At 40.2% G+C, this 115,343-nt stretch carries 113 protein-coding genes, 1 tRNA gene, 1 pseudogene and 1 other annotated feature (2 of these 116 cut by a window edge); of the genes and pseudogenes, 18 read left to right on the forward strand and 97 right to left on the reverse strand.

What is annotated here, in order from left to right; translation table 11 throughout:
- The 5 genes from LQZ76_RS00300 to LQZ76_RS00320 all read left to right on the forward strand — a co-directional run.
- Positions 1-550: the 3' portion of a metal ABC transporter solute-binding protein, Zn/Mn family gene (locus LQZ76_RS00300; RefSeq protein WP_230097778.1), read on the forward strand. It extends 374 nt beyond the left edge of the window; the window shows 550 of its 924 coding nt (coding positions 375-924); its start codon lies off the left edge, out of view; its stop codon occupies positions 548-550.
- Positions 551-690: 140 nt separating this feature from the next.
- Entirely contained in the window at positions 691-1,479 is a 789-nt protein-coding gene (locus LQZ76_RS00305; protein WP_230097779.1) for a metal ABC transporter permease, read from the forward strand.
- A 329-nt stretch (positions 1,480-1,808) separates the two neighbouring features.
- On the forward strand, positions 1,809-2,609 hold the full coding sequence (locus LQZ76_RS00310; protein ID WP_230097780.1) for a hypothetical protein: 801 nt from the start codon (positions 1,809-1,811) through the stop codon (positions 2,607-2,609).
- 235 nt (positions 2,610-2,844) lie between these two features.
- The gene (locus LQZ76_RS00315) at positions 2,845-3,408 is read left to right on the forward strand and encodes a hypothetical protein (RefSeq protein ID WP_230097781.1); all 564 of its coding nucleotides are present in this window, start codon (positions 2,845-2,847) and stop codon (positions 3,406-3,408) included.
- Between the two features lie 395 nt (positions 3,409-3,803).
- A complete protein-coding gene (locus LQZ76_RS00320; RefSeq protein ID WP_230097782.1) occupies positions 3,804-5,312 on the forward strand; it encodes a peptide MFS transporter in 1,509 nt (502 codons plus the stop codon).
- 55 nt (positions 5,313-5,367) lie between these two features.
- Here the strand turns inward: LQZ76_RS00320 and LQZ76_RS00325 are convergent, their stop codons facing one another.
- From LQZ76_RS00325 to priA, 30 genes are all read right to left on the reverse strand, one after another.
- Positions 5,368-6,336, reverse strand: a complete 969-nt coding sequence (locus LQZ76_RS00325) for a D-alanyl-D-alanine carboxypeptidase family protein (RefSeq protein ID WP_230097783.1) — start codon at positions 6,334-6,336, stop codon at positions 5,368-5,370.
- Positions 6,337-6,545: 209 nt separating this feature from the next.
- A complete protein-coding gene (locus LQZ76_RS00330; protein WP_230097784.1) occupies positions 6,546-7,532 on the reverse strand; it encodes a D-alanyl-D-alanine carboxypeptidase family protein in 987 nt (328 codons plus the stop codon).
- A 130-nt stretch (positions 7,533-7,662) separates the two neighbouring features.
- Complete coding sequence (locus tag LQZ76_RS00335) at positions 7,663-8,724, reverse strand: LacI family DNA-binding transcriptional regulator (protein WP_230097785.1); 1,062 nt, start codon at positions 8,722-8,724, stop codon at positions 7,663-7,665.
- Between the two features lie 2 nt (positions 8,725-8,726).
- Positions 8,727-9,785, reverse strand: a complete 1,059-nt coding sequence (locus LQZ76_RS00340; protein WP_230097786.1) for a LacI family DNA-binding transcriptional regulator — start codon at positions 9,783-9,785, stop codon at positions 8,727-8,729.
- A gap of 80 nt (positions 9,786-9,865) precedes the next feature.
- Entirely contained in the window at positions 9,866-10,849 is a 984-nt protein-coding gene (locus LQZ76_RS00345; RefSeq protein WP_230097787.1) for an aldose epimerase family protein, read from the reverse strand.
- A 43-nt stretch (positions 10,850-10,892) separates the two neighbouring features.
- Entirely contained in the window at positions 10,893-12,083 is a 1,191-nt protein-coding gene (locus LQZ76_RS00350; protein ID WP_230097909.1) for a galactokinase, read from the reverse strand.
- Positions 12,084-12,440: 357 nt separating this feature from the next.
- Positions 12,441-13,175, reverse strand: coding sequence for an amino acid ABC transporter ATP-binding protein (locus tag LQZ76_RS00355; protein ID WP_230097788.1), 735 nt, complete (start codon positions 13,173-13,175; stop codon positions 12,441-12,443).
- Between the two features lie 326 nt (positions 13,176-13,501).
- A complete protein-coding gene (locus LQZ76_RS00360; protein ID WP_230097789.1) occupies positions 13,502-14,680 on the reverse strand; it encodes an MFS transporter in 1,179 nt (392 codons plus the stop codon).
- A gap of 359 nt (positions 14,681-15,039) precedes the next feature.
- Complete coding sequence (locus LQZ76_RS00365) at positions 15,040-16,728, reverse strand: putative glycosyltransferase family protein (protein ID WP_230097790.1); 1,689 nt, start codon at positions 16,726-16,728, stop codon at positions 15,040-15,042.
- Positions 16,729-16,884: 156 nt separating this feature from the next.
- Positions 16,885-17,265, reverse strand: coding sequence for a thioesterase family protein (locus LQZ76_RS00370; RefSeq protein WP_230097791.1), 381 nt, complete (start codon positions 17,263-17,265; stop codon positions 16,885-16,887).
- Between the two features lie 123 nt (positions 17,266-17,388).
- Positions 17,389-18,096, reverse strand: a complete 708-nt coding sequence (locus LQZ76_RS00375; RefSeq protein WP_230097792.1) for a class A sortase — start codon at positions 18,094-18,096, stop codon at positions 17,389-17,391.
- A gap of 169 nt (positions 18,097-18,265) precedes the next feature.
- Positions 18,266-19,000 (reverse strand): DUF2705 family protein, encoded by a 735-nt coding sequence (locus tag LQZ76_RS00380; protein ID WP_230097793.1) that lies wholly within the window; start codon positions 18,998-19,000, stop codon positions 18,266-18,268.
- Positions 19,001-19,034: 34 nt separating this feature from the next.
- On the reverse strand, positions 19,035-19,940 hold the full coding sequence (locus tag LQZ76_RS00385) for an ABC transporter ATP-binding protein (RefSeq protein WP_230097794.1): 906 nt from the start codon (positions 19,938-19,940) through the stop codon (positions 19,035-19,037).
- 282 nt (positions 19,941-20,222) lie between these two features.
- Positions 20,223-20,948, reverse strand: coding sequence for a LiaF transmembrane domain-containing protein (locus LQZ76_RS00390; protein ID WP_230097795.1), 726 nt, complete (start codon positions 20,946-20,948; stop codon positions 20,223-20,225).
- Positions 20,945-21,415, reverse strand: a complete 471-nt coding sequence (locus LQZ76_RS00395) for a LytTR family DNA-binding domain-containing protein (RefSeq protein ID WP_230097796.1) — start codon at positions 21,413-21,415, stop codon at positions 20,945-20,947. The genes LQZ76_RS00390 and LQZ76_RS00395 overlap by 4 nt, the downstream gene beginning before the upstream one ends.
- Positions 21,416-21,582: 167 nt before the next feature.
- Positions 21,583-21,840: a hypothetical protein gene (locus LQZ76_RS00400; protein WP_230097797.1), complete on the reverse strand. Its 258-nt coding sequence runs from the start codon at positions 21,838-21,840 to the stop codon at positions 21,583-21,585.
- A 225-nt stretch (positions 21,841-22,065) separates the two neighbouring features.
- Positions 22,066-23,574, reverse strand: a complete 1,509-nt coding sequence (locus LQZ76_RS00405; RefSeq protein ID WP_230097798.1) for an ABC transporter substrate-binding protein/permease — start codon at positions 23,572-23,574, stop codon at positions 22,066-22,068.
- A 312-nt stretch (positions 23,575-23,886) separates the two neighbouring features.
- Complete coding sequence (locus LQZ76_RS00410; protein ID WP_230097799.1) at positions 23,887-24,861, reverse strand: Ppx/GppA family phosphatase; 975 nt, start codon at positions 24,859-24,861, stop codon at positions 23,887-23,889.
- A 33-nt stretch (positions 24,862-24,894) separates the two neighbouring features.
- Positions 24,895-27,045 (reverse strand): RNA degradosome polyphosphate kinase, encoded by a 2,151-nt coding sequence (locus tag LQZ76_RS00415; protein WP_230097800.1) that lies wholly within the window; start codon positions 27,043-27,045, stop codon positions 24,895-24,897.
- Complete coding sequence (locus tag LQZ76_RS00420; RefSeq protein WP_230097801.1) at positions 27,045-28,562, reverse strand: Ppx/GppA phosphatase family protein; 1,518 nt, start codon at positions 28,560-28,562, stop codon at positions 27,045-27,047. Before LQZ76_RS00420 ends, LQZ76_RS00415 begins: the two co-directional genes overlap by 1 nt.
- A 281-nt stretch (positions 28,563-28,843) precedes the next feature.
- Entirely contained in the window at positions 28,844-30,115 is a 1,272-nt protein-coding gene (locus LQZ76_RS00425; RefSeq protein WP_230097802.1) for a tetratricopeptide repeat protein, read from the reverse strand.
- Between the two features lie 94 nt (positions 30,116-30,209).
- A complete protein-coding gene (gene der, locus LQZ76_RS00430) occupies positions 30,210-31,520 on the reverse strand; it encodes a ribosome biogenesis GTPase Der (RefSeq protein WP_230097803.1) in 1,311 nt (436 codons plus the stop codon).
- 84 nt (positions 31,521-31,604) lie between these two features.
- A complete protein-coding gene (rpsA, locus tag LQZ76_RS00435) occupies positions 31,605-32,807 on the reverse strand; it encodes a 30S ribosomal protein S1 (protein ID WP_230097804.1) in 1,203 nt (400 codons plus the stop codon).
- A gap of 97 nt (positions 32,808-32,904) precedes the next feature.
- Positions 32,905-33,600 (reverse strand): (d)CMP kinase, encoded by a 696-nt coding sequence (gene cmk, locus LQZ76_RS00440; protein ID WP_230097805.1) that lies wholly within the window; start codon positions 33,598-33,600, stop codon positions 32,905-32,907.
- 56 nt (positions 33,601-33,656) lie between these two features.
- Positions 33,657-34,313: a hypothetical protein gene (locus LQZ76_RS00445; RefSeq protein ID WP_230097806.1), complete on the reverse strand. Its 657-nt coding sequence runs from the start codon at positions 34,311-34,313 to the stop codon at positions 33,657-33,659.
- Positions 34,314-34,369: 56 nt separating this feature from the next.
- Entirely contained in the window at positions 34,370-35,815 is a 1,446-nt protein-coding gene (locus LQZ76_RS00450) for a RecQ family ATP-dependent DNA helicase (protein ID WP_230097807.1), read from the reverse strand.
- Positions 35,802-36,839, reverse strand: coding sequence for a helix-turn-helix domain-containing protein (locus LQZ76_RS00455; protein ID WP_230097808.1), 1,038 nt, complete (start codon positions 36,837-36,839; stop codon positions 35,802-35,804). The genes LQZ76_RS00450 and LQZ76_RS00455 overlap by 14 nt, the downstream gene beginning before the upstream one ends.
- A gap of 34 nt (positions 36,840-36,873) precedes the next feature.
- Positions 36,874-38,232, reverse strand: a complete 1,359-nt coding sequence (gene rsmB, locus LQZ76_RS00460) for a 16S rRNA (cytosine(967)-C(5))-methyltransferase RsmB (RefSeq protein WP_230097809.1) — start codon at positions 38,230-38,232, stop codon at positions 36,874-36,876.
- Positions 38,225-39,175: a methionyl-tRNA formyltransferase gene (fmt, locus tag LQZ76_RS00465; protein ID WP_230097810.1), complete on the reverse strand. Its 951-nt coding sequence runs from the start codon at positions 39,173-39,175 to the stop codon at positions 38,225-38,227. Before fmt ends, rsmB begins: the two co-directional genes overlap by 8 nt.
- 12 nt (positions 39,176-39,187) lie before the next feature.
- Positions 39,188-41,611 carry a primosomal protein N' gene (gene priA, locus LQZ76_RS00470; protein WP_230097811.1) on the reverse strand — a complete coding sequence of 808 codons (2,424 nt, stop codon included), beginning with the start codon at positions 41,609-41,611 and terminating at the stop codon, positions 39,188-39,190.
- A gap of 276 nt (positions 41,612-41,887) precedes the next feature.
- On the opposite strand from priA, the gene LQZ76_RS00475 reads away from it, so the two are divergent.
- From LQZ76_RS00475 to LQZ76_RS00485, 3 genes are all read left to right on the forward strand, one after another.
- Positions 41,888-42,499 (forward strand): GNAT family N-acetyltransferase, encoded by a 612-nt coding sequence (locus tag LQZ76_RS00475; RefSeq protein WP_230097812.1) that lies wholly within the window; start codon positions 41,888-41,890, stop codon positions 42,497-42,499.
- Positions 42,500-42,522: 23 nt separating this feature from the next.
- Positions 42,523-42,810 carry a bacteriocin immunity family protein gene (locus LQZ76_RS00480; RefSeq protein ID WP_230097813.1) on the forward strand — a complete coding sequence of 96 codons (288 nt, stop codon included), beginning with the start codon at positions 42,523-42,525 and terminating at the stop codon, positions 42,808-42,810.
- A 197-nt stretch (positions 42,811-43,007) separates the two neighbouring features.
- Positions 43,008-43,688, forward strand: coding sequence for a helix-turn-helix domain-containing protein (locus LQZ76_RS00485; protein ID WP_230097814.1), 681 nt, complete (start codon positions 43,008-43,010; stop codon positions 43,686-43,688).
- A 43-nt stretch (positions 43,689-43,731) separates the two neighbouring features.
- Here the strand turns inward: LQZ76_RS00485 and LQZ76_RS00490 are convergent, their stop codons facing one another.
- The 6 genes from LQZ76_RS00490 to prmA form a co-directional block, all read right to left on the reverse strand.
- On the reverse strand, positions 43,732-43,959 hold the full coding sequence (locus LQZ76_RS00490; protein WP_230097815.1) for a hypothetical protein: 228 nt from the start codon (positions 43,957-43,959) through the stop codon (positions 43,732-43,734).
- 14 nt (positions 43,960-43,973) lie between these two features.
- The gene (locus LQZ76_RS00495; RefSeq protein WP_230097816.1) at positions 43,974-44,210 is read right to left on the reverse strand and encodes a hypothetical protein; all 237 of its coding nucleotides are present in this window, start codon (positions 44,208-44,210) and stop codon (positions 43,974-43,976) included.
- A gap of 26 nt (positions 44,211-44,236) precedes the next feature.
- Complete coding sequence (locus LQZ76_RS00500) at positions 44,237-44,470, reverse strand: hypothetical protein (RefSeq protein ID WP_230097817.1); 234 nt, start codon at positions 44,468-44,470, stop codon at positions 44,237-44,239.
- Positions 44,471-44,810: 340 nt separating this feature from the next.
- A complete protein-coding gene (locus LQZ76_RS00505; protein ID WP_230097818.1) occupies positions 44,811-45,209 on the reverse strand; it encodes a hypothetical protein in 399 nt (132 codons plus the stop codon).
- Positions 45,210-45,241: 32 nt separating this feature from the next.
- Positions 45,242-45,988: a 16S rRNA (uracil(1498)-N(3))-methyltransferase gene (locus LQZ76_RS00510; protein WP_230097819.1), complete on the reverse strand. Its 747-nt coding sequence runs from the start codon at positions 45,986-45,988 to the stop codon at positions 45,242-45,244.
- A gap of 9 nt (positions 45,989-45,997) precedes the next feature.
- The gene (gene prmA / locus LQZ76_RS00515; RefSeq protein ID WP_230097820.1) at positions 45,998-46,975 is read right to left on the reverse strand and encodes a 50S ribosomal protein L11 methyltransferase; all 978 of its coding nucleotides are present in this window, start codon (positions 46,973-46,975) and stop codon (positions 45,998-46,000) included.
- Positions 46,976-47,238: 263 nt separating this feature from the next.
- Between prmA and LQZ76_RS00520 the strand changes: the two genes are divergently transcribed.
- Complete coding sequence (locus LQZ76_RS00520) at positions 47,239-47,430, forward strand: PspC domain-containing protein (protein WP_230097821.1); 192 nt, start codon at positions 47,239-47,241, stop codon at positions 47,428-47,430.
- Positions 47,431-47,806: 376 nt separating this feature from the next.
- Here the strand turns inward: LQZ76_RS00520 and LQZ76_RS00525 are convergent, their stop codons facing one another.
- Both LQZ76_RS00525 and LQZ76_RS00530 read right to left on the reverse strand, forming a co-directional pair.
- Positions 47,807-48,991: an iron-containing alcohol dehydrogenase gene (locus LQZ76_RS00525; RefSeq protein ID WP_230097822.1), complete on the reverse strand. Its 1,185-nt coding sequence runs from the start codon at positions 48,989-48,991 to the stop codon at positions 47,807-47,809.
- Between the two features lie 190 nt (positions 48,992-49,181).
- Positions 49,182-50,375: an SAM-dependent methyltransferase gene (locus LQZ76_RS00530; RefSeq protein ID WP_230097823.1), complete on the reverse strand. Its 1,194-nt coding sequence runs from the start codon at positions 50,373-50,375 to the stop codon at positions 49,182-49,184.
- Between the two features lie 391 nt (positions 50,376-50,766).
- On the opposite strand from LQZ76_RS00530, the gene LQZ76_RS00535 reads away from it, so the two are divergent.
- Both LQZ76_RS00535 and LQZ76_RS00540 read left to right on the forward strand, forming a co-directional pair.
- Complete coding sequence (locus LQZ76_RS00535; protein WP_230097824.1) at positions 50,767-51,765, forward strand: D-2-hydroxyacid dehydrogenase; 999 nt, start codon at positions 50,767-50,769, stop codon at positions 51,763-51,765.
- Between the two features lie 73 nt (positions 51,766-51,838).
- Entirely contained in the window at positions 51,839-53,071 is a 1,233-nt protein-coding gene (locus tag LQZ76_RS00540; RefSeq protein ID WP_230097825.1) for a PTS sugar transporter subunit IIC, read from the forward strand.
- Between the two features lie 101 nt (positions 53,072-53,172).
- Here the strand turns inward: LQZ76_RS00540 and LQZ76_RS00545 are convergent, their stop codons facing one another.
- The 30 genes from LQZ76_RS00545 to LQZ76_RS00690 all read right to left on the reverse strand — a co-directional run bounded on the left by LQZ76_RS00545 (position 53,173) and on the right by LQZ76_RS00690 (position 81,965).
- Entirely contained in the window at positions 53,173-54,081 is a 909-nt protein-coding gene (locus LQZ76_RS00545) for a diacylglycerol/lipid kinase family protein (RefSeq protein ID WP_230097826.1), read from the reverse strand.
- 254 nt (positions 54,082-54,335) lie between these two features.
- Positions 54,336-55,880 (reverse strand): MFS transporter, encoded by a 1,545-nt coding sequence (locus LQZ76_RS00550; protein ID WP_230097827.1) that lies wholly within the window; start codon positions 55,878-55,880, stop codon positions 54,336-54,338.
- A gap of 2 nt (positions 55,881-55,882) precedes the next feature.
- Positions 55,883-56,425 (reverse strand): PadR family transcriptional regulator, encoded by a 543-nt coding sequence (locus LQZ76_RS00555; protein ID WP_230097828.1) that lies wholly within the window; start codon positions 56,423-56,425, stop codon positions 55,883-55,885.
- Between the two features lie 258 nt (positions 56,426-56,683).
- The gene (locus tag LQZ76_RS00560; protein ID WP_230097829.1) at positions 56,684-57,163 is read right to left on the reverse strand and encodes a DUF2798 domain-containing protein; all 480 of its coding nucleotides are present in this window, start codon (positions 57,161-57,163) and stop codon (positions 56,684-56,686) included.
- A 124-nt stretch (positions 57,164-57,287) separates the two neighbouring features.
- Complete coding sequence (locus tag LQZ76_RS00565; RefSeq protein ID WP_230097830.1) at positions 57,288-60,074, reverse strand: YfhO family protein; 2,787 nt, start codon at positions 60,072-60,074, stop codon at positions 57,288-57,290.
- Between the two features lie 143 nt (positions 60,075-60,217).
- A complete protein-coding gene (locus LQZ76_RS00570) occupies positions 60,218-60,502 on the reverse strand; it encodes a DUF2089 family protein (RefSeq protein ID WP_230097831.1) in 285 nt (94 codons plus the stop codon).
- A gap of 447 nt (positions 60,503-60,949) precedes the next feature.
- Positions 60,950-61,108: a hypothetical protein gene (locus LQZ76_RS00575; protein WP_230097832.1), complete on the reverse strand. Its 159-nt coding sequence runs from the start codon at positions 61,106-61,108 to the stop codon at positions 60,950-60,952.
- Positions 61,109-61,323: 215 nt separating this feature from the next.
- Positions 61,324-62,232, reverse strand: a complete 909-nt coding sequence (gene era / locus LQZ76_RS00580) for a GTPase Era (protein WP_230097833.1) — start codon at positions 62,230-62,232, stop codon at positions 61,324-61,326.
- Positions 62,233-62,272: 40 nt separating this feature from the next.
- A complete protein-coding gene (locus tag LQZ76_RS00585; protein ID WP_230097834.1) occupies positions 62,273-62,698 on the reverse strand; it encodes a diacylglycerol kinase family protein in 426 nt (141 codons plus the stop codon).
- A complete protein-coding gene (ybeY, locus tag LQZ76_RS00590; protein ID WP_230097835.1) occupies positions 62,676-63,158 on the reverse strand; it encodes an rRNA maturation RNase YbeY in 483 nt (160 codons plus the stop codon). Before ybeY ends, LQZ76_RS00585 begins: the two co-directional genes overlap by 23 nt.
- On the reverse strand, positions 63,158-64,126 hold the full coding sequence (locus LQZ76_RS00595) for a PhoH family protein (protein ID WP_230097836.1): 969 nt from the start codon (positions 64,124-64,126) through the stop codon (positions 63,158-63,160). Before LQZ76_RS00595 ends, ybeY begins: the two co-directional genes overlap by 1 nt.
- A gap of 229 nt (positions 64,127-64,355) precedes the next feature.
- Entirely contained in the window at positions 64,356-64,736 is a 381-nt protein-coding gene (locus tag LQZ76_RS00600; RefSeq protein WP_230097837.1) for a hypothetical protein, read from the reverse strand.
- Positions 64,737-64,917: 181 nt separating this feature from the next.
- A complete protein-coding gene (locus tag LQZ76_RS00605; protein ID WP_230097838.1) occupies positions 64,918-66,510 on the reverse strand; it encodes an amidohydrolase in 1,593 nt (530 codons plus the stop codon).
- A 93-nt stretch (positions 66,511-66,603) separates the two neighbouring features.
- On the reverse strand, positions 66,604-68,190 hold the full coding sequence (locus LQZ76_RS00610) for an amidohydrolase (RefSeq protein WP_230097839.1): 1,587 nt from the start codon (positions 68,188-68,190) through the stop codon (positions 66,604-66,606).
- On the reverse strand, positions 68,187-69,293 hold the full coding sequence (locus LQZ76_RS00615; RefSeq protein ID WP_230097840.1) for an ABC transporter substrate-binding protein: 1,107 nt from the start codon (positions 69,291-69,293) through the stop codon (positions 68,187-68,189). Before LQZ76_RS00615 ends, LQZ76_RS00610 begins: the two co-directional genes overlap by 4 nt.
- 17 nt (positions 69,294-69,310) lie before the next feature.
- Positions 69,311-70,063, reverse strand: a complete 753-nt coding sequence (locus tag LQZ76_RS00620; RefSeq protein WP_230097841.1) for an ABC transporter permease — start codon at positions 70,061-70,063, stop codon at positions 69,311-69,313.
- A gap of 40 nt (positions 70,064-70,103) precedes the next feature.
- Positions 70,104-70,913, reverse strand: coding sequence for an ABC transporter permease (locus LQZ76_RS00625; protein ID WP_230097842.1), 810 nt, complete (start codon positions 70,911-70,913; stop codon positions 70,104-70,106).
- The gene (locus LQZ76_RS00630) at positions 70,913-72,010 is read right to left on the reverse strand and encodes an ABC transporter ATP-binding protein (RefSeq protein WP_230097843.1); all 1,098 of its coding nucleotides are present in this window, start codon (positions 72,008-72,010) and stop codon (positions 70,913-70,915) included. Before LQZ76_RS00630 ends, LQZ76_RS00625 begins: the two co-directional genes overlap by 1 nt.
- A gap of 230 nt (positions 72,011-72,240) precedes the next feature.
- Positions 72,241-73,515 (reverse strand): D-alanyl-lipoteichoic acid biosynthesis protein DltD, encoded by a 1,275-nt coding sequence (gene dltD / locus LQZ76_RS00635; RefSeq protein ID WP_230097844.1) that lies wholly within the window; start codon positions 73,513-73,515, stop codon positions 72,241-72,243.
- The gene (gene dltC / locus LQZ76_RS00640; RefSeq protein ID WP_230097845.1) at positions 73,508-73,747 is read right to left on the reverse strand and encodes a D-alanine--poly(phosphoribitol) ligase subunit DltC; all 240 of its coding nucleotides are present in this window, start codon (positions 73,745-73,747) and stop codon (positions 73,508-73,510) included. The genes dltD and dltC overlap by 8 nt, the downstream gene beginning before the upstream one ends.
- Before the next feature lie 24 nt (positions 73,748-73,771).
- On the reverse strand, positions 73,772-75,037 hold the full coding sequence (dltB, locus tag LQZ76_RS00645) for a D-alanyl-lipoteichoic acid biosynthesis protein DltB (protein ID WP_230097846.1): 1,266 nt from the start codon (positions 75,035-75,037) through the stop codon (positions 73,772-73,774).
- Positions 75,034-76,572 (reverse strand): D-alanine--poly(phosphoribitol) ligase subunit DltA, encoded by a 1,539-nt coding sequence (dltA, locus tag LQZ76_RS00650; protein ID WP_230097847.1) that lies wholly within the window; start codon positions 76,570-76,572, stop codon positions 75,034-75,036. The genes dltB and dltA overlap by 4 nt, the downstream gene beginning before the upstream one ends.
- Before the next feature lie 37 nt (positions 76,573-76,609).
- A complete protein-coding gene (locus LQZ76_RS00655) occupies positions 76,610-76,759 on the reverse strand; it encodes a teichoic acid D-Ala incorporation-associated protein DltX (protein WP_230097848.1) in 150 nt (49 codons plus the stop codon).
- A gap of 286 nt (positions 76,760-77,045) precedes the next feature.
- Entirely contained in the window at positions 77,046-77,819 is a 774-nt protein-coding gene (gene rnhB, locus LQZ76_RS00660) for a ribonuclease HII (RefSeq protein ID WP_230097849.1), read from the reverse strand.
- Positions 77,800-78,702, reverse strand: coding sequence for a ribosome biogenesis GTPase YlqF (ylqF, locus tag LQZ76_RS00665; RefSeq protein ID WP_230097850.1), 903 nt, complete (start codon positions 78,700-78,702; stop codon positions 77,800-77,802). Before ylqF ends, rnhB begins: the two co-directional genes overlap by 20 nt.
- A 2-nt stretch (positions 78,703-78,704) precedes the next feature.
- Entirely contained in the window at positions 78,705-78,926 is a 222-nt protein-coding gene (locus LQZ76_RS00670; RefSeq protein ID WP_230097851.1) for a YozE family protein, read from the reverse strand.
- Entirely contained in the window at positions 78,926-79,516 is a 591-nt protein-coding gene (locus LQZ76_RS00675; RefSeq protein ID WP_230097852.1) for a YpmS family protein, read from the reverse strand. Before LQZ76_RS00675 ends, LQZ76_RS00670 begins: the two co-directional genes overlap by 1 nt.
- Positions 79,517-80,428, reverse strand: coding sequence for an SGNH/GDSL hydrolase family protein (locus tag LQZ76_RS00680; RefSeq protein WP_230097853.1), 912 nt, complete (start codon positions 80,426-80,428; stop codon positions 79,517-79,519).
- A gap of 149 nt (positions 80,429-80,577) precedes the next feature.
- Entirely contained in the window at positions 80,578-81,429 is an 852-nt protein-coding gene (locus LQZ76_RS00685) for a DegV family protein (protein WP_230097854.1), read from the reverse strand.
- Positions 81,430-81,485: 56 nt separating this feature from the next.
- Complete coding sequence (locus tag LQZ76_RS00690; RefSeq protein ID WP_230097855.1) at positions 81,486-81,965, reverse strand: hypothetical protein; 480 nt, start codon at positions 81,963-81,965, stop codon at positions 81,486-81,488.
- Between the two features lie 130 nt (positions 81,966-82,095).
- On the opposite strand from LQZ76_RS00690, the gene LQZ76_RS00695 reads away from it, so the two are divergent.
- The 3 genes from LQZ76_RS00695 to LQZ76_RS00705 all read left to right on the forward strand — a co-directional run bounded on the left by LQZ76_RS00695 (position 82,096) and on the right by LQZ76_RS00705 (position 84,889).
- Complete coding sequence (locus LQZ76_RS00695) at positions 82,096-82,308, forward strand: DNA-directed RNA polymerase subunit epsilon (RefSeq protein ID WP_230097856.1); 213 nt, start codon at positions 82,096-82,098, stop codon at positions 82,306-82,308.
- Between the two features lie 3 nt (positions 82,309-82,311).
- Positions 82,312-83,991, forward strand: a complete 1,680-nt coding sequence (gene rnjA / locus LQZ76_RS00700) for a ribonuclease J1 (RefSeq protein WP_230097857.1) — start codon at positions 82,312-82,314, stop codon at positions 83,989-83,991.
- 256 nt (positions 83,992-84,247) lie between these two features.
- The gene (locus LQZ76_RS00705; protein WP_230097858.1) at positions 84,248-84,889 is read left to right on the forward strand and encodes an HAD family hydrolase; all 642 of its coding nucleotides are present in this window, start codon (positions 84,248-84,250) and stop codon (positions 84,887-84,889) included.
- A gap of 117 nt (positions 84,890-85,006) precedes the next feature.
- Here the strand turns inward: LQZ76_RS00705 and glpK are convergent, their stop codons facing one another.
- The 5 genes from glpK to LQZ76_RS00730 all read right to left on the reverse strand — a co-directional run bounded on the left by glpK (position 85,007) and on the right by LQZ76_RS00730 (position 89,054).
- On the reverse strand, positions 85,007-86,506 hold the full coding sequence (gene glpK / locus LQZ76_RS00710; RefSeq protein ID WP_230097859.1) for a glycerol kinase GlpK: 1,500 nt from the start codon (positions 86,504-86,506) through the stop codon (positions 85,007-85,009).
- A 69-nt stretch (positions 86,507-86,575) separates the two neighbouring features.
- Positions 86,576-86,764 carry a 2-hydroxymuconate tautomerase gene (gene thmT, locus LQZ76_RS00715; protein ID WP_230097860.1) on the reverse strand — a complete coding sequence of 63 codons (189 nt, stop codon included), beginning with the start codon at positions 86,762-86,764 and terminating at the stop codon, positions 86,576-86,578.
- Positions 86,765-86,818: 54 nt separating this feature from the next.
- Complete coding sequence (locus LQZ76_RS00720; protein ID WP_230097861.1) at positions 86,819-87,721, reverse strand: YitT family protein; 903 nt, start codon at positions 87,719-87,721, stop codon at positions 86,819-86,821.
- A 159-nt stretch (positions 87,722-87,880) separates the two neighbouring features.
- Positions 87,881-88,624 carry an LrgB family protein gene (locus LQZ76_RS00725; protein WP_230097862.1) on the reverse strand — a complete coding sequence of 248 codons (744 nt, stop codon included), beginning with the start codon at positions 88,622-88,624 and terminating at the stop codon, positions 87,881-87,883.
- A 4-nt stretch (positions 88,625-88,628) separates the two neighbouring features.
- Complete coding sequence (locus LQZ76_RS00730) at positions 88,629-89,054, reverse strand: CidA/LrgA family protein (RefSeq protein ID WP_230097863.1); 426 nt, start codon at positions 89,052-89,054, stop codon at positions 88,629-88,631.
- Positions 89,055-89,348: 294 nt separating this feature from the next.
- Between LQZ76_RS00730 and LQZ76_RS00735 the strand changes: the two genes are divergently transcribed.
- Entirely contained in the window at positions 89,349-90,713 is a 1,365-nt protein-coding gene (locus LQZ76_RS00735; protein ID WP_230097864.1) for an MDR family MFS transporter, read from the forward strand.
- 247 nt (positions 90,714-90,960) lie between these two features.
- On the opposite strand, the gene metF is transcribed toward LQZ76_RS00735, so the two are convergent.
- Together metF and metE are read right to left on the reverse strand one after the other, a co-directional pair.
- Positions 90,961-91,851, reverse strand: a complete 891-nt coding sequence (metF, locus tag LQZ76_RS00740; protein ID WP_230097865.1) for a methylenetetrahydrofolate reductase [NAD(P)H] — start codon at positions 91,849-91,851, stop codon at positions 90,961-90,963.
- Complete coding sequence (metE, locus tag LQZ76_RS00745) at positions 91,838-94,105, reverse strand: 5-methyltetrahydropteroyltriglutamate--homocysteine S-methyltransferase (protein WP_230097866.1); 2,268 nt, start codon at positions 94,103-94,105, stop codon at positions 91,838-91,840. The genes metF and metE overlap by 14 nt, the downstream gene beginning before the upstream one ends.
- A gap of 90 nt (positions 94,106-94,195) precedes the next feature.
- Positions 94,196-94,443: a binding site (T-box leader), on the reverse strand.
- 238 nt (positions 94,444-94,681) lie between these two features.
- Here metE and LQZ76_RS00750 point away from each other — a divergent pair.
- A complete protein-coding gene (locus LQZ76_RS00750; RefSeq protein WP_230097867.1) occupies positions 94,682-95,215 on the forward strand; it encodes a hypothetical protein in 534 nt (177 codons plus the stop codon).
- Between the two features lie 46 nt (positions 95,216-95,261).
- On the opposite strand, the gene LQZ76_RS00755 is transcribed toward LQZ76_RS00750, so the two are convergent.
- From LQZ76_RS00755 to LQZ76_RS00840, 18 genes and pseudogenes are all read right to left on the reverse strand, one after another.
- Positions 95,262-97,064: an ABC transporter substrate-binding protein gene (locus LQZ76_RS00755; protein WP_230097868.1), complete on the reverse strand. Its 1,803-nt coding sequence runs from the start codon at positions 97,062-97,064 to the stop codon at positions 95,262-95,264.
- Positions 97,065-97,280: 216 nt separating this feature from the next.
- Positions 97,281-97,772 carry an ECF transporter S component gene (locus LQZ76_RS00760; protein ID WP_230097869.1) on the reverse strand — a complete coding sequence of 164 codons (492 nt, stop codon included), beginning with the start codon at positions 97,770-97,772 and terminating at the stop codon, positions 97,281-97,283.
- A 3-nt stretch (positions 97,773-97,775) separates the two neighbouring features.
- Positions 97,776-98,342 (reverse strand): TIGR01440 family protein, encoded by a 567-nt coding sequence (locus tag LQZ76_RS00765; RefSeq protein ID WP_230097870.1) that lies wholly within the window; start codon positions 98,340-98,342, stop codon positions 97,776-97,778.
- A 25-nt stretch (positions 98,343-98,367) separates the two neighbouring features.
- The gene (locus tag LQZ76_RS00770; RefSeq protein ID WP_230097871.1) at positions 98,368-99,195 is read right to left on the reverse strand and encodes a PfkB family carbohydrate kinase; all 828 of its coding nucleotides are present in this window, start codon (positions 99,193-99,195) and stop codon (positions 98,368-98,370) included.
- A 115-nt stretch (positions 99,196-99,310) separates the two neighbouring features.
- Positions 99,311-99,493, reverse strand: coding sequence for a hypothetical protein (locus LQZ76_RS00775; RefSeq protein WP_230097872.1), 183 nt, complete (start codon positions 99,491-99,493; stop codon positions 99,311-99,313).
- A gap of 72 nt (positions 99,494-99,565) precedes the next feature.
- A pseudogene (arr, locus tag LQZ76_RS00780) lies at positions 99,566-99,988 on the reverse strand (NAD(+)--rifampin ADP-ribosyltransferase).
- Positions 99,989-100,662: 674 nt separating this feature from the next.
- Entirely contained in the window at positions 100,663-101,127 is a 465-nt protein-coding gene (locus LQZ76_RS00785; protein ID WP_230097873.1) for a hypothetical protein, read from the reverse strand.
- Positions 101,124-101,774, reverse strand: a complete 651-nt coding sequence (locus LQZ76_RS00790; protein WP_230097874.1) for an ATP-binding cassette domain-containing protein — start codon at positions 101,772-101,774, stop codon at positions 101,124-101,126. Before LQZ76_RS00790 ends, LQZ76_RS00785 begins: the two co-directional genes overlap by 4 nt.
- 10 nt (positions 101,775-101,784) lie before the next feature.
- Positions 101,785-102,441, reverse strand: coding sequence for a hypothetical protein (locus LQZ76_RS00795; RefSeq protein ID WP_230097875.1), 657 nt, complete (start codon positions 102,439-102,441; stop codon positions 101,785-101,787).
- Entirely contained in the window at positions 102,438-103,100 is a 663-nt protein-coding gene (locus LQZ76_RS00800; RefSeq protein ID WP_230097876.1) for a hypothetical protein, read from the reverse strand. Before LQZ76_RS00800 ends, LQZ76_RS00795 begins: the two co-directional genes overlap by 4 nt.
- Before the next feature lie 28 nt (positions 103,101-103,128).
- Complete coding sequence (locus LQZ76_RS00805; RefSeq protein WP_230097877.1) at positions 103,129-103,929, reverse strand: hypothetical protein; 801 nt, start codon at positions 103,927-103,929, stop codon at positions 103,129-103,131.
- 222 nt (positions 103,930-104,151) lie between these two features.
- Positions 104,152-104,240 (reverse strand) — tRNA-Ser (locus LQZ76_RS00810).
- Between the two features lie 59 nt (positions 104,241-104,299).
- Positions 104,300-106,783 (reverse strand): ATP-binding protein, encoded by a 2,484-nt coding sequence (locus LQZ76_RS00815; RefSeq protein WP_230097878.1) that lies wholly within the window; start codon positions 106,781-106,783, stop codon positions 104,300-104,302.
- 2 nt (positions 106,784-106,785) lie between these two features.
- Positions 106,786-107,862: a carbamoyl phosphate synthase small subunit gene (locus tag LQZ76_RS00820; protein ID WP_230097879.1), complete on the reverse strand. Its 1,077-nt coding sequence runs from the start codon at positions 107,860-107,862 to the stop codon at positions 106,786-106,788.
- A 34-nt stretch (positions 107,863-107,896) separates the two neighbouring features.
- Positions 107,897-108,409, reverse strand: a complete 513-nt coding sequence (pyrR, locus tag LQZ76_RS00825) for a bifunctional pyr operon transcriptional regulator/uracil phosphoribosyltransferase PyrR (RefSeq protein WP_230097880.1) — start codon at positions 108,407-108,409, stop codon at positions 107,897-107,899.
- A 47-nt stretch (positions 108,410-108,456) separates the two neighbouring features.
- Positions 108,457-109,386 carry an RluA family pseudouridine synthase gene (locus LQZ76_RS00830; protein WP_230097881.1) on the reverse strand — a complete coding sequence of 310 codons (930 nt, stop codon included), beginning with the start codon at positions 109,384-109,386 and terminating at the stop codon, positions 108,457-108,459.
- On the reverse strand, positions 109,386-109,859 hold the full coding sequence (gene lspA, locus LQZ76_RS00835; RefSeq protein ID WP_230097882.1) for a signal peptidase II: 474 nt from the start codon (positions 109,857-109,859) through the stop codon (positions 109,386-109,388). Before lspA ends, LQZ76_RS00830 begins: the two co-directional genes overlap by 1 nt.
- A gap of 7 nt (positions 109,860-109,866) precedes the next feature.
- Positions 109,867-110,262, reverse strand: a complete 396-nt coding sequence (locus LQZ76_RS00840; protein WP_230097883.1) for an EbsA family protein — start codon at positions 110,260-110,262, stop codon at positions 109,867-109,869.
- Positions 110,263-110,290: 28 nt separating this feature from the next.
- Here LQZ76_RS00840 and LQZ76_RS00845 point away from each other — a divergent pair, with 28 nt between their 5' ends.
- A complete protein-coding gene (locus LQZ76_RS00845; protein WP_230097884.1) occupies positions 110,291-110,680 on the forward strand; it encodes a ribonuclease HI family protein in 390 nt (129 codons plus the stop codon).
- Here the strand turns inward: LQZ76_RS00845 and LQZ76_RS00850 are convergent.
- Positions 110,677-111,753, reverse strand: a complete 1,077-nt coding sequence (locus tag LQZ76_RS00850; protein WP_230097885.1) for an NAD(P)/FAD-dependent oxidoreductase — start codon at positions 111,751-111,753, stop codon at positions 110,677-110,679. The two genes, LQZ76_RS00845 and LQZ76_RS00850, sit on opposite strands and share 4 nt — an antisense overlap.
- 123 nt (positions 111,754-111,876) lie before the next feature.
- Positions 111,877-112,482 carry a nitroreductase family protein gene (locus LQZ76_RS00855; RefSeq protein WP_230097886.1) on the reverse strand — a complete coding sequence of 202 codons (606 nt, stop codon included), beginning with the start codon at positions 112,480-112,482 and terminating at the stop codon, positions 111,877-111,879.
- 253 nt (positions 112,483-112,735) lie between these two features.
- On the opposite strand from LQZ76_RS00855, the gene LQZ76_RS00860 reads away from it, so the two are divergent.
- Positions 112,736-112,900 (forward strand): hypothetical protein, encoded by a 165-nt coding sequence (locus tag LQZ76_RS00860; RefSeq protein WP_230097887.1) that lies wholly within the window; start codon positions 112,736-112,738, stop codon positions 112,898-112,900.
- Positions 112,901-112,941: 41 nt separating this feature from the next.
- Here the strand turns inward: LQZ76_RS00860 and pnuC are convergent, their stop codons facing one another.
- On the reverse strand, positions 112,942-113,667 hold the full coding sequence (gene pnuC / locus LQZ76_RS00865; RefSeq protein WP_230097888.1) for a nicotinamide riboside transporter PnuC: 726 nt from the start codon (positions 113,665-113,667) through the stop codon (positions 112,942-112,944).
- A 179-nt stretch (positions 113,668-113,846) separates the two neighbouring features.
- Positions 113,847-115,343 carry the 3' portion of a translational GTPase TypA gene (gene typA, locus LQZ76_RS00870; protein WP_230097889.1) on the reverse strand. The gene runs 342 nt beyond the window's last position, so the window shows 1,497 of its 1,839 coding nt (coding positions 343-1,839); its start codon lies beyond the right edge, outside the window; the stop codon is at positions 113,847-113,849.

Consider the following 115,343-nt stretch of genomic DNA (forward strand, 5'->3'; position numbering starts at 1 on the left):
TATCGTTGGTAAGAAAAACGGTGACAACCCCCACCTTTGGTACCGTCAACAAACGATGCCTGCATTGGCCAATTACTTAGCTGCTAAGTTTGCCAAGATGGACCCTAAGAAAGCTGATTACTTCAAGGCCAACGCTAAGAAATACATCGCAACCCTTGCCCCAGTTGATCAATTAATCAGTAAACTTAAAGCTGGTAGCGATGGTAAAGGCGTTGATGTCAGTGAACCAGTTTTCACATATGCCTTAGACGAAATGAACTACAAAGTTAACAACCAAAGCTTTGCTGATTCAGTTGAAAATGGTACTGACCCTGCACCAAAAGATGTCGCAGCCATGCAAGAAGACATTATTCACCACAAGATTGATTTCTTCGTCCAAAACACCCAAGCATCTGACAAGACCGTTGTGCAATTAGTTAAATTAGCCCACGAACACAACGTCCCAGTCGTTGACGTAACTGAAACAATGCCAGCTGGTAAAGATTACGTGCAATGGATGACTAGTCAATTTAAACAAGTTGAAAAGATTCAAGCAAAACTAGGAAAATAATTTGACTATTTACCAATTCTGTGTAAATTTATAAAGATAGATATTTTTGTGGCGGCGGCCCCATTAATTCGGATGATGATTTTCATCGTCCGAATTTTTGTTACCACAACAGCCGTCGTTATATAATAGGAGGAATTATTTTGTTCGCACTTGAATTCATGAAAAACGCCTACTTTGCCGGAACCACCGTGGCAATCTTATGTGGGGTGTTGGGGGTCTTTGTAATTGCCCGCCGCTTAGCCTTCTTAGGGCACGCGTTATCAGAAATCGGTTTTTCGGGGGCAACCTTTGGCCTCTTGCTTAACTTCTCACCGTTAAATGGGATGTTATTAGCTACCGTCCTTAGTGCCTTTGCTGCTCATGGCTTAGGTGTGCAACGAGAACGGAGTGAAGTAGCCACCAGTGCTGTTTCGGCCGCTTTCATGGGGGCGGGGGTGTTATTTTTATCCCTTTCTAATAAAAACGCATCCTTTGCAACGAGCATCTTATTTGGGAGTATCGTCGGAATTAGTGTGCAAAACGTGATCCAAATTTGTTCAATCTCAATTATCGTGTTGTTGATTATGCTCTTAATCTACCGCCGGTTAAAGTTTGACTCATTTGATGCTGTCGGCGCTTCAATCCAATACAACAACACCAACTTAATTTCATTACTATTCTTAGTAATTATGGCTGTTAGTGTTAGTGTGGCGGCCCAAATTGTGGGCTCCCTCTTAATTTTTGTTTTACTTACTTTACCTGCCGCAACCGCGCAAATTTTCTGTAAATCAGTTAACAAAATGATTTTATTTGCGGTTATCCAAGCAATTTTAGGCGTTTGGCTTGGGTTAGCGCTTGGTTACTACACTAGTTGGCCAGTTAGTTTCTTCATTGCCATCTTTGAAGCTAGTGTTTACTTAATTTCCCGCATTGCCACGCGTAATAAATAATTTTATTGTAGTGAAAAGGATTGTGACATAACCCTTTTCAAGTACTAAATTGCTACCAAAACGCGCTCCAGAAGTCCGATATATTCGAAATACGACAAAATCCTCTATGAAGAATTTTCTTCATAGAGGATTTTTAGTGTATTTCTCGATATCGCCCGACTGCTGTCACAGCTCCTTTTATTTGCTTTCCGGTTATATTAACAGTTAGTTTATTCAACTTTAAGTTTTTCCTAAAAATAAGTGATATTTAACGGTAATCGTTGTATCATATAGTTATATAAATCATTGTGATAGTTTTGACAGCCTCAACTATCCAGGCGGGGGTCCAAATGCAAATAATCGAAGAATTTACCGCATCCAAGCGTAATAATCCAGCCCTGAACGAAGATGCGATTTTTCATAACGCCAATTATATCGCGGTTATTGATGGGGTAACTAATAAATCGACTAAGGGGCTCTGGTCACCATCCCCTGGCGTCCAAGCTCGTGAAACCTTAACGTTCGCGCTCCGACATGCTAATAAAAATTTTAATGCGTATGAAATGTATGCGTTTTTAAACGAATGTCTTAAAACACGCTATCAAGATATTACCTATTTTCGGGACCATCCCAATGATCGATTACAAGTAAATTGCATCATTTATAGTGTCGCCAAGCAAGAAATTTGGTTCTTCGGTGACTGCCATTGTTTAGTCGATGGTGTTTACTATAATAATAGTAAACAAATTGATACCTTGTTGGCTGATTTACGGAGTTTTGTTTACCAGGCTAATCATTACCAAAAAGTTTCTCCATTGGCAGAAGATCCCGGTCGCCAAGCAATCCTCCCCTTTTTAGAATTGCAAGCCAACTTAGCAAATACGACTTCTGAGTTTGGTTATTTAGTCTTAGATGGCATTGGGGCCTTACCAGAAAAAATTAAAATTGTGGCAGTCGCGGATGCGCAAACAATTGTCCTAGCTTCAGATGGTTACCCGGTCTTAGAAGCATCTTTAGCTGAAACTGAAACGACCTTGCAACAATTACGCCAAGATGATCCCCTCCTTGTGGCAACTTTTAAAGCAACCAAGGGATTCACTAGTAAATTAGCCTCATTTGATGATCGCTCTTATATTAAATTCACGCTTTAACTTGAAACCACTCATTAATTTTGAGTGGTTTTTATGCTCTATACTTCGAATGCTTGTTATACTTAAACTCATAACTACATCTAATTGGAGGAATTGAACCATCAAACAACCTAAATTACCGCATTTCACGCTTAATAAATACCTTAATGAAGATTTCTGGGCAACCCTGAAGAAATACTATAAAGAATTTATTGGAGTCTGGGCTTTATTTGCGTTCTTTATTATCCTTAATAGTGTGATTTCATTTAATGATACTAATAAGGAGCAAGTGAATATTTACCAAACAACGGAAGTTAAGATTTTGGATACATATCGCGATGGTCAATTAATGAACAACGGTAAAGCACCGGTTTTCTATCACATCTCGCTCCCAACTGGGAAAAATTTACGAATTCATATTGAAGCTGCCCCCACCCGGAAACAAATTAAATCGGGGAAAGGTTCTAAACTAGCCGTAACGGAAGGTAATCCATGGTTACGAATTGGCCAAAAAGTTACCTTATATGAAGTTTCCGTAATTCAAGCTGGTAAAAAAACGACCTCCGTCTATGCAACCGATATCGCCACAGCCCGAGCCCAACAAAAACGCTTAACCAATACCCGTACCCAAGCGTTATGGACTGTTGTGATTAATATGGTCCAATATCTCTTATTATCCGCATTGATTGTTGCTGGTGGTGGTTTATTAGCCAATCAAATCCGGAAAAATAATCATGATGATGACGACGGCGATGATGACGGTGATGCCCCCGTTGTTGCTAATACCACTGCGGCCTATGTCCAATTACCGAAAAACTAAGTAGTTAAAATTAAAGTAAGCCCCTTTCTCATTTAAGGTTGCTTGCTTTTTATTTTAGCCAAGATCCTTAATTATACTTTTTTCACGACCAAAGTTTGATTAAAACAAAAAATAAATTTTGCCACCAACGCAAATTTTAATAAGAAAATCCATTTCAGTAAAAACGTTGCTATACCAACCTTTAAAGCGCTTTTAAAAAACCACCTATATAATTATTTTTAATAACCGTATTTCTAAATTAGGCAATTATTAAAATAAAAATATTTATATTAAAATTGACTTAACACCGTAAATTATTATAAAATAGTGATATTCATTTTAATATTTGATTTTGCTCTATTAAAACGAAACACATTTGCATTAATTTTGATTTATGCAACAAAGGAGATTTACCTATGCAATATTCACGCGAAGAAATGCTTAAAAGCGTTCCTCAAACTGGGTTCTTCGGACACCCACGCGGACTTGGAGTTCAATTCTTTATGGAATTCTGGGAACGTTTTAGTTACTACGGGATGCGTGCCATCCTACTTTACTTCTTATATGACAGTGTAAGTCATGGTGGTCTTGGGTTTGACCAAACTGTCGCCCAATCAATCATGTCACTTTACGGTGCCTTGATCTTTATGACTTGTATCGTCGGTGGTTGGGTGGCTGACCGTCTGGTTGGTTCACGAACAGCCATGCTTATGGGGGCCGTGCTCATCATGTTCGGTCACATTGCCCTTTCAAGTCCCGTTGGTGGTCGCGTAACGTTCTTACTTTCAATGTTCTTGATCATTATCGGTACTGGTTTATTGAAGCCAAACATTTCTGCCGTGGTTGGTGGTTTGTACGATAAAAAGGACCCCCGCATGGATAGTGGTTTTGTTATCTTCTACATGGCCGTTAACATGGGAGCGTTTGTTGCGCCATTTATCGTCGGAACTTTACAATCATCATTTAGCTACCACGCTGGTTTTGGTGCCGCAGCCGTTGGGATGTTCATTGCCCTCATGGTTTACGTGGTCTTCAACAAGAAGAGCCTTGGTTTAGTTGGTAAAGACGTGCCTAACCCCTTCTCACCTGAAGAATTCAAAAAATTCAAAGTGCGTTTTGGTATCGGTATCGTTGCCATCATCGCCATTCTTGTGATTACTCACTTAACTGGTACATTAACTTTCAACAACTTCTCAATCTTTGTTACGGTCCTTGGGGTGGTCTTACCAATTGGTTACTTCGCCACAATGTACAAGAGTAAGAAGACTGATAAAGTTGAAAAGTCACGGTTACTTGCTTACGTACCAATGTTCTTAGGTGCCGTAATGTTCTGGTCAATCCAAGAACAAGGTTCATCAATCTTAGGTGCCTTCGTTGATACTAACACGCAACGTAACTTAAGCAGCATTGTTGGGATTCACTACACAATTCCAGCAGCGTTCTTCCAATCAGTTAACCCATTGTTGATTGTTATCTTTGCCCCTATTATTTCAGGTATCTGGACTAAGTTAGGTAAAAAAGGTCCTTCAACACCAATCAAGTTTGCTATCGGTCTTTTCCTTGCCGGTATTTCATTCTTAATCATGGTTATCCCAACAATGGGTATGACTAGCAAGACTTTGATCAACCCATTCTGGATTATCATTAGTTTCGCCATCTGTGTTATCGGTGAACTTTGCTTATCACCAACTGGTTCATCAGTTTCTGTTAAGCTTGCACCAAAGGCCTTTGAAGCCCAAATGCTTTCATTGTGGTTGTTAACTGATGCCACTGCGCAAGCCGTTAACGCCCAATTAGTTCGTTTATACGACATCTGGTCAAAAGCAACTTACTTCGGTTTCCTTGGAGCCTTAGCAATTGTGCTTGCCATTATCCTCGCACTCTTAAGCCCATGGGCTGTTCGTAAGATGCAAGGTATTAAATAATTAATATCAAAAAACTCGTAAGCCGCGGCTTACGAGTTTTTTTTGTTGCTTATAATTAACGACCAATCGCCCCGACTAAACGGTTGGTATCGGCATACCGATCACGTGAATGTAAGACGACCGTAATGATGCGGTGGTGCCCAGGTAAAACACTCGTCCCAACAAAGACTTGACCAGCGGCTGGTGTTGTGCCCGTCTTTAAACCATCAATTCCATGTTTAGGGTTATAATACGCCCCAAATGGTAAATAATGGTCCGTTGAATACCGGCGAACCCCATTGACCCATTCATAACTCATTGATGAAAGCTGCAAAATCTGTGGGAATTCATTAAACAACGCTTGAGCCAACATCACCAAATCATAGGCTGACGTCGTGTTACGGCCATAATAAGGTGCCCCGGCTAGTTGGAGGTTAAAGCGCGCAACATCGGCGACATCAAGTCCTGAAGTGGTATAATAGCGCGTTTGATTTAAACCCAACCGCCGTGCATTCCAATTCATCGCATTAATCATGGCTTGGTTGGAACCAAATGCCCAGCGCCCTAATGCGGTAATACTTTCATTGGATGATAAAATCATCGCATTTTGGGCAAGCTGTTGGGCACTATACGTCCGCCCTAACACGAGTGGGGTTTCACCAAGCGCTGGGGTCACGCTCATCCGACTAATGCCCCAGTAATCAATTTTGACTGGACTCGACCATTTTAACCATGGATGAGCCTTCATTTGCCGATAAATTGCATACATCGCCATTAACTTACTAGTTGAGGCGCTATATTGCCAACTAAACGGTTGTTTGGAATAAACAAAACTATGTGCCGTGTAATCATAAATCGCGGCACTCGGTGCTGAGAGATACGGTATATTTTGAATCCGGCCATATTCTGGTTGCGGATTCTTAATTTCAGCCGCATGAACCGACTGCCCAAGCTGCCCTTGGATGGCCCCACCAACTAAATTAGCGGGAATAATTGCGATACTAGCTGCCACTAGGATCGTCTGTGCTACTACTTTGATTGTCATGCCTGTGCCTTCAATTCCATTTTTTTACTTACAAGCAATAATCCTAGCATTTGCGTGTTACGAAATGGTTACACTTTTTTAACTTTTTTATAAATTAATTCTTATACATATATCTTTTAGTCATATTAGAATTAACCGTTAACATATTAAAATAAAAATACCCCGGCCGAATTTGACAAATTCAGTCGCGGTATCCATGGCTAGCCAGCTTAGCGTTGAATGGCGGCTAACAGTTTATTCGTATCATTAAAGCGATCATTTGAGTGCATCACAACCGTAATAATACGGTGTTTACCCGGTAACATACTCGTCCCAACAAAGACTTGACCAGCCGCGGGCGTTGTTCCCGTCTTCAAACCATCAATGCCATGTTTCGGATCAAAAAATTCAAAACCTTTTAAATAGCGATCGGTTGATTGGTGCACAACATTATCAATTGTCACTTGAGGTAAGGCCGTTAACTGCAGAATTTGCGGAAACTCGGTAATCAGCGCTTGACTCAGCATCGTCAAATCATAGGCCGATGAAGTATTACGCCCATCTTTTGGCGCCCCGGTTAATTGAAGCCCATATGGCGTAACGTCATCAACATCAAGCCCCGAAGTTGTGTAAAAATGCGTTTGCGTAAGCTGCATTTCTTGGGCTTCGGTATTCATCGCCTTAATCATCGCATCATTTGAGCCAAATGCCCAAATACCCAAGGCCGTAATACTTTCATTAGATGACACTACCATCGCATTTTCAGCCAAGGCTTGCGCGGTATACGTTTTGTTCAACGTCATCGGAATTTCACCTAAACCGGGGACTGTACTTAACTTGACAATTCCAGGATTAGTAATTTTAACTTGATCTGACCAGTGTAAATTTGGATCAACTTGGAGCCGTTTATAGATAACATACATCGCCATTAACTTTGAAGTTGAAGCATTGAACTCTTGGTTATGGGCGTTTTTGGTAAAAATAAAACTGTGTGCATCTAAATCGTAAATTGAGGCACTTGTGGCAGTTAAATTCGCAATATTTGCGACTGGTTGATATTCGGGTTTAACATATGTAGCCTCAGCAGCTGGGACCCGCTGAGCGGTTTTTTCAACGGGACTAGCCACTGTTGTAACGCTTTGTTCATCGATATTTACGGCGATAATTGCCGCACCAATGACCACAATCCCGCTTGAAATCCAATATTTTAAATGCATTATTTTATTTCCCTGATATTTATTTTTAAATATACTTGCACAATTCAATCATTCTAGCATAAACATATTACACCAAGGTAACATTCGCAAATAAAATTGATATATTTTAAATTAAATCAATTTACCGGATTTAACCTAAGTCGTCACGTTTATCTAACCCAACACTATCACGTTCCACTAACGTTGATGCGACCCGTACCCGTACTGGGGCTTCCGGTGCCCCTTGTAAGTGAGCGGCCGCTAAATTAAGCGCCACTTGCCCCATCATCGCCGGATTAGGTTGGATAGTGGTCAGTGGCGGCATCAAAAAGCGAGTCACTTCCAAATCACCAAAGCTTACAATCGCCATTTGCGTTGGCAACGTGATATTTTGGGCCTGACAGACATGGTAAAGCCCCAAGGCAATTTGATCAGACGCTACAATCATCGCTTGCGGTAACTTCGCCCCTTGGGTAATTAAAGGATTCAGTGCTTCAATCGCCGTCTGCGTAGCCCCGTCAGGTAAAATTAGCGGCGCCATTGGTAGTGCTAAATTATGCCGTGCCATCCACTCTAGATAGGCGGTATACCGGCCATCATCAATAAATTCACTGGCCATTCCTTGGCGATTAAAAAGCGGCATGCTAGCCCCGATAAAGCCAATTTCACGATAGCCGCGCGCATATAAGTAATCTAACAAATGATGCGTTTGTTGGGCAAAGTCATTGTACACTGTATCATACCTTTGGCCCGGCCGGTGGTCATCAATGACGACTAAGTGGGGATTTTGTTGCCAAAGATACGTACGTAATTCATCATCAATTGCCCCCACGACAATCACTGCGCCACACTGCTTTACTAATTGCCAATTTGGGTGGGCATCACGCAATGAGAATAAAAAGGCCAATTGCAAGTGTTTAACCGCTGCACTGTGTTGTAAGCCGTTTCGAATGGCCCCCCAATACGGGGCATCCAGTGCGGACTGTTCATCGTCCGTTAGCGTAATGACCCCAATTGTGGCCTTAGTAATCCGTTGCCGGCGCTTAATCAGTGGTGCTTTAGTCGGCGGCGTATAATTTAACTTTGCTGCTGCCGCTAGCACGCTTTGCCGGGTCGCTGCCACGACTTTAAATGTCGGATCTTCATTTAAAATTCGTGAAACAGTCGCTGGTGACACCGCTGCCGCGTGGGCAACATCGCGAATGGTAGCCATCGTTATTCTCCTTTAAGGTTCGTTAAGTCGCACACACTATTACGCTTAATTAATTGGGATGCCACTTCCACTGTCAATCCTGGTTGCCGGTGGTCATTAATTTGTTCGCTTAGCAAGCGTAAGGCCATTTGCCCCATCATCCGGGTTGCTGGCCGAATCGTCGTTAATTTTGGCATCAAAAAGCGGCTATACTCAATGTCATCAAAGCTCACAACACTAACTTGGGCCGGAATTTGCCAGCCATTTTCTTGTAACATGTTATATAAAATTATGGCAATCGGATCAGAATTCGTAATAATCGCGGTTGGCGGTGTGGGCAAGGCCATTAATTTTTGCCCACTCGTAATCACGGCTTGAATTTCCCACGTTGTCAAAATTTCACAGTAAGCTGGGTCAGCAAGCCCTTGGTGCTCCATCCAGCGCTGGTAGGCGCCATGCCGTTCATTGGTAACCCACGCCGTTACTTGGCCATCTGCATCATACACCGGATTTTTAACCCCGATAAACGCAATTTTCCGATGGCCTTGCTGATACAAATGTTCTAATAAATGGGTTGTTTGATAGTCAAAATCATTATGCACGACATCATAATTAGGTAATTCCCGATGATCATCAATGACGACTAAATGCTTATTATATGTACTAATTGTAGCGAGTAATTCATCTGCAAATGTCCCGATTAAAATGACGGCATCATACCGGCTCAAGGCCGACCACGGCTTCTGTGCAGACTGTAAGGTAAATAGATAATCAAGATGAATATGTTGTGCTTGGGCATTTTCATCTAAGCCATTCCGTAAGGCTAGAAAATACGGATCGGAAACTTCATGGCGCTGCTCATAACTCGTAATCACAGCGATATACCAAGGATGTGATTTATTCTTTTTCACATCCTTTTGACCGCGCCGTGCTTGGTAGCGATACCCTAATTTTTGAGCGGCCACCAAGACACGTTGCCGGGTTGCTTGGGTAACTTTTAGCGTCGGATCTTGATTAAATATTCGCGAGACAATTCCGACTGACACGCCCGCATCGGCAGCAATATCGCGCATACTTACCATTTTTAACCCCCTCTTAAAAATGCTCACCTTTTAAAAAGTGAAACCGACGGTTCGCGTCGCTTTCACTTAAAAGATTTCATTTATTTACTTTTGATGTATTTATAAATAATATCATAACTTTTTGGGGTATCGACTGCAATTGAAATTGAACCAAATTCCGGAATATTAACACTATTGGGCAAGTTCTGTGGCACAAGCATCATTGTCCCCACCGCCGGTTGCTGATTGGTGTCCTTGGGCTGCCCAACAAATAAGCCATGCCGATTTGAGTAAATTTCCACTTGGCGACGCGTAACTGGATCAACAATCGTTACCGCAGCTTGCTTTAAATCCGCTGGTACGATAAAGGTAACGCCGCCACATGGGAGGCGACCTATTCGGCGTAATCGGGTAAAATCTAACGGTGTGTCCCATTCAGTTTGCACCAGCCCCATTGGTACGCCTAGCGCATCAACAACAAGCCTTTGCGAACCATTAATTTGTAAGTGCCAGTCGCTACTATCCTGCGTTTTACCAAGTTGAAAGCATGTATTTAGTGTCGGGGCAAACACCCCCGCCTGCTTGGTTTGGTGGCCTGTGAATGTCACATGGACACAATCATCCTCTGTCAAGCGATAGGTTACCGTCGTCAGTAAATCACCTGGGAAGCCATCGAACGCTTCTTGTGCTTGATAAGTCAGCGTCACACTCCCTTGGTTGGCATCCGTCGTCATTGTAAACATTTGCTGATCAAAGCCATGCGGACCGCCATTTAAAGTGTGTTGATAATAATTCGTTGGTAAATTCCAAACATCCGCTTGATAGACAAACCGACTTGCTTCAATAATACCAGCCACTCGGCCAATGACATGGTTAAGTGCGCTGCTATTATAGCCACTGGCGCTAGGCATAGCAGTTGATGGTGTTATCAAATTAACGCGTTCATAGCCATCGAGCACAGAAAACTCCTGCAGCATACCACCAAAATTTACCACCGCTAAGCGCGTTTGGTGGTGATTTTCGAGTACAGCGCGCACCACTTGATGACCACGGACCGTTGCGATACCCGATGTCGTTAAGTGCATAACTCCCCCCATTATCATTTAGTTGTATTAGCCAATAACTTTTTTAATGTGTTTTAACCGGGCCAATCCATTGTGCCCCCGGACCAATTTCAACATCATAAAAACTAGCATCATACCCTAGTACTTCGTAGTACCGCGCCCCCACTTGCTGCTCAAATTGCGCCCGCCGTTTTTTAGGAATCAACGCCAAGGCATAACCGCCAAACCCCGCCCCAGTCATGCGGGCCCCTAAGACCCCCGGAAACTCTTGGGCGGCCGTTACTAACGTATCTAGCTCAAGTCCGGTTACTTCATAATCATCACGTAAGGAAGCTTGCGATTGATTTAACAGCGCCCCAAATTCAATTAAATCACCTTGCGCAAGTTCACGAACTGCCGTAATCGTGCGCTGATTTTCACTCACAGCGTGGCGGGCCCGTTTAACCAAGGTTGGATCTTTAATCAAGGCTTGATTAGCAGTGAATGTCGCCATATCAATATCGCCAAGACTGTTAATTGATAATTTAGTTTGTAATGCCTGCAAGGCCGCTTGGGTTTCGGCGACCCGCTCATTATATTTGGAGGTCACCAAACTACGTGGTTTATTAGTATTCATCACAATTAGTTCAAAATCACGTAAAATTACGGGGACTAACCGATACCCTAACGTATTAGTATCAAGAAAGATGGCTGTATTGGGTGCCCCAAAGCCGACTGAGAATTGATCCATCAGCCCAGTTTTAACCCCGACAAAGTCATTTTCAGCTTGGTGCCCAGCCATCACTAATTGTAAGCGGGGAATTTTTAAATCAAACAACTTTTGGACCACGACGCCAATTAGTAATTCTAACGATGCTGATGAAGATAATCCAGAAGCAATCGGAATATCCCCATCAATGGCTAAATCAAAACCAGTTTCCAGGTGATAGCCTAATTCGGTTAAGGCTTTTAAGACCCCCTTAACATAATCCGCCCAACTGTGGGTCGGCATTTTATTAAAATCATCAATTGCAAAACTAAGCATCCCCAAATCCGGAAAATTAGCGGAATACAAACGGACAAGTCGATCGTCACGGCGCCGGGCCACCCCATATGTGCCGAGCATCAAAGTAATTGGTAAAACATGACCGCCATTGTAATCCGTGTGTTCACCAATGAGATTAACCCGGCCCGGCGAGAAAAACATATCCGTTGGTATCGTACCAAATTGGGTTTCAAAGGTCGTAATAAGTTCATGTAAATCGCGCTGTTCCATCATGCTCCTCCATTTTCATCAATAAAGTTGCTTTGTGACTTGATTACGCCTTCAGTTTAGGCTAAGCGGTGTTAGACGTCAATGTAATTTCACTATTGGTATAGCTACCAGTAACTGCGAGCAAACCTTAACATTCCTCATAATTGGCTAATACAACCAATCATTTATACCAATAAAACTTGCCAACGGTTAATTAATTTCAGCATAATTTAAAGTGGCAATTAATAAAAAAAGTTAATCGGTTGTAGACCAATTTGTGAATTTGTTAGCAGCAAGTTGTCGTATACAAAAAGCCGCCGTAAAGAAAAATTCTTCAAGGCGGTTTTAGTTAGAGCGATAGTAGCGATCCTATTTTGTTTACAAAATTTTGGCTAAGAAATCTTGGGCCCGTTCAGTTTTAGGGGCGGCAAAGAAAGCTTCGGGAGTTGCATTTTCTTGGATAAAGCCATCAGCCATAAACCAAACTTTGGTAGCAACTTCCCGGGCAAAGCCCATTTCGTGCGTTACCACGACCATGGTCATCCCTTCATCAGCTAAGTCTTGCATAACTTTTAAAACTTCACCGACCATTTCTGGATCCAAAGCTGACGTTGGTTCATCAAATAACATTACTTCGGGTTTCATCGCCAAGGCCCGCGCAATCGCAACCCGTTGTTGTTGCCCCCCAGATAGACTACTTGGGTAAACATCGGCTTTATCAGCTAAACCAACTTTAGCCAACAATTCTTGAGCCACTTTAGTCGCTTCATCATTGCTAACTTTTTTAATCTTCATCGGTGCTAACTTGATGTTTTCAAGGACACTCATATTGGGGAATAGATTAAATGATTGGAACACCATCCCCATGTTCATCCGTAAATTATCCAGTTGTTTGTCGTTTAACTTGGTTAAATCTTGGCCATCAAAAATCACTTCCCCAGCTGATGGGGCTTCAAGCATATTTAAAGCGCGCAAGAAGGTTGATTTACCAGCTCCTGAAGGACCTAACACGGCAATCACTTCACCCTTGTTGACCGTTTCGGTAATATTTTTAATGACCGTTGTGTCACCAAAATGTTTTTCTAAGTTTTTAATTTCTAATACTGCACTCATCACATCGCACCTCGTCATTTATTGTTATTTGTAAGTCTATCAATTAAAGTGTATAAAAACAAACTAAAATCCTCTTATGTGCATATTTATACAAAAACACTGTGAATATGCTTTTTATCTCGTATATAAACACTAATTACACCGCATTACAAATTTACTTACTTATAGTATATAAGTATAGCGATTTTTACCCCACCACTCAAGTAAATCGCGACAATTCCTTCCAGTAGACCAAGCTAGCCTTGATACAACAAAAGCCTCCATGATGAAAACTCTTCATGAAGGCTTTTCACGAGCACCCAACTACTGTCACCGCTCGGTTTAACTTATTTGGCGCGTAGCCGTTGGTTAACAACTAAGAAAATCGCGGTTACGACCCAAATAACAATTGTTGAAGTTAAAAATAATTTGTCATATGTGGCGTAATCAATAATCACGGCCCCAAAGACTGGTCCGATTGCTCGCCCTAAAGCTCCCGCACCGGCGACCATCCCTTGGAACTTACCCTTTTGTGAATCGGGGGCAAGCATATTAACAAAGGTTGCAACAGCTGGTAAACATGCAATTTCACCAATCGTTAACAAGGCCATTGACGCTACGAAGAACCCGTACGTATGTTGGGCAAAGGGCAAGATCAAGAACGACGCCCCAATTAACGCAAACCCAACATATAGCCGCATGTTGATGTGACGGAGTAAGAAGGCATCAAAGTACGTCATAATTGGTTGAATTAAAACAATCATCACGGCATTAACGGTCCACATATAACTGTAGTCCTTGACCGTAAAGTGATTGGCAACCATGTATGTGGCGATATTACTTTGCCATTGTTCATAGAAAATCCAGACAATCATCAATAATGCTAATAACGTCATGATGCGCACTAGGCTTGAACGTTCTAAGTAATCCCCACCACCATGGTAGTTACGGGCAATATTACTTTCTTGTTCATGACCTCGATAAGCAACTAACACAATGCCAAGAAGAATCACATATAAAACGGTCGCGGCGCCAAAGACAATGCTAATTCCTAAATGGAGTAAGAATCCAACCATTAAAGTTCCAACGACTAACCCTAAATTACTCATGAAGTACAAGACGTTATAGACATAACTAGGAGTCTTGCCTTCAACCATCGTCGCAAACGAATTGACCGCGGTCACAATTAACCCATTCCCAAAACCAAGGAGAATTAACCAAAAGGTATAATTAGGCCACTGGTGATTAAAAATTAACATCGCACTAGCAAAGGTTACCAGCACGGCCCCGATTACAACGGTGTAATAATGGCTCCAATTATCATAGAGGTACCCTCCGATATTTGTTCCTAGCATGGTAAAGATTGAATTAATGAATAAAACGATTCCCGCCACCGTCAAACTCTTACCTAAGTAATCATGCATGTAGATTGTCGTTAGTGGCCAAATGAAACTGATTCCGGTATTACTAAGAAATGATCCAACAAATAATGAATATGCTGAAATCCCTTTTTGTGATTGCGCCATTTTAAGCTCCTCTCCTATTATTTCGGTATCGCTTGTGCATTAAGAGAAACCATATTGTTTAAATTATAACGAAAATACTGACTATTATACAAGGTATCCTTTAGAATTTCTTTAATTATCATCTGATTATCAGTCTGTGCTTACACAATTTTAATTAATACAGATTAAAAGGCTTACTGCGTAAAAAAGGGGTTGTGACATAACTCTTTTCAAGTACTAAATTACTGCCAAAACGCGCTCCAGAAGTCCGATATATTCGAAATACGACAAAATCCTCTACGAAGAATTTTCTTCATAGAGGATTTTTAGTGTATTTCTCGATATCGCCCGACTTCTGTCACAGCTCCTTTTAAAACGTTTTAATATAATGACTGGTAAAATTGGCCCCCTAGATTACGTTGGCGCAACATCACCGCCAACGTCATCACTAAGGTACATAATGAGACTGCCCACATCCAGACGTATAATAATGGCGCCTGGAAGCCAAGCTTCAAGCCCCCTTGATAATTAGCCGGTAAGCGGACCGCGACTAAACCATCTTTATTGTGGGTCGCTTTAATATCAGCATGCTGCCCGTTAGCTAGCCGAATGTAGTAGCCTGGATAGTAAACTTTTTTGAAAACTAAATAATTATCCGCCCCGTTAACGGCCACATTAGCACTAATTAAGCGGTTCGTATTCTTAGTCGTTGTGGTTACATCGGCTGTCGTGACATTGTGCTTTGCAATAATTGCTGCCGGGTTAGTTATAATGTTTTGGTGTAAATACACCCCCGTACTAGCATATTCAAAATACCAAGCATCACTTTTGCTATGCGGATTAAAGGCTTTGAAGCCATTGGCAATCACAGCCGGCCGGGCATCAAGCTTAACGGCATGGCGCACTGAATGGGCATATTGGAATGTTTGACCTAATGCCAAGATGAGGGTCACCGCTAAACTTGCGAGCACCGTTTTGGAGACTTTCGCCTTAGTACCATAACTAACATATTCGCGAACAAAAACTTCAATGCCGACCGCCAAAATGAAGGCCATAAAGAAGTAACCGATGTACATAAAGCGCCATAAGAATTGCAAATTAGCAAACACACCTGGTAAGTAGCGCCAATTAAGCGGTGCATAACTCAAGAAGGCAAATAAGGCCGTTACCCCAAGACTGAGTTTAAACAATTTAAATTGCATTTCATCAGCTCGGTCTTTAATCGTTGACCATTTAAAGATTAACCCCATTGAGCCTAATAAAGCTAACCCATTAACGACCTTAATTAATTTACTGTATGGTTGCCAACTGTTTGACTTCGTTAAGAACGCCGCCGTGCGATCCATCACGTAAATATTTTTGAAAAAGACGTTGTATAAATCTAGTGACTTAAGTTCAATTAATGGCACCCAGAAAAAGGCACTTAGCGCCAACGCTAACAAGCCAGCATATCCTAAACGGATAAGCGTGGTGAGATTAAGCTCACGCCACGCCCAAATGAGCACAATTATTACGGCCACTACCGCTAAAAAAGTACTCAACAAGTGACTTGAGAGCATTAAAGCCGCCCCAATCGCTAAATACGCAATCCCATTAGCTTGATCTTTTAAAATCCGAAACACACCAATAAAAATCATCGGTAGTAGGGCAATCCCAATAATTGCCCCTTGGTCTTGTGTCACAAATAAATTATGGACCATGAATGGTGAGGCCATATAAAAGCTACTAGCCACCATAACGGCATTGCCATGGAAAAATTGCCGCAGTAATTTATCCATCAAAACCCCAGCAATTACCGTGGCTACGATATTAAATACGGTAAACGTCACTGCTACTGAGTGTGTTAGCCCATAAATGGGGGCTAATAAAAAGGCTTGCCACGTCCCATAAAAATAATTCGAACCTAAGCCTAAGCCATGTAGCGCCCATGGATTAACATACGGCAGCATTTGGCCACTGTGCCACGCACCCCACGCACCGACCACCCGACCGATATGAAAAGGTACGTCAAAACTATTTAAAATCCGCGGTAAAATAACAATACTCACCGCATTTACGATTAACGCCACAATCAAATAGTAAGTATAGCGTACTCTAACCCGTTTTAAGATAGGCTGATCCTACTTTCTAAATTTTTAAAATTTAATACAAATAATACCCTTTATTATCCATATTTTAAAGTGATTTAACTACTAAATTATTTATAAAATTTGCGTAAAGAATCTTTACACATTATCTACTTTCGCCATAAATGCCTTCGTATCAACCTTTACGCGTTCATGTTGGCCAATGGCAACTTGGCGTTTGGCATCTTTAACCACTAAATCAAAACTAAAATGATGGACTGACTGCGCCGTTAAAGTACATGTTACCGTAACTATCCCACCAATCGGCGTCGGTGCTTGATGTTGTAAATCAATATGGGTGCCCACCGTCGTTTGCCCAGCGACTAAACTTGTGGCGATTAATTCACAAGCCGTTTCTTCACATAAGGCAATCAACCGCGGGGTTGCTAAAACCGCTAAACTACCACTATGCATGGCTAAAGCGGTGTCTGCCATCGTAACCGTTAAACTTCGTGTACTGTGTTGACCAATTGCTAACATAAGCTATCTCCCATTTTTAATTCATTATACTTAAAGTGTATTATATTTACTAGTACTATTAATACTTAAATTAAAATAAAAAGACAAGAGTCGCAGTTTTGCCCCCTTGTCTTTAAAATCGGTTTAATTACCAGAATTATTTTGGTCTTGGAAATAATCTTTAATCTTTTTTGACGTATCATGCCAAGCCATCGTCTTAGTCAATTCACCCCGTAAAACAACCCGCCCCTCATCGTGGGAATAGTTACAAGTAAACAAAGTAATGACCTTTTTACCCGGAACCGGATCAGTTATTTGAATCGCTGTTGATGGCACCACTTTATATTCGGTTGTGGTATATTCATAGACATTTTTTAAATCGGTCAAATAAATTTTTTGCCCCTTAACGCCATCATCTTTATGATAATACAACGGTGAAAAGAGTAAATTCTTACCGATGTAAACCATATGACTAGCTAACACATAGTTACCTTGCCCCATTACTTGGTTTGGCAACACCGTGGCCGCTCCTAAGGCCAAATTATCACCACCGGTCCCCGCTGAGATGGGTAATGAAATCCCCATTGCTGGGACGGCAACATAGCCAATAAAGTTAGCATCATTGGTTTTAAACCGCGCTTGAATAATTTGTGCTGATGAAACACTATTAACCTTTTGCCAATCAAAGCTCGCCGGTTTTTCTTTAGCAGCAGCAATTGATTTGGCCGTCACATGTGGATGATATGTTTCCAGTGCAATTTTGGCAATTTGCTGATTAAAGATTAACCCAAGTGAAATAATAAGTAAAATCGTCAAGCCAATATAAGCTAGTATTCTTGACGTCTTCTTCATACATCGTCCCCCCTATTTCCTAGTTACTTACCATTATAAACTATCGGCGCTTTTTAATTTTACTCTGTCGCTTAATTTTTAATTAAAGGTTGCGGTTTTTCAATCAAATAAAAAGCCGTTAATTCACTAAGCGGAATCAACGACCTTTGCTAGCGAGGATGCTAATTAACTAAACATTGCGTTTCTTGAAAATGTAGTAGCCAATTAATAAGAAAATTACCGTGTAAACGAGACTCCCCGTGGTTAATAATGGTGTGCTTAATTTCGTCACACTTTTGAATGTGCTATCACTAATTTGTGCACCGACATTTAGCATGTTAAGCGGATTCCATTTGAGCCAGTTCCACTTTTCAATGGCAAATGATTGGGCAATTTGTAAAATGCTAGCCGCAAAATAGCTCAAAATCCCAATGGTAATGGCCGCAGAACCAGTTTTAAATAAATTAGCAATTAACAATACTAGTGCTAAAATCAACCAGATACCAATAAATGAACCGACTAAATCTAAGCCTAATTGACCCAAGACCGTTGTTTTCCCAACTTTGGCATCTAATGCCACGTTACTAAAGAGCACAAATTTCAAAATTAATGTGTATAAGAAAATCAACACATAGTTCACAATTGAAAATAGGAATAATGTGATGACCTTACTAGCAAAAATTTCACCACGGTAGTATTTACGATACAATAACGCTTTGATTGTCCCATGTTGAAATTCAGAGGCGACAATCGTTGACGCCACACCGATTAAGAAAAAGGCTAAAAATAACGTTCCATTAAAAGCCCCCGTCGTTTGGCCTTTTGCCGAGAACCATTCCGGCTTAGCTTTACTAAGTACCGCAAAGATCGTCATGACCAGTAAATTAAAAATAATTGTTGCCCATGCAATAGTTTGGTGGCGCAACTTAAAGATTTCTTGTCATAATAAAGTTGACATCTTAAGCCTCCTTCTTTTCGTTGTGTAATATTGACAATAATGATGCTTCTAAATCTTCACCTTGGTGCACCACGTCATAAATATCAATATCCGCTTTAACAAGGGTTTTAATCACTAAGGCTAAGGTTGCACTCGGCGTTTGGTTAAAGACTAAGCCGGGTGCCTCAGCTGTCGTAATACCAACTTGCGCCAAGCTAGTACGCGCAGCGGCATCATCACTGGTTTTAAGCATAATAAAATCATTTTCTTGGTGATTTAAATTAGCGATAGTTGCTTGTTTAATGACTTCACCATGATCAATAATGACCACTTCACTAACCAGCTTTTCTAATTCACTTAAAATATGACTTGAGATTAAAAATGAAGTTCCAGCGGCTGCTTGACTCATAATTACATCCCGTAAATCTTTGGTCGCTTGTGGATCCAAACCATTCATCGGTTCATCTAAAATGACTAATTCTGGTTGATTAATCAAGGCTAACGCAATCCCAAGTTTTTGTTTCATACCCAATGAATAGTTTTTGGCCTTACGATTAATATAACTTTCCATTTTCATTTGTTTTACTAACTGATCAATTCGCTCGGTGGTCGCATCACCGGTTGCATTAAGTTTCAAGTGATCAAGTCCCGTTAAATATGGGTAAATCGCTGGATATTCAATTAACGCCCCCACCTTTGCTAAGGCTTGGTGACTTGCTTCAGATACGGGGTGATTATCAATCTTAATCTGCCCTTTTTCATATGAAAACAAACCTAAGATTGCTTTCATAATTGTTGTTTTACCAGCTCCATTGGGTCCAATTAAACCAACAATACGGCCCTTACCGACCGTGAAGTCAACATTATTTAACGCTTGTTTCTTACCAAAGTGTTTACTCAGTTGGTGCACTTCTAAAATATTTTCCATTATTTTTTGACCCCTTTTCTTCATCTTACCCAAATACCTTAACAAAAACTTATACAAAAAGCAATTATGCATTAATAAGTATCCTACGCACCAACAGGCAGCCTCCTATGCCTAGTGGCCCCAAGCTAAATGCCTAACCCGCATTTTCTACTTAATAGCCAAAACGCGGGCTACCAAGCCGATATTTTCGTAATATACGCAAAATGACCCGGAAAGTAAACTTTCCATGGCCATTTCACTAGTATTCCTCGATATCGCTCGCTTGGTAGACCGCTCTATCTTTTAAACATGATAAATATTAACCGCCGACAAATTAACATTCCCGGTAATCACAAGTTCAGCTGTTGTTATTTCATCGGCTGCAGATTTCTCTTCAACATCACTCAAAAGGGCATTAACATGATTAACCACATGCCAATCACGCGGCACATAGATTAACACATCTGATAAATTCACATCTAAATTCAATGTCGCGGTTGTGTTAATGTGGGCTTTGTCAAAATAGATTTTAACACTCGCCATCTTGGCTGCCACATGGCCACTTTGAAAGTCTTGTGACTTCACATACCGAAAAGTTGATGTCATATTAGCATTTAAATTAAGTTCACTATCGGTACTTTCTTGTACATCATCAGGTCCATATACGTACTTCTTCTTAAATTGTTGATGCCCCGCTCCATGATGGAATGTGTAGTATTTATGACTTTTAGTTTTAAATAATAACTCCAAGCCAATAATCACCAAAATAGCAACCGCAACAATCGTCCATGGGACTAATTTTTCAATCCCTAATGGCCGCGCATATAACATTGCTAGAATTGCCAAGCTCGAAATCGGAATCACAATCCCACCATAAATGGCATCTTTAACCATAAAAAAGGCTAAAATAACGGTAAAAATCAGTGTCCAAATGCCGACATGAAAATTCAGCCAGCCGAGTTGGTAAACTACTAGAAAAGCTCCGGCTGCTAAGAAACCAAGGCCGGGAATAATCGTTTTTTTGTTCATAAGTTACGCTCCTCTTCTAAACGTTCTTTTAAATCTTTGAAATAGCGGCGGGAAACAAATGCTATTTTGGGACTATTCTGAAAGCCAACCGTTGCCCCCGTTACCGTCCGAGTCAAACCATACACGGCATGCACATTAAGTAACGCTGATTTTGAAATCCGCATAAATGTCGGTTGTAAGCGTTGCTCTAACTCATATAACCGGTGCTTAACGAGATAGGCCTCATCGTTAGTGTGTGCATACACATCGCGCCCATCCGTTTCAAAAAATAAAACTTCCGCATTATTAAAGTAATATTCGGTATCATCTTTAAGATACGTAATCGGACTCAGTAGCTCGTGGGGTTGCTCGGTATCAAAGGCTTGCAGGGCTACTTGTAATTGTGCAACCTGATCATCAAACTGGGGTGTTCGTAACACAACTTCCAAGTCCGGGATGGTTGCATCAATTTCAATTGTTATTTTCATATTTCCCTCTCCGTACCTTTAGTATTCCACATCCTCCATCCCAGGTAAATACATGGCGGCTAAGCGGTCGTGTTTAGTGTGCAAGTGGTCCAAATTTTAGGTGCAAAAAAATCCTATACACTTAATTAAAAGCAGATAGGATTTTTCAAGATGCCGCGTTAAGTAGTTTAACGCCGACGGTATAACGCGTGTACAATAGCATTTAATACCCGGAAAAATATGTAAAAGCCAAATGTAAACACGATTACAAACCATCCACCCACGATGATTGGTAAATACCAGTAACCACTCGCCCCAATTATGTTAATCGTTTGAATAAATTTACTGGCCATTGATCCTTTATCAAGGTTATCCATGCATACCTTAACGAGGAGACAAATCATCGCTAATAAGAAACTAACTTTAAGTTGATTTTTATTAATCATATGTTCACTGTCTTCCTAATTTATTGGCCTTTTGCAAACCAACAGTATCTCTGCTTTTTAGTCTATCATAAATTAAGTTAAATAGGCCTTTTGCAAACCTTTTTGTTATATTTTTGTAAATATATTGTATATTTTAGCCAAAAAAAGAAGCCGCCCGCGGGCCGCTTCTTTAAGGTATGCTATTTTTCGGGTGGGTCTATAGTCCTCACTGTTTCCCGGGTGTGCTTACGCTCTACCTAAATTAAACCGTTTTTCAATCAAATTCAAAATCCGCGTTAAACTAAATGTTAAGACAAAGTAAATCAACGCTGTGATTACTAGTGGTAAGAATGGGTTAAATGATGCTCCTTGAACCGTTGCCGTCTTAAACATCAATTCACCAACCCCAATCACCGAAACCACTGAAGATTCCTTGATGACCGTCACAAATTCATTTCCTAAAGCGGGCAAGATGTTCTTAACGGCTTGCGGTAAAATAATGTAGCGCATTGCTTGGTTTGATGAAAGCCCTAATGAACGCGCGGCTTCATTTTGACCAGCCGCCACTGAGTTAATTCCTGAACGGATAATTTCAGCCACATAGGCTGCTGAATTCAAGCTAACGGCAATCGCCCCAGAAGCAAAGGCACTAATGTTTAAGTGGAATAACCATGTAGCTCCAAAGAAGATAATGTAAACTTGGACCATTAACGGTGTCCCACGGACAAATTCGATATAAACGTTTGAAATAACCTTTCCAAGCATTTTAATTAATTTACCCACCCAAGTATCCGAAGTTGCTAATTTAGCGCGTTTCATCAAGGCTAAGAAAACACCAAGAATGGCACCAAAGAAGACCCCAATAATTGCTAAAACAACGGTTAATTCCGTTCCAGAAACAAAGTAACTACCATACTGGGCGAAGAAACTTTTTGAAACAAATAATTGATCATTAGCTAAGCGTTGCCACTTTTTAAATGAACCATCGTGGCTAACCCGGTCGATGACATCATTGACTTGAGCGGTCAACGCATCCGCGCCTTTAGGCATCGCAATTACGGTTGTGCCAATGTCATTAGGAAAGTTCATTGGTACTAAGGCTAAATGTTTGTCGTGTTGGACATACGCTTCACCAACGGGACTTTCAACCACAATGGCGCCCACTTTACCGGATTGTAATTGTAAGATGGCATCTGTAAATTTCGTTAATAATACGGGTTTGGCACCTGGTAAAGCTTGAGTTGCGAGATCAGCTTGGGTGGTACTCTTTTGAGCGGCGACACTCACATTTGAAAAATCAGTGACATTTTTGTACTTGTTCTTATCAGCTGCCCGAACCAATACTTCTTGTTTCACATGCAAGTACGCCTTTGAGAAGTTAACTTCCTTGGCCCGTTCTGGGGTTGGACTCATCCCAGAAATAATCATATCAATCTTACCGGTTTTTAAGGCGCCGAGTAAGGCATCGTAGGCCATTTCTTTAATTTGGAGTTTAACACCTAATTGTTTAGCAACCGCATGGGCCATTGAAACGTCAAAACCAACAATTTGGTCTTGGCCTTTAATCGTTTGGTGAAACTCATAGGGGGCATAATCAGCAGATAAGCCGACTACTAACAAGCCACTCTTTTTAATTTGCGCTAACGTTGGATCTGATTTCGGCGCATCGGTAGCGGCCATGGCAGCCCCAAAACTACTAAAAATAAACATAAATGCAAAAACTGATAAAAATAATTGATAAATCCCTTTTTTCATAGCATTTCCTCACTTCGCTTTGTTAATACAGTTTAATATACTAACTATGCGATTATTATGCAATTAAAATTCCTTTTATTTGCATAAATATACATAATTATAGTGAATATGCAATTATATAAACAATATCTTTAAAAAAATGTAACAAAAAAAGGACCGAAGCACCATGCTCCAGTCCGTTTTTGCAAACCTAATTTAGTTTAAAACCGAATGACTTCAATCAGATCAAAGACCCAAAATAATAAACATACGGTTACAATCACGTTTAAAACCCGTGGATGTTTCATTTTACTGCACTCCCTTATCAATTAACTAATCGTCAATATCAACGGTCATTGCGCCTGGTTCTGGATCAATCACCGTTTCACCAGTAATTTGATTGATTTTTTCAAATAAAATTCCTTCCCGAATACCGGCTTGAGAGAAAGTAATTTTATTGGCATCAACATAGCGTAATAGGGCCATTAATGGCATCAAACCACCAACGATAATATCACCACGTTCCTTGGCTAAACCCGGAACTTTACGGCGTTCTTCTAAATCTTTACCTAAAATATCGGTGTAAATACCAAACGCTTCTTCACTTGAAATCCGGTAGCCGTGCAATGGTGTATCTTGAATATGCTTCGCCCGCCGGGAAATTTTACCCAACGTCCGGTTAGAACCACCCAAGACTACCAACGGAAATTCATGTGCTTGACGTAACCATGGAATACTACTTAAGCGTTCATCAACTGCCGTGAAGGCTTTAAATAGCGATGGGGCGGTAATTTTATTGGCTTCCAAGAAGTCCTCTGAAATATTAACTGCCCCTACTGGAATACTAACTTCATGCCGTGATTCTTTATCCACGACAAAGATCAATTCAGATGAAGCTCCACCAGTATCTAAAATCAAAGTATTACTAACATTTAAGGTGTTAATAACCCCTAAATAGTCATAGTGCGCTTCTTGTTCACCCGTCAAAACTTCGAGTTCAATCCCAATTTTTTCGTGGACCAACGCTAAAAATTCGGCTTGGTTAGTTGCTTGACGTACGGCCGCGGTTGCCACGGCGCGGACCTTAATATCATCATATTTTTGAATTGCTGCATGAAATCCTTCCAAAGCTTTAATTGTCCGGTCAATTTCAGGTTTTTGTAACACCTTTTCGGGTCCCATATTATTTGAGAGCCGGACCATTTCTTGCATCCGTTCCAAAACTTCATAAGAACCATCTGGATGGATTTCACTAATCGTCATCCGAGCTGAGTTTGATCCCAAGTCAATAATCGCAAATTTCTTCATAAATCCCCTTCCAATTAACCTTTTTACCCATACTTACTCTTCAAAAGGATTGTTTAGTGGGGTAAAGCGTTCGGTTAATTCGGCTTCTTTTTCAGCATGTTTTTGTACTTTTACTTTTTGTGTCGCTTCGTCCATAAATGTAACCTGGGCATCGAGGGATTCTTGGACCCCGCGCCGGTCAATCTTTTGATAGCTACCATCTGATTGTAACACACGTGTTTTGATGTTATCCATCCACATGGTGTTAAAAATTGCTAAGACGCGTTGTTTTAAGTTTTCGGCATGCACTGGGAAAAGTAATTCAACCCGACGATTCAAATTCCGCGTCATTAAATCTGCACTTGAAAGGTAAATTTCTGGTTCGCCATTATTCCCAAACATGTAAATTCGACTGTGTTCAAGGAAGCGCCCGACAATTGAATGGGCTTCAATATTTTCACTAACACCCGGAATACCAACCCGTAAAATCGTAATTCCACGGACAATTAATTCCACCTTAACGCCGGCGGTACTTGCTTCATACAACTTACGTACCATACTAGCATCGGCCACGGAATTAACTTTAATTTGAATTTTAGCCGGTTTCCCCGCTTGGGCATTTTGAATCTCTTGATCAATTTTAACTTCAATAAATTCCCGAATCCCGTCTGGTGACATGTGCAATTCGTGGAAATATTGTTGTTCTGAATAACCAGACAAGATATTAAAGACATTCGCTGCATCAATCCCAATATTCGTATCAGCCGTCAAGAGCCCTAAATCAGTATAGAAGTGGGCAGTCACATCGTTATAGTTACCCGTTCCCAAGTGGAGGTAGCGGCGAATTTCGTCCCCTTCACGGCGAATAACCATCGCAATTTTAGAGTGCGTCTTAAGACCTTTGAGTCCATAAATTACATGGACGCCCATGCGTTCAAGTTCTTTGGCCCAGTGGACGTTATTTTCTTCATCAAACCGGGCTTTAACTTCGACCAACACCGTAACTTGTTTCCCATTTTTAGCTGCTTGTCCAAGGGCTTTAATGATGGGTGAGTCCCCTGAAACCCGGTATAACGTCATCTTAATTGCTAACACATCAGCATCCGTAGCGGCTTGTTGAATAAAGCGCACGACGGGCTTAAAGGTATCGTATGGGTGGTGTAATAATTGGTCATTTTTACGAATAACATCAAAAATATTACCGGTCATTAAGTCCGCTTGTTCGTAGGCTTCAAAATCAGGATAGCGTAAACTTGGTAAATCGGTGACTTGCTTGGCCACATCAGATAAGAACGTCAAATCAATTGGGCCGTTGACATCATACGTGCGAATATCCGCCACTTGAAGGGCCGCTTGCAAACGTTTTTTAATATGTTGGCTCATCGTGCCTTCACATTCCAAACGAATAACATCACCGCGTTCACGTTCTGCTAAGCGCGCTTGCACTTCCTTAAGTAAGTTGGGCGTTTCATCTTCATTTTCAGCAACATCCAGTTCCATATCCCGTAAAACGCGGTATGTGGCCGTTTCCTTGACGGTGTAACCTAAGAATAAGCGATCAACAAATTGCTTAATAATATCTTCTAATAAAATAAAGTGATTATCTTGTCCGGGGACCGGAATCACCCGTTTAAAGACGTTATCGGGCACTTGCAGCGTTGCAAATAGCTTTGTCTTGCCCTCTTCATCTTCTTTTGATAAGCGCACGGCAATATTTAAACTATCATTCGCCAAGAATGGGAATGGGCGTGTTTGGTCATCAGCCATTGGCGTTAACACCGGGAAAATTTCACGGTCAAAATAATTTTCAAAGTAATTTAGCGACTCGGCATCTAATTCATCGGGTTTAACGATTTGAATGCCGTGTTCTTTTAACGCGGGTACTAAAACGCGCGTGTACGTTTGGTACTGTAATTTAACATGTTCACTAGCCGCGACGCTAATCAAATCTAGTTGCTCACGTGGGGTGTAGCCAGCGGCATCTTTTTTCTTGACATCAACATGCGCCATTTGGGCTAGGGAAGCAACCCGCACCATGAACCACTCATCCAAGTTATTTTGACTAATCCCAAGGAAGCGAATCCGTTCAAGCAATGGGTTTTGACGATCACGCGCTTCTTCAATAACCCGTTCATTAAATTGTAACCAACTCAATTCCCGGTTAACAAAGTATTCCGGTTTATCAAAAATTTTCTTCTCACTCATTATTTACGACTCACTCTCTTCTTTAATGTTGGTTGCATCCCAAAGACATCCATGAAAAAGGCTGCCTTTTGTTCAAACGTCCACGTTTCTAATAAAATATTGGCATTCGTCGTAGCCGTAATGACGACTTCGGTTTCCCGTAATGAGACCGCAATCGTTTTAATTTTTTGCAAGCGCGAATCATCCAAGGCATCTGCAATCCGCAAAATTGCTGTTAATTTGGCAATCAACAAACGTTCTTTTTTGTTAAAACGTTCGGCTTCTGCTTGGTATTCACCAGCGGCCGGCGTTTTGGAACTATGAAATTGAGAAACCATAGCAATAATGGCTTGTTCTTTATCGGATAAACCATGGAAATCCAAACTTTGAATTAACTTCGCTGAATGAATATAATGCGCATAACTATTCACGAAATTCCCAATATCGTGGACAATACAAACAACATGTAAGAGTAAACGTTCGCGGTGGCCTAAGTGGTGGACCGGCTTTAATTGATCAAAGATATGTAACGCAAAGGTTTCCACTTGCTTACGGTGGTTGTATTCAACCCGATATTGATCAGCAATGTTTTCAGCTGAAGCGACAATTTCACTTTCACCAGGTAATTTGACATCTGGTTGGGCAAAAATTAAACCATCAATCGCCGCTAACCGAGTTAAGGTAATAGTTTGGGCGTGGATAATGTTAAAGGCCCGTTCTAAGATGAAAATTTCAGGCATAATGTAACGCACAATTTCTGGTTGGACATTAAATTGATCAATTAGTGCTTGCCGTGATAAGTGTTGAATTTTGAGCTTAAGGGCGCTAAATTCGGCAAAGGTAATCGTGGCACTATCCGCATCGGCTGGAATAAAGAATTTATTTAAAATATCTGATCCCGCTACTAAGAGATTTTGACATGGTTCCAATTGCGGTAAAACTTGCGCAAAATCGGCAATTTTACTCCCAATAAAATCCGTCAAGAATTGTGGATAATCAACAATTTGACTTTCAATTTCTTCAAGGGATTCGGCAATCCGAATTGGTCCTAATAAGACACTCCGGGAAAACTTAAATTCACTTTTTGCATAATAGCCAATATCTAAGCGACCTGAGTTAATCCCAATAATATATAACTTATCCGCTGCCATGCTTGCAAATTCTGGGAAATACGTACGAATTGCTTGATTACGGTAGAATTCTTCTTGGCTACTGTTTAAGCTCTTAACTAAATAACCAGTGGCTTGTTTAATTTGATCAGCAATAAATTCTGAATTTGACGCTTGCATAAACAATTCACTAGCCCAAACTTGAACGTCTTGGACCGCATAGTCGGCCATCAACTGCCGGTAACCTTGCATAATCACCAGCAAGCGCCGAGCAACTGAGAATGGAATTGAGCCGGAACTATAAATATCAGACCCGCCTTGCATATTTTTGTGGACACTTTCCACGACCTTATTTGAATTAGTATTATAAATAATTAATTCAACAGTGGTCGTATTTATCAGGATTTCTCCAATTAAATTTTTCGCCATAAAGCACCCCTTTTGTAGTTATCTATGTAATATTATACGGCAAATTCAGAATTTCAAATAGTAAATTAATCTTTATCTAACTTTAACACAATATCTATATTTCCTATACACGTTCTTTACATTACCATGATTTAACCACGAAAAAAGCGTTGTTTCAACTATCTGAAACAACGCTTCGTTATATATTACAATTTAATCTTTACAAAACAACTAGCTTCATTACACTATCTAATCTATATGCATCTTGAACGTGCATATTTTAATTAAACGCTTGCTGTCTTTTAAAGGTCATCAGCAAGTGCGCGCACTTGATCTAACATGTCATAATCTTCCGGTTGCAATAATAAGTATTGTGATCCAAGTTCGAGTGCCCATGGCCGATCAGCATCTTCTTTGGCAAAACTAAATGCTTCATGCAAGTAATCTGCATTATCCATAAAGCTATCAGCCGCAGCGTGCCAATATTTCCGGGCCAATTCCCATTGATCAACACGCGTTAATGATTTAGCCACGTTCCAATAAATTTGGGGATCAACTTCATCATTTTGAACATACGCACTCAACAATTCGATATTATCGTCATCATTTTCCGCTTGTAAGTACAGATTTGATAACCCTAAAACTAAGGAAACATCATCTGGTTCAATGGCTAGTCCTTCTTCATAATACTTGGTTGCCAACGCAAAATCACCCAATTTAATGGCGGTTTCAGCAGCAATTTTGAACAAGGTTTCATTGAATTCATCGACCGCTAACCCTTGTTGGAAAATCCGTAAGGCATCTTCTAATTGATTAGTTTCCACCAACGCTTGTCCCAAGTATGGGTAAACACTGGCAAATTGATTATCCATTTCGACCACTTTTTCTAACGCCGGAATCGCTTTTTCATATTCCTTTAATTGGAAATAGGTAAAACCAAGTTGGAATTGGATGGCAGGTGTCATATCCGCTTCGTGAATTTGTTCTAAGTAACCAATCGCATTATCGAAGTTCCCAGCTTGGGCATAGGCGACCCCAATCCGGGATACTAAATCGACGCGTGAGAACTGCTTCACCCCTTGCATTAAGAGTTCCTTGTAGTACTTAATCGCATCTTTAAATTGACGCATATTGAAGTAAAATTCGGCCATCGCAAACAAAATTACTGGTTCATCAGGGGCCAAAGCATGGGCTTCAACCAATTTTTGTTCACTCGCTTCAAATAATTCTTCGGTTTGGTATAAGTCAGCCATAACTAGCAAACTTTCCAAATAAGCTGATGAAGCTGGCGTAATTTGGCTTAAGTAGTTGATGGCTTCATCAATTTCACCTTCATCAATTAAGACATCCGCCAAGCCGGTCCGGAGTTCGTCGGCATCAGGATACGCATCCAGTAATTTTAAATACACCCGTTTAGCTTGTTTCAAGAAGCCTAAACCATATAGTTCTTCAGCTAAACTAAATAGCATATCGTCATCATCATGGCGTAATGCGGATGCAAATAATTTTTTAGCAACCTCTAATTGACCACCACTGAGTGCATCTAACATTTGTTCTGAGTATGATTCTTGCATGATTTTCTCCTTTAGGCCTGCAAAACTATTAAATAGCAAAACCCACACAGCTGCCAAAGCATTTGTGCGGGTTCGCGGCTTAATCTAATTGGTCTTACTTACGTTCCCGAATGATTAAGTGAATTGGCGTTCCCGTGAAATCAAATGCTTTACGAATTTGGTTTTCAAGGAAACGTTGGTATGAGAAGTGCATTAATTCAGGGTCGTTAACAAACACCACAAATGTTGGTGGTTGAATCGCCACTTGCGTTCCGTAGTAGATTCGCAAACGCTTCCCGTGAACCGTTGGCGTTGGTGTGGTTGCCACGGCATCCAAGATAACTTCATTCAAGACTGAACTAGTAATCCGTTTCTTGTGGTTATCGTTAACTTGCTTAATCAAGGCAGGTAACTTTTCTAACCGTTGCTTAGTTTTCGCTGAAACGAACACAATTGGTGCATAATCCAAGTACTTAAATTCATTACGAATGTGGTCTTCGAATTCTTGCATCGTTTTGTTATCTTTTTCAATCGCATCCCACTTGTTAACGACTAAAATAATCGCCCGACCAGCTTCGTGCGCATATCCAGCGACGTGCTTGTCTTGTTCGCGAATACCTTCTTCAGCGTTAATAACCATTAAGATAACATTTGAGTCATCAATGGCCCGCATGGCTCGCATAACGGAATATTTTTCGGTACTTTCATAAACTTTACCACGTTTACGAATCCCGGCCGTATCGACCATCACAAATTCATCACCTTCTGCAGTGGTAAATTTAGTATCGACGGCATCCCGGGTCGTTCCTTCAATTGGTGACACGATAACCCGGTCTTCACCAAGTAAGGCGTTAACTAATGAAGATTTACCAACATTTGGCCGCCCAATGAATGAGAACCGAATTGAATCATCTTCAACTTCTTCTTCAGTTTCAGGGAAGTTTTTAACAACTTCATCTAATAAGTCCCCTAAACCAATCCCGTGTGAACCAGAAATTGGGTAAACTTCACCAAAGCCTAGCGCGTAGAAATCGTAAATTTCTGAACGCATTTCAAAGTTATCAACCTTGTTAACCGCCACAATAACGGGCTTGTCAGCACGGTATAAAATTTTGGCCACGTGTTCGTCGGCATCAGTCAAACCTTCTTGCGCACTAACCATAAAGATAATAACATCGGCTTCATCGATGGCTACTTCAGCTTGTTCGGTAATTTGACGCATAAATGGTTGGTCATCAATATCAATTCCCCCAGTATCAATCAAGCGGAATTCATGACCTAACCATTCACCACGAGCATAGATCCGGTCACGAGTAACCCCAGGTGTATCTTCAACGATTGAGATACGGTCACCAACAACCCGGTTAAAAATTGTTGATTTACCAACGTTTGGTCGCCCAACAATAGCAACTAATGGATATCCCATAGTGATTCTCCTTTTCGAGTATCTTTTTTCTTATATAAAACAAAAGAGAAGATCGGTTGACCCGATCTTCTCTTTAAATGACAATTACTTGTTCAAGTCACCAAGAATATCGCCAATAGTGAAGCCTTCTTCATCGTCAGAGCTGTAGTTCTTAATGTCTGATGATGATGCAGAAGAGTTATCTTCTGACTTTTCAGCTTTTTGAGCAGCTGGACGTTCTTCTAAAGCCTTGATTGAAAGGCTCAAACGTTGAGCAGCTGGATCAACTGACAATACCTTAACCTTAACTGATTCACCTGACTTCAATACGTCAGAAGGTGCATCAATGTGGTTGTGTGAGATTTGTGAAATGTGAACCAAACCTTCAACACCGGCAGCAACTTCAACGAAAGCACCGAAGTCAGTCAAACGCTTAACAGTTCCTTCGAGGACAGAACCTTCAGGAGCGTCTTGCGCAATCTTTTCCCATGGGCCAGGTTGAGTTTGCTTGATTGACAATGAAATACGTTGCTTTTCAGCGTCCATTGCAAGTACTTTAACCTTAACAGTTTCACCAACTGAAAGGACATCAGCAGGCTTTGAAACGCGGTCGTATGAAATTTCTGATACGTGGACAAGTCCATCTACACCACCGAGGTCGATGAAAGCACCAAAGTCAGTCATACGAGCAACTTTACCTTCAACAACATCGTTCACGCTGATTTGGCCAAATACTTTTTCAATCGCAGCTGAGTGTTCAGCTGAAAGTACGGCACGACGTGAAAGGATCAAGCGGTTGTCAGCTGGATCGATTTCAACGATTTCAGCACGGACAGTTTGACCTTTGTATTGGTTTAAATCTGAAACGAAACGGTTTTCGATCATTGAAGCAGGAATGAAACCACGAACACCAGCATCAACTACCAAGCCACCACGGACAACTTGGATAACAGGTACTTCAAGGATATCACCAGGCTTGTGGTCTTTTTCAAGATTTTCCCAAGCCTTACGTACTTCAAGACGCTTCTTAGAAAGGAGGTATGAACCACCTTCCTTATCGCTACCAATTTTACGAGTAACAACAAGGTCTAAAACGTCACCGATCTTTAATTCTGCAGTAATATCTGCATCTGGGTTGTTTGAGTATTCGCGACCTGGAATCACACCTTCAACACCAGTACCTTGAATTCCCACAATAGCTTGACGTTGATCGTCAAATGCTAAAACTTCACCCTTAACAATGTCACCAACATTAATTTCTGCTGCTGCATCAAGGGCTGCTAATAATTCGTTGTTTTCTTCATTCATGAAAAACAATCCTCCAATAAAACGACTCTATAGGATATTGTACCCTACTTATCAGTTTTTGACTATATATTTATCTCAATTATCACAAAAAAATTATTTAGCCAATTTTTTTGTGGATTAAGTTAGTAATTTCAGTAACAACTTCTGCAATGCTTAACCCTGTGGTATCAACCAATACGGCATCATCAGCTTGCTTTAATGGTGAGACTTCTCGATGTGAATCAAGATAATCTCGGCGGGCAATTGATTCCTCAATTTTAGCTAGCGTCAAATCAGTATCAATCCCCTTCGCTTGGTTTTCAGCAAACCGTCGTTGGGCACGTTCGGCGACACTTGCCACTAAGAAGATTTTCACTTGAGCATTTGGTAATACGGTTGTCCCAATATCACGGCCATCCATGACAACACTACTTGTCGCTGCCAATTGACGTTGTCGTTCAACTAAGTCCGTCCGCACAGCTGGAATGGCCGCAATCAATGAAACTAAACTGTTCACATCCGCTTGACGAATATCTTCAGTAATATCGGTTTCGTTTAAGAAAACTAATTGCCCATCTTCACTTGGTGCAAACCCAATTTGCACGTTGTCGAGGAGATCACTAATTACTTTTTCGTCAACCGTTGTTTGGCCGACTTGAATTAAGTTCGCGCGAATAGCAGCTAACGTGATTGTACGATACATAGCACCCGTATCGACATAGATGTACCCCAATTGTGTGGCAATGATTTTGGCAATAGTTGATTTCCCAGCTGAGGCCGGTCCGTCAATTGCGACTTGTATTTTTGTTGTCATAAATTACTTAATGTTCCAATCTATATTTATTTACACGGTGGGCAACAAGGTCATCCTTAGTTGCTGACACGTAGTGATTCACCAACGTGCACGTTGTTTAAATCAACTCCTGGATTCAATGCTTGTAATTGGGCTAATGATAACCCATGCGCTAAAGCTAAGCGGTAACCATTAACTTTAACGGTGTCAAACTGACCACCCGCTTGACTTGAACTACTTGCATCCGCTTTACTTGATGAGCTAGCAGCGTCTTTTTTCGCCTTTTCTTGGGCCGCTTTAGTTGATGCCGCTTGCGCTGATTGAGCAGCCGCTTGGCTACTTGCGGCTGAACTGGCAGCTGCTGAACTAGCCGCCGCTTGACTACTTGCATCCGCTTTACTTTGCTCGTCCTTAGCTGCCTTATCAGATTTGTCTGATTTATCTGATTTATCGGCTGACTCTTTACCCTTGCTTGGGGTTGACGTTGAAATTTGCGTTTGAGTAGGTTCATCAGCTGATGAGCCTGGTGAATTAATCGATTCAACATAGCGAACTACTGGATAAGCTGCTAAGACTACTACAGCTAAAATCAATAAACTAACAATCCACGCCGTACGTGAACTACGCTTACGGAATTGGGTACGTGATGGGGCAGCACTTTCATCAGTACTGGTTTCTTCTGTAAAAGAAGACTCCCACGGTTGCTTTTTTTGTTCGTCGTTATTTTGAGTCATCTAACTCCTCCTAGAAATTATCAGTGAATATTGTACCATACATCATTAAAATCAGCTTACTGATTGAATAATTTTTCTAACCGGGTTTGCCAATCAATGGTTGCAGCAGTTTGGTTGGGAACCGTAGTTGGTAACGCTAAGGCTTCAATATCTAATGGGGTCGCTTGCGTTGACCAATTACCAGCTGCATCCCCCGTCAATTCAGTTTCACCAAACACCCGTAATAAATAATTCCGCTTATCGGCTGCAATTTCAACATATTGCACCATTTGTTGGAGCGCCAATCTTTTAACAAGTAAACGCCGTTGAAATAGTTGCGTCACCCCTTGGGCATCCATCCCCTGACTCGCGTAATATTGCAATAACCGTAACTGTTGCGGGTCAAAAGCATAGTGCGGTGTTTGGCGATAAAAATGTTTAATCGTAACATCTTCTGGAATGCCACTAATTAGTAAGTTATTAACTAAATAATCATCGGTTTCCGTATACAGTAAAATGGCCACGGCCGGTTGTTGATCACGCCCAGCCCGCCCGATTTCTTGTAAGTAGCCTTCCAAATCACTGGCCATATGATAATGAATTACCCAGCGAACATCCGCTTTATCAATCCCCATACCAAAGGCCGACGTGGCGACAATCACATCCAATTGATTTTGCATAAACTGTTGTTGAATGGCAAAGCGTTGCTCATTTTCAATATCGCCATGATACGTCGCCACTTTGCGATCCGTTTTTTGTTGTAAATCAATGCGAATTTGATTAGCTTGCTTCTTACTTGATAAATAAACAATCCCTGGCCCCGGTAAGCTTTGAACTAATTCCAATAAGCGTGCATGCTTTTCTTGTTCATTGGCCACTTTTTCAGTCCGTAAATGAATATTAGGGCGATTAACCGAATAGACAAATTCGGTCAGTGGCTTGGGCAAAGTAAATTGGCTTTGAATGTCCGCACGTACTTTAGTACCGGCCGTGGCCGTTAATAATAGTAATCGCGGTTGCTTAAACGCTTGATAGGCCCGGCCCAGTTCTAAATAATTAGGACGAAAATCAGGGCCCCACTGGGCAATGCTGTGAGCTTCATCAATTACCAATAAATTAACCGGCTGTTGGGCTAGCGTTTCTAACACGCCCGGTTGCATTAAAGTTTCCGGGGCAATAAATAAGTAATCAAATTTGGCTAAATTTTGCAAGATAAAGAACTTCGTCCGGGGATGTTGCATTGAATTTAACGCCACGGTGCGGCGAATTCCATGCGCATTAAGGCGCGCAACTTGATCTTGCATCAACGATAACAACGGTGACACAATCACGGTTAACCCGCCTAAATAGCGCCCAGCTAGTTCATAAATTAAACTTTTCCCTGTCCCCGTTGGCAACACCGCTAAGACATCTTCATGGCGTTCTAACAAAGCAGTTAAAACCTCGGCTTGACCGGGGCGAAACGTATCAAAATGATAGTGTTGCTTAAGATAAGCGTGTAGTTGCGCATTAAACTCTGACATCAATGGCCCCCCGCTTAGTTGCTAGTTGTAATAATTGATATAACCTAAAGTACGTAAAGTAACGGGGATCTTTCCCGCCAGCATAGGCTTTAAAGTCCCACGTCGTAATCTCAGCATCCCCATATAGGTCCGCTAACACCTTTTGCTCCGATGCGGGAATTAACAACTCAATCTCATTTGCCGACCAGCGTTGTAAAATTGCGGCTTGCAAAATATGTTCACGCACCGTATTAGGTTTAATCCGGCGTCCTTGAGCTACTTGGTTGACTGATTGCAATTGTTGCCACAGGGTCACACTTTGCTCGGCACTATTTGATAGCAAGGCGCGTTGGGCTAACGTCATCAAACTCTTAATTAGCGAATCACTTTGTAAGCTATGGGTCATTAGGGCCGCTAAATGGTCTAATTGCCACACTTGCCAGTCAAATTCATCCCACGTTGTTGGGACTGGTAATTCACTAAATAACGCATTGGTAACATCATGGCCAAAGAGCATCTGCGTAAATAACTGTGCATCGGCATTTGGTAACGTTGCTAACCACGTTTGTAATTCTAAATACCATTGCTTAATCAACACCTCGCGCGAATGGCCCTTTAACCAGTTTTTAAGTTGCCATTGGGCGCGTAAATCGATCTGATACGGATAGAATTGTGCATTACTATAAGCCAGTTCGGAAATCGTTTGGTTGGCAAGTAAGAAAAGCTCTTGAAAAAATTTTACATCATAGCTTTGATTAATGCTTAAATGCTCAGGAACATAATGCGTGGTCACATATTCAGCTTGAGCGCTCGCCCCTTTGGCTGTTAATTGCACTAAGCCATGCTCATCGCGAGCAATTAAGCCCTGCCGTTGTAAGCTTTTAACAATTTTTTCAATTTCAACACTTGCAAATAAGCCCGTTTCTGGGAGCAAGTCATACACTAAGCCCCAAAAACTCGTTGACACCGTTTGGGCACCACCTTGCCAAATATTACCAAAGACCTTGGCGCGCCGCCACTCGGTTGAATTTAATTTTGTTAACACATACCCCGCTAGCATCGCCGTGCCCCTTTATTGATTATTTAACACGTTTTAAATTGGCAATAAAGAATCCATCTGATTGGTAATCATCTGGGTAAATTGTCAATGTTTGATCAGCACTTGTAGGCAAGTTGTTGCTTGTTACTACTGGTGCTAAAGCAAAGTCTGGGTGACTTGCCAAGAATTGTTGGACAACTTGTTGGTTTTCAATATCCAAAATAGTACAAGTTGAATACGTTAACAAGCCATCAACCTTAACTAAGTCGGCCACACTATCCAAGATGGCCAATTGAATCTTTTGTAAGTTTTGACTATCCGCTAATTGCTTTTCGTAACGAATTTCTGGTTTACGACGTAATAAACCAAATCCTGAACATGGCGCATCAACTAACACCCGATCAAAGCTAGCCGCATCAAATTCTGCGCTTAATTCACGCGCATCAATGGCTTTAGCCACAATCCGGTCATCAACGTGGAGGCGTTGTGCATTCGCATTGATTAACTTAACTTTGTGGTCGTGAATATCTAAGGCATTCACTTGCCCACCATCATCAGCTTCTAAGTAACTTGCAATTTGGGTGGTTTTCCCACCAGGGGCTGCACACGCATCAAGGACTTTGTAACTTGGTTGATCAAGTTGCATCACTTCGGCCACTAACATTGCTGATTCATCTTGAAGCGTAATGTAACCGTCTAAGAATGGTTGACTACCCGCCACAAAACCACCGTGCACTAATAAACCATCTTCAGCAACGGGTGATTTTTCAACCTCAAAGCCTTCTGCTACTAATGCGGCCAACATTTCATCAACGTTAGTTACGGCACGGTTAACCCGCACTGATTGGGCTGGTGCTTCGTTAATTGAAGCTGCAATTGATTCTGTCTTTGCCAAACCAACTTGGTCATTAAGTTTTTCAAGTAACCAAACTGGCAAGCTAGCCGTTACTGATAAGCGTTCCACTGGATCGGTAATGCTATCAAATGATGGTAAGCCTTCACGATCAATTTGGTGTAAGACCCCCGTAATGAACCGACGTTGACCATCATGCCCCCGTTGCTTAGCAATTTCAATCGTTTCATCAAAAATTGAGTGCTTAGGAATTTTATCCAAGAATTGCATTTGGAAAATTGCTGTATAGAGTAATTCGCGTAGCCATGGTTGCATTTTTTGCGGTTGCTTAACAAATGGTTTTAACCAAAATTCAAGTGTTAAACGGTGTTGAATGACCCCGTAAACAATTGTCGTGTAAAGGTTCTTGTCTTTTGGATCCATTTCAAACTTTTTGATAGTAGCATTTAATTGTAAGTTTGAGTACGCCCCATTTTTGATGCTTTCAAGGGTGTATACTGCTAGAGCGCGTGCCGTTTTCAATTGTGGTTTGGTTGGTTTAGCCATTAAAAATTACCTGTTGTCCTTCTTCGAAACTTGCTAAGTTACCGTTTAAATAATCGTTGATACTCATTTTAGGTTTACCAGCTGGTTGTAAGGCAACCAAGCTAATAATTGTGCCTGCACCGGCGGCAAGCCAAACTTCTTTTTTAGATTTCTTCACAACCACTCCGGCGGGTTGATCAGTAGTTTCATCAATCACTTGCACACCTTGGATTTTAGTCCGCACGCCGTTAATGACGGTATATGCTGTTGGGAATGGGTATAATCCGCGCACATGGTTATCAATCACTTGGGCCGGTTGGTTAAAGTCCAATTGTTCTTGTTCAGGACTGATATTTGGTGAGAATGTTACTAACGCTTCATCTTGGGCGACTGGCGTTACGTTACCCGCAATTAAATCAGGTAAGGTTTTGATTAATAAATCGCGGCCAAGGACACTTAATTTATCAAACATCGTACCAACATTATCCGAGCCAGTAATTGGTTCTTCGGCCACGGCAATCACATCCCCAGCGTCCATTTTCTTAACCATGTACATAATTGAGACTCCCGTTTTGGCATCCCCATTCATAATTGAATAGTGGACTGGTGCGCCACCACGGTATTTAGGTAATAATGATGCGTGGACATTGATGGCCCCAATTTTAGCTGCGTTAAGTAACTTCGTTGGCAAAAATTGACCAAAAGCGGCGGTGATAATTAAATCTGGGTTGATATCAATCACGCGTTGCATTTCATCAGAACCACTGATTTTTTCGGGTTGTAAAACTTCAATCTCGTGTGCTAAAGCGACCTCTTTAACTGGTGTTGGTGTCAACACGCGTTTGCGACCAACTGGGCGATCAGGTTGGGTTACGACGGCTTTAACGTCATAGCCATTAGCAATCACGGCTTCTAAAATAGGGGCTGAGAACGCTGGGGTTCCCATAAATACTACGGATGTCATAAAAATCTCCTTTTACATAAAGCTGACGGGCTCGCGGTCAATTGATAATTGAAAGGCATTACGCCCCGCGGTTTGCGCTCGTTCTAGCAGTTCATTTAATACTTGATCTAATGCATTTTGGTGCCGGTATTTAATCACAATTTGGTAATAATAACGCTGATTAATACGCGCAATCGACCGGGGTGTGGGCCCTAAAAAAATTGTGTCCGCTGGTAAGCGTTTCTTTAACCACCGCCCAATCTGACTCATATTTTGGGCCGCCGTTCGTTCATCTAAATCACTGCCTTGCAACTTAATCGTGAAAAAGTATGGCGGATACTTAGCTAAATGCCGTAATTGCATTTCTTGTTGATAAAAATGCTCATAATCATGCGCTTTGGCCAGTTGAATCGCGTAATGGTCTGGATTATACGTCTGCACATACACTTCACCCGGTAAGTCCGCGCGCCCAGCCCGGCCAGCGACTTGCGTTAATAACTGGAACGTCCGCTCAGCGGCATGAAAATCGGGTAGCCCCAAGGCAGTATCAGCATTTAAGACCCCGACTAAGGTCACTAACGGAAAATCAAGCCCTTTAGCAATCATTTGGGTACCAAGTAAAATATCAGCTTGATGGGCGCCAAACGCCGTCAACATATTCTCATGAGCGCCCTTTTTACGAGTGGTATCTAAATCCATCCGTAAAATCCGGGCTTCCGGCAGTAATTCATGCAATTCTTGCTCAACTTTTTGCGTCCCGGTCCCATAGTAACGAATTGCCGTTGATTGACAATTGGGACACATCTTAGGAATCCCTTCTTCATGACCACAATAGTGGCATTTCATTGAATGGGTATCCATGTGCAACGTCAAGCCAATATCACAATTGGGACATTGCAAAACATAGCCACAATCCCGACACATCATAAAGCTCGAAAAACCGCGGCGATTAAGCATCAAGACACTTTGCTCACCACGCGCTAGACGTTCTTTAAGGGCCACCAACAATTCCTCGGAAAATGTTGATTCCGGCCCTTTCTTGATTTCTTCGCGCATATCAACAATTTGAACGGTCGGCATGATTTGCTGATTAATCCGTTCAGGCATCATCAATAATTGATAAACGCCTTTTTGGGCCCGTGCCCGCGATTCTAATGATGGGGTTGCTGAACCTAAAACTAGGGGGGCTTGGTAATATTGGCTGCGCCACATGGCCACATCACGGGCATGATAGCGCGGATTTTCCTCTTGCTTATAGGTGGTTTCATGTTCTTCATCCATAATAATGAGGCCAATATTATCCAACGGCGCAAAGACCGCTGACCGGGCACCAACGACTACCCGTGCTTCACCATTTTCAATCCGCCGCCATTCATCATAGCGCTCACCAACGGATAATCCCGAGTGTAAGACCGCCACTTGACTACCAAAACGTGAACGTACCCGGACCATCATTTGCGGTGTTAATGCAATTTCCGGTACTAACATTAAGGCAGTCCGGCCTTGGGCTAACGTGTGTTGCATGGCCTGTAAGTAAACTTCCGTTTTCCCAGAACCGGTCACTCCTTCTAATAAGAACGTTTGTGCTTGGCCAGCAGCGTCATTAATCGCGGTTAGCGCAGCTTGTTGATGCGGTTGGAGGGTTAATGCTTGGCTAGGCTTAATCGTGTGATGGGCCATTGGATCACGATAAACTTCCATTGGCACTTTAGCCAGCCACCCTTTTTTGGCCCCGGTAGTAATGACCGCATCGCTAAGCTCATACTCAGCCACGACTTGGTCTTTAGCCACAACTTGCTCAGGAGCTAACGTTTGTAGCAATGACAATAAAACACTTTGCTTATGGGCGGCTTTAGTTAAGCCACTGCGCGCTTCTTCAAGTTGTTCAAAATCAAGTAACGTTTTAATCCCGAGTTTCGTCTTGGCCTTCGCTTGGTTGTTGACTTCATAATAAAATTCCAAACTACCTTCACGTTGCAATTTCGTTAACTTGCTGACTTGTTCCGGCGTAAACTGGGTTTCATCATATTCAATTAAATCCCGCCCACCAAACAACTGTTGGACGACTGGATCATTAATTTCATCAATTGGCCGTAAATACTTCTTATACTTCGCCCGAAACATGCTTGGTAACATTGCTTGTAACACGGTAATTTGAAACGCATAGGCTTGATGCGCCAACCAACCTGATAAACTGATTAGTTCTTGATTCAAGACCGGTTTTAAATCCAACACCGCGTTGATCATTTTAAGCTTAGTCACAGCTTCATCTTGAGGATCTAGTTCACTAAAACCAACCACAAATCCTTGAATTAGGCGATTACCACGGCCAAATGGTACCGCTACCCGCATCCCCAATGCAACCGTCTGGGTAAGTGGGGCCGGAATTAGATAACTATATGGTTGGTTCGTTTGCATTGCTGGTACATCTACAATGACATTAGCAACCCGTTCCATTTCCGCATCTCCCCCTTTTTAACTGATTTTTCCATCAATTTGTTTTAAAGCGCTAGTAATTATCATACTAGTTGTCCACAAAAATTGATAGTAGTTAACCTTTATTATACCGTGATTTTTATTAAAAAAGCATCGCTAACCACAGATTAATGATAATTTATAGCCTATTTTAATTAGTAGCAAAACATTACATTAATTATTAATTTATGCTATACTTTACGAGTTATCATAATTAATAATTAATGTAATAATACGTAATTGCTGAGGAATCGCCCGATGGAAATCAAAAAAGCACACTTAACCGATTTACGAGCCATTGCCGAGCTTAATTTTAACGGTTTCAAAGATTATGAGCTGTTCAAAATTGGTGCCAAACCGGCTAAGTTCACGAAAGCGCTCTATGAATTATTAAAATTGAATGCGGCCGTCAGTATTAAAGCGGGCTATAGTTATGTTTGTTACGACGCTGGTAAGTTAATAGGTTACTTTAGTCTCATTCCGGCTGGTCAAGAACTTGATGGCCCGGCCTTTTTAAAAGCTGGGGCCTGGAAAATCCCGTTGATTACTAACTTTAAAACTTCGCGCCAGTTATTAGGCCATGTTCTAAAAGCCGAAGCGATTTTAAACCCCTTTCCCAAAGACTACTGGTATCTCGATACCTTAGTTGTAGCCCCTGGTAATCAAGGTAGTGGTTATGGTTCACGTATTTTACAAGCCGTTAAAGATCTGGTTATCAAAAATCATGGACGTAAACTACGCTTAATCACTAATGCCACGCGTAATCGTGATTTCTATACTAAAAACGCTTTTATTAACGATGCCATCATCTTGCCCACTGATAACAACAGTAATTTCACCACTTGGTCGTTTTATTTTGATGTTAAGTAACCTACAATATGGAGGAAGATTTAATGAGTAATGTTAACTGGTTTGCTGGTGGTTCTGAACGTGATGTCACCGCCTTGGATTTAATTAATGCCTTATTACCAACTTTAGCGGTCGATAGTCGACTAGACCACGTGTTAACTGATTATCAAACGCAATTAACTAGCCCCACCACGGCGGTTCCATTTATTTTAAGCCAACTCAATTTGGCAATTGCTAATGCGACTAAAGAAGATAGTACGCAATTAACCGCTGAACAAACACATTTAATTAAACAAATTGCTGAATTAAGCAACATTCGGTATGGTTACTAAAAAAGTCGCCCCTTGAGGCGACTTTTTTAGTATGCATTATTAATTGTATACACCAATAACCTTTATTTAGTAAAATTATCACGTATTAATTCCCAATAATAGACTGCTTATTCTACCTTCCATTCACTAATGTAACACGTTAATTGCGTTACATTTTATCCAAAAATACGTATGCTAAATTTAAAGGAGCTACTAAAATGGAATTCGCTAATAATCTAAGATCTACCCGCAAAGCTTTAAACATGACTCAACAAGAACTTGCTAATCAGCTACATGTAACCCGTCAGACTCTATCACGTTGGGAAAATAATCAAAGCTATCCCAATCTAGATACTTTAATTGAGCTGAGTAATTTGTTAGCAATTCCTTTAGATAGTTTACTTAAAGGAGGAGATAACCCAATGGTTACAAAAATAAGTAATGATGTCCGTTCCAAAAAACGCTACCAACGATATTTAATAATTATCGCTAGTGTATTCGTATTAGCATTAATTTGGTTAACAACTTTAAGCATCGGCCGTGCATACCAAATACAACAAATTGATCGGTTTAATCCATTTCTAACAACTCAAGCTGGTTATACTGTCTTACCAAATGCACCCACAAAAGATAAAGCAGGTTTAAAAGTTGATGCTTTCGTTGCTGATAATCCATTCGGTAATGGTGCTTGGCTTAAATTTTATACTGGTCAATACACCAAAGAAAATCATTGGGCATTAGTTGAACACAAAGGTTCATATATTTACGGTGTACGTTTGCTCACTCAAAATAATGTACCAAAAGTTATGAATGAACAAGTTGGTAGTCATTATTTTAACTATAATAGCAAGGTTGAACCAAGGATTAGCAAATCTCTACCATGGCTACCATTTAATTAAAAAAGTCGCCCCTTGAGGCGACTTTTTTCTATTTACAATCCACTTATTTCTTAGCTTTGCGTTTTAAATTAAAATACTCAATCAACGCAATAATTCCAAAAAATGCAATGGCCCCAAAGACACTCCGGACACTCACACTAATATAATTTTGCCAAAAGTAGGCATGGTATACCACCACATCAACGATGCCCCGAATACCAAACGTCAAAACTAAGGCTAACGCTACCATCAACTCTACCGCCGTTACATAACTCGCCCAAATGTTTTTCATAAGCCCTCCATAGATTAGCCATCTTTATTTTTTGATTGCCGCATCAATTTAATAGAGTCATAGATTGCTACAATCCCAAAAATAACAATCGCTCCAATCGTTGCCTTAATCGTTAAATCAAGATAACTTTTCAGTAAATATTCTTGTAAGACGATAATATCAACTAGGCCGCGGACCCCGAATATCGTTGTAAGAGCCGTGGTAAACACCAACGCCACGATTTTGATATATCTTTGCCAAATTTTTTTCAAAACTGCCCCCTTAGTTCTTTGATTCATCATCCTTTGTGATTTGAAATAAGGTGTTCGCTTAAGGAAATCACCCCAAAAACAACGCTGCCCCAAAGCACACTTTCAATCGTTAAAGTTAAATAAGTTTGCCATGAGTACGTATGCGCAATTGCTAATTCAACCAGGCCCCGAACCACAAACGTAAACAAAACTACTAGCACTGATAATAATCCAAGCGCCCCTAAATAGCCATTTCCGTGCGTATTCATTTGTTTTGTCATATTAAAACTCCCCCTCCCAAGATGTTTTTATGTAAATGTAATTCTAACATATCCCTTATCCACGTGTCAGTTAGCACACCTTAGTTCAAAAGAGCACTGAATGTAAGAGTGTTCCCCCAATAAATAATAGCAAAAAATAACCTCCTTGAAAAAATTCAAGGAGGTTATTTAATCGTTTTTCGTTAGTGTTTGGTGTTTACCAAGGACTTGACGCACTCTACCTAAATGTGCTTCAAGCCGCAAGTACCTATGCATATACGGACAACCCTACTGACTCAAAGACCAAGTCATTGGTTTGTCCTAGTATGCCACGGTACTTAACGCGCCTTGGCGCACTCTGTTAATTGCCAGCTTCAAAGCCACCATCAACAATATTCTTGTAATGTTCTTCACCTTCATCCTCAACGTTAATCGCCCAAGAATTAAAGTGCGCCACTACTGATAACGCCAAGTAAGTCAACGCCAAGAAGTAAGCATATTGGTGCTCATTGGTTTTCAAAAGGAACGTATCTAATGCAAAGATACCTGGGAAGATTAACAATGTCCACCATGGAGTGTAAGTCCGTTTGATGTACCAACCGATCCCAAACGCCCCAATAAAGTTAATCGTAATCAATAACCAAATTATCTTGCTATTCGCGCTAACCCCAGCGATATTAAATACGTTCGGGAGCACTGCTCCTAATACTAAGCCCACTATTGCAATTACTACATAACTCCATCGTTTTGATGCAAACATTCTCTTCCCTACCTAAACCTAATTTTTTATTCCTAATGTTGTGGTTGCGCTAATTCAAGCGCAAAGCTAATGGCACTTAGCCAGTATAATGGTGCTGTTTCGGCCCGTAAAATCCGTGGTCCAAGCGCCGCCACGGTAAAGCCATGTGCTGTTAATTTTTCAATTTCTTGTGGAGCAATCCCACCTTCGGGGCCAAAAACCGCACAAATTGATTGTTGTGGCTCAATTGCCGCTAACGTTTGCGCTAATTGCGCTTGTTCACCCGTTTTAGCGGCTTCTTCATAGGCGATCATTTTGTGATCAAATGGCATTGCGGCCACTTCGGCTAAACTTGGTGCATATTTGATTGCTGGTACCCGTGTGCGATGTGATTGTTCCGCTGCCCCCGCGGCAATCTTTTGTAGGCGAGCAATCTTTTTATCCGCTTTATCATTCCATTTAGCAACACTCCAAGCCGTCTGCACAAAAATTACTTGGTTAACGCCTAATTCCGTTGCTTTTTGGACAATTAATTCCGCTTTATCACCTTTGGGTAACCCACAAATAATGGTTGTATCCACTGGTAATTCGACATCACTGGTGAGTGTTTCAACTACCTGCATCGTTGCCATACCATCCGTGATGGCTGCCAAACTAGCAATGACCACCGCTTGATTTGGTTGGACAAATTCCGCTTTGGTCCCTTCTTTAGCACGTAAAACGGTCACAAAGTGGTGATATGTTTCTTCATCTAAAGTAAAGTTCGCTTCAACATTAGCTTTTAAAAAATACCGTTGCATCTGTTCACCTTACCCTTGTGCTGTAAATTCGTTAACGTCATCCGGATTTGGTTTGTAGGCAATAATTCCATACCAATCACCAATTTGCAAGCTTTGTTCAATTTTGAAACCAGCCGCAATTTGAGCATCCCGAATTTCCGTAAATTTGTCTTTAATAATCCCACTAGTTAAGAAGTACCCACCTAAACGCAACTTATCCCATGCCTGAGGGATCAAGGGGTGAATTACTTCGGCCAAAATATTAGCTACAATCAAATCGACGTTTTCGGCCGCGACATCTTTAAGTAAATCAGATACGTGCACATCAATATCTTTGGCCACTGGATTAAGCGCCAAGTTTTCTTGGGCCTTAGCAACCGCAATATCGTCAATATCCGTTGCCGTAATTGTGCCAACCCCTAAGTGCTTAGCTGCGATACTTAAGACCCCGGAACCAGTTCCCACGTCAAGCACGCGTTCACCACCGCGCACAACAATCGTTAATGCTTCTAACATCAACCGCGTTGTGGGGTGTGTTCCAGTCCCAAAGGCCATGCCAGGATCAAGCACAATTAATTTTTCATCACTTTGGGCTGGTTGATAATCTAACCATGAAGGCACAATCGTTAAGTTACGCGTCACGCGAACGGGGTGGTAGTATTTCTTCCACGCCGTAGCCCACTTTTGGTTATCAATATCTTTCACTACGACTTCACCAGGTAAGTAATCCAAACCAAATTCCCCTAATTGGGTAACTTTAGCTTTGATTTGCGGTAAAATTGCTGGATCAAAATCGTCTTCATCAAAGTAACCACTAACAATTGCCCCTACTTTTGGCAAATTTAATTCATCCCAATCAATATAGACGGTTTCGTCAGCTCGTTCATAATTTAAGTTCTCGTTGGCATCCTCAATTTGAATCCCCGCAGCACCAAGTTCCATTAAAATACTTGAGACTGCTTCAACGGCCTCACTGGCTGTTTTCACGCTAACTTCTGTCCAATTCATTGTGTGTTCTCCATTATCTTTGAATAATATTATGTCATTAATAGCCCACATAAATTTGGTGCTTATTACACTTAATACTTTAATTTTAAAGCATTAATAGGGTCTATGGCAAATTTATCAATACTAATGGCAATAATAGCTTTATTCACTATACTTGACACCCCTACTATGGTCAATTCAATCGCACACCTTTTAATTTAAATTAAGCTAATTTTTGGATATACTTAAGAAGTACCAACTAGCAATTAAAGGAGGGCTTTATTATGCACAAACGACTTTATCGCAGTGATAACAATCGGGTTTGGTTAGGCGTCCTCGGTGGCCTCGGTGAATATTTAAATGTCGATCCAACCTTATTACGGGTTATCTTCGTTATTTTTGGCGTCTTTACTAACATTGTTGCCCTAATCATCTATCTGCTATGTGCGTGGATTATGCCAAGACGGTTTAATTAATATATCAGCAAGCAAAAAACCGAAGAGCCTAGGCCCTTCGGTTTTTGTGTTTTGGATGTTGTTATGGCAGTAGAGCCAAAATGTACTCGAAGGCGCAAGCGTTTAAGGCAGTAGAGCCTAAACGTGCTCGAAGCCCCAGACAGTTGCGCCTAACTTTAAAACGATTAAAATACCAAACCCGTATTTTATCGTTTTTCGTTAGTGCTCACTGTCTCCCAGGGGCTTCTCGCACTCTGCACTCTGCACTCTATCTCTTTTTCCGATTGCTAACCCAACCAATCATCCCAATAATTGCGCCCGTAATAATTGCGCCGATGATAAATGGCACAATCATAATGTTATCAGTTAAAATTCCCATGGTACCTCCTGCTAAGGCTTATTCAAAACCTTCTGTCGTCATTGACTTCCGGTACAAGTCTACCACATCAGCCGCATTTAATGAAACATAACCCGTTTCCGTCAAGTTCTTCAAGTTAACGGCATGGTTAGCCATCGCTTCAAAGTTAGTATCTTCATTAATATCGACACCACCAAGCGTGGTTGGTAAGCCAAGTTCCTTAATCCAGTCATACGTAGCTTGAATGGCATCACGGGCCACTTGACTATCTTCACCGGCTAAGTGCCATACATTGCGACCAAAGGCAGCAAATTTAGCTTCCGTATCGGCATTCAAACAAAATTCCATCCAACGTGGTGTTAAAATTGCTAAGCCAGCCCCATGCGTAATGTCATAGTAGGCTGACAATTCATGTTCCATTGGGTGAACTGACCAACCATTAGCATTACCAAGCCCCACTAAGCCATTTAAGGCCATTGTTGAAGCCCACATTAAGTTAGCCCGAGCATCGTAGTTTTCTGGTTGGGCAATGGCAACCGGTGCCCATTTAATCACCGTGCGCATAATTCCTTCAATTAAACCAGCCGTAACGTCATTGTTTGGTTCGCGGTCAAAGTATTGTTCAACTAAGTGGCTGAAAATATCAAATGAACCAGCCGCTGTTTGCCAAGTTGAGACACTATAAGTCAATGTTGGGTCTAAGAATGAAACGGCGGGTGTATTAGGACCATATGTGCCAATTTTTTGCTTAGTTTCCATGTTTGAAATTACTGAACCTTTGTTCATTTCCGTTCCAGTCGCAGCAAGCGTTAAAATATCAACCACGGGTAGTTGCTTAATCCCATAGCGTAAAGTTGGATCTAAAACTAAATCCCAAACATCTCCATCGTAGTATTTAGCTGAGGCAATCACTTTAGCAGCATCAATTACTGAACCACCACCAATTGCCAAAACAACATCAATCGCGTGGTCTTTAGTAAGTGCTTGTCCGGCGGCCACTGATTCAACACGAGGATTAGGATCAATGCCAGCTAATTCAACAACATTCAAGTCGGCTAATAATTCTTTAACTTGATCGTACAAGCCACTACGTTTAATTGAACCACCACCATAAACAAGTAAAACATTGTCTCCAAATTGACTTACAGCTGCATGTAATTTACTGGCAATTTGATCTTTACCAAAAACAATTTCCGTGGCGTTTTTAAAATTAAAGTTTTGCATGTGTGCACCTATTCCCTCTTAAAAAGTTAGTTAATAATTCGATTATATATTTTCCTGAATTACGAATGCAAGTAGCGGTTAAATATACGTAATCTCTTATAAATTCCTTAAATTGTATCATTTTTTCTGATAAAAAAACTAGGCAATGTTTGCACTCATCGCCTAGTTTGCTAAAATAATAATAGATGTATTACTTTTCGTTCTTATAAATGTACGAACGGCTCATTGGTAAGTTGGTACCTGAAGGGCCTTTAGTCATTAAGAATTGGATTACATCGATGTTACCACTTTCAAATGAAGCGGCACACCCTTGTAAGTATAAATCCCACATACGGGCAAATGGTTCCCCATATGCTGCCACCGTTTCATCAAAGACGGGCATGTAGTTTTTGTACCATTCTTCAAGAGTCCGTTGATAGTGGCGACGTAATGGTTCTAAATCGTCCAATTGCAATTGGGCATTCATGATATGTTGCATATTTTCTGCTACGTTTGGAATGTAGCCACCTGGGAAGATGTATTTTGCGATAAATGGATCGACACCGGCACCTTCGTGTTGACCGGTAATACCATGGATTAATGCGCGACCACGGGGCTTCAAGTATTCATTGACCTTCTTAAAGTAGAGGCCAAGATTTTCTTTACCAACGTGTTCAAACATCCCGACTGACGTTACAAAATCAAAGGTCATATCACCTAGTTCACGATAATCAACTAACTTAACTGTAACTAATTCTTCCAAATGAAGTTCTTTAATGCGGTTAACCACAAATGCATATTGTTCTTCAGACAAAGTTACCCCAGTTGATTTCAAACCGTATTCTTGAGCGGCGGTAATAATTAGCGTTCCCCAACCACAACCAATATCCAATAATGATTGACCTGGTTTTGAATCAAGCTTATCAAGAATATGGTGAACTTTGGCCATTTGTGCTTCTTCAAGCGTCATGTCTTCACGAATCCAGTAGGCACATGAATAAGTCATTGTGCTATCAAGCCACTTTTCATAGAAGTCATTCCCAATATCGTAGTGTGAATGGATATCAGCTTTTGATTCTTTTTCGCCGTGTGAGTGGACAAACTTACTCAAAAGGCCCTTAAAGCCATCTTGATTAGTTAAGAAACTGTCATGCTTACGATAAGCAGAGGTAATTAATTCTTGAATACTACCTTCGATTTCGATGTCTTTATTCATGTACGCTTCGGCAAGGACGAGTGTCGGAGTTTTGGTTAGATCCTTCATATTAAGTTTTGTATTCAATTTAATATGAATAGCAGGTAACCCTTCACCATAATTTTCTGATGTGCCGTCCCAATATGTCACCATAACCGGGACATCAAAAGCACTTGCTAAGAGTTTCTTTAAAACTTGTTTTTCCAGCATCTGTCGCTTCTCCTTACTTTAACCAAACTTTATCACACGTTCATCAAGTTAACTTTGTAGTTTTTTACAACTATAATTTATAGATGATTAAACGTATAGTGAATGTTTATACCAAGTAATATACTCCTTTAAAACCCTGGTTGGCAAATTTTTTTAGCAATCCTTAATCTTCTTTATAACATTTAATAATTATTAGCGCTCGTGTTGTAAAGTCAGTTATAGCAAAGGTTTTAGTTAAAAATTATTGTTAAAATAATCACATAATCAAACTTTTGAGTACTTACATTGATAAAAACTTCACAAAATACAGAAAAAATAGTGGAAAACATGTAATTATCATGTATAATAACTTGTGTAATAACAAACAAATACCTGAGGAGATATATATATCATGACTAAAATTTTTGCTTACGGAATCCGCGATGATGAAAAACCAGCTTTACAAGCATGGGAAGCTGCTCATCCTGAAATCGAAGTTGATTTCACTGGAGAATTATTAACTCCTGAAACTGCTGAACTTGCTAATGGGGCTGATGGGGCCGTTGTTTACCAACAATTGGACTACACGCGCGCCAGTCTTGAAGCCTTGGCTGCCGGTGGCGTTAAGAGCCTTTCACTTCGAAATGTCGGGACTGACAACATTGATTTTGATGCCGCGCGTGAATTTGGTTTCAAAATCTCAAACGTCCCAGTTTACTCACCTAACGCGATTGCTGAACACTCAATCATTCAAATGAGCCGGTTACTCCGTCGTACTAAGCCACTTGATGCTAAGATTGCTAACCACGATTTACGTTGGGCCCCAACAATTGGTCGTGAAATGCGGATGCAAACCGTTGGGGTTATCGGTACTGGCCACATTGGTCAAGTTTCCATTAACATCCTTAAAGGGTTTGGCGCCAAAGTAATTGCTTTTGATCCATACCAAAATGCCCAATTAGCAGCCGAAGGTTTATATGTTGACACCCTTGACGAATTGTACGCCCAAGCCGACGTAATTAGCTTATATGTTCCTGGTGTGGCGGCTAACCATCACATGATTAACGCAGACTCAATTGCTAAGATGAAAGATGGTGTCATCATCGTTAACTGCTCACGTGGTAACTTAGTTGATATCGATGCCGTTATTGCTAGTTTAGATAGCGGTAAGATCAGTGATTTTGCCATGGACGTTTACGAAAACGAAGTTGGTTTGTTCAATGAAGACTGGTCAGGTAAGGAATTCCCTGATGCTAAGATTGCTGATTTGATTGCGCGACCAAACGTTTTAGTTACCCCACACACTGCCTTTTACACAACTAAAGCCGTTGAAGAAATGGTCCACCAATCATTTGACGCGGCTGTAGCCTTTGCAGCGGGTCAAACCCCAGAAACAGTTGTTGAATACTAATTCCACCCACCCTTGTATTAGTTCAGCAATTTTTAGATAACGGCATTAATTTCATTTAGAGGAAAAAGAGAATATGATTAAAGCACAAGGCAAAAAATGGTTTAGTAAAGAATCACAAGATGTTCGTAACCAAGAATATGCTCGTAAGGCACAAGAGATTGCACCACAAGTTTTTGATGGCACCACTGAATTACACATTAAAGATTTCTTCTTTAAAGTCCTTTCTGGTTCTGCCCAAGGGATTCTAATCGGGGTTCTTCCAAGCGCTGTCATGAAATATATTTTGAAATACTCAGGTTTAATGACAACCAGTTTTGGTCAAGACCTTAGTGCAATTCTAAACTTGTTTACCATCTTAATTCCATTCTTAATCGGGATGGCTGTGGCAATGCAATTTAAAATGAAATCCCTTGATGCCGGGGTCGTGGCCATTGCAACGGCGGCTGCGTCTGGTTCAATCAAATGGACAACGGCTGGCGCCCATGCCATCAACCCAATCACTAACACTCCTTGGATTCCAAAGTCAGTGATTTATGTGGCTGGTGGTGCCGGTGATGTTATCAATGCAATGATTGTCGCTGGGCTTGCTGTTTTTGTAACTTGGTTAGTTGCTAAATACCTTAAAGGTTTTGGTTCAGTAGCCATCATTTTAAGTCCTATTTTAGTCGGTAGCTTAGTTGGCCTCGTAGGCCTTGAAATTGCTCCTTATGTTGCTCAAGTAACCGCTGCAATTGGAAATGCTGTTGAAACATTTACCAAATTGGCACCAGTCCCAATGGCCATGCTAATTGCAATGGCTTACTCAGTTATCATTATCACACCTGTTTCAACGGTGGGAGTTTCGCTTGCAATTGGCCTTGCCGGTCTTGGTTCTGGAGCTGCTGCTATGGGGGTGGTTGCCACAACGATTGTACTTATCATCAATTCATTAAAGGTTAACAAACCTGGTGTAACAGTAGCAATTTTCTTAGGGGCGATGAAAGGGATGATGCCATCAATCTTTAAAAAGCCCGTTACTATGTTAGCATTTATGTTAAGTGCTGCGATTGCCAGCTTGCCGGTAGCGATTTTTGGCATTGAAGGTACCCCAACGACGGCCGGTTTCGGTTGGATTGGGATGGTTTCGCCAATCCAATCCATCGTAATGGATCCAGCTGATAAGATCTTCATGAGTCATACCATTAGTCCTATTATTGGTTTACTTGCTTGGTTTGTGATTCCTGCCATTGCTGCTTTTATTGCTAATTTTCTTTTCACGAAAGTATTTAAATTATATACCGCAAAAGATTTCCAACAAGATCTATAATTTCGATAGTAAAAAAGCGCTGAGCAGGAGCTCAGCGCTTTTTTGCTGGATTATCAAGGTATTTATCCACTTTAGCCACAAGCTGGCTTAAAACACCCTTATCAAATAAAATTACCACTTGGTAAAAATACTTCATACATATCGCGCACGATATTCATTTCCAACGGTAATTGCGGTCTAATATTGCCATCTAACATCACCTTAACCATATCAACATCACTCTTCGTCGTCACGTTTAACTGGGTTTGCGCCTGGGCATGACTAATACCATTGGCTAACGAATGGGTCATCATCATCCGTGACACCGCCCACATTTGCACTAACGGTTGGCTATTTAAATACCGCACCGTAAAATTACTTTCACGCTGCTCATGATACTTTGCCCCTTTGGAAATTACATACGGATTAACTTTAAAAATCCGTGTCGTGATTGGTTGCGCAGCTTCATTCCCAAACTGATAGTTTAAACTAAATTTAGGTGAGTGTTTTAAATAATTAAGCCACCAACGTAATTGTTTCCAACCGCGAAATGGTATTTCTTGTTCTAATTCATGACAGGTTGCTGTCGGATCAGTCCCAATCGTCAACGTCGTATGGCAAACATACTGATGATTAATCACACTCGCATTCACTCTTTTAAGTCGGCCGCTAATAATGATTTGACAGGCTTTTTCCACATCCTTTGCAATTTGCCACCGTTTAGCAAATAAATTCTCACGACCACTTGGAACGAGCCCTAATGGTACAAAACAGCCACTCTCAAACATCGCGGTCATCGCGGTATTGAGCGTGCCATCACCGCCAACCACGACTAAGCCATCAAATTGCTCTAAGCGCTGCGCTAATAATGTTCGTGCCGCTAATGCACTATCGGCAGTTAATAATTGACACGTATAACCTACCGCCATTAAACGTGCTTTAACGGTTGCAGCTTGGTTGGCTGCAATTTGACTGCCGGCGGTATCATTATAAAAAATACCAAAATTCGGCGCAGTCGTTGTCCCCCTCATAGTGTCCCCCTTGTTTATTTTTATATTCTTATTTAGTGACGATTTTTATTTATAATTTACACCTTCATCTCCTTAAAGATACCGAGAGTAATGGCCTTTTGCAAGTAATGCAGTCGCTTTTAATCCAATGGTAATCTTTGTTATTACTTCGATAACAAAGATTTAACATGATTGCAATCCGCAAAGTGCGGTAAAAAAATAGCCGACAAGCTAGTGTAGCTCATCGACTTTAAATTTAAATATAAATTTGAGTTTTATTTACGTTCATTACGTTTTAATAAAGTCAATGCCCCTAACGCTCCTAACAAAACAATAATTGTTCCCGTCATTAGCGTAGTTGCTAAGCCACGATTATATGATTCCACCACGGCCACTTGGAACTGTTTAGCCCCCGAAATTTGGGCAATTCGTTGACTAAAAGCAATCGCATGGCCCCCAAATGGACCGGCTTCAACCAATGCTGATTGTAGATGGCTAAGGACTTCTTTGGGCACATCGGTATTTGGTAACTTACCGGCTAATTGATTTTCATATGCATTCGCTTGTACCAACCCTAAAATTACAATCCCAAATGAAACCCCAAATTGCCGAAAGACGTTCAATAAGCCTGAGGCCATCCCCATTTCTGGCAATGGAACCCCATCAAGACCAACCGTATTTAACAATGGGTTAACAATCGCATTCCCAATCCCCATCAAAATCATCATTGGCAAGATTTGTGGGTAACCAGTCGTTAATGACAAGCCGTTAATTAAAAGGACAAATCCGATTCCCACTAAGACTAACCCACCGGCAACTAAACCTTTACGCGAGTATTTTTGACCTAAAATCCCAGTAATTGGCCCCAAAACTAATGACCATACGGAAATTGCCAGTTGCCGAATTCCTGTATCAAAGGCCGACCAACCAATGTAATTTTGCATCAAGATGGTAATAAAGGTATTCATTGAATAGACCCCCGCCCCTAATGCAAAGGCCACAATCACCGCCCCAACAAAGTTCCGTTGTTTGAACATCCGTAAGTTCATCATTGGGTGTTGGAGCTTCATTTCAACCGTAATAAAAATAGCTAATAAAATAATGGCAGCTAATAACCAGCCACCAATGTGGGGATTGGTCCAAGCCATGTGGACATTATCTTCTTTTTGAATCAAACCAAAAATAGCACAAAATAATGTTGCTGCTGATAAGAGCATTCCAAGAAGATCCACGCGTTGGTCCTTACCGTAACTTGGCGTTTCCTTGACAAACAAGAACGTCATAATGACCGCGATAATGCCAACTGGCACATTAATGTAAAAAATTGATTGCCAACCGAATTTTTCAACCAATAAACCACCAACAAGGGGGCCTGAAGCTGATGATAAGCCAATTACTGACCCCACAATTCCAAGGGCAATCCCACGCTTAGCACCATCAAAGTTAGACGCAACTAACGCCATTGACAATGACATCATCCCGGCACCCCCAATTGCTTGGACCGCACGACTAATATCAAGGGCTAATAAAGTTGGGGCTAAGCCATTAGCGGCGGAAGCAATAATAAATAAAATAATACTAGCTAAGAAAATCTTCTTGCGGCCATACATATCACCGAGTTTTGATAAAATCAAGATCATCACGGCAAAGACAATTGTGTATGAGCTTAGCACCCATTGTAAGTTATTAAACGGCTCATTAAATGACTTTTGCATCGTGGGCAAGGCCACATTAACGACCGTCACATCCAAAAGTCCCATAAAGACCCCAATTGATAAAGCCGCGAGGGCTAACCATTTCTGGTATGGTTTTTCTTCCATTGTTATTCTCCTTTAAGCGTGGTTAATTGTTGTTCTACCCAAGCTAATTTAGTTTGGGCAAGCGTCAAGTCAAGTTCCGTACCTGCTAACACATAGTGGTACTTCTCTCGTTGGCCGTCATCACGCTGAATATGTTCATCCATATGTAGTGCTAATGCCTGATAGGCGTTAATGTCAGTGGTTAAATAAGTTTGATATTCCAACAGAATTTGTTTACGCACCGGCACACTAACCGAACCTAAGAAACGACATTTAAAATGCAATAACTCTTCGCGTTTGGAATCGTACGCGACCGGTTGCTCCATTAATTTACGAAAGTGTTGGGCCCCCTGCTCGGTTAAATGTGCAAAGCGGGCCGAGCGTGGGTCTTGGGGATTTTCATACAATGTAATCCAACCACACTTGGCAAATTCATCTAAGCGTGGATATAAGACCCCACTAGAAACTTTGCGGCGCGTGGTAAAAATATTTTCTAAAATATTGCGTAAGGCATACCCCGACTTATCCCCACTCGTCAAAACACCTAAAATAATTAATTCGTACATACCCCCTCCTTAATTTAATATATCTAAACGACATATTAAATTATAGTCCGCCGCCCCTAAATGTCAAGCTTACTTAAAGTAACAAAACCGTAAAGGTCATTTTGACCTCAAAAAAAGCATGTAACAAAAAGCGGGTGCTATCGAGAAATACACTAAATAAACCCCTTGAAGCAAGCACTTCAAGGGGTTTATTGGTGTATTTTGAATATATTAGTAGTCCGTTCCGTCAGCCACGCCTGCGATCACAGCTCGTTATTTTTACATTTCTTCAAGCATTGGTGCAGCCACTTTAGATTGGAGCCACTTCATAAAGCGGGTTACCAATGGGCGTACAATAAAAAAGAATACTGGAATTGCGACCACAAAGGCCCGAATCCAATTGCGTAAGTAATCAAACAAATAATGTGATGGCACATAGTTTTTAAACACTAAGGTTGTTACAGCAATCACAATTAAGGTGTTGCATGAAATAACTAAAAATGGAAAACTAATGTGGCGTGGTTGTTGGCTCAACCATTGTGAGCGTTTATGTAAGTGCCCTACAATTGGTCCTGAGATAAACTTCTTTGTTAAAAATACCAATGTCAAGGCAATTGGGTAAATCACTGCTTCGTGCTGAAAGTGGTGATTGCCAAATCCATAACGCCATACTAAATTGTAATTTGACATGCAAAATACCATCGTTGCCATTACCGCTAATCCGCTGGCTTCCGGATGGTGAATAATCTTTCGTATCATACATACCTCTTCTCTAAAGTCTTTCGATAAATACAACTATAGCACAAATTAAAATAAAACTACAAATTTTATTTTAAAAAATATTAAGTAATAATCAAGATAAATTACGTAAAGAATCCGTAAATTAACTCTCAAAATGGCGACGACGATTCCAAATTAACATTCCCAAGAAAATTAACCATGCGCTAATAGAAAGTACTAGTCCCAGTTTTAAACCCGGCGTTTGATACTGTAACACTACTTTTTGGCTTTGACCGGCCGGCACTTTAAGGCCAACAAAGCCACCATTAATCCGGTTCACTGCCACGGGTTGACCATTAACTTTGGCATGCCAGCCAGTTGAATACGGAATATTTGATCCTAACCACGTTGGCTTTGCACTAGTATATTGACCACTTAAACCACGGTAATTAAGTTTAATTGCTTGTAGTCCATGTTGTTTAACCGTCTGTAAGCGTTGCATAACTTGTGCATTACTAGCTTGTGAATAGACTTGCACATTAAATGTGTATTTACCAGGTTGATCAAAATTAAATGTTAAACTATGGGGCACGCGTTGCGTAATCCCAAAGTTTAAGACCCCCGCCCTACGTAATTGATAAAATGCTCCCGACGCCGTTGATTCTTGACTAAAATTAACAATCCGATTACCACCACGAACATTCAAACTAAAACCATCTAAACGATTTAAAGTTAACCGTTGGGCCATCCGATGGGTCAATTGCACCCCTTGTTGGCGTAAATCATGGGCCGTGGCCGCTTGAAACTTAATATCTGATAAATATACTAAAATTTCGCCACCCGGTAACGTTGGTTTAAGCTTTAAAACCATACTAGCCCCAGGATTGTTATTAATATACGTCACATGATGGCCGCGTAACTGCACCTGATTCTGTTTTGCCCCTTTAAGCACTTGTTTCTTATCAATATACCGCGATAAGCGAACTCCCAGATGGTGGGCTTCATGTAAGCTATTTAATTGTGGCTTCACGGTCGTAACCTTTGGGACAGCGACCATGCCAGACCCAAATAAACTTTCTTTTTCAACCGGATTAGCCGCCAAATATTGATCCTCAGAATATGCGCCTAACGCTGTCCAGATAATTGGAAAAGCCAATGGATTGTGATAGAAGTTAACATGTTGGGCATCACTCGCTTGTTTTTGTAAATGTGGTAGCGCCGCTAATTTAGTCATTTTAGAACCCACTAATTGATTAGCACCAAAATATTCCGTTAGTAAGAAGCGATTATCTAAATTCCGCAAGGGATTAACGGTCCGGCCACTAGCAATCGCTAATTGATCACTGACATCAATCATTGCTGGTGAGACCGTTGATAAGTACAATCCGGTTGCGTGGGCCGGCGTCAAAAAGCTGTTAATAAAAGACTGCTGGCTAGGCGTTTGAATCCCATTAGTATATTCCGTTCGCGCCGTTAATGCCCTACTATACTGGGCATTAAAACTTGTTGGTGTATCGATTAACTCGTTGACTTGGTTAGCCGTTAATAAATTGAAATTATCACGATGGCCTAAGCGCGTATTAAATTGCCCTAAAACGGTTAATGTAATACTAGCTAACACGGCCCACCGTAACAAATATGTTGTGAACCATTTTGTCCCTGGTTTTACCCATAAATAGCTGACCATTACTGCTAACGTGATACTATACATTAATAACTGCCAATTGTTAACTTGATTAATTTTGCTTAAGGCTAAATATCCGAGCCACGTTAAGGTGATCATCCCACTTAACTTGCGCTTCATTAGTAATGGCAACTGGTTGCGTTGCATTAATAAATGCACCCCGGAAAAAGCCGTCATTAAGTAATAACAAAACATCCAACGATTCGTCGGTGTATTACCAATCGTTAATAATACTGCCGCGGCTGGAAAAAGCAGTAACCCAATAATTATCATTAAAAACGTAAACGCCATTTTATTTTCACGGCGATTAGCGATAATCCAGAAAAAACCTAGCGTATTAATGGCAGCTGCCGAACCTTGCAACCAAAATGAACTTGGCTCAACCACACCTTGAACCCCAAATGGTAACGTCAATAATTTTAAATAATATTCCCATGGGTACAAACTAAACAATTGAGCGATCCCTGAGCCACTGCGCGGTGAAGCAGTTAAATAAATCACGGTTGGCCATAATACGACACTCGCCAAGGCAATCCCTAGGACTACATATAGCACTAATGGTGTCCAATCGCGCCACCACTGTGCTTGCCGATAATTATAGCTATATGTGACCAAGGCATAAATTGCCAACATTTCAGCGAGGATTAACCCCCAATAAAAGTTACTCGCCACCGCTAAGCCAACTAATAAAACTAAGCTCACATACCGCCGATTAGCAAAGAAACGTTCAACAGCGACAATTAGTAACGGTAAATAGATAAACGCATTGAGAAACAATGACTGATTAGTAACACCGTATATCCCAAACATACTTGCCAAATAGGTCACAATTGTTAACCCGAGCCATTGTCGCGGAATCCCAAATTTAGTTGCACTATACCCAACCGCTAACCCAGCTAAAATATAGCGTAATAAGATAATTACTTGATAACCAAGCAGCGTATGTTGGTGGTCAAAAAAGATCATCAAATACGCCAATGGATCACCTAAAATATAATAACTAAAGGCATTAAACCAATCGGTTCCGTTACTCAACGTCCAATCCCAAGTCCCAAAAGTAGTTGGATGCTGAATAAACGTCATTAAATACGCATGGAGTTGTCCAAAAACTTGAATATGCTGATTAACCGCGTCACTATTAGAAATTAAAGTTTTGCCTCGTAAAAACACTGCCCCAAATGTAGCGCATGCAAACCCGATAATAATTACTAAACTAAACCAAAACGTCCGCCAATGGTACCGGTTGTCATCATTAAATCTCAACATACAATACCAATTCCCCTTTTTACTCTTAAATATGATATGTTCTCAAGTATAGCATTTTAAAGCCGGTCCCTGAAATGCTATTTACATCCCTTAAACTAAAAAAAACAAAGAACACGAGTGTGTTCTTTGTTTTTACAATAATATTATTTGATATCTGCAAATTCGTCTTTATAGTCTTCAATAATTTGTTTAGCTGTTTCCAACGTCAAACGATTATCTTCCACCATGTGCATCACTTTTGCTTCAAACGATGGTGTATTTTGTTCATCTAACATTTGAATACGATAAATCACTTGATTTAACCGTAAACGCACAGTTGGATAACTCACCCCGTAAATCTCAGCTAAGCGTTTTAGCGATCCTGATGAGACCATAAAATTTTTGATAAACAATTGTGTTTCTGCGTCTAAATTTAAAAACCAATCCATTGTAATTCCCCCACAAATTCTTTTGTTGCGATTTCAATATCAGTTACATATCGTTAAACTAAGCGCTCCGCTTTAACTAAATGTAACTTAATACCGCTATCTCTTTATCTTTGTCTATATAGTATTTATATCAGATAAATTAAACAATCATATTTCAGGTATTTTACACCCATAATACAAAAAATGTTTATTAAGTATTTTTCTGATTTAATTTACTAATAATATGACAAATTAATATTTACCTTGATCATTTAGCATTTCTGCTTGAACAACCCCCTCAGGTAACATACTATATAATAACTCAATTAATGAAAAAAGACTTTAAATTCGTCTTACAATTCATTAATTACTTTTATTGAATTACAGGTTCATCTAGATTGGTTCTATATATAATATTTTAATTCTTCATCAATTACATAAAACTTATACTTATACGCACAAAAAAAACTATAACTTAACGTTAACCGTAAACTCAAAACTACCATCTGGTAAATCACGTTTACGAATTGCCCGTGAACCATAAAATGATGCGTTGTTAGCAATCATCCATTCATCTATTTCTTTTACAATCGCTTCTATATCGGTACCACTAAAAATTTTAATCATTTTGCTCTCTTCTTACTTAATAATATATTATTTAAAAACTTATTCATTATACTTGATAAACTATTTATATATCAATGCTTATTGATAATTTTCTGCAAATTTAAATATAATTTTTTCATAAAACTGAACATTATTTAACATTATTGAACATAACACTCATTTCACACGAAAAATTCCACCTGATACAATTATCAAGTGGAATTTTAGTATTAATATTAGTAGTCCTCTTCTGAGTAACCGTATGATTGAAGTGCTTGTGGTTTATCCAACCAGCGATCTTCAACTTTAACCCACAATTGTAAGTTAACCCGATCTCCTAGTAACCGTTCGATATCTTTACGTGCACGGATCCCAACTTGCTTAATAACGGCACCTTGTTTTCCGATAATAATACTCTTTTGACCCGGACGTTCCACTACAATTGTTGCTTGAATTTGAACTTTTTGTTCCGTTTCCCGTTCAATCTTTTCAATCACCACGGCCACGGAGTGCGGAACTTCTTGACTTGTTAATTGCAAAATCTTTTCACGGATTAATTCACCAATCACGAAACGTTCTGGGTGATCTGTAATTTGATCAGCTGGGAAGTATTGCGGACCCGCTGTCAATTCTTTAGCAACTGTCTCAAGTAATTCCGGCACGTTAGCACCAGAACGCGCTGAGATTGGGAAAATTTCATTCCAATCCAAGGCTTCGCGGTAACTTTCCATAATTGGCAACAAGTCATTTGGGTGCACCAAATCAATCTTGTTAATCACTAAGTAAATTGGTGTCCCAGACACTTCTTTTAAGCGTTCAATAATGAAGTCATCTCCCCGACCACGTTCTTCATCGGCGTTAACAACAAACCAAATGGCATCGGCTTCGTGTAATGCTGATAAAGCTGACTTAACCATGAAATCACCCAAACTATTGTGGGGTTTGTGAATTCCTGGCGTGTCAATGAAGACGATTTGTTCGTCATCAGTCGTGTAAATTCCTTGAATCTTGTTACGCGTTGTTTGTGCCTTATTTGACATGATGGCGACTTTTTCACCAACAATGTGGTTAAGTAAAGTTGATTTACCAACGTTTGGTCGCCCAACGATTGCTACGAACCCAGATTTAAATTCTTTTCCGCTCATTATTCCCTCTTTTTCATCCCCGGTTAATTCCGGACATCTTCTAGTGTGTTGACAACATAAACCAAATATATGGTTCAAAAATGATTAACCCAATTACGACCGCAAAAACGGCAGCAACCAAGGTACTTGCAGCTGCCACATCTTTGGCAGTCTTAGCTAATCTATGATAACTTTTTCCGACAACTAAATCAACAATTGATTCAACAATGGTATTTAAAAATTCTGCTGTAATGACTGAAAAAATTGCCACAGCAATCCACAACCAATCTGAACGCCCGATACCAAACCATAATCCCAGGCCAATCACAATAGCAGCTGTCAGTAAATGAAAGCGCATATTACGTTCTTTTTTAATGACCAACCAAACCCCACCGGCAGCATGGCCAAGGGATTGACGAAAACTATGGTTCTTGTCAATTTGTGGTTGCACTGAGGTTGGCTGTTTATCGCGCGAGTCCAAAGGCATCTAAAATCTCCTTTTGCAAGGTGAACATCTCTTGTTCTTCATCAGCTTCCATGTGATCATAACCATTAAGGTGTAAGAAACCATGGACCGCTAAAAAGCCCAATTCACGTTCAAAACTGTGACCCAAAAAGGCCGCTTGTTCAGCAACTTTATCCATTGAAATTAAGATATCACCAATATTATGCCCTAAATCAGCCGTCATTTCTTCATCCATGATTAAGGCAAATTCATCTTCATCATCTTCTTCAATCGCAAAACTGATGACATCGGTTGGTTTATCAACTCCCCGATACTCGAGGTTGTATTTTTGAATTTCCGGATTGTTCATAAAGGTTACTGACATTTCCGTATCGGTTGGTAGCTTAATGTAGTCACCGGCAAACATTAACACGTCATGGACGAGTTTTTGGTGAGCATCACTAACATGCTCTTGAGTGTTATCGATTAATGCTAAATCCATTAATTATTTCCTGTACTTTCTGTTTCATACTTATCATAGGCGTTGATAATTAAACCAACGACGGGGTGGCGCACGACATCAGCGGCTGCAAATTCAACAAACTCAATGCGCCGGACGTTTTGGAGCACTGCTTGGGCTTGCTTTAAACCTGATTTAGCCCCACGAGGTAAATCAATTTGTGAAATATCACCATTAATTAGCATTTTAGCCCCAAAACCTAATCGTGTTAAGAACATCTTCATTTGCATCGTGGTCGTATTTTGGGCTTCATCTAAAATCACAAAGGCGTTATCTAACGTCCGACCCCGCATGTAGGCTAATGGGGCGATTTCAATCGTCCCACGATCCATTAAACGTTCGGTATGCTCTTTACCTAAAATTGCGTGTAAGGCATCATAAATCGGCCGTAAGTATGGATCAACCTTTTCTTTTAAATCCCCGGGTAAGAATCCTAATGATTCACCGGCTTCAACGGCTGGCCGAGTAATGATAATCCGTTCAACATCCCCGCGTTTTAAAGCACTAACTGCCATCACAACCGCTAAATAGGTTTTCCCGGTTCCGGCGGGGCCAATCCCAAACGTAATATCATTATTCCGAATTGCTTGAATATATTGACGTTGTCCAAAGTTTTTCACCCGCACTGGGCGACCCTTGGCATCTCGAATCAAAGTTTCTGAGTAGAGGTCTTGGAAATATTCCAACGTCCCGCGTTCGGCCATTTTAATGGCACTCACAACGTCAGTCGCATTAATCTTAACACCTGTCTTAATCAGATGGGCTAACTGGCGTAAGATATCATACGTCGTCTCAACTGGTTCATCCTCACCGTTAATTTTAATTTCATCACCAAAGGCCCGGAGTTTAACGCCGATACCTTCTTCTAATAACAATAAAAAACTATCTTGGGCGCCTAATAAACCAACTTGTTGTTCAGCATTCTCAATCTTGAATATCTTCTCTTTCAAAATAGCTGCGTCTCCTTATGTAAGCACATTTTCTAATATTATAGCATAATCATATCCGACTTTAAGTAGGTAAAGTCACCTCCAACGGATTAAATTCCCCTTTTTGCCGGTCTTACCGATTACTGCAGTGAAATCTTGTTAGGTATACTGACACAAGTTACTAGCGGTTAACGCAAAAAAAAGCAAATCCGTTAAGATTTGCTTTTTTAGCTTTAAGCAATTGGTAATGTTAGCGACCTTTTTTCAAGACATGGGTTGTTAACAAGAAAAATAACACCGTTGGCGCGCCACAAATCGTAAAGGCTGATTGATCAATTGGCCATGTGTAGGCACCAAAGGCAATTAAGGCCACTGAAATAATGGTCAATAAAACACCAACAAAAACATCGACATCTAAGCAAGCAAATAAAAATTGCAAAACAAGACATGCTAGTAAGGCGACCCCGACGTATACAAATACTTGTTCATCAAAGCTTGCCATTGTGATTGGGACACCCCCAGTTGCCGTTAGGACGTTTAAGCCTAACCACAACGCACATAAAATATCAAAAGCTAGCAACGTTAAAATAATACAGTAGTAAATTCCGCGAATTACGCCCTTTGGTTGCATATAATTCCTCCAGCGTACTTAAATAGTTAAATACATTATTAATTAATATTTTACACTGATACTTTTAATAAGTTTAGTATACCCCTTATTGCAAGTAAAAGCTTAATTCTTATCTGAGCATCTATTATAGCAAAAAATACTGTGAGCTCCAAATTAAGCTCAATCCTATGCTAAAAATTAACTATTTATTATTCGTAAATACCCTTTGACCATTAAAAATGGTGGTCTGTACTTTGACATTTAATAAATCAGGCGCCGGAATGCCTAAAATATCTGTATCTAACACCACTAAATCCGCCAAGTTACCCAACGCAATCATTCCAATATCATGGCGCCCAATTGCTTGAGCGGCGTTCTTGGTGTGGGCAAGAATCGCTGTGGCCACCGATAATGCTTGATCCGGTCGGAAGGCATCTTGGGGCTTGTTAGCAAGCGTGCGGCGCGTGGTGGCATAAAATAACGTTTCTAACGGTGTATTATCAATCACGATTGGTGAATCGGTGCCAAAAGCCAACGTGGCCCCAGCCTCGATAAAATCCTTAAATAAAAATATATTCTTAACGCGCTCAGGCCCCACTTCTAAATCTAATGTATCATAACCAATTAACGCATGGCTCGGTTGGACCGATAAGATGGCTTTGGTGGCACCAATCAACCCTAAATCCAAGCGGTCAATTAATTCAAGGTGCTCAAGCGAGTTAACGTAATCGTTTGGTAACGGGAACTTTTGATTAGCTTGAGCAAAGGCCGTTAAAGTTTGCCAAACCGCTTCATCACCAATTGTATGCACCCGAATGGGCCAGCCATGCTGATTGGCCGTTAAAATCAACTCATGGAGTAATTTATCCGGCAATAACGGCCCACCATGTTTCGTACTATCAGGGTACGGTGCTTTTAAATATGCTGTTTGCGTACTCGTCACACCATCATAAAACTGCTTAACACCCCCAAATTGAATCCGGTCTTCATGCGCAAAAAGCTGGCTAATTTGGGTTACGCGGGTAATATCAGGCCGCATTGCCGGATAAATCGACGTACGGACTGTACTAGTCTTGGTAAGTTGTTGGTAGACAGTAGGATAAATCAAATCATCGGGGGCGGAACCTGATAGTGCCAAATCCGCAACCCCGGTAATCCCCATCGTATTTAAGTGGTGGGCATAGGCTAAATACAAGCGAGTGGTTGGTGGACAAATTTGCGTTAAAATTTGGGCAATAATGGCAATCGCGATGCCTTCTTCAAAGAAACCCGTGTACCCTTGATCATCTTGTACCGCTCGGCCACCATAATTACTAGCTACCAATTGGGGCAAATTAAGTGTGGCCATCGCTGCCGTGTTTAACCAGACCGAATGTGCATCTCCGGCAATGACCATCGTCGGTGTAATGGCATCAAGTCGGTCTAAATCGGCACTAGTTGGTGTTTGTTGATTAGGAAAATCACTGGCATAGAAGCCTAATGCTAATTTCCACCCCTGATACTTGGGAACTTGAGCAACTTTTTGTGCCACAGTGGCGGGCGTAACTCCACTGACGTAATGTAAAATTTGCGCATAGACTAATGCCGACAAATAAATATGTTGATGAGCATCAATAAACCCCGGTAAAACTAACTGCTCACCATAATCAATTAGGTGGGCATTAGCTGGCAACGAAACCTCGCTATCGTGATAAATGGCGGTAATTCGTTCATCCGTAATCTGGATTATGCCCGCAAAAGTGGTTGCCGTTGTACTATCAAATATTTTGTTACTTTTTAGGTACCAAGTTATCATTACACAAGCTCCTTACAAGAAAAGATACTTCATTCTATCAAAAAAGTGATACAAAAGTTTTAATAAGCTTTTGTATCACTTTTTACATTTAATCTAATTATTAAACACTAATTCTCCATTAAAGAATGTTGCAGTTACCTTAACTTTTAGTAAATCAGTCGGCTCAATAGCTAAAATATTAGTATCTAAGACCGCTAAATCAGCGTAATTACCAACCTTAATGGCACCAATATCATTACGTTGAATTGCACGAGCTGCATTTAACGTATGGGCTACTAACGCGCTAGCAATATCAATGGCTTGTTCAGGTCGGAAGCTATCATCAGCTTGGTTCGCTAATGTGCGCCGCGTTGTTGCAAAGAAAATCGATTGTAACGGTGTTGTATCAAGGACTACTGGGGCATCAGTTCCAAAAGCAAGGGTTGCACCAGCATCCAAGAAATCTTTCGTTGGAAACATATCCTTACTCCGTTCAGGCCCAACTTCAGCATCCAAAGTATCATATTCAATCAGAGCGTGACTTGGTTGAACTGAAACAATTGCCTTAGTATCACGGATCAAATCAATATCACTTGGATCAAAGACTTCTAAATGCTCAATTGTATTAACTTTTCCAGCTGGTAATGGATATTTAGCATTAGCAGCGGCAAAGTAAATCAACGTATTTTGCACGGCTTGATCACCAATGGCATGGACCCGAATGGGCAACCCAATTTGGTTGGCTTTAAAAATTAAATCATGTAACACTTCATTAGGTAATAATGGTTCACCACAATGCGTATCAGAACCCGGATAAGGGGCTTTTAAATAAGCTGTTTGGGTGCTCGTAACGCCATCGTAAAATTGTTTCCCACCACCAAGAATAATTCGTTGATTATCAGCAAACATTTTACCAATCTTGTTAATCCGCGTATGGTGCATTTGCATAGCTGGGAAAATACTAACGCGGGCCGTCACTTCATCAGCAATCGCCGCATGGACATCTTCATAGACAAAATCATCATCTGAAGCCCCGGTACTTGCCATATCAGCTAATCCTGTAATCCCCATTGAATTCATGTATTTTACATAATCTAAATAGAGTTGGGGCCGTTCAATCTGCATCGCCGCAAAAACTTGGGCAACAACGTGCACGGCAATACCTTCCTCAAAGAAACCCGTAAATTCGGCGCCGTCTTTGTAGGCCGTACCACCAAATTGTTGCACATCGGCGTCATCAACATGGACATGTGCTAACGCAGCTGAGTTTAACCATGCCGTATGACCATCACCGGATAAAAGGACGGCTGGATTATGTGGTTCAACCACATCAATATCGGCTTTAGTTGGCGTTGGTACATTACCAAACTCGCTTGGATAAAATCCTGAAGCCACCTTCCAACCATGATATGCTTGCACTTGCGCTAATTTAGTCGTAACTTCAGCTACTGATGCCCCACTAATATAATTCATAATACCGGCATTAAACAATGATGCTTTGTTTAAATGTTGATGCGGATCAACAAAACCAGGAATAATCATTTGGTCAGTGTAATAAATAATCTCACTTGCTACGGCATCACTTGGTACTTCATCCAAAATAGCTGCAATCTGTTGATCTTTAATTACCACGACACCCGCAAAAGTCGTTTGTGTTTCAACATCAAAAATGTACTGTGATTTTAAATATTTAGTTGTCATTTGAGACCCCCATCTAAAGATACTTTAGTTTTTGCTTCTAAATATACTTCGTTATATTCATTGAAGTAACGTAGTGGTTGGTTGTTGTAGTGTTGTGCATTTTTTAACTCACTCATTGGTGGGTATAATACTGGGTTATGGGTAATACTTTTTGGTAAATATTTTAAAGCAGCTTGGTTTGGTGAACTATATGCCACATATTCCGCATTTTGAGCGGCATTTTTAGGATTCAACATAAAGTTAATAAACGCATAGGCCGCTTTTTTATTATTAGCATTTTTAGGAATGGCCATGTTATCAGTCCAGATTGGACCACCTTCTTTAGGAATTAAAAATTTAACATGTGGATTTGCATCAATAACCACCTGGGCATCCCCGTTATAAGTAACGGAAATATTCGCATCACCATTAATCATTAATTGTTTCTTTTCATCGGTCACAATTCCGCGAATGTTAGGGCCCAAGGCGACAAATTTATTAAAAATTTGCTTAATTTCGGCTTGGTTTTCGGTATTCAATGAATAGCCGAGCGCTTGCATCGCTGGTTGTAACATTTCCCGTGGACCATCAATTAATAATAATTGATCTTTGAAGATGGGATTCCATAATTTCCCCCATGAATCCAATTGACTCGCATGAAAAACTTGGTCATTATACATAATTCCGGTTGTCCCCCAAAAATATGGTAATGAGTGTTCATTATGAGGATCATACTTTTGATTTAACAAATGTTTTGATAAATTATCAAAGCCATGAATTTTTGAATAATCTAACTTAGCTAATAAACCTTCTTGTGTCATCTTACTAACGAGGTATTCACTTGGGAAAATCACATCATAGTGTGTCCCACCTTGTTTAACTTTTGTTTCCAATGCTTGATTAGAATCAAAAGTATCGTAGTTAACTTGATAACCCGTTTCTTTGGTGAACTTAGCTAATAACGCCGGATCAATGTAATCACCCCAGTTATAAATGTTCAAAACTTGATTAGTATTGGCGGCTTTAATCGGTGGTTTATTAATTTGTGCCAACCAATTTTGGCCAAGGACCAGTACAACTAAGACCACAATCATCATTGATACGAATGGAACAATTTTTTTCATCTTTATTCGCCCCTTTCCTACTTCGTTAACCGTGCTTTTTTATCAGTATAGGTAGTGTACAAGTAGTACGCAAAAACCAATAACAACGAAACAGCAAACATTAAAGCCGATAAAGCATTAATTTCAAGACTAACCCCTTGTCGGGCACGTGAATAAATTTCGACTGACAACGTACTAAAGCCGTTCCCGGTCACAAAAAAAGTTACCGCAAAATCATCTAATGAGTATGTCAAAGCTAACAAGAACCCAGCCATAATACTTGGCCAGATTTCAGGAATCACAATTTGTGAAAGAATTGTTCCGCGTTTAGCCCCTAAATCACGGGCGGCCATGACTAGCGTATTATCCATTTCCCGTAATCGTGGTAAGACCATCAATAATACGATTGGAATTGAAAAGGCGATATGTGAAATTAAGACACTCACAAACCCTAATGAGAAACCTAAAATCGTAAATAGGATTAAAAAACTAACCCCAATCGTGACATCTGGTGACACCAATAACACATTATTTAATGACAAAAACGTGTTTAATGTCTTTTTATTTTGGAGACTATCTAAAAATAACGCTCCCACTGTTCCAATAAAGGCCGCAATGGTTGCAGAAGAAATTGCTAGAATAAACGTATCTAACAAAATTTTCAATAACCGTGTATCCGCAAAAAGTTCTTGATAGTGGACAAAAGAAAAGCCACCCCAACCACTCATAATCGTGCCACCATTAAATGAGTACACTACTAAAAAGATAATTGGAATATACAGCAGAATCATTACGAGTAACAAGTAACTATTTCCTAATAATTTTTTTGCATTATTTGCGCTTACCTCGTTCCCGTGTAAAGTACATTGTCACCGCCATTGCAAAAATTAAGACAATCGCGATGGTTGATCCCATGTGCCAATTTTGCGTCACAATAAAGTGTAACTCAATTGCTGATCCAAGCGTCATGACTTTGTTACCACCAATTAAGGTCGTTAACATAAATAAGCTCAAACTAGGAATGAAAACGGCTTGAATCCCTGATTTAATCCCATTAATTGACAAAGGAAATACTAATTGCGTTAACGTATTAACCGGCTTAGCACCAAGATCGCGACTTGCTTTCAAAATATCAGGATCGATTTCATTAATTGAGTTATAGATTGGTAATAGCATAAATGGTAATTCCAAATATACGGCCACAAAAATAAAGCTAACATGGTTAAATAACAAATTATGAGTACCAAAGCCTAAGGTTGCGAACAATTGATTAATCAAGCCACTCTTACTAAGTAGCCCCAAAAAAGCATACGTTTTCAATAACACATTAATCCACGTTGGCAAAATAATTAACATTAACCATAATTGACGATGCTTTAGCCGACTTAAAACATACGCGGCGGGAAAACTAATCACAAACGTAATTGCGGTAATAATCAACGCATAAAATACGGAGTTAAAGGCCATTGGTAAGTAAACATCTGAGGTAATAAATTCATGGAAATTAGCTAGCGTTAAGTTACCTTGTGCATTGGTTAAACTTTGATAAACCAACAATGCAATCGGTACAATCACAAAAACTGCTAGCCAACTAATATATGGAATGGCAAAGAACGCCTTTGCACGTGTATTATCCTTCATTATTCACCCTCGTAACTTTCAATCCGGGCGTCAAAATCATCTTCAGATTCATTGAAACGCATTACGTGGATATCTTCTGGGCCAAAGTCCAAGCCAACGCGGGCCCCAACAGTACTTGGGTTGGTTGCTTGAACTTTCCATTCATTTTGATCATCATCAATTGCCGTAATTTCATAGAAATCACCCCGGAATGATTGATCAGCAATTGTCACAATTAATTTACCTTGTTCCACGGGTACTAAATCCAAATCTTCTGGTCGTAATACAACTTCAACCGGTTCATTTGGTTTCATCCCAGCATCAAGGTTTTCAAAATCTTTATTGACAAAGCTAACGAGGTAATCTTGTTTCATGACCCCATTAACGATATTACTTTCACCAATAAAATCAGCAACAAAGTGATTAATTGGTTCATCGTAAATATCAACCGGTGTCCCATTTTGTTGAATTTTGCCATCATTCATGATGAAAATCCAATCAGACATCGCTAGTGCTTCTTCTTGATCGTGCGTCACAAAAATAAATGTAATCCCTAACCGCTTTTGAATTGCGCGGAGTTCTGATTGCATTTGTTTACGGAGCTTGTAATCAAGAGCAGATAAAGGTTCGTCAAGTAAAAGAACGTCAGGTTCATTAGCAAGAGCGCGGGCGATTGCAACGCGCTGTTTTTGACCTCCTGACAATTCCTGAATTGCGCGATTTTCAAATGCTTCTAGTTTCACTAGCGCAAGCATTTCACGCACCTTCGCTTTGATTTTGTCCTTTGGCATCTTCTTTAATTTAGGACCAAAAGCAACATTATCAAAAACGGTCATATTTGGAAAAAGAGCGTAGTTTTGAAAAACTGTATTCACTCTCCGACTCTCAGCTGGAATATTATTAATAACTTTTCCATCAAACAATATTTCACCTGCATCAGCAGATAATTGACCGGAAATTAAGTTTAAAATCGTTGATTTACCGGATCCTGAAGGACCCAACAAGGTATAAAACTGACCTGCTTCAATTTCAAAGCTAACATTCTTCAAAATTTCATTATTGTCAAATGACAATCCAACATTTTTAAACTCAATCACGGGCAAAACCTTTTTATCCAATACAACGTACCTGTTCTTTCTTAAATTTTGTCACGAACTTTATCTTACACAATAATTTTCGGATTTACTATCTAATTTTTAATTTCATTGTAAAATTACTGGGTTTTTACAAAAAAATTTACACATAAAGCTAACAATAACCACTAACACCATTTAAATCATCTGTTTTTTTACACAAAAAGAAGACTTAAATTATCTTAGAATAATTTAAGTCTTCTTGAGGTTGTGGCTTATTTAAATGTATTTACATCATTATTGATTGGATCAAAATTATTCCAGTCTTCTGAAATAAAATGATTGTTTAAATGATATACCGGTGCTGGTTGTTTATGTTCAAGGAATGGTGCCACCCCTTTATCAAAAGCAAGCCAACCACGCCAACCGAGGTGAATGGTATCTTCCATAAAGTATGGTTCATTACCGCGTCTTGATAAGTCTAAGATGTTGTTAAAACCTTGTGATGTTAATTGATGTTTGATCTTGCGTACTGACGCTTGATACATATTCTCATTTAACCCGGTATATTTAGCCCACTTAGAATTAACGGGTGGAATAACGAAGATTACATTCGTATGTGTTTTCGCTAATTGATCTAAGTCAAGTTGGAAATCACTATACTCAGCTGATTGGGTGTAATTAAAGTGAGCTTGGGCATTCTTTAATGATGGGAAGCTACTACCAATCCGATTAGTAAAGAAGTTATCAAGAATCCCAAAACGGTTATTACGCGTTTGCGACTCACCAAGTTGAACTGCTTTAGCATCAAGTGCTTGGGCATTATATGGTTGTGGTAACTCTTTAACCTTTGGAAGGACCCGTTTCTTCAAATTCGTACCAATATCAAAGCGTGAAAAGAAGGCATCTTCATTTGCATGAACTTGGCCTTGGAAATCAAGATACTTTTCATCCAAGTTTGATAATTTTTGACCATCGGCCACCTTTTGCACTAAATTACGATACGGTACATTGGGATAAGTCGCCAGTAACCGCTTAGCTGCGTAACGATCAGCAAATGTGTCCGTTTGATTTTTCAAGAAAGCCAACGCTTGTGACTTACTAAAGTAAAACTGGAACGCAGCACTTTGTTGATCAGCCTTAGTAAACCATTGTGGTGATACAAAGAATACCGCTTGCTTGTGGTGCATATTTTGCATAATTTGTTGCATTCCAAAATATTGCGTCAAGGCTTCAGCACCCTTTTGCCCTAATAAGAATGGTTGATAATTACGGTGATATGCTCGTGCTAAAACGGCTGGGTGAAAGGCATCCATCCGATTCCATTCACTTGACCCAAAAAAGGGAACAAAGCGATGGTCTTCATCTGACAACGCCATATTTTTTAAATAGGCTTGACGAAAGACGGTTGGTGATAATGAAACGGCAGCTTGTTCTTCATTTGCTAAATTATGCTTGTGCTTATCAATTGGACCGACAAACATCACTGTAAGCACTAAGATAGCGGCTACAACGACTGGCCCAAAAATTAAAGCTAATCGCTTAAGCATTCTTTAACCCCTTGATTCCGGCAACAATCTTGTTACCAGTATTCCAGTCATCACGGCCCAATTCCGAGACTGGCACTTTGATACCAAATTTTTCTTCCATGGCCACGATTAATTCAACCGTGCCCATTGAATCTAAGATACCAGCGTTATATAAATCTTCATCCATGATATCTGAAATATCTTCCATGAATAAGTCGTCAATCATTTCAATTAAATCTGCTTGAATGTCCATTATTTTAACCTCTTTCGTTGTTAACTATTTAATATTGTGGAACCATAATTGATCTAAGAAACCAGAGAATAGTAAGAAACTAATCATTACAAATTGGAAAGTCACAACAATCCCTAGTGCCGTCGTCCACTTATTACTTGGTAACGGTGGATTACCAGCCAAACGGCGTTCTTTATTGATCTTTTTCTTTTTACGCAACCATGCATCATTTACGACGATTGCAAGCCCGTGTAACAGACCGTAACTAATGTAATACCAAGTTACCCCGTGCCAGAATCCCATGATTAACATGTTGAGGATGTACGCCACGCTTGATGTTACATTACGATTTTTGAAAACTTTATTCTTTACTAAGACAAACACAATCCGCATAAATACGAAATCACGGAACCAAAAACTCAAACTAATGTGCCAACGATTCCAGAAATCTTTAATGTTTGGTGACTTAAATGGTTGATTAAAGTTCATCGGAATCTTAATTCCCATCAAGTATGAAATTGCGACGGCAAACAATGAATACCCGGCAAAGTCAAAGAATAAATCAAACCCATACGCATACATAACCCCGACAGTTGACCAGTTCATCCAACCGCCAACGGCTAGTGCGTGCGCCTTTAATGGGACTAATAAGATAGTACCAAAGAAGTATGCTAAGACGTATTTATAAAAGAACCCAAGCATTAAATACCAGACGGATTTTTCAAGTAAATCTAAATATTCAGCCCGTGTTGGGACATTATCGTAATCTTCTTCAAAGCGCCGGTAACGGTCAATTGGTCCGGATGAGATTGTTGGCATATACAACATGAACCGTAAGAACGTGCTAAGTTTAATATCTTTTAAGACCCCATCGCGCATTTCCATTAACATGGCCACGGAACGGAATGTTAAGTAAGAAATCCCTAAGAAACCAAGTAGTGAATTATTACCATCATCAATGGCAGGTGTGACCTTAACAAAGATCAACGGTAAAATTGCCAAGAAAACGGCTCCCGCAAAGACCGGGAATGTATCGTGATTTTTGCGATAAGCATGGTAGGCAAAAACGATAATCGTCTGCCAAATGACGTACGCCACTAACGCAAATAACTGGTGATAACTAGCGCCGGTATACATCACGACAATAAAGCCAAGCGATACGAGCGATTGATAAATTTTTAAGCGGCGGCCAAAAAACATTGCAACCACAATTGGAATTAATAATGCGAGTAACCATGCAAAGTATTTCGGTTCGCCATATGGTTGCCAATTTGGAATCGACTGCAACCATTGAATTAAACCTTGCATCATCGATTATTTACCTCGGCAATCAAACTCTTAATGTTGATTTTCCCATTTGGTGTAATTGGTAAGTCTTCACGGTAAATGAAACGTGAAGGCATCATGTAAGGCATCATTAAGTCTTTAAGACTTTCTTTAATCGCCTTTGTCAAAGCTAAGTTATCACTTGCATCAACATCTTCTTTAACCACAACGTACGCTAACAATTGTTGTACTTTGTGTTCCTTATTGTAGCGTGGAACTGCTACTGCTGATTTGATGTATGGTGATAAGTTTAAGACGTGAGAAACCTCTTCAAGTTCAATCCGGAAACCATTGAACTTAATTTGGAAGTCCATCCGACCACCGTATTGTAGGACGCCGTTAGCATCAAAGCTCCCTAAGTCTCCAGTGTGGTAAGCAGGTTGGCCTTCATATTCAAAGAACACTGCGGCCGTCTTTTCGGGGTTATTAAGGTACCCTTTCGAAACGTTTGGCCCAGCAATGATGATTTCACCTTGTTCACCGGCTGGTAAAACATGACCATCTTCATCAAGCACAACTGTTGTTGAACCAGGCTTTGGCAACCCAATTGGCAAGCGTTCGCCGCTAGTCAACATTGGTTCGGTAATCGCAATTGCTGATAAAGCCACCGTTGCTTCAGTTGGGCCGTATGAATTAATAATGCGGGCTTCTGGGAAACGAGCGTGTAACTTTTGCGCGGTCTTAACGGTTAATTCTTCACCACAGAAGTAGAAATGCGTTAAACTAGGCATTTTTTCGGCACAGAAATCTTCTGATAACATAGCCATTTCAGCAAATGAAGGCGTTGAAGTCCACACTTGAATTGGTAATTTTGGTAAGTAAGCAAACAACTTTTGGAAGTCACTGATGATATCCTTTGGAAGGGCAAACAATGTTCCACCCTTAGCTAAAGTTGGTGCCCAGTACATAACTGATAAATCAAATGAATATGGTGGTTGAGCCAACATTTGTGGTTGCTCAGGGACCATAAATTCTTCATCGGTAATCATCCAGTTGGTAAATGAAAGTAAGTTAGCGTGTGAAATTTGCACACCCTTAGGCTTACCCGTCGTTCCAGACGTAAAGATGATGTAATATGTATCATCATCAAGGACCGGTTGCGTCAATTCATAAGGTTGCTTAGCTTGCATTTGCGTAGTTAACTCATCAAAGTTGACTACCGGAATGCTTGGTACTTCGATTTGGCTTGGTAAGGCATCAACGGCTAAAATAGCGGCTGGTTCACCAATTTCTAAAATCGCGTTAATCCGATCAGCTGCTGATTCGACGTCAACAGGCATGTAGGCATGTCCTGATTTTGAAAGGGCCAAAAAGCTCACTAACATTTCAAATTGTTGACCACCGTATACTAATACTGGACTCTTTGCTGGTAATGCAAGCGTGTCAATGTACGCTGCTAAACTATCTGATTGGGCTTTTAAATCGGCATACGTGTGACTAGTTCCCAAGAAATCATATACAACTTGATCAGGTTGGGTACTAGCAAACGTATCGATTGTCTTAATAATATTTTCGACCATTGGACATTCCTTTTATATATTTAATATTTATTAAAAGCTAAAATTCATTGTAGATAAAGCCACCTTGGCCATGTTCGGCATACCCATACATATAGAGTAAGAACATGAGCACAATGAAGTAAAAGATGGTTTGTGCTATGAAACGAATAGCTTTGTTTGCGAGAAGTTGCTCAATATAATTAAACATCGCTGACCTCCTTACCTCAATTTAGAACGAAAATGTTATCATTTGCAATCAAACGGTAACATTTTTGAAACATTTCAACTTATTTATCATACGGTATCAATCCAGATGTGACAAGTCTCCGTTTATAATTTAACACAGCCTTAAAATTTATTAAGTCAGTATCAAAATTTTTACAATTACTTTCCAAAATTGACCATTCAAATAAATGTTATACAGGTGTACTATACCACATAGAACACAAGCAACCAAATATTTATCTCTATTTAACGTAATATCTAATTTAATTTTAATCTTTTAGATATTTTTTTACCGGTGCAAAAGTTTGGCGATGAATCGGCGTGATTCCATGTTGTGCCAACCCTGCTAAATGTGCCGCCGTGCCATAGCCAGCATTACTAGCAAAATCATATCCGGGATACTCACGATCATAAGCCGCCATAATTTCATCCCGCTTAACTTTTGCAACAATACTTGCTGCCCCAATTGAAGCGGACTTGGCATCCCCTTTAATTAATTTTTCTTGTGGTAAATCAACATCCACAACCATGGCATCGACTAGTAAGTAATCCGCCTGTGGTTTTAATTGACTAACCGCCTGTTGCATTGCGACCCGACTCGCCTCATAAATGTTGATTTGATCAATTTCAGGTGCTTCCACAATCCCAAAACCAACCGCGACTGCTTGGGCCATGATTTGTGGTGCTAACTCCCGCCGTTTTTTATCAGATAATTGCTTAGAGTCATTCACCCCTAACAATTCAAAATCAGCCGGTAAAATTACAGCGGCCGCCACAACTGGTCCGGCAAGCGGTCCGCGACCAACTTCATCAACCCCAGCAATCAATTGAAACCCTTGGGCCTTAGCAGCGCGTTCAATTTTTAAATGCTCTTGAAACGCTAATTTTGCCGCAGTTAACTTAGCATATTGGCGCTGCCATTGGTTAATTGCCGTTTGGACTCCTTGCCGTTCATCAGTCGCTAATTGGACCAATAACTCATCCTTAGGGTTGGTAATCATGGCTAATTGTGCTTTAATCGCTTTAATCGTTTGTTTCGGCATCGTGCGCCTCAACTTCTTCATCAAGTACTTCACCAGCCAATGGTGCTTTTTCCAATGTGTATTGGCAAATGCGACCACGACGTAAGTCTAGTAACAAACGCTCCGCTGCTCGGTCATAATCATCCTTGAATCCTAATTTTTTAGTAATTAATAACAAAATATCAACATCACTTAACTTATCAAAAATATCTTCATCTAAGTGGTACCGGGCAATTAAGGCTGGTTGGTTATCTTCTCGGAAAAAGCCAATTAAACTCAACGCCACATCGTCTTTGGCAATCAATGTATCCTTGATGGCTCCGGTAATAGCTAAGCGCTTACCAACTTCAGGATCTTCAAATTTAGGCCATAAAACCCCTGGTGTATCAAGTAATTGTAAATTAGTTGGCGTTTTAAGCCATTGTTGCTTTTTAGTTACCCCAGGTCGATCCCCAGTAATCGCAACATTTTTAGTAACCAAGTGATTAAGTAAAGTTGACTTACCAACGTTTGGAATTCCAGCCACGATGGCGCGCAATGGTTGATCTTTAATCCCTTTTTCAGCGTCCCGAACTAATTTATCCGCTAAGACACGCTTAGCAGCCTTAGTAATAACTTGGGGCGTCATGTGATCACGCGAATCCAAACCAACGGCAGCAATTCCTTGTTGACGGTAGTATGCTAACCAACGTTTGGTTTCACCAGGATCAGCTAAGTCGGTTTTAGTCATCACCAACAACCGAGGCTTATCACCAATTAATTCATCCAATTGAGGATTACGTGATGCATTTGGAATCCGTGCATCGACAAGTTCAAAGACGATGTCGACGAGGTGGAGGTTTTCACGCATTTGGCGAAAAGCTTTTGCCATGTGTCCGGGATACCATTGAATAATTTGTGCCATAATTAACCTTCGCTTTCTTTGTAACGCTGCCACGTCGTATCGAAAATATCCATACTTGGGAGGTAGCCAGCGTTTAGTTCTAAGTATTCTGAAATTTCATGATAATCAGTTGCTTGCTTGGGAAATGCTTGATCAAGAAAAGCATTTTGCGCAAAATTACTGATTTCGTCATATGCTAAGTGATTGCGTTGCGTCATCAAAAAATGATAAAAGGTTTGATACATTATTTAATCCGCCCTTCAAATTCAAATCGATTAGCCGGAATATCAATTGTCTTCGCCGCAAATTTAAATCCATCCAACGTCTTCAATTGATTTAATTGTAAAACAATTTCATTTTGTCGCGGTTTAATTACCACCCAATCTGGGACTTGATAAGTCCGTGAGAAAATGCCTAATACTAACCGGGTTGGTAATTGTAATTGCCCAACGTTAATGGCGTGGGCTTTTAAAACGACGTTCCCATCAGCCGTGACATGGGGTACCAGCGCCATCCCCGCATCCAATGACTGCCCTAAAACATTCACTTTACCGTAAATATTGACATATTCATTGATGGCAAAACTAATTTTTTGTCCTTGGCCAACTTGCTTTTCAGCTAAATAATGACTTGCTAATTTATTGATTTGGTCTTTGTTGAGCACAATATTAAACGAACTATCATTATTGGTTGATGGTGCGCTTGTTGCTGAATTCGTTGCGGGTTGATTAACTAACGTTACTACTGTACCAACCCCAATCACCATCGCCACTACGAGCAACCAAAAGCCCCAAAACCATCCATTAACTCGTTTTTTTGTTTGTGAATTCCGCATTTACTGCCCTCCAATTTTAGTATATTGCCAACTATCATGTAGCAACATTTTTTGTAATAATGCTTTCGTCATTAAATCATACCCTTTGGCATTGGGATGAAAATGATCCGCTGGGGATAGAAAGTTATTCTTCTCGGCTGCTTGTACGCGCGTACTTGAAAGGGCTGCTAAAAAGTTGGTGCCGACTTCATTTGCCTGCATAATTAAGTCCTGGCGGGCATGGCCATTTTGATACTGACCATACGTTAATTGCTTAAATGTTGGGACATAATAACCATCGTATTTAGTAACCATTGTAGCATTTACTTTATTATAGGTCGTCACACTTGTGTTAATCGCCGTAAAATTAGGAAAATAAACATACAAGGGATTATAGTTACCAAATAAAAATAAGGCTGCCTTGGGATTCAATTGCCGAACTCTGGCTAATAAAGCCTGCAAGTTAGCTGTATAGTGTGGCACGGTGCCTTGGACGGCTTTGGTTACTTCCGCCTCCGAATGACCGACAATCGCCCCTTGTAAGACTTTTAATAAATCATTACCACCCGCCGTTAATACAATCACATTGGCTTGCTTGACGGCCAATTGTTGGCGTGCACTTGCATTTAACCGTTTTAAAATTTGGTCAGAACGATCACCCTCCTTACCAAGATTAAGGGCCGTGGTTGGAATTTTAGTTTGTTTTTTAAGGGCTGTGGCAATCCGTCCCGGATAGCCATGAGCAGGTGTGGTATCACCGACACCTTGGGTTAGTGAATCACCCAAAGCCACTAACTTGAGTTGTTTAACTAGGTGTTGTTTAGTTGGCGTTGCCTGTTGCGGTTCATTTTGGTGGCGGCTTACCCAATATCCACCACTAGCTACCAGCCCAACCACGCCAATTGCAGCGACAATTTTCATCCATCTGCGCATCTAGTTCACCCCTTTCTCCAAATGTAACTACTTATAACTAAAAGTTCGCATGGTCCATTAACTGAACCATGCGAACTTTTGAGTATTAGCATCGTAATGGTGACATTACAAGTAACTGACATCAATAAGCTGACGATAAGGTCAGTCTATTACTCACCAAATTCATAAATCACAGCCAACGCCCCAGCTCCGGTGTGAGTTGCAATAATTGGTGATGTTTGATCAACAAAAATTTCGGCATCTGGGAACCGTTTACTAATTTCTGCTTGTACCATTAAGGCTTCGTCTAAGTTACCAGCATGTGATAGTCCAACCCGCTTGATTGAACCGTGTGCGTCCATTTCAGCATAAAAATCTTGATATGCTTTGTTAATAACCTTCATCCCGCGACCCTTAGCAGCAATCGCAATTTTACCATCAATTAATTCAATCACAACTTTAATGTTTAAGAAACCACCGATAAATCCAACCGCTTTGTTAAGGCGACCACCAGCAACTAAGTTATCTAAAGTTGGTACTGTCACGTACAATTTAGTATGATCACGAACATCATTAATTGCGGCAATTATTTCGTCACGTGAAGCGCCGTCTTTGGCCATTTTAGCAGCCGTCACTACTTGGAATCCTAAAGCCCGGTCTGTCATTTGTGAATCAATGGCTACGACATCACCTTTTGAAATTTGGCCGGCTTGTTCGGCTGAATGAACGGTCCCTGAAAGGGCATCTGTCATATGAATACTTAAAATTTGCACATCTTCACCAGTCGCCGCTAACTCATCAAACTTATCAACGAATGCTCCTAAAGCTGGTTGACTGGTTTTGGGTAGGGCGTCAGCTTTCGCCATTGCGTCCATAAATTCAGTCCCGGTAATAGTTTCACCATCGGCGTATACCGTACCATCAATCATCACGGTTAATGGAACTACCGTAATATCAAGGTCATTAATTTCTGCTGCTGATAATCGGGCTGATGAATCAGTCACAATTTTTACTTGGGTCATGCGTTTTTCTCCCGTATCTTGTTTAGCTTGCGCTATTTTATCTAATTATAGCAAAATCAAGCGCGTGTGTTAAGTTTTTCAATATCATGGGTATATTCTAGCGTCACTTGATTAATAATATACGTAATATCAATATGCCACTTATGGTCATCTAATGCTTGCCAAAAGTCCGTTACTTTAAACGGCGTCGCTAACTTTTGATAGCCGACTAAGCCATTTTGACGGGCGTAATCATTTAAGGTTTGCTCTAAGGTCAGCATCGCAGTGCCTTGATTGGCTATCCGTAAATCATCAAAAATAAACTCAAAAGCCATCACCCCATGCCCCCACACATTGGCGACTAGCGTTGAACTAATGGGCGCACTTTGATCAAATAACTCTGGTAAATTAGTTTGAGCGTAGCGCATTGCTTGATTTGTCGGTAATTGGCTACTCATAATCAACTGATTAGTTGTCGTCTGAGCCGCGTGGCGCCGAATAACCGAAATAATCATCACCAATAAAATTACGACGATTACGGTAATAATAACTATCATGCTTCCCTCCCCATGCGAATGGTTAAAATTATTTGAAAAATTATTGTACAATGACAATATACATGATTTTTGATACAATATAAACAAGTCTATGTCGTGAAAATTTTTAAACTAAGGAGTACACAGATTAATGGTATTCAAGATTTACTACCAAGAAACAAAAGCACAAAACCCTAAGCGGGAAAACACACGGGTAATGTACGTAGAAGGCGCTAGCTTAGCTGAGGTTCGCCATGACGTTGAAACTAAAACTACCCACAATATCGAATTCATTGAAGAATTGTCGACGGCGGCACTCGAATATGAACAAGAAAGCGTTAACTTCTCCTTAACGGAGCTCTAATTAATGAGCAATCAATTGGATATTCGTCCAGATGAGACTGCGATCTACGCGATTGGTGGCCTTGGCGAAATCGGGAAAAATACTTACGGTATTCAATATGGTGATGAAATCATCGTCATTGATGCCGGAATTAAATTCCCCGAAGATGAATTACTCGGAATTGACTATGTGATTCCTGACTATTCATACTTAAAAGAAAACGTCGAAAAAATCAAAGCGCTCGTAATTACTCACGGACACGAAGACCATATCGGAGCAATTCACTACTTTTTAAACGCCGTCAATGTTCCGGTGTATGCTGGTCCCCTTGCCTTAGCTTTAATTAAAGGTAAGCTTGAGGAGCATGGTTTATTAAATTCAACTGAATTACATGAAATCAACGAAGATTCAATCTTACAGTTTGAAAACATGAAAGTTGAATTTTTCCGCACAACCCACTCAATCCCTGATACTTTCGGGGTGGCCGTTACCACGCCAAGTGGAGTTATCGTTGAAACGGGGGACTTCAAATTTGACCTCACGCCAACTACTAAACAGCCACCTAACTTGCAAAAGATGGCCCGGATTGGTTCTGAAGGTGTTTTAGCCTTAATGTCAGATTCAACTAATGCGGAACGTCCTGAGTTTACTAAATCTGAACAATTTGTGGCGCGTTCAATCAAAAAAATCTTCAAAAACGTTAAAGGTCGGATTATTTTTGCTACCTTTGCCTCAAACCTTTCACGGGTTAAAGTTGCGACGGAAGTAGCGATTGCTGAAGGTCGTAAAATTGCGGTCTTTGGTCGTTCCATGGAAACCGCCATCAATAACGGGCGTGAATTAGGTTATTTGGATATTCCCGACTCATCATTAGTTGATGCCTACGAAATTAACCACCTACCGGCTGAAGAAGTAATGATTTTATGTACGGGATCACAAGGTGAACCAATGGCAGCCCTTGCACGGATTGCTAATGGAACGCACCGTCAAGTTTCAATCCAACCAAACGATACGGTGATCTTTAGTTCTTCACCAATTCCTGGTAATACCCAATCAGTTAACCGGGTTATCAACGAATTAGAAGAAGCTGGGGCTAATGTTATCCACGGTAAGATTAATAACATCCACACTTCTGGTCACGGGGGCCAAGAGGAACAAAAGTTGATGTTAGCGTTAATGAAACCTAAATTCTTCATGCCAATTCACGGTGAATACCGGATGCTCAAAGTCCACGCTGGTTTAGCGGAAGAAATTGGCGTCCCTGCCGAAAATAGTTTCGTGCTTGAAAATGGGGATGTCCTCGCCCTAACTAGTGATTCAGCTCGCGTTGCTGGTCACTTTAGTGCAGAAGATGTCTACGTTGATGGTAACGGAATCGGTGACATCGGGAACGTCGTGTTACGCGACCGACAAATGTTATCCCAAGATGGTTTAGTCGTTGTTGTGGCGACAATCAATCTTGCTAACAAAGAAATTACCGCTGGTCCTGATTTACTTTCACGTGGTTTTGTATACATGCGTGAATCAGGTGAAATGATTAATGAAGGTCGTCGTCGCGTATTTGCTACTATTCGTCGCGCCATGGAAAATCCAAATGCCAACGAAAATAGCATTCGTAATGCCGTGATTGAAGACTTACAATCATACCTCTACGAAAAAACGGAACGTAAACCAATGATTTTACCAATGTTTATCATGATTTAATCAGACAAACTTGTTGGCAATATTAAAAGGAGTTGTGACATAACTCTTTTCTGGTATTAATTTGCTGCTAGAAAGTGTTCCAGAAGTCCGATATATTCGAAATACGACAAAATCCTCATGAAGACTTTTCTTCATGAGGATTTTTAGTGTATTTCTCGATATCGCCCGACTTCTGTCACACTCCCTTTTTTTACTTACAATCTAGCTAGATAATCGTTATAATTAAATCAATAATAATCAATTGAGGTAAGTAATTATGAAAAAGTTCATTATTTTTGATGTCGATGGCACCCTCCTTGATACCGAAAAAATGTATATGAAATCACTCCAATTAACGCTTGCTAATCATGGCATTGACAAGACTTACGAAGAAGTTTATAAAATCTTTGGGCTCCCTTCAAAAGAAGCACTTGAATACTTTGGGATTGATGATGTTGAAGCAATGCAAGCGGAATGGCAAAGTCACTATCATGATTTTTGGGATGAAGTTGCTTTATTTAACGGCATTAAACCTATGCTTACCAAGTTGAAACAACATGATGTTCATTTAGCAATTGTGACTTCTAATACCCCCGCTGAATTTGCTGATCATATTGATGGCTTCGGTGTGATTGATTTCTTTGATGCCTTTGTTTTTGCCGGTGAAACCCGTCGGATGAAGCCATTTCCTGATCCCATTTTAGCCGCGATTGAAAAACTCGATGCCGATGCTGATAGTGCCGTTTACATTGGGGATTCAATTCATGATATGAAAGCGGCCCATGCGGCTGGCATTGACTTTGCCTTAGCAAGTTGGAGCATTCCAAGTCTGGAACCATTTAACGATTTACAAGAATTCACCCTCGTTGATCCCGCCGACGTTTTAGATTTATTAACGGACGCTAGTGATGATGATTAATTATTCAAATTAGTTTTAACCCCTATATATTCGCAATACTAAATAAGTCCCCTGAATAATTTTCTTCAGGGGACTTATTTAGTATATTTTTCGATAGAACCCAACTGCGATTACAGCTTAGTTTTTAAACATTTGAGCGGCTTTAACCGCCATTTGCCAACCCGCATACTTACGCTCGCGCACATCAGCTGGCATTTGACTTGTAAACGTATCTCGCAATTGCCACATTCGCTTAAGCTCAGCTTGATCTTGCCAGAACCCGACAGCTAATCCCGCTAAGAAGGCCACCCCTAGCGCGGTTGTTTCACTAACAATCGGGCGCTTAATATCACGGTCTAAAATATCGGCTTGAAATTGCATCAAATAGTCATTATTTGAGGCGCCCCCATCAACCGCTAAAGCCGTAATTGGTAAACCAGTATCCGTGGCCATCGTTGCTACGACGTCGCGGGTTTGATAAGCTAACGATTCAACTGTGGCCCGAATAAACTGTTCTTTAGTCGTTGCTCGCGTTAAGCCAAAGACGGCTCCGCGCATATCTTGATCCCAATACGGGGCCCCTAAACCAGTAAAGGCGGGAATCACATAAACGTTGTCATCTGCATCAGCTGCGGCCGCCAATGCATCCGTGTCCCCCGCATGGTCCACTAACTGCATGCCATCACGTAACCATTGAATCGCAGAACCCGCCGCAAAAATACTTCCTTCAAGGGCATACGTAACTTGGCCATCAAGGCCATACGCGATGGTCGTTAATAAGCCGTTGTTAGAAAACTTCGGCGTATCCCCCGTATTGAGCATAATAAAGGCGCCGGTCCCGTAGGTATTTTTAACCATCCCCGGTTCAAAAGCTGCTTGCCCAAAAAGTGCGGCGTGTTGATCACCAGCAATTCCGGCAATGGGAACCTTAATACCATAAAAACCATAATCTTGAGTGTAGCCAAATTTACCAGAAGATGGTTTAACTTCAGGCAACAAACTACGTGGAATGTTGAATAATTCAAGTAATTCTTCATCCCACTCCAATGTATTAATGTTAAATAACATCGTTCGACTGGCATTTGAATAATCCGTCGCATGCTTGTGGCCATTGGTCAACTTATACAAGATCCACGTATCAATCGTGCCAAACATCAACTCGCCTTTTTCAGCGCGTTGCCGGACGCCGGGGACATTGTCTAATATCCACATAATTTTAGTCGCACTAAAGTATGAGTCGACAACTAACCCCGTTTTTTGGTGAATTTTTTCAGTTAATCCGGCGGCCTTGAGGCGATCAGCAATCTCGGCAGTTTGCTTTGATTGCCACACAATTGCATTATATACGGGTTCGCCGGTGAGTCGATCCCAAATGACCGTCGTCTCCCGTTGGTTAGTAATCCCAATACTCGCAATTTTAAATGGTTTAATATTGGCTTGAATTAATACATCGGCCACGACTTGCTGCACTGTTTCCCAAATTACATTTGCATCATGTTCGACCCAGCCAGAATGTGGAAAAATTTGCGGAAATTCATGTTGGGCAATTTTGACAATCTCACCTCGTTTGTTAAAGATAATTGCCCGCGTACTAGTTGTCCCTTGGTCAATTGCCATGATAAATTGTTCATCTGTCATTTGCTGTCTATCCTTTACTTGTTATTCATGTAATCGATAAAAAAGACGTGGCTTTTCGCCACGTCTTTTTTAATTTTCATCACTTTTTAAGACGCCACCAACAGCGTAGCGGTCTTTAGCCATTTCGTTAACCACCACATGCACGTGCTCGGCGGGTGCACCAGTATTAGTGGCAACCGCAGCTGTAACATCTTGAACCATCTTCTTAATAGCTGCTTGTGAACGACCTTCAATCAATTCAATATGCACAATCGGCATTAGCGTTACCTCACATTAATATATTATTTTTATTTAAACATAATTATACTCGTTTTACTTAGGACTTCCAACCACTGTTTGTTTCCGAATTTGCTGTTGCGCATCTTCATCCCAGAAGTTACCTGATAAATCAACTGTACTTACTAAATTGATAAAGGCATCACTATCGGTATTCTTAACAATATGTTCCATTTCGTAAAGTTCATAGCGTGAGATAACAATCATTAAAGTTTTTGAATCTTGGCGGGTGTACGCACCTTGTGAATTAAGAATCGTAATTCCACGAATTAAGTCGGCGTGTAACGCAGCCACCACTTCATCGGCATGGGTCGTCACGATAAAGGCGGTTAAGCGTTGGTGACGTGTGTGTAATGTATCAATAATCCGTGATGACGCGTAAATCCCGATAATCGTATACATTGCGTTGGTCCAACCAATATTTAACCCCGCAATCGCCACAATTACTGAGTTAATGGTCATACTGATCGTCCCAATTGATTTACCCGTCGTTTTTTGCACGACCATCGCCACAATATCCATCCCAGCTGTTGAAAATCCGTACCGGAAAGTTAACCCGGTTCCGGCCCCGACTAGTAATCCCCCAAATAATGACGCTAATAATGGATTAGTCGTCAAACGCGTAACTGGTAAGACCACAATTAAAAATGACGTTAAAAATGAATTTATGAAGCTTAACACAGTAAATTGGGGACCAATTTTTAACCAACCAATAATCGCAATTGGAATGTTAAAAAGTAACACAAAGATCCCGGCAGAAACGCTCACTCCAAATGACGTATGCAAGACCCATGAAAGTAACTGTGAGACCCCAGTGAAACCACCAGCAAAAATATTATTAGGTGTTAAGAATTGGTTCAGTGCCACCGCTTCAATCACCCCTGTAAATACTAACACTAGCGCTTTCATGCCATATTCATAAAATCGACGTTTATTCATAAAAACCACCACAAATCCTTTATTCTTAATTTAATAATTATTACATAGATATCAAATTAATCCTATTAAAAAAATTAGCTTTACATGATAAAAATTCTAATTAAAAAGGTGGCTGAAACTTTGTTCAACCACCCTATGTTTTTTCACTAAATTTATCACTTAAAAGCCAATAAATTTGGCAAAAATTGGCACAACAATATCAACAACTAATCCCACGACAACTACGGAAATGGCAGCCATTGCCCCTTGTACTGAACCATATTCCATCGCTTTAGCTGATCCAATCGTGTGCCCGGCTGTCCCAAACCCAAGTCCAATCCCAATTGGGTTGTTTTCAAGTTTGAACCATTTAACCAACTTATCACCTAAGGCCATGATAAGCACGGCATTCAAGATAGCTGTCATCGCAGTAATCGCAGCGGCAGTTACCCCAGCTTGACCCCCAACCACATTGGCTGAAATTTGAATGGCAATCGCGGTGGTTGCTGCTTGTGGTAACATCGCCCCAAGTGATGTGTTACTAAGGCCCAGTACTTTACTAAGCCCAAAGATCAAGATTAATGAAATCACCATCCCAATAATCAATGATAAGAAGATTTGAATCCAGTATTTATGCAAAATATCACGACGCTTGTACAGTGGCACCGCAAACGCAACTGTAGCTGGGTTCAAGAACCAAAATAGAATATCGCCCCCTAATTTATAATTAGCATATGATTGGGCTGGTGTAATGTGAGCGATTTTACTAACAATTAATAAAATAACTACCCCCAAGACCATCGCAACGAATAATGGTTGAAATAGGAAGAATCCTTTTGATTTTTTAAATAAAAATTGCCCAAATACAAAAGTGGTGATTGATAAAAAGATCCCCCAAAATGGGGTTTGTAAAAATAATGCCATGTGCTTAGTCCTCCCCTTTTACATTATCTAAATGCAAGTCGCCATGTTCCTTCGTCAAGTACTTAAAGACTAATTGCGTTGTCCATGCCACACTTAGCAACATAATGATGGTTGATAAAATAATAATTGTAATTAATTGGAGCCCTTCAGCTTTTAAAATGTCCAAGGAAACCATAATTGAAACCCCTGATGGCACAAATAAGAAACCGATTAAACCAATTAACACACCTGAGAAACCATCAATATCATCAACTTTAACAAGTTTAAACTCGAGTGATGCATAAAGTAGTACTAACCCCACTAATGGAGCAGGAACTGGAAATTTTGGAAATGATAACTTTAACATATATGAAATTGCATAAGAAATAAATAACACAACGGCATAAATACAAAATGCTTTTAAAACTTTTGGAATATTAATGTCTTTCATTGTATAATCCCTCCACTATCAATGAATAACTTTTTTAAACTTAAGAACTACTTAAAGTATAACAAAAATTATTAAATAGCGGTAGCATTAATATGTAAGCGCTTAACTAAAATTTAGTATTTTAATGTTTAAGAAACTATTAACATTAATAGTTGCATTTTAGGGGCTTTCTTGTATATAATTAAGAACATAGATATAAAAATATCGTACAGATAACACTTTATGTGTCGAAGAACAGAGGCGATTCCTATTTACTTAGGAATTATCTCTGTTTTTTTGCGTTTAGGAGGAAATATGAATAAACAGTTACACCTTTTAGCAGCCGTAATTGCTACCGGTTTGCTATCTTTTAGTGGCGTCCTCATTGAAACTGCAATGAACGTTACTTTTCCAATTTTAATTGATCAGTTCCATATCAATCCCAGTACCGTTCAATGGGTAACCACGATGTACTTACTTGTGATTGCTATCATGGTACCATTAACTAATTTTTTACTCAAAAAATTTGCCATTAAGCCCTTATTTATCATTGCCAATTTGTTCTTTATTCTTGGGTTAACACTTGATTTAATCGCCCCTAACTTTACGACCTTATTAGTTGGCCGCTTTTTCCAAGGTTTTGGGACGGGGATTGGCTTACCATTAATGTTTCATATCATTCTAAATTTTGCCCCGCTAGCAAAACGTGGCTTAATGATGGGAATTGGTACATTAACGACATCAATCGCCCCCGCAATTGGGCCCACTTATGGTGGTTTATTAACGACTAATTACTCTTGGCATTACATCTTTTTATTCTTGCTTCCGGTCCTCGTTGTTTCATTAATTATCGGATTATATGCCATCCCCTTGCAAAAAGTTAATACCGCTAGCACTCTTGATGTTGCGCATCTTGCCAGCCTCGCAATCTTTTTTACTGGTATGTTGATGTTTTTAAATGAACCCACGCAGCTATTAAATATCGGCCTATTAATGATTGGCTTACTCGCCGGGGGTTACAGTATTTACCGGGCTAATAGTAGCGCCGAACCTTTATTACGTTTAAACGTCTTTAAAAATCGTGCTTATACAACGGCCCTTTTAAGTTTCTTAGCCATTCAAGCGCTCTTTCTTGGCGGTTCATTCATTATTCCGACCTTTATTCAAATTAGCCTGGGCTATAATGCCTTTATCGCTGGGGTTGTCATGGTTCCGGGGGCCTTAGTAAGTGCGCTTTTGGCTCCAGTTGCTGGGCGCTTACTTGATCAAGTTGGTGCTAAAAAACCGATTATCGGAGGATTAACCATCACAGCACTGGGAGTCGTTATTTTGATTTTAGCCTGCATCGAACAGTCAATTGGTTTACTAATTTGCGCCCATGTTATCTACTCAATTGGAACGGGGTTTGCCTACAGTAATTTGATGACGGCGGGGATGAACGCCATTCCGACAGCTGAATATGGCGATGGTTCAACGGTCTTTAATACGTTACAACAATTTATTGGGGCCGTCGCTACAACGGTTGTCGCCACAATTATCACAATTACCCAAGCGTACTACGCAACTCTAAGTACTGGTACGAGTTACGGGACTTTAATCGGGCTCGGGTGTTTGTTAATTTTAATTGTTGCCGCCTTACTTAGTTGTGTGTTTTTCTTTAAAAAAGCGCCATTAAAATAAAAAAAGGGAGTGTGACAGAAGTCGGGCGATATCGAGAAATACACTAAAAATCCTCTATGAAGAAAATTCTTCGTAGAGGATTTTGTCGTATTTCGAATATATCGGACTTCTGGAACACGTTCTAGCAGCAAATTACCACTAGGAAAGAGTAATGTCAAAACCCCTTTTTTGAACTTTGACTTATTTTATAACTATGTGTAAATTAAAGATATATGCGCATTATTTTGATATATAGGTAAATAATCGGTTAGTGGGCAATCAATTTTTCAGTTGCGGCATCTTCAAATAATGAATGGGTGGCGGCCCAGATACGCTTGGCGTTCTCAGCGTTATTCATCGTGTATAGATGAATTCCATCCACCCCTGAAGAAACTAAATCAACAATTTGATCAACGGCAAAAGCAATTCCCGCATCGCGCATTGCTTCGGGTTTATTTTCATACCGTGATAAGATTGACGCAAATTTCTTTGGAATTTCAATACCACTAACTTGCGCAATCCGTTCAATTTGCTTCTTATTAGTACATGGCATAATCCCGGCTTCGACTGGCACTTGAATATCAGCCAACTCTAAGCGTTCTTTGAAGTTATAAAAATGCGTATTATCAAAGAATAGTTGTGTAATCAAATGAGTCACCCCAGCATCGACTTTCTTCTTCAAATAGCGAATATCATCAACGGTTGATGCTGACTCTAAGTGCACTTGTGGGTAACACGCCCCGGCAATATCAAAAGCCCCATATTCTTTGATAAAGGTTGCTAAATCATTAGCATGGTTAAATTCACCAACTGGAATTTCACCTTCAATGGCATCCCCCCGGAGTACCAAAACATTTTTCACGTCATGGGCCACTAAATCATCGAGTAATCTCGTCACCTTCGCTTTTGATTGATAGAGCCCCGGCACATGGGCCACGGCTGGAATCTGTAAATCATTTTGAATAAAATCAGCTACCTTGATTGTATCTTCACTTTTAGCCATCCCCCCGGCTCCAAGCGTCACTGAGATAAAATCTGGCTTAATTTGTTTTAAATCAACCAATGTTTTACTCAAGTTCTCAATACCGACTTGGGTATGTGGCGGAAAGACTTCCAATGAGAAAACAGTCTTTTTCTCAAACAAATCAGTTAATGCCATTTAATTTCCCCCGGACTTCAAATGTTGCTGCAACTAAGTTTTCTAAACTTTCAGTGGCTTCTTTATCACCCCGGGTCTTCAAACCACAGTCTGGATTGATCCAAACTTTTTCAGTTGGTAACTTAGCCAAAATTTTATTGATAATATCAACGAGTTCATCCTTACTTGGAATTCGTGGTGAGTGAATATCATAAATCCCAGGACCAACTTCTGTTTCAAAGTTATTCGCTTTTAAATCTTCAATTAATGATAAATCAGAACGTGAAGCTTCAAATGAAATCACATCAGCATCCAAATCATCAATAGCTTTAACGATGTCGTTAAATTCACTGTAGCACATGTGGGTGTGAATTTGCGTCGTTGGTTCAACCTTACTGTGAACTAAGCGAAAGGCTGGCACAGCCCAATCAAGGTATTCCTTGAACCAATCACTCTTACGAAGCGGTAATTTTTCACGTAAGGCGGCTTCATCGATTTGAATAATCTTAATCCCATGCGCTTCAAGATCAAGGACTTCATCTTGGATAGCTAACGCAATTTGCGTTACCGATTCTTCCGGCGTGATATCTTCACGTGGGAATGACCAGTTAAAGATGGTCACTGGTCCTGTGAGCATTCCCTTCATCCATTTATCAGTCAAGCTTTGGGCATAAGCTGAAGTTTCAACCGTGATGGCTTCCTTACGGCTAACATCACCCCAGATAATTGGTGGCTTAACAGCCCGTGAACCGTATGATTGTACCCAGGCATTCTTGGTAAATTCAAATCCAGCTAAGTGTTCCCCAAAGTATTCAACCATGTCGTTACGTTCAAATTCACCATGGACTAAAACATCCAACCCAATTTCTTCTTGGAATTTAACAATGTCGGCAATCTTTTCGCGGTTAAAGGCATCGTATTCTGCACGAGTAATTTCACCTTTCCGGAACTTGGCGCGGTTACTACGCACATCGGCCGTTTGTGGGAATGAGCCAATGGTCGTTGTTGGTAATTCTGGTAAGTTAAATTCCGCTTTTTGAATCTTGGCCCGTTCTTCACGTGATGGCTGACGGTGGTAGTCAGCTTCAGTTAATTGATCAATGCGGGCGTGCACATTCGCATCAAATGGGTGGTTAACGCTGGCAAACAATTCTTCATTGGCCTCTAAAGCAGTATCACCATTACCGGCTAAAATGGCATCAAGTTCTTTTAATTCCGTTAACTTTTGCACCGCAAAAGCTAAGTGTTGTAATAAATCTGGATTCAAGTTAGGTTCATTAGCCGTCGTAAATGGGACGTGGAGTAATGAACATGAAGTTGAAAGAATGTAGTTTTCAACAGGAAGACTCTTGATTAATTCAACCGTTTTCCGGTATTCATTACGCCAAATGTTCTTACCGTTAACAACCCCCGCAAACAAAATTTTGTCATTTGGGAAACCTAGTTCTTTAATTAAGGCGCGGTTGTATTTACCTTCAAGTAAGTCCAAACCAAGCCCTTCAACTGGCAATGCTACCAAGGTGCTGTAGATATCACGAACATCCCCAAAATAAGTTTGGATATTAACTTTGAAACCGTGTTCTTGGGCTAATAATTGCGTGTAAATATCTTGGAAGAAGGCTTTGTCCTCATCCGTTAAATCAAACACTAATGCTGGTTCATCAATTTGTAACCACGCAATACTTGTTTCGTTTAACTTCGCAAAGATTTCTCGGTAAGCAGCAATCGTATCAACAGCAAAATCAGCGGCTTGCTTAGTACCAATGTAGCGCGCTAATTTGAGTAACGTAAATGGTCCAACAATTGAAGCCTTAACATTAGCGTGTTTACTAGTTGCAAGTGCTACATCATCAAACAACCGATTGCCAGTAACTTTAATTTGAGTGGTATCGTTAATTTCTGGCACGATGTAGTGATAGTTAGTGTTAAACCACTTCTTCATTGGGAGGGCCTTAACTGATTTTTCACCTTCTTGGTAACCACGTGCAAGGGCAAAATATTGATCCAAATCATCTAAATCTAATTCACGGTATCGATTAGGAATAATGTTAAGCAAGTACGCTGTATCCAACACGTTGTCAAAGAATGAAAAATCACCAGCACTCACAAAATCGATTCCTGCTTGGGCTTGAATATCCCAGTGCTTTTCTTTAATTGCAGTGGCTGCTTCAAGCAATTCGGTTTGCGTTGCATTATTTTTCCAATACTTTTCAGTAATGCGTTTTAATTCGCGGTGTTCACCAATCCGTGGAAATCCTACTACTGTTGTTGTCATACTTATATCCTCCAAAATGCCATTCATTATTTTTTATTTTCAATTCACGTTGCTTTTTAGTCAAAAAAAGTCCCGTAGCCTATTACTAGACTACGGGACGAAAAAATTCGTGTTACCACCCATATTTCAAAGAATATCACGATCCTTTGCTCACGAGGTACATCAATTGAGATACCTGCACGCGATAACGGGCGTTTTACCGAATAAAGCTTGTCAACGGGCTCACTTTATTACGACTCAGAGACCATCTTCAAAATCATCGTGATACTAACTTTCACCACCCCGTTAGCTCTCTATGCAATCACTTTGAGATTTACTCATCTCTTCAACATCATTGAATGGCTAAATTATAGAACGATTAATTTAGACTGTCAACATGAAAATAAAATTTAATTTTCTAATTTTACTCTTTTAATCAGCTAAATATCAATTGCCGTTTTTTAATTTTTCTTAATATACTTAAACAAAGGTGCTTAAAGATTGATTTAAATAGGCTTATTTTTAAATTCATTGCTCTTTTTTTAAATGCATACGTATCTTATTAGCATTCAAAAAATTTTTTAAGGAGAATATACAATGACGTTATCGAGTGTTCAAAAAGCCCAAATTATTTTACAAGGTGATCTTACCGCCCAATCAATTACCCGAAAAGTGGCAATTACCACCAATGTCATTAACCAAATTCGCAATCTTACCATGCCATTTGAGCACCTAACCCTCACTGAAATTGAACAATTGGCCGCTTATTTTGATATTTATGGTCCGAGCACCGAAAGTTTTACTGACCAACGGCTATTTTTAATTTCATATGTGATGTCACGTTCGTATTTTTATAACGGCGAACTTGAAATAATCGTGCGCGACAACGATCATCGACCACGCATTTTTGCTGTGATTATTACCAATCCAATCCAATTTATCGACAGTATTATTACTCATCACCCTTTTTACCAACTGCTAACTGAATTTGCTGAGTTACCACGTTTAGCTTTTCAACGTCAACTTAAGCGTCATTTTATTTGTAACATCCATCTGTTAGTCCAAGCGCCTTGCCAAGGTTATCAATTACGCCATCAAACCCTGGACATAACAAAAAAATCCGTCAAATGATGGTAGCTTCATCTAACGGATTTGGTTTAATTTATATTACTAGATCTTATTTAGGTTGGGCTGCTGAGACGCCAACATTAGCCCATAAATATTGATCATCAGCATGGTCATTGGACCAACCAACAACGCGCTTATTAACTGGTACCCAGTCTAAGGCGAAGTACGTTGGGATTACTGGTGCTTGGTCTTGCATATATTGTTGATATTTGTAAAAGGCCTCTTGCCGGGCACTAGGTTGTACTGCATCAAGGGCATCGACATTCTTAAGTAACCCTTCTAATGTTGGATTAGTAAAGTGGCCAAAGTTATATGGCGCATGTTGTCCATATAACCCAAATTGTGATGGATCAGATGAAACTGACCATTGGCCATCGGTAATATCCCAATCATTACTATTACCTGCCAACATCTTTTGGCCCCATGTTAAGTGATCAAATAACCGATCTTTGTATAACTTAACGCGGACCCCAATTTTTTGCCATTGTTGAATATAATTTTGGTCAATGGCCGCGGCATTAGGATCAATTGATTGGCCTAAAAATGTCAATGTAAATGGCTTACCAGCCGGTGTTAACCGATACTTGTGCGCTTTATCCCATTTAAAGCCGGCTTTATCTAAGAGATTATTGGCTTTACTAATATCAAGTGGGAAGCCTTTTACATTCGGGTCATTATACTTACCAAAAATTGGTCCAATGGTTGAATTAGCGCGTGTTTGTAAGCCATGACCGAATTTCTTAGTAACTTGATCAACGTTCATCGCATAACCAATGGCTTGACGTAAAGCGGCACTTTGGAGCGGTGTTTTCCGATCTTGAATATTCGTATTAGTTTGTGCGTCAAAATGCCCAACATTAAAGGCCAAGTAGCCATATGTTAATGAACGTTGGCCAGTTTGCACATAATCACTCAATTTTTTAACAACTGGATACGCCGTTGCTGGCATTTGTAAAGCCACATCGTATTTCTTATCTTTTAATGCCGCTCCAATCACAGCTGGTGATACAACTGAAATCACTAACTTCTTAAGCTTAGGCTTTGGTCCATAATAATATTTATTAGGCACATACGTTACCGATTGACCCGGAACGACTTTGCTAACCACGTATGGTCCATATGAAAGTGGTGCTTGGCGAATTTCTTTTGATGAAACTAATTTGGCTGGGGCCACATTTTTTAAATAATGGTATGGTTCAATATCTTCATTGTAAAAATCATTCCCTGAGTTCCACATGCCCGCTGTTAAGTGGTGGAATTGGACCCGAATTGAGTCGCCATCTTCACCATGGGGATACGTGATCCCGGTAATCGTTTTTGTCTTACCATTGTGAAAATCTTCGAAACCGACAATATTTGAAACGGTTGATGTGTAGTGTGGCGAACCATAAGCCGGATTAGCTACTAATTCATAGGCAAATTCTAAGTCTTTGGCGGTTATCTTGTGCCCATCCGACCAACGAATGCCCTTACGTAAGGTAATAGTCGCGGAATTGGTGGCTTTATCCAAGCGAATATTTGCCGCCCCACCATCGGTAATTTTAAAGTGACTATCCGTTTTGAACATTGAATTGCCATTTGTATGTGTCGGTCCAACCAAAGTTTGATCAGCATTAGTTTGTAACAATTCAAATGAAAAGATGCCCGTGAATGGTTCATCTTGAACAAGGGCAACATTCAGCGTGCCATTATTAATTGCTTTGTCAGGATTTTTATAAGCTACCTTTAAATCTCCAACTGATGCTGACGTCTCGGCTGAATTTTTGGCACTATTACCACACCCTGCTAAAATTCCTGAAAATAACATAACCGCTGTTGCTAAACTAGTAAAATACTTTGTTGATTTTTTCATGAAAATCATCGCCTGTTCTTTCGTTTTTTACTTATACTTATATTATTTTTTATAATACAAGTAAGCGCTTTCAGTATAGCGAAAGATTTCACAATATTCAATAGCATTTTCTAATTAAAGTCGATTCTAAGTTATTCTAACCGTATTTTAATAAAAAGAACCGTTATCACAACTAACTACAAACTGTAATTAGTCGAATAACGGTTCAATCCTTAATTATGATAATTGCTGACGATATTTTTTAACTTGTGGTACGACCACTAAGGCCACAATTGCTCCGACGATTCCTTGAATTAAATTCGTTGGAATGCCTAACGCACCAACGACTGGTGTATATAAAATTGAATCAGCTGCAAAATAACACGCGACCATCACAATAATCGCTACCCCTAAGGCTAATGATTGCCGGTGATATTTTTTAAATAACCAACCAGCAATAAATCCTTCCAAGCCGTGGGCAATTAGTGAAAAGAACATGTATTGACTGTAACCAGAAATTAAATCTAACAACAAGCCACCCAAACCACCCACAATTGCCCCGGGAACTGGACCTAAAACAAGGGCGCAAATTAAGATACACGCGTCACATAAATTAATGTTCCCATGCGTCCAGGGAATGGGAATAATAAAAACGCGGCCTAAAACAACGGTTAAGGCCATCATTAAAGCGCCAAAAATTAATTGCCGTAAGTGATTTTTTGAATTCATACGTTATTCCTCCAAGTTAGCTGCTGTAAATTGATACTGTGCGCGCTCCCCACCAATCTTTTTAGGCCGACTTGTCAAGGCAACAACCCGTGCGGCACCAACATCACGGTGTTGCAAAGGTACCGGAATTTGCACAAACTTCACATGCATCCCAATTTCCGTACCCCCAATATCAATACCGCCTTGTGCGACAATATGTTCAACTTCAACAGGATCTTGCATGCGTTGATAGGCTGCAACTTGGGTCCCGCCACCTGCGTGCATCGCAGGCACAACATCTACGATTTCAAGGTTATTAGCTTCCGCAACACTTCGCTCGACTAATAATGCGCGGTTTAAATGTTCACAACCTTGAACGGCAATCGCCATCCCGCGTGGTTTCAAGTATTCTTGAATGGTTTCATAGACCACTTGACCAACATCTAAGCTGGAATTTGTCCCTTTCCAATCACCCCGAATTTCACTTGTACTACAACCGACAACAAATAATTTGCCTGGTTGCGTCACTTGGGCAAAATAATCATCTAACACGTTCTTCAAATCCACTTGAATTTGTTCCATTGTAAGCATGCTTGGCACCTCTCATATATATTATTTATTTTTGTTGGACAATTTTTGCTAGCACTGGCACCAATTGTAATCCAAATTTACGAACAGCCACGGGTAAGGCCGCCGTTGCAGTAATTGCGAGATATACCCCGTCAGCGGCTGCTTGTAAGGCCTCTTCAAATGGCAATTCCCGTTGTAAATAACCACACAATAACGCACTAAACGTATCACCAGCCCCATAAAAATGCCCCGCAAATTTTGGTTGCTCAATGAAGCAAATTTGCCCCGTCGTATCTTGATAAGCAATCGCAACCGTCGCGTTAAAGTTAATTCCCGTTACGACCACTCGGGCCGAAATGCCGTGTTGTGGTAATTGGTTTAATAATTCGGCCACTTTAGCCGGTGTTGCTTTTTGTCCCAACGGCTGATCAGTTAGTAACTGTAATTCTGTCCAATTAGGCGTCAAAATCGTCGCACTCTGTGCCAACTGCTTAATCGCTGCCACATACCGCTGATCAAAACCCGGATATAGCTGCCCTTGATCGCCCATTACTGGATCAATCACAACTAAGGCTGGGTTAACTGTCGCTAATTCAGTCATTAATTGATGCACTGAGGCCACATCACCGACATAGCCGACTAAGGCACTATTAATTTCCATATCGGGTATCGTTTGCCAATGGGCACTGGCAGTGGTCCGCCATGATAAAGTCGGCAAGGTTGCTGGTAGCCCGAAAGCTTCAGTTTGTGTTGATAAAATCGTAGTCGGCATCGCAATCGTTGTAATGCCAAAAGCACTTAAAATATTTAAGGCCGCGACCATCGATATTTGACCAACTGCTGATAAATCCTCAGCAATTAATGTCACTTGCATTGACTGTACCCTTTCTAATTATTTTCTAATGTATTGTTTATCATACGCTAATCATATGCTTGTGTAAACACTCTTTAATACAAAAAAGCCGACATTAATCGTCGACTTATCATCATTATTCACCATAGTGCGCTTGCTTGTTGATAAATTCTTTTAAAGCAGCTTCAATTTTAGCTTTGGTTTCAGCAAAATCAGGATCTTCGATACTATTTAAAATCATTGTTAAATCACTAACCTTAGCGGAAACACGCGCTTTATTCATCAATAATTCAAGTTGGGCTTCGATACTATTATCCACGGTTATTTACCTCATTAATATTATTAACCTAAGTATACCATAGTGTAAACCCTTGCAAAATTGCTATTAACTTTAATCGTATATTTTAGCAGTACCTTGTGCTTTTAACTTAGCCAATCCTTGTTGCATCGTCGCAATTTACTCATCTGAATGGCGTTCCCAACTACCTAATTCACCAATAATTTTTAAGGGCTGCTTTGAACGGTATGAACGAGTTGGATTACCTGGGAACTTCTTATCTGTTACATTGGGATCATTTTCAAAATCGCCAGTCGGTTCGATTAAATATATATGTTCCTCACCTTCCCCACGGGCCAATTCTGCCCCCCATTTAGCAGCATCGATTGTAGCCGTGAAGTATATATTATTAGAAATGCGACCAACTTCTCCATAATTAGCTGGTTGCTTTGGTGTCAATAAATCGCCAAGTGCTAACTTACTTTTTGTACCATGAAAAAATGGCCCGTTATCTAAATCGTAATGTTTAAAAAGCATCCTAGTCCCTCGTATTCGTTTATAAAGTAGATAGAAATCTTACATCACTAAATTAGCTATGTCAATAAAAGCCATTACTTTGGGTTGAATTATTGGCATACAAACTCGTCTTCGAATCTAATTGAAATATATTATTGTTAATTTAGGAATGTTCAGTTTGAAAAATTTATGTTTTTTATTCCCTTATATCTAGTGGTCCCATTACATTTAAAACGCCTGCTAAACAAGTAGCTACTCAGTTAATTCCAAAACTGACCTCGCTATATGCATTATTAGATACAATTAGTTTACTTATTTTTGGGCTTCTAATTATTGGCCTATTAGTAAGTCACCTAATTAAACTTTTAAAACCTAAGTTTACACCACTAAGTCAAAGATAAGTAATCAAACGCCATCTTTAATGATCTGATCTATTAAACACTTAAAGACGTTTATTCACGCACCCCCCAATATTGCGTACTACGAAGAGTCAGCTAAACAATAAAAAACGCTTTAATCCTATCATATCAAGAGTTAGGGCTTTTTTTTATTATTCTTGGTTCTTAAGTAATACCTTTATTTAAGGGGATAACAGAATTTAAACCTACGCACCCATCCAGCGAGTAATGTTTTAATTATTTCATTTCATTAGATGCATCTCAACACTCATTTCAAATTGCGTTAAATCTAGTTCATCAAACCAGTTTATTAACTGTATATTTACCATGGTTATTGTTAACGTACACTAAATAGTATTTTTTTAACCCATGGTTATCAATCTTTGTTTCTATATCAATTATATTTTTACCCGCCGTTAATGTGTCGGTCTTTTCACCATTAACAAGTATTGACTCCACCGTATTAACTTCATCATGCGCCCCATGCACATACCAGTTAATTGACGACATTTTCACATCATAATCAGTATTAATAACTAACCGAGCTATGTATTTACCATGTTGCACGGTTTGTTTAATAGTAATTAGTTTTACCCCATTACTCAATACATCATGTTTTGATTGCGCAATGATTTGTTGTTCTACTAGAGCATAGTTTTGATACTTAGCATTCACGTTTAACTTACTAATAACTAAATATGGTATCCCCACCACTATGAGTGCAATTATTAGGTAGTACCAATATTGTTTTTTAAATATCATCGATTAACTTCCTCAGTGATTGCGCCCTCACTACTATATTTAAAAATATTGTCAGCAATTTTTGCCAAAAACGCATAATCATGGCTCGACACCAAAACGGTCTTACCTTGTTGTTTTAAATCATCAATTAACTTAGCTAAGAATGCCAAGCCGTTTTCATCTAACGCATTGGTCGGCTCATCAAAAATCAAAATATCATCATTCTGGATTAAGGCCGCGGCAATCAGTAAGCGTTGATTCATTCCGAGGGAATATTCATTTACTTTTAAATGCTTCCCCTTTTGTAACCCGACATCATTTAATAGTTGATCTATATCAACGTCTTCATTTTTATTAAGTAATGTTAGTAATTTTAAATTTTCATAGCCCGTTTTATCTTTAAGTAAGCCATATTCTTGCATTGAAAAACCAATTCCCGGCGCAAACATAACATCTTTTCGGACGATTGCACCATTAACGATTACCTTGCCACTCGTTACGTTCATAAAGCCTAAAATAATTTTAAAAGTAACTGACTTACCGGAACCATTTGGGCCACTAAAACCATAAACCTTATTTTTTTCAATTTTTAAATTAACATCATCTAAAATTAATCGTTTTCGAAACTTCTTACTAACATTAATTAATTCAATTATTGGGGTTTCCATCGCAATCTCCTTATACCATAAAATCCATTTTTTTAATGTGGTTACTTATAAACCCGCTCAAAATAAGCAAACCGCTTAAGGTTGCTGTTTCCGTCCAGGTAAAATGATAGTCAATACGGCTAGCCATTAATTGTGAAATAAGCGGAAAAGTATTAATGGCTATCCCCAAAATATAAACTGCCATGGCCCCCATTAGGGTAATAATAGGGGTAACAATCACTGATATTAGACCATATAAGCAAGCAATTAATATATTCATTATCCAGTAAATAATAAAAAAATTGAGATTTCCCAGTTTATGCCAAAAAATAATATACGTGCCGATAACTAAACCCAAATTTGAAATTACTAGCACAATACCAATTGATGCCAAATAATGCCAAAGTTTAATTTTGGCGACATAAATATACTGTTGTATCACTAATTCTGTAACCGCATTGCCAATAATCATTATTGGCACAAAACTTAATCCCAGCCAAATAATTGGTAAGCTAAAATTGTTATCTAGCTGGATAACACCATAAAAGACCTGACTAAACGTTTGACCGTTAAAACGCTGAATTAATAGCATACTAAAATAAAAAAGACTCAGGCATAAATAACGATATTTAACATTTTGCCAATATAAAAGCCAATTACGATAAATTAATTTCCCAAAAATCCTCATATTGTACTCCGTATCATCAATAATTTGGGGGTAAACGTAAATATACCAATTAGTAATCCGATGTTGATCAATAAATTGATCCATATGTCCGTACCAATAATTGCAAAGTGAAATCCATGATAGATAAATAATGAAAATTGAAATTTTGTAAAAATCATCGTATCAATTAAAATAAAAATCGATACACCAACAAGTGCCTTAACCTTATTAAAAATAATGGCAAGTATGCAACAAAGCCCACCCAAAATAAAAGTACTGCACATAAATACGATGCTAAAACTAACAAAATTCAATAATATTTGTAGATTCAATCTTGGCCAGTGTTGTTTTGCTGTCAACGCATAGGCAAGTGTGCTAATACCGACGGCACCAATGTATATATTACTAATTCTAAAGACGTTATAAAGTAAAAAAGTTACTAGTCTTTTGGTAGTTACTAATAAGTATAATTCTGGTTGTGTCGGCACTCGGAATAATCCTAGGAAACTAATCACCATCATTGGTAGCTCAAATTGGAGTACATTAGCTCTTCGCTGTATTACAAAGATAATTTTTTCAAAAATATTTAGTGGTCTACCTGCAAGTAAATCCGCATTACCAAGCCGTGGAAAAATAAAGATTATCCAAATCCCCATTACTACTAAACTAATTAATGGCATTAAAGCCCATTTTCTTTGAGCAAATATTTTACACATTAAACCGTCTTTTAACCCCCAAATAGTGAATGACCGCCATTATAATAAATCCGATAATCGTCGCTAAGACCGTTGGCATAAAATTAGGCACGGCTTTTAGACCTATTTCACTTGCTAGTAATACCGGTGATTGTAACATCGGATTGCTTGATTGCACCGCTAAAATTGTTAACATCATTGAGATTACAAATCCTGCTGACAGTGTAGCAAAGCGATTATTTATATATACCGCCACTAATGATGAAAATACCGCAAAACCCGCACCGACGACCCCACTTATTAGCAAGTAGATCATTACTAATAAAGCTGGATGGGTGTAATATAAATCCGCAAAAAACGTTAATCCAGGAAAAATACTATTTCCATAATTCAAGAAAATATTTGGTGTTATATTTGGTAGCACACACCATAAAACAATAAAATCAAGCGCCAATGGCAACATTACAGTTAAAGCACCACTAATGGCTGCAATTAATTGAGTTGTTAACGCATATTGCCAAATCTTTTTATGGCGATTAATTTGCCAAAAGAACCCACTGCGTAAATCATCACTAATTATTTGTGCGCTCGATAAACTAGCTAAGATTGGGATTGCCATAAAATAAAATACCCCCAATCCTGTTAAATTCATTGATAGCCATTGTGTATATGGCGTAAAAAAAGTTGTCCGCCCGTTAATTTGCGGTAAGATAACAGGTAAAATCGTGACTAGATGAATCGTTACAATCACACAACCAATTAATAACCCTAATCGATAACGATAATTATTTATTCGTGCTAACCAAAAAGTCATCCAATTATAAACTCCTTTGAAACAAAACTACAGATCAATCATTGACCCATTTTTATTTAAAACCTTAAATCTAGCTTAACATTATTATTTTTTACAAACAATAATTTTTTAGTGCTTATTTGATAATAAAAAAATAATAGCAACTAAAAAAACGTAACTCTTATATCCTAAGAGTTACGTTTTTTTACATTATTCTTGGTAGTTACATAATACCTTTACTTAAGGAGATAACAGGATTTGAACCTGCGCACCCGTTCAACACGGGTTCGGCGGATTTCGAGTCCGCTGCATTACCACTCTGCCATATCTCCATCAATAAAGAATATTGTACCAAAAATTCAACCGCATTAAAAGTAATGTTTTAATTAGTTTATTTGATCAGATGCATCGCCACACCCATTTCAAATTGCGTTGAATCAAGTTCACCGGCAGGTTGGAGATGCTGGAAGAAATCAGTATCATTACCCACCATTTCCGCAACTTGATACTTAAAGTCAACATCCGGTAACCGAGCTAATAAAACTTTATCAGCCTCGGTTGAACAGCCTAAAATACTGCGTACCATTAAGCGCACCCAATTAATGCCAGTCACTTTATTTAAAAAGGCGATTTGACCAAATGGCACAGGTCGTAAAATATAGTCCCCTAAATCAGTACTCAATGGTAATTGCTTTGTAATTAACTGGTACAAGCCTGGTGAAGTATCCCGTAATTGTAACTTAGGAATTTTTTGTTGATAAATTTGCGTGTAGACATTTTTATCAAGCATCAACTTACCAATTACATGCTCGGTGATGGTTATTGGATGCACATCAGTGCCATCAAAATAATAATTGATCGCAAATTCATGTTCTTCCGTGGCGGGACCATGTGCCATGTACTTATCTTTGGGAATTACACACACATTAACATTGCGTTCACGTAAGGCGGCAATCAATTTAATCCGATTTCCTGGCACGAGCACAAAGGCCGGTTGTTCTAATTCAACAACGTTCATAATATCGGAAATTTCCAATGGTTCAATGTACTGTTTATCGGCAAATTGAATCATCAACGATAAATCATTGGGATTATTGTTGATGATAATTGATTGAAAGCCATTAGCGCGGATTTCAGCCAAAATAGTTGCCGTCACATACGCCCCACTCGCACCATCCCCCAAACGAAATGCCCCCGTTCCAACAACTAAGACGGATTTATCGCCCAGGCGTTCCGATTCATTTTCTTGTTCAAAGGTACTGTAATACACCGTTACATCTTCAGGAAATTCACCCGCGGATGGTTCAATGGCTTTAAACGTTGGTTGTAAATCGTTATTTTTAGCCAGTTGGCGCACATCATCAAAGTCTTGGTGCCATAATTTAGCAATTAAGCCATCTGAGAGGCCATAATACTTGGCTTGTTGGAGTAATGCTAAATCACCCGGATTATGCTTAACAGCTTGCTCTAATTGCATAATATGTTGAAATTTGTAGAAATAGTATTCATCAATCTTAGTCAATTCAGCTAGCTCATCAATTGTATAACCGCGTCGCAGGGCTTCAATTAACAACAAAATCCGATTATCACGTGGATGAATCAGTTGTTGAATCAAATCATTTTCGGGTAAGGCACTCATTAAATCCGGTGAAAAAACCCGGTTACTAAAGTGGGCCGCCCGAATGGCTTTTTCTAACGCTTCTTCAATTGAACGGCCAATCCCAATCGTGGACCCAACTGATTTTTGCATCGTATTCAAACGGCGGTTAACTTTAATCCCGGCGGTCTCAATTTCACCAAACGCAAATACCGGAAATTTAACGACAATGCGATCCATCACTGGTTCAATCATCGCCATCTTCTTGGCAAAATTACTTGGTAATACAATCCGCGTTAAATTAACATTGGCACAGACATGCGCGGCGACAATCGCTAACGGATAACCAGTTGAACGTGATACTAATGTACTCGTGGAATCAAAATACGGACTAACTTTGATGACATAGTATTCATCGGTACGCGGATCTAAGGCAAATTGAATATGGGCGGTCCCAACAATATCAAGCCCCCGCATAATTCGAAAGGCGGCCATCCGTAACCGTTGAAATTCACGGTCAGTTAACGTTTGCACGGGTGTAACTAAAATTGAATCGGCGGCATGAATACCGACCGGATCAATATCTTCAACTGCCCCAATCAACATATTAACATCATGGTGGTCGCGCATAACTTGGACCCCAACTTCACGTAAGCCGTTAATACCTTGCGAAATCACGACTTGTTTAATCCGACTTTGCTTCAAGGCAATTTTTAAGACTAAATCAAGGGTCTCTGAATCATTGGCCGTATGCCGACTAGCTTCAAATTTGGGCGCCATCGGTTTGATATTAACCGGAAAACCAATTTCACGGGCAATATCAAAAGCCGCTTCAACACTATTAACCACTTGTGATGAAATGACTGGTTCACCAATTTGGCGTAAACGCTTAGCTAATAAGGCCGGATTATTAACCATGTTAACCGCATCTAGGCTCATCCCCAAAATTTGCAAGTTCGGAAAATCATATTGGGCAAATAAATCCCCCAACACCTGAAAAGCCGTTGTTCCACCAACCGCGGGATACACCGCATCGGGTCGTTCAATTTCAATAATATTGCGGACATTTGCAACCGTAATTGCTTGCGGATATGCTTTGACTTTAGGGTGTTCTAAACTCAATGAGTATGGATTATCATCAATTAAAATCGTGATAATCCCTAATCCAGCAAGGGTTTCAATAACTTGATGGGTTGCTACATCGAGTTCTGACTCACGACCAAAATCATTGGCACCACCGCCAATTAAGAGAACCTTTTTAAGCTCTTTTTTCGTCATAGTTAAAACCTATCCTTTGTCTCCATCATATCGAAGAATTCATCGATTACGGTTGTACCTTCAAGTGGTCCGGGCGCTGAATCTGGAAAAAATGCGACCGAAAAGGCTGGAAAATCACGATGCCGTAATCCTTGCACTGAATCATCGATTAAATCTAAATGCGTCACAATCAATTGATCATGACTAATGGTTGCCGGATCAATGGCATACCCCGCCCCTTGCGGTACATATAAGACCGCGTTAGTAATAACTTCTTTAACGGGATGATTGGTGCCATGATGTTCAAATGGTAATTGAATTAATTCAGCGTTATTAGCTAGGGCAAAAATTTCATGGCCTAACCCAATCCCAAGGAGTGGCACGCGGGTTTGTAAAGTCCGCATTAACTCAAAAACTGAAGCTGGTAAATCACGTGGATCCCCAGGCCCAGTTGAGAAAATCACACCATCGGGGTCCAAACTGAGTACTTCTTCGGCATCTGTTTTATACGGTAAGACGGTTACATCAGCATCACGTTGACTTAATTGGCGTAAAATACCGTGTTTTAAACCAAAGTCAATCACCACGACGGTACTCCCAGTTCCAGGATTAGGATATGCCCGCGGTGTGGCAACTGCGGCCACTTGTTGATTAGTCAACACCGTCGCGTTTAGTTGGTCAAAAGCATGTTCATCTGGAAAGTCCACAATACTAGCTTTTTGGGGGCCGGTCTTACGTAAATGGCGAATCAACGCCCGCGTATCAAGCCCGGCAATCCCTGGAATATTGTGATAATCCAAGTATTCATTCAGATTCATCCGTTTTTGGCGGTTGGTTGAGACTTCCGCCACATCGCGGACAATAACCCCTTTAGTCGTTGGCATAATTGATTCATAGGCATCATGATTGATGCCACCAGCCCCAATGGTTGGAGCCCCAAAAACGATAATTTGGTTATGATAAATTTGATTCGTGATAATTTCTTGGTAGCCGGTCATGGCCGTATTAAAGACGATATGGCCAAAAGTTGTTGCGCGCGAACCAAATCCTTCGCCTTCAAAAATACTGCCATCAGCTAAAATTAAATAGCGTTTACTCACCTTATCACGCTCCTTTCAAGAATTGATGGTTCTTTTAACCAATACTTACTTCATCAATTCCGTCAATTTCTTCAACATTCACTCGAATACGTTCATTTTGGGACGTTGGAATATTTTTACCAACAAAATCCGCCCGAATTGGTAATTCACGGTGACCACGGTCAACTAGCACTGCTAAGTTAATACTTGCAGGACGGCCATTGTCCATGATAGCATCCATAGCGGCCCGAATCGTCCGACCAGTGTATAAGACGTCATCTACTAAAACCACACGCTTATTAGTAACGTCAACACCGATATTAATCTTTTCACGGTCTTTGATATCGGCGTCATCACGGTACCAAGAAATATCTAATTCACCAACGGGAATCGTCGTATTTTCAAGTTGTTGCAGCCGATCAGCAATCCGGTGTGCTAAGTACACCCCACGGGTTTTAATTCCGACTAATACTAATTCGTTAATGCCACGATTACGTTCAATAATTTCATATGTGATCCGAGTCAATGCGCGTTGCATTGCCATTGCATCAATAATTTCTTTTGTCATTTTATTTTCCTCGTCATTTTAGTGTGCGACGATTAGCTAACAACCGTCTAACAGTTATTTACATCAAAGTCTAATCCATCTTCCAACGGTGTCAACTTGTTAAGCGCATCTTTAAAGTAACCTGGTAATGGAGTATCAAAGACCAATTCTTGCCCGGTTGTTGGTTGCGTTAAGCCCAATGTTTTGGCATGCAAGTATTGACCATTCCCAGCAAGCGTCTTTCGGGGACCATATAATGGATCACCAGCAACTGGATGGCCAATGTAGGCCATGTGGACGCGAATTTGGTGCGTCCGACCTGTTTCTAAGACCGCTTTAACCAATGTGAAACCATCAAAGTGTTTGAGGACACTAAAATGCGTCACAGCATCACGACCGTCTTTTACCGCCGCTTGCTTCTTACGGTCGCTCATTGAACGTCCCAATGGCACATTAATCGTTCCTTGTTGTTCATTGATGGTCCCGTGCACTAAGGCATAGTATTCGCGTAAGTTTTTCTTAGCTTTTAATTGGGCTTGTAATTCTTGGTGGGCATGGTCGTTTTTAGCAACCATTAGCAAGCCCGATGTATCTTTATCAATTCGGTGGACAATTCCTGGCCGGAAAGTCCCGTTAATTGTTGAAAGTGGTGAATGGTGTAATAAGGCATTCACTAACGTCCCATTACTGTGCCCAGCGGCGGGGTGGACAACCATCCCTTGCGGCTTGTTAACGACAATCACATCATCGTCTTCATAGACAATATCCAATGGGATATCTTCGGCCACTAAATCTAATTCAACTGGCGCTGGTGGATTAATTTCCACTTCATCACCCGTTTTAACACTGTACTTAGCCTTAACGGTTTTCCCATTAACGGTAACTAAATCTTTTTTAATCCAGTCGTTAAGTTGTGAACGGGTGTATTCACTAAAGTGATCATCCAAAACTTTATCCAAACGACCAGTTTCTTCTGCAACTGTAAATGTTTCTGTCATTACTTTAAATCCTTATCTCGTAAAATCGCTACAAAGAGGATAATCACCCCAAATGTAAGTGCCATATCGGCAATGTTAAAAATTGGAAAATTAATAAATTTTAAATCAAACATATCAACGACGTAACCTTGGCGGGCACGGTCAAAAAAGTTCCCCAATGTCCCGGCAAAAATTAACGCTAATGATGATTGTAATAATTTGTGGCCTTGCATTTTAATATAGGCATAAGCAATCGCAATCACGGCAATAATTGTCACAATCCAAAAGAACCATTGTTGGCCCGCTAAAAAGCTCCAAGCCGCCCCATTATTAAATAACTTCGTAATGCTAACTACACCTGGAATTAATGGCCGTTCAACAAGCGTGTTACCGTGCAAACCTAAGTTGGTGCTTTGAATATAGGCTTTGACGACTTGATCGGCAACGAGGACACTTAAGACCATCGCTGCATCGAGCGTTAATTGTTTTTTCATGTTTAATTTAGTTCCTTTCAAGGTCATGACCGTCAACGATGGCCTTGACTTGGTCGAAAAATTTAGTTTGGAGCAAGTAGCTATGCTCATGGCCGTTTTTAGTGAAAGTAAAGCGGTGGTGCTTACCAAATGAAACTGCTTCTAAACTAGTCAGATCAATACTATCGTAGTGATAGAAAATTCGGCCAATGTATAAGCGTTCATCAATCAAATAGACGCGGCGGCGGAAAATGCTTAAAATTAACGCAATAACAAAAATAATTAAGGTCACACCAGTCCAAAAGTTAAAGTGCGTAATTTCAAGTTGAATAATCAATGAAATTAAGCCGACCGCTGCGACCCAACTCCAAGAAATTATCCACATTAAGCCACTTGGTTGGTAAAATGATTTTATAGGTTTCAATTAAAATACCTCGAGGTTAAAATTTTTTATGATTAAAATATATACAGATGCCGCCACCAAAGGTAATCCCGGACCAAGTGCCGCGGGGGTCTTATTGGTAGTCGACGGTCAACAAATGCAATTAAAGCATTTTTTAGGCACCCTTTCCAATCATGAAGCTGAATTTGCGGCTACCTTGTTTGCTTTTCAGCAATTACCTAAATATGCCCGCCCCAATGAAACCATCTTTTTCTTTACAGATAGTAAAATTGTTGATCAAAGTTTGGCCACTAATTACGCCAAACATTTTCAAACTTACGTTGACCAGATTAACGCCATTCAAGATCAATTTCCCTTGGTTGTTAGTCAATGGTTACCTGAACGCATGAATCAAGGCGCCCATAATTTAGCACTGCAAGCATTACATGCCCATGATTAGTAGATATATTCACTCACCGGTTTAGTATACTCGCTAATATTTAAATCGGGATTAACGAGCATTGCTACTAATAATTGGGCAATCGCTGGCCCTGTGGTCAACCCAGATGAACCAAGACCACTAGCAACAAATAATTGTTTATATCCGGGTACCTGACCAAAGAATGGTGCAAAATCAGGCGTATATGCCCGCGTTCCAACCCGCACGCTTACTGGTACCTTAACTAAGGCTGGATTAATATTTTGGGCACTAGTCGTTAAATCACTAATCACCGCGGTATCAATTGTTAAATCAAATCCTTGGTCATCTTCATGACTGGCCCCAACAATTACACCGTCTGGGGTTGGTAAATAATCATACTCACCCTCAGGCATTAACACCGGCGTCGTTGTTGGCAAACTTGCCGTCTGATAACTAATTAACTGTCCCTTTTGGGGCCGGACATTCGTCGTAAGCCCCAATGGTGTCAGAATTTCGCTTAGCCACGCCCCTGTCGCTAAAATAATTTGATCAAAATCTGGATAATCCATGATTTGTCCCGTGGCGGTCAGGGTCACTTTTTCCTGGACAATTGTTATCTCCAAAAAAGTCGCTAACTCTGTTAAAAAGGCTGTCCCATCAATTTGGGCTCCACCGGCGACAAAAATTCCCGCATCTGGGATTGTTATCCCTGGCACGCGTTGTTCAATTGCTTGAGCACTCAATAATTCAATTGCTTGCATCATGGGCGTCGTTGCTAAGCGTGTTGTCGCTAGTTCATAAAGCGCATTTAATTTTGCTGGATCTCGGCGGGTCACAATCGTGCCATTCTGCCGATAAGCACGCTTACTTAAGCCGGCCGTTGCTACAATATCAGGATATAATTGCGCACCACGTTTAGCCAGATTATACCACCGCTGATTACGGCGTTTGGATAGCCATGGTGAAATTATTCCTGCTGCAGCTTGCGTTGCCTGACCGGTTCCTTCATCAAACAACGTTATCTCAGTATAGCCAGCTTGTTTTAAGTAGTACGCTGTCGTTAAGCCGACAATCCCACCGCCAACAATCGCAATCCGGTCACTAGTAGCCATAAAGGCCTCCCTTCAAACGTTTTTAACCATTACTGTTAATTATACCAAAGTCTACTGTGCTTTTATGCAATAAAAAAATCGTTACTAGTGAATAGTAACGATTTTTTAATTAACTTTATTTAATTACTTACCAAGAACACGGAAACGTTCGTCTTCAGTAATGAATTCCTTTTCACCAGCAGGGGCTTCAATTGATCCAAAAACCATTTGTGCACGTAAACGCCATTCAGCAGGAATATCAAATTCAGCAGCAACTTGTTCGTCAACAATTGGGTTGTAGTGTTGTAATGAAGCACCAAGACCAGCTTCAGTCAATGCTAACCAAGTAGCGTAGTTGGCGATACCCATACCTTGTTCTGACCAATCATAGAAGTTGTCAGCGTAAAGTGGAGCCATTTCTTCAAATTGCTTAACAACGGCTGTTTCAGTAAAGAACAAGACAGTTGCGTAACCAGCTTTAAAGCTATCGATCTTAGCCTTAGTAGCAGCAAGGGCTTCTTCACCTTCAACGATAGTACTCAATTTGTCAAATACGATGTTCCAGAAAGCGTCGTGCTTGTCGTTAAACAAGATAACGGCACGAGTAGTTTGGTTGTTAAAAGCAGTTGGTGCTTGCTTAACAGCTTCCTTGATAAGGGCTTCCAATTGGTCGTTTGAAAGGTTAACGTTCTTTCCAAGTGCGTAAATAGTACGACGTTGTGTAGCTAATTCTAAAAATGATTCTGTCATAGTTGATTTCTCCATTTGTTTTTTAATTTATCTCTTAACAAAAAGTAAGTATACACGCTATCAAAAAGTAAGTAAAGCCTTTTGTGCAATTTTTTGTATTTAAATTTCAAATTGACATCAATTGCAAACTAAAAACTTACTTAATTCTAATTATATTCCTATCCAATTCACAGGCAAAACATTTTGGTTCTCGGTATACTAATTATAGTTAATAAATACAGATATCGGTCTTAAGAAAGGAATAAAAATAATCATGTTCAACAACAAATTACAAGTAAACGGTCCAAAAATGTCAGTTGGTTCAATCGTCGATCCATCACAATTTGCTCGCGTTAGTGACGAAAAGAACTTCCTTTACCACAACTCAGTCGTTAAACCAGCTCCACGTAACGGTTTCTTCAAGTTCTTCTCAAAATAATCAATAAAAAAGTCGTCTGCGTATGCAGGCGACTTTTTTATTTACTTACCCGCACCACCTTCATTGTCAGCGGCACCAGCGGCCCACACCCGACTCGCATACACAGCATTAAATAATAATGCTAACTGTAACGTTACTTGGGAAATATTAGCCCCTAATGAGCCAATATCGTTGTGCCCGGCTAGGGTTTGAATTGTTAAAATCAGCCAGTAAATGCAATTTGCGATATTGACCACAATCCATAATGACCAATTTTCTTGAAATTTTAAAATATAAAGAATTTGGGCAATGAAGCTGACCACAAAATTAATTGAATCTAAATATGGTAATTGGCCATGGAGCATTGCTAAAATAACCCAGCCAATCCCCCAAGCAATAAAAGCACCACCAAAGATTAATTGCCGTTTGGCTTTACTAAATGCATGTGTGGCAGCATCATTGCCCCACAAATACCATCCAATTGGTTGGGAAATGACATAAAAAATATCAATCGCAAACGAACCATACGCGTGAGAAATCCAGGCCACATATGTCATCGCGATACATTGAACAAAACCAAAGATAAACGATATTTTCCGCCCTTTCATCCCGTAAACTAAACAAATGACCCCCGCCACCCCAGAAATCATCCCAATTAAGGAATCTGGGACAATTACATAGGCCATAATTTGTAGCAAGATCAACGCTGCAATATAAATTACTTCAAATTTCTGCCAATTTGTAAAAAGTTGGTTATACCACCAACCATGTTTAGGTGTTGTTTGCATAAAAATCCCCCCTTTTTCATGAACAAATTATTAAGCATTTAAATCAAAATCAGCTTTATTATAAGCTATTTTGGTTTTTAAGGATATTTAAAACAACAAAAAAAGCTCGTTGAAAATGAAATTCATTTTCAACGAGCTTTTTAATTGTAAAATTTAAGCTAAACTAACTAAAGTTAAAATTAACCTTGAGTCTTCTTACGCTTAGCGGCCTTTTCACGTTCACCAGTGTTCAAGATTTGCTTACGCAAACGAACGTTTTCTGGTGTTACTTCTACGTATTCGTCATCGTTCAAGAATTCAAGAGAATCTTCAAGAGTCATCACACGAGGAGTCTTGATTGATGCAGTTTGGTCCTTGTTTGATGAACGAACGTTAGATTGTGGCTTAGCCTTAGTAACGTTAACTGAGATATCGTTGTCACGTGAGTTCATACCAACGATCATACCTTCGTACACTTCAACACCGGCACCAGTAAACATAGTACCACGGTCTTCAACCCCCATGATAGCGTAGTTAGTAGTTGAACCTTGGTTAATTGAAACCAAAGCACCGTTGTGACGACCAGGTGCCCAGTTCTTGATAACTGGACCGTATGAATCGTAAGTGTGGTTAAAGATACCGTATCCACGAGTCAATGAAAGGAATTCAGTTGAGTAACCGATCAAACCACGTGAAGGTGCAAGGAAAGTCAAACGAGTTTGACCGTTACCTACAGATTCCATGTTTTGCATTTCACCCTTACGTTGTGAAAGTGAATCGATAACTGAACCAGTGTATTCATCAGGAGTGTCAATTTGAACTGCCTCAAATGGTTCTGATGTTACACCATCAATGTCACGGAAGATAACTTGTGGACGTGATGCTTGCAATTCGAAACCTTCACGACGAAGAGTTTCAATCAAGATTGACAAGTGCAATTCACCACGACCTGAAACAAGCCATGTACCAGCTTCATCAGTGTCTTCAACACGTAATGAAACGTCAGTGTGCAATTCGCGACGCAAACGGTCTTCTAATTGACGAGCAGTAACGAACTTACCTTCGCGACCGGCGAATGGTGAGTTGTTAGTACGGAAAGTCATTTGAAGAGTTGGTTCGTCAATCCGCAAGATTGGCAATGCTTCAAGGTTTGAAGGTGCAACAACAGTTTCACCAACGTTGATTTCGTCCATACCAGCAACGGCGATCAAATCACCGGCTTTAGCTGATTCGATTTCAACACGGTCCAAACCGATGAAACCAAATAACTTAGTAACACGGAAAGTAGGTGTTGAACCATCAAGCTTCATAACAGACACACTGTCACCGATGTTGATAGTACCACGAACAACACGACCAATACCGATACGACCAACGAAGTCGTTGTAATCAAGCATTGAAACTTGGAATTGTAATGGTTCAGTAGTGTTGTCTTCAGGAGCTGGAATAGTTTCGAAAACTTTATCGAAGATTGGCTTCATAGTGTGTTCTTGAGTGTCTAACTCAGGATCCAATGATGAAGTTCCGTTCATTGCTGAAGCAAAGATAACTGGGAAGTCAAGTTGATCTTCTTCGGCACCCAATTCGATAAACAAGTCAAGCACTTCGTCAACGACTTCTTCAGGACGTGAACCAGGACGGTCAATCTTGTTAACAACTACGATTGGTGTCAAGTTTTGTTCGAAGGCCTTCTTCAA

It is taken from the genome of Periweissella ghanensis (assembly GCF_918814755.1).
GTDB lineage: Bacteria > Bacillota > Bacilli > Lactobacillales > Lactobacillaceae > Periweissella > Periweissella ghanensis.

What these genes read in the sequence shown, in the direction of transcription:
- lspA (WP_230097882.1), bottom strand. Translation starts at nt 109,859, where the DNA reads ATGAAAAAACAATTAACGCTCGATGCAGCGATGGTCTTAAGTGTCCTC.
- LQZ76_RS00415 (WP_230097800.1), bottom strand. Translation starts at nt 27,045, where the DNA reads ATGAGTGAGAAGAAAATTTTTGATAAACCGGAATACTTTGTTAACCGG.
- LQZ76_RS00535 (WP_230097824.1), top strand. Translation starts at nt 50,767, where the DNA reads ATGACTAAAATTTTTGCTTACGGAATCCGCGATGATGAAAAACCAGCT.
- LQZ76_RS00615 (WP_230097840.1), bottom strand. Translation starts at nt 69,293, where the DNA reads ATGAAAAAAATTGTTCCATTCGTATCAATGATGATTGTGGTCTTAGTT.
- LQZ76_RS00800 (WP_230097876.1), bottom strand. Translation starts at nt 103,100, where the DNA reads ATGCCATTAATTAGTTTAGTAGTAATGGGGATTTGGATAATCTTTATT.
- rnjA (WP_230097857.1), top strand. Translation starts at nt 82,312, where the DNA reads ATGAGCAATCAATTGGATATTCGTCCAGATGAGACTGCGATCTACGCG.
- LQZ76_RS00360 (WP_230097789.1), bottom strand. Translation starts at nt 14,680, where the DNA reads ATGGCGCAATCACAAAAAGGGATTTCAGCATATTCATTATTTGTTGGA.
- LQZ76_RS00755 (WP_230097868.1), bottom strand. Translation starts at nt 97,064, where the DNA reads ATGAAAAAATCAACAAAGTATTTTACTAGTTTAGCAACAGCGGTTATG.
- LQZ76_RS00310 (WP_230097780.1), top strand. Translation starts at nt 1,809, where the DNA reads ATGCAAATAATCGAAGAATTTACCGCATCCAAGCGTAATAATCCAGCC.
- LQZ76_RS00605 (WP_230097838.1), bottom strand. Translation starts at nt 66,510, where the DNA reads ATGATAACTTGGTACCTAAAAAGTAACAAAATATTTGATAGTACAACG.
- priA (WP_230097811.1), bottom strand. Translation starts at nt 41,611, where the DNA reads ATGGAACGGGTTGCTAATGTCATTGTAGATGTACCAGCAATGCAAACG.
- LQZ76_RS00425 (WP_230097802.1), bottom strand. Translation starts at nt 30,115, where the DNA reads ATGCAAGAATCATACTCAGAACAAATGTTAGATGCACTCAGTGGTGGT.
- LQZ76_RS00330 (WP_230097784.1), bottom strand. Translation starts at nt 7,532, where the DNA reads ATGCATTTAAAATATTGGATTTCAAGCGGGATTGTGGTCATTGGTGCG.
- LQZ76_RS00680 (WP_230097853.1), bottom strand. Translation starts at nt 80,428, where the DNA reads ATGCGCAGATGGATGAAAATTGTCGCTGCAATTGGCGTGGTTGGGCTG.
- rsmB (WP_230097809.1), bottom strand. Translation starts at nt 38,232, where the DNA reads ATGGCTAAACCAACCAAACCACAATTGAAAACGGCACGCGCTCTAGCA.
- LQZ76_RS00555 (WP_230097828.1), bottom strand. Translation starts at nt 56,425, where the DNA reads ATGTACGAATTAATTATTTTAGGTGTTTTGACGAGTGGGGATAAGTCG.
- ybeY (WP_230097835.1), bottom strand. Translation starts at nt 63,158, where the DNA reads ATGGATTTAGCATTAATCGATAACACTCAAGAGCATGTTAGTGATGCT.
- pyrR (WP_230097880.1), bottom strand. Translation starts at nt 108,409, where the DNA reads ATGACAAAAGAAATTATTGATGCAATGGCAATGCAACGCGCATTGACT.
- LQZ76_RS00510 (WP_230097819.1), bottom strand. Translation starts at nt 45,988, where the DNA reads ATGCAACGGTATTTTTTAAAAGCTAATGTTGAAGCGAACTTTACTTTA.
- LQZ76_RS00340 (WP_230097786.1), bottom strand. Translation starts at nt 9,785, where the DNA reads ATGGTAAGTATGCGCGATATTGCTGCCGATGCGGGCGTGTCAGTCGGA.
- LQZ76_RS00585 (WP_230097834.1), bottom strand. Translation starts at nt 62,698, where the DNA reads ATGCCTTTGGACTCGCGCGATAAACAGCCAACCTCAGTGCAACCACAA.
- metF (WP_230097865.1), bottom strand. Translation starts at nt 91,851, where the DNA reads ATGGCATTAACTGATTTGTTTGAGAAAAAGACTGTTTTCTCATTGGAA.
- LQZ76_RS00320 (WP_230097782.1), top strand. Translation starts at nt 3,804, where the DNA reads ATGCAATATTCACGCGAAGAAATGCTTAAAAGCGTTCCTCAAACTGGG.
- glpK (WP_230097859.1), bottom strand. Translation starts at nt 86,506, where the DNA reads ATGACAGATGAACAATTTATCATGGCAATTGACCAAGGGACAACTAGT.
- LQZ76_RS00695 (WP_230097856.1), top strand. Translation starts at nt 82,096, where the DNA reads ATGGTATTCAAGATTTACTACCAAGAAACAAAAGCACAAAACCCTAAG.
- LQZ76_RS00405 (WP_230097798.1), bottom strand. Translation starts at nt 23,574, where the DNA reads ATGAAAAAAGGGATTTATCAATTATTTTTATCAGTTTTTGCATTTATG.
- LQZ76_RS00345 (WP_230097787.1), bottom strand. Translation starts at nt 10,849, where the DNA reads ATGCACTTAACGACATCGGGTATCGCAACGGTCCGTGGTCATCAAGTG.
- LQZ76_RS00805 (WP_230097877.1), bottom strand. Translation starts at nt 103,929, where the DNA reads ATGACTTTTTGGTTAGCACGAATAAATAATTATCGTTATCGATTAGGG.
- LQZ76_RS00350 (WP_230097909.1), bottom strand. Translation starts at nt 12,083, where the DNA reads ATGGAACAGCGCGATTTACATGAACTTATTACGACCTTTGAAACCCAA.
- cmk (WP_230097805.1), bottom strand. Translation starts at nt 33,600, where the DNA reads ATGACAACAAAAATACAAGTCGCAATTGACGGACCGGCCTCAGCTGGG.
- ylqF (WP_230097850.1), bottom strand. Translation starts at nt 78,702, where the DNA reads ATGGCACAAATTATTCAATGGTATCCCGGACACATGGCAAAAGCTTTT.
- LQZ76_RS00815 (WP_230097878.1), bottom strand. Translation starts at nt 106,783, where the DNA reads ATGACGAAAAAAGAGCTTAAAAAGGTTCTCTTAATTGGCGGTGGTGCC.
- LQZ76_RS00560 (WP_230097829.1), bottom strand. Translation starts at nt 57,163, where the DNA reads ATGATACGAAAGATTATTCACCATCCGGAAGCCAGCGGATTAGCGGTA.
- LQZ76_RS00325 (WP_230097783.1), bottom strand. Translation starts at nt 6,336, where the DNA reads ATGACAATCAAAGTAGTAGCACAGACGATCCTAGTGGCAGCTAGTATC.
- LQZ76_RS00480 (WP_230097813.1), top strand. Translation starts at nt 42,523, where the DNA reads ATGAGTAATGTTAACTGGTTTGCTGGTGGTTCTGAACGTGATGTCACC.
- LQZ76_RS00520 (WP_230097821.1), top strand. Translation starts at nt 47,239, where the DNA reads ATGCACAAACGACTTTATCGCAGTGATAACAATCGGGTTTGGTTAGGC.
- LQZ76_RS00550 (WP_230097827.1), bottom strand. Translation starts at nt 55,880, where the DNA reads ATGGAAGAAAAACCATACCAGAAATGGTTAGCCCTCGCGGCTTTATCA.
- LQZ76_RS00565 (WP_230097830.1), bottom strand. Translation starts at nt 60,074, where the DNA reads ATGTTGAGATTTAATGATGACAACCGGTACCATTGGCGGACGTTTTGG.
- LQZ76_RS00845 (WP_230097884.1), top strand. Translation starts at nt 110,291, where the DNA reads ATGATTAAAATATATACAGATGCCGCCACCAAAGGTAATCCCGGACCA.
- LQZ76_RS00355 (WP_230097788.1), bottom strand. Translation starts at nt 13,175, where the DNA reads ATGAGTGCAGTATTAGAAATTAAAAACTTAGAAAAACATTTTGGTGAC.
- LQZ76_RS00670 (WP_230097851.1), bottom strand. Translation starts at nt 78,926, where the DNA reads ATGTATCAAACCTTTTATCATTTTTTGATGACGCAACGCAATCACTTA.
- LQZ76_RS00770 (WP_230097871.1), bottom strand. Translation starts at nt 99,195, where the DNA reads ATGCAAGTGACATTAATTGCTGAGGATTTATCAGCAGTTGGTCAAATA.
- LQZ76_RS00395 (WP_230097796.1), bottom strand. Translation starts at nt 21,415, where the DNA reads ATGAAAATAACAATTGAAATTGATGCAACCATCCCGGACTTGGAAGTT.
- LQZ76_RS00370 (WP_230097791.1), bottom strand. Translation starts at nt 17,265, where the DNA reads ATGTTAGCAATTGGTCAACACAGTACACGAAGTTTAACGGTTACGATG.
- LQZ76_RS00690 (WP_230097855.1), bottom strand. Translation starts at nt 81,965, where the DNA reads ATGATAGTTATTATTACCGTAATCGTCGTAATTTTATTGGTGATGATT.
- era (WP_230097833.1), bottom strand. Translation starts at nt 62,232, where the DNA reads ATGAGCGGAAAAGAATTTAAATCTGGGTTCGTAGCAATCGTTGGGCGA.
- LQZ76_RS00750 (WP_230097867.1), top strand. Translation starts at nt 94,682, where the DNA reads ATGACGTTATCGAGTGTTCAAAAAGCCCAAATTATTTTACAAGGTGAT.
- LQZ76_RS00385 (WP_230097794.1), bottom strand. Translation starts at nt 19,940, where the DNA reads ATGGAAAATATTTTAGAAGTGCACCAACTGAGTAAACACTTTGGTAAG.
- LQZ76_RS00620 (WP_230097841.1), bottom strand. Translation starts at nt 70,063, where the DNA reads ATGATTCTGCTGTATATTCCAATTATCTTTTTAGTAGTGTACTCATTT.
- LQZ76_RS00570 (WP_230097831.1), bottom strand. Translation starts at nt 60,502, where the DNA reads ATGGATTGGTTTTTAAATTTAGACGCAGAAACACAATTGTTTATCAAA.
- rnhB (WP_230097849.1), bottom strand. Translation starts at nt 77,819, where the DNA reads ATGCCGAAACAAACGATTAAAGCGATTAAAGCACAATTAGCCATGATT.
- LQZ76_RS00735 (WP_230097864.1), top strand. Translation starts at nt 89,349, where the DNA reads ATGAATAAACAGTTACACCTTTTAGCAGCCGTAATTGCTACCGGTTTG.
- dltC (WP_230097845.1), bottom strand. Translation starts at nt 73,747, where the DNA reads ATGGACATTCAAGCAGATTTAATTGAAATGATTGACGACTTATTCATG.
- LQZ76_RS00795 (WP_230097875.1), bottom strand. Translation starts at nt 102,441, where the DNA reads ATGAGGATTTTTGGGAAATTAATTTATCGTAATTGGCTTTTATATTGG.
- LQZ76_RS00855 (WP_230097886.1), bottom strand. Translation starts at nt 112,482, where the DNA reads ATGACAGAATCATTTTTAGAATTAGCTACACAACGTCGTACTATTTAC.
- LQZ76_RS00375 (WP_230097792.1), bottom strand. Translation starts at nt 18,096, where the DNA reads ATGAAGAAGACGTCAAGAATACTAGCTTATATTGGCTTGACGATTTTA.
- prmA (WP_230097820.1), bottom strand. Translation starts at nt 46,975, where the DNA reads ATGAATTGGACAGAAGTTAGCGTGAAAACAGCCAGTGAGGCCGTTGAA.
- LQZ76_RS00335 (WP_230097785.1), bottom strand. Translation starts at nt 8,724, where the DNA reads ATGGCTACCATTCGCGATGTTGCCCACGCGGCAGCGGTGTCACCAGCG.
- LQZ76_RS00475 (WP_230097812.1), top strand. Translation starts at nt 41,888, where the DNA reads ATGGAAATCAAAAAAGCACACTTAACCGATTTACGAGCCATTGCCGAG.
- LQZ76_RS00410 (WP_230097799.1), bottom strand. Translation starts at nt 24,861, where the DNA reads ATGAAGAAATTTGCGATTATTGACTTGGGATCAAACTCAGCTCGGATG.
- LQZ76_RS00705 (WP_230097858.1), top strand. Translation starts at nt 84,248, where the DNA reads ATGAAAAAGTTCATTATTTTTGATGTCGATGGCACCCTCCTTGATACC.
- dltB (WP_230097846.1), bottom strand. Translation starts at nt 75,037, where the DNA reads ATGATGCAAGGTTTAATTCAATGGTTGCAGTCGATTCCAAATTGGCAA.
- LQZ76_RS00450 (WP_230097807.1), bottom strand. Translation starts at nt 35,815, where the DNA reads ATGTCAGAGTTTAATGCGCAACTACACGCTTATCTTAAGCAACACTAT.
- LQZ76_RS00525 (WP_230097822.1), bottom strand. Translation starts at nt 48,991, where the DNA reads ATGCAAAACTTTAATTTTAAAAACGCCACGGAAATTGTTTTTGGTAAA.
- LQZ76_RS00445 (WP_230097806.1), bottom strand. Translation starts at nt 34,313, where the DNA reads ATGACTCAAAATAACGACGAACAAAAAAAGCAACCGTGGGAGTCTTCT.
- LQZ76_RS00785 (WP_230097873.1), bottom strand. Translation starts at nt 101,127, where the DNA reads ATGATATTTAAAAAACAATATTGGTACTACCTAATAATTGCACTCATA.
- LQZ76_RS00610 (WP_230097839.1), bottom strand. Translation starts at nt 68,190, where the DNA reads ATGACAACTAAATATTTAAAATCACAGTACATTTTTGATGTTGAAACA.
- LQZ76_RS00765 (WP_230097870.1), bottom strand. Translation starts at nt 98,342, where the DNA reads ATGCTTACAATGGAACAAATTCAAGTGGATTTGAAGAACGTGTTAGAT.
- LQZ76_RS00575 (WP_230097832.1), bottom strand. Translation starts at nt 61,108, where the DNA reads ATGATTAAAATTTTTAGTGGTACCGATATAGAAGCGATTGTAAAAGAA.
- dltA (WP_230097847.1), bottom strand. Translation starts at nt 76,572, where the DNA reads ATGGTCGAAAATATTATTAAGACAATCGATACGTTTGCTAGTACCCAA.
- LQZ76_RS00850 (WP_230097885.1), bottom strand. Translation starts at nt 111,753, where the DNA reads ATGGCTACTAGTGACCGGATTGCGATTGTTGGCGGTGGGATTGTCGGC.
- LQZ76_RS00685 (WP_230097854.1), bottom strand. Translation starts at nt 81,429, where the DNA reads ATGACCCAAGTAAAAATTGTGACTGATTCATCAGCCCGATTATCAGCA.
- LQZ76_RS00725 (WP_230097862.1), bottom strand. Translation starts at nt 88,624, where the DNA reads ATGGCATTATTTTTACAAACCCCATTTTGGGGGATCTTTTTATCAATC.
- LQZ76_RS00500 (WP_230097817.1), bottom strand. Translation starts at nt 44,470, where the DNA reads ATGACAAAACAAATGAATACGCACGGAAATGGCTATTTAGGGGCGCTT.
- LQZ76_RS00760 (WP_230097869.1), bottom strand. Translation starts at nt 97,772, where the DNA reads ATGAATTCAAAAAATCACTTACGGCAATTAATTTTTGGCGCTTTAATG.
- LQZ76_RS00625 (WP_230097842.1), bottom strand. Translation starts at nt 70,913, where the DNA reads ATGAAGGATAATACACGTGCAAAGGCGTTCTTTGCCATTCCATATATT.
- LQZ76_RS00400 (WP_230097797.1), bottom strand. Translation starts at nt 21,840, where the DNA reads ATGATTAATAAAAATCAACTTAAAGTTAGTTTCTTATTAGCGATGATT.
- LQZ76_RS00830 (WP_230097881.1), bottom strand. Translation starts at nt 109,386, where the DNA reads ATGACAGAAACATTTACAGTTGCAGAAGAAACTGGTCGTTTGGATAAA.
- pnuC (WP_230097888.1), bottom strand. Translation starts at nt 113,667, where the DNA reads ATGCAAACAACACCTAAACATGGTTGGTGGTATAACCAACTTTTTACA.
- LQZ76_RS00420 (WP_230097801.1), bottom strand. Translation starts at nt 28,562, where the DNA reads ATGGCGAAAAATTTAATTGGAGAAATCCTGATAAATACGACCACTGTT.
- LQZ76_RS00720 (WP_230097861.1), bottom strand. Translation starts at nt 87,721, where the DNA reads ATGAATAAACGTCGATTTTATGAATATGGCATGAAAGCGCTAGTGTTA.
- fmt (WP_230097810.1), bottom strand. Translation starts at nt 39,175, where the DNA reads ATGACATCCGTAGTATTTATGGGAACCCCAGCGTTCTCAGCCCCTATT.
- LQZ76_RS00860 (WP_230097887.1), top strand. Translation starts at nt 112,736, where the DNA reads ATGTTCAACAACAAATTACAAGTAAACGGTCCAAAAATGTCAGTTGGT.
- dltD (WP_230097844.1), bottom strand. Translation starts at nt 73,515, where the DNA reads ATGCTTAAGCGATTAGCTTTAATTTTTGGGCCAGTCGTTGTAGCCGCT.
- metE (WP_230097866.1), bottom strand. Translation starts at nt 94,105, where the DNA reads ATGACAACAACAGTAGTAGGATTTCCACGGATTGGTGAACACCGCGAA.
- der (WP_230097803.1), bottom strand. Translation starts at nt 31,520, where the DNA reads ATGGGATATCCATTAGTTGCTATTGTTGGGCGACCAAACGTTGGTAAA.
- LQZ76_RS00545 (WP_230097826.1), bottom strand. Translation starts at nt 54,081, where the DNA reads ATGAGGGGGACAACGACTGCGCCGAATTTTGGTATTTTTTATAATGAT.
- thmT (WP_230097860.1), bottom strand. Translation starts at nt 86,764, where the DNA reads ATGCCGATTGTGCATATTGAATTGATTGAAGGTCGTTCACAAGCAGCT.
- LQZ76_RS00540 (WP_230097825.1), top strand. Translation starts at nt 51,839, where the DNA reads ATGATTAAAGCACAAGGCAAAAAATGGTTTAGTAAAGAATCACAAGAT.
- LQZ76_RS00675 (WP_230097852.1), bottom strand. Translation starts at nt 79,516, where the DNA reads ATGCGGAATTCACAAACAAAAAAACGAGTTAATGGATGGTTTTGGGGC.
- LQZ76_RS00600 (WP_230097837.1), bottom strand. Translation starts at nt 64,736, where the DNA reads ATGCAACCAAAGGGCGTAATTCGCGGAATTTACTACTGTATTATTTTA.
- LQZ76_RS00730 (WP_230097863.1), bottom strand. Translation starts at nt 89,054, where the DNA reads ATGAAAGACATTAATATTCCAAAAGTTTTAAAAGCATTTTGTATTTAT.
- LQZ76_RS00530 (WP_230097823.1), bottom strand. Translation starts at nt 50,375, where the DNA reads ATGCTGGAAAAACAAGTTTTAAAGAAACTCTTAGCAAGTGCTTTTGAT.
- LQZ76_RS00655 (WP_230097848.1), bottom strand. Translation starts at nt 76,759, where the DNA reads ATGTTTAATTATATTGAGCAACTTCTCGCAAACAAAGCTATTCGTTTC.
- LQZ76_RS00790 (WP_230097874.1), bottom strand. Translation starts at nt 101,774, where the DNA reads ATGGAAACCCCAATAATTGAATTAATTAATGTTAGTAAGAAGTTTCGA.
- LQZ76_RS00485 (WP_230097814.1), top strand. Translation starts at nt 43,008, where the DNA reads ATGGAATTCGCTAATAATCTAAGATCTACCCGCAAAGCTTTAAACATG.
- LQZ76_RS00505 (WP_230097818.1), bottom strand. Translation starts at nt 45,209, where the DNA reads ATGTTTGCATCAAAACGATGGAGTTATGTAGTAATTGCAATAGTGGGC.
- LQZ76_RS00390 (WP_230097795.1), bottom strand. Translation starts at nt 20,948, where the DNA reads ATGAACAAAAAAACGATTATTCCCGGCCTTGGTTTCTTAGCAGCCGGA.
- rpsA (WP_230097804.1), bottom strand. Translation starts at nt 32,807, where the DNA reads ATGAATGAAGAAAACAACGAATTATTAGCAGCCCTTGATGCAGCAGCA.
- LQZ76_RS00490 (WP_230097815.1), bottom strand. Translation starts at nt 43,959, where the DNA reads ATGAAAAACATTTGGGCGAGTTATGTAACGGCGGTAGAGTTGATGGTA.